We start from the raw sequence: 115,343 nt of genomic DNA, 5'->3' as shown, positions 1-115,343 counted from the left end.
GTAAGAATAGGCATATTCTTTAGGTCATACAATATTTCTGCATGCATCTTGCGAATGGCTTGCACTGCATTGGCCTTGCCTTCTGCACCATCATAGTAGACAATGAGTGTAGACTTGCTCACCTTTTCGCCATTTATAAAGCTGTCGTTGTGCTGTTGTGTCGTTTGTTTAGTGGCACAAGACGCTATTAAACACATTCCCAGTATTATTAATCCAAATATCTTCATAGATGCAAAAATACAAATAACAATTGATTATTCGATAGAAAAAGAGAGATAAAACCGCCTTGTTGCAGGGCGGTAGTTATAATCTTTTCGCAATAAAGTCGAACAATCGAGTAGGAAGAAGGGCGTGAAACCACGCTAAAGGCTTAGCTCCGAACCCAATTAGATAACGACTTTTGGGGCGTTTGCTATTCACTGCATGGGCAATGGCTTTGGCAATGACTATGGGTTGACTAAGACTTGCACCCTCGTAACGTTGCTTTAAACGTTGGGCAGCACGCAAAGCCTGTTCTTTGTAGGCACTGTTCGTGGCGTTGTTTTTGAGGTGTTCGGCTGCAATCAGTCCCCAATCGGTTTTAATTCCGCCTGGTTCAATCACCGCAACGTGAATCCCTTTACTGGCAACCTCCATGCGCAAGGCATCGCTAAAAGCCTCTATCGAATGCTTCGTAGCGGTATACCACGCCCAAAAAGGCATAGAAATGCGACCCGCAATCGACGAGATATTGATGATGGTACCCTGCTTTTGCGCCCTCATATAAGGCAAAACAGCCTTCGTTATGGCAGCAAGTCCAAACACATTCACCTCGAATTGCTTGCGAGCTTCGCTCAGTTCCACATTTTCCACCGCTCCCAATAGACCATAACCAGCATTGTTTATCAACACATCGATGCGCTTTTCACGGGCAATAACATGTGCCACCGCCTCTGCAATACTTGCTTCTTGGGTTAAATCGAGCATCAAAGGCACCACACCTAAAGGCTTTAAAGCCTCCATTTGCTCCACTCTTCGGGCTGCTCCATACACCTTATGGCCTTGTTTGGCTAAGTATTCGGCTGTTTGAAAGCCTATTCCACTACTTGCACCCGTTAGTAAAATAACCTTACTCTCCATGCTTTTGCCTTCCTATTTTAATTTTATTCAAAGATAACCACTTTTGAGTTGTTGGGCAAGAAAATAATAAAGAGTTGATAAAAAGAAATGAAATCAGCCACAAGTGGTGACACTTCTTTCTACCAACTCATTCTTCAATCAATGAAGTTAGGATAACATTATTATTTGAGAGATTTTTTCTTGTCCTTCAAAAGCAATGCTTTCGCAGTGTAAAAGGATAGCTTTTGCCACTCAATTACAATGCTTTTGCCGTGCAATAAGCATGCTTTTAGAATGTGATGTGTGTGCTCTTCGCAATCGATTGATAATGAAGAGGTTGAGAAATACTATTTCTTATTGTCCTTTTCTCTAATCTCCACACGTCTAATCTTACCGCTGATGGTCTTTGGAAGCTCGTTAACGAACTCGATAATACGAGGATATTTGTAGGGAGCAGTTTCGTGTTTAACGTGCTCTTGCAAGGTTTTCACCAGCTCATCGCCTGCTTTATCCTTCCAATCTTTATGCAACACCACCGTAGCTTTCACCACCATACCACGCAAATCATCGGGAACTCCAGTAATAGCGCATTCAATTACGGCAGGATGAGTCATCAAAGCACTCTCCACTTCGAATGGACCAATGCGGTAACCGCTACTCTTTATCACGTCATCGGTGCGTCCAACAAACCAGAAATAGCCGTCTTCATCACGCCAAGCAACATCACCTGTGTGATAAATTCCATCGCAACACACTTTGTTTGTCAATTCTTCATCACGATAATACTCGTTGAATAGACCGATAGGACGACGCTTATCGAGGCGCACAATGATTTCACCTTTCTCGCCATCTTCGCACGATGAGCCATCAGAACGAATGAGATCGATGTCGTATTGTGCATTAGGTTTGCCCATAGAGCCTGGCTTTGGTTGATGCCAAGGCATGGTTCCGAGAGTCATAGTCGTTTCTGTTTGACCGAAACCTTCCATCAATTTCACGCCAGTTATCTTGTAGAACTTTTCATAAACCGATGGGTTAAGAGCCTCACCAGCCGTTGTGCAGTATTCAAGAGACGACAAATCGTAGGTCGAAAGGTCTTCGTGTATCATGAAACGATAGACAGTTGGAGGCGCACAGAACGATGTTATGCGGTATTTTTCAATCTTTTTGAGAATCTTTTCTGCTGTAAATTTATCGTGATTAAACACAAATACAGCTGCACCTGCAAACCATTGGCCGTATAATTTGCCCCAAACTGCCTTTCCCCAACCTGTATCTGCCACGGTAAGATGAATGCTGTTTTCGTGCAAGTTGTGCCAAAATACACCCGTAGTGATGTGTCCTAAGGGATAAAGATAATTGTGTGCAACCATCTTTGGCTCACCACTTGTACCGCTGGTGAAGTACATTAACATGATATCGTTATTGTCGTTCACGTGCGAAGGACGCACAAATGCAGGCGCATTGCCTATCTCTTCGTGCCAAGAATGGAAGTTTTCGGGTACCTTTGGACCAATACTTATGAGCGTTTTCACTGTTGGACTCTCGCTCATTGCAGCCGTAATCTGCTCTAACACATAATCTTCTCCAACGCAAATAATGGCTTTTACGCCTGCACGATTATTGCGATAAACAATATCATGCGTTGTAAGCATGTGCGTTGCAGGTATTGCGATGGCTCCAATTTTATGCAAAGCCAAGATCGAAATCCACCATTCATAGTGACGTTTCAATATCAACATCACCATATCTCCTTTGCCAATGCCTAATGAAAGGAAGTAAGATGCAGCCTGATCGGTAAGCTCTTTCAACTCGCCAAAGGTGAAAAAGCGTTCGTTTTCTTCGTCATCTGTCCATATTAAGGCCGTTTTATTGGGCTTTTCTTGCGCCCAAACGTCCATCACATCGTATGCAAAATTGAAGTTTTCGGGTATGATAAACTCTAAATTCTTATTGTAATCTTCTTCTGAATGAAATGAAACCTGTTTTAAAAAGCGTTCTAACATATATCTCCTCCTAATTAAATAACCACACAAAGGAACTTCACTGGCTTGCCACCTAATGCACGCATGCAGTGCTTTTGCTGTGCATCGAAATAGATACTATCGCCTGGATTGAGGATAAGTTCCTTGTTTCCGATGAGTATTTCGAGCGTTCCTTCGAGCACATAGTCGAACTCTTGTCCCGAATAATTATTGGCACTGTGACGCAAATCGCCCTCAAGTGGCTCGATAGTCACCACAAATGGATCGGCTTTTCTACCTCTAAAGGCAGTTGCAAGACCCTCGTATGTGTAGTTTCTGTGCTTCTCTGTGCTCTTACCTTTACCGCTTCTTGTAACGAAATAGCTACTCATGTGAGCGTCTTCGCCAAACAAAAGGGTGTCGACACCAATGTTATAGCGTTTGGCAATCTTTGATAATCGATAGAAAGAAGGGTCGGCTTCGCCTGCTTCTATTTTGAAATAATGTTCTAAAGAGATGTCGCATAGCTGTGCAATCTCTTCAGGTGAGATGTTAAATATTTCTCTTAAGCCCTTTAAGCGTTCGCCTATTTGTTTTAATGATGTGTCCATTTTTCTGTTAATTTATAAATAATACAATCGCAATGAGTTGGCCATAAGGTTGCAATTTGTAACCACTTGTTGCGCAACTCCATTGGTTGAGAAAACCTTTTGTTGAGGTTTTCAAAAGTAATTATTCTTTTCTGTTTAGGAACTTTATTGTTCCTTTTTATAACATTATTAAAGAATTAAAACAAAAAAGATGCACACCTATATAGGGGGTGTGCATCTTTTAGAAGATTATTTTGTTCGTTTTAAAATAAAACTGCTTTTCGGTTGTTTTGCAAAAGCTATGCTATTGGGTTGCAATATCAATGCTTTTAGGGTGCAAAATGAATGCTTTTACTATGTAATCTCAATGCTTTTACTTATCAATTGAAACAAAGTGCTTTTGCAATGGATAAGTGAACGAGAACAAATGGTGGGTGTGGTGCTGTGCAATTAGCGAATAGATGGGTCGACATTTTGCAGTTGATGGATAATTTCTTCGGGCATTTTACCTGCCTTTATCACCATCAATACGGTGTCAGCTCCCGCAACTGTTCCTAAAATGTCGGGCAAATTAGCATCGTCTATGTTAAAAGCTATACTGCTTGCATAGCCTGGTCGGGTTTTTATAACAGCCATATTGCCTGAAAAACGAATAGACAAAAAGCCCGTAGACGATAGCATGTCGGTTACAGGAAGAGGCTTATCTACACGCTTATACAAGGTGTCGTTGGGCAAAACAAAGATATATTTGCCATTAATACTGGCTGCTTTGGCTACCTTTAGTTGCTTAAGATCACGACTTAATGTGGCTTGTGTAATGTCATATCCAACTTGTTGAAGAGCATGAAGTATCTCTTCTTGACAACACATCTCACGACTTGAGATGAGCATCTTTATCATTTCCAATCTATTTGCCTTTCCTTTCATCACGCAATTTCTTTTATCCTATATGTGCAAATATATGAAAAATAACTATAAAATGCAAGTTCTTGTTGTAAAAAGGCGGATTGGTTATCATCTTTAATAATAGTTTTGAGGTTGTTTTGCCATTTAAATTTTAATCGTTATTTTTGTAATTACAAGACCAAAAACTAAGAAATAATATGATAAAAGAAGGATTAGAATATTCTACTACCATAACCGTTGAAGGCGAACATACTGCTTTAAGCGTTGGATCGGGAGACATGCAAGTGCTCGCAACGCCTGCTCTTATTGCCTTTATGGAGAATGTTGCCATGCTAACTGTGCGTGACTTGCTGTCGGACGAGGTAACTACTGTGGGTGGAATGATTGAGGTGAAGCACTTAAAAGCATCGCCCGTAGGTGCCGAAGTGGTTGTGAAAGCAACGCTTGAAAAGGTAGATGGAATTAAACTTCAATTTAAATTAGAGGCTTTTCAAGGTGAAAAGCTCATTGCAGAAGGTGCTCATTTGCGCTTTATTGTAAACAGACAAGAGTTTATGAACAGGGTGTTGAAAACCGAATAGAATTGATAACACCTATTTTATATATAATAAAAGAGCGACGAAACATCACGTTTTGTCGCTCTTTTTGTAATCATTTTCTTTATTAAACTACTAATAGTTTCTACAAATAGGGCTTTTCTCAAAGCTTATTATTATGCAAATAAATTCTTAGAGATTATTTTATTTCACATCAAAGTGAATATTTCTTGCATTGATAAGGTCTTTATGCGAGATGCGATAGCTCTTAAATGGCTTTCCACCTACAGTGATATTGTTGATGCGATAAGCCTCTTTATCACTTCGTTTGCTTGTAATAACGAGCTGATCGGTGCCCCATTGCTCTTTAGAAAGCTTGATAGTGACTTTATCGAACACTGGAGTTGTGAGCGTATAAGCAGGTTCTCCGGGGCAATCTGGATAGAAACCAATCATGTTAAACACTGCCCATGCCGACATAGTACCTGTATCATCGTTGCCAGGAATGCCGTCGGGAGCATTCTTAAAGTATGTGTTGAGCAGGCGTTTAATTTCCTTTTGGGTTCTCCACTCTTCGCCTTTGAAGTATGAAAACAAGTGAGGATAAGCAATATCAGGCTCATTTGCAGGGTCGTAATAGCCCTTGTCGAACACCATTTGCAACTTATCTACAAACGCTTTGCTGCCTCCCATGAGTTGAGTTAAGCCCTTAATGTCGTGTGGAACATAGAAAGTATAGTTCCAAGCGTTGCCTTCATGGAAGCCAGGATTAGGCTCAAAGTTCTCACCTTGTAGTGGATTGAAGGGCGAATAGAACTTACCTGAGGGCAAAATAGGCCTAAATGTGCCGTATTCTTTGCTGTAATAGTGCTTATAACCTAACGAACGGTTGTAGAAAAGCTTAGCATCGCTGTCCTTTCCCAATGCTTTTGCAAGGCGAGAAAGTGCATTATCGGCGATATAATACTCCAAAGCGTGCGACACTGAGTTATCGTATTGCTCACGAAGAGGCACATATCCCAACTTCATATAATCGTCGTTGTCTGGTCGAAGCTTGTTTTGTGGTCCCGGAGTAGTGGCTCCTTTGCGCATAGCTTCATAGGCTTTGTTGATATCGAAGCCCCTTAAGCCCTTCAACCAACTATCAACTATCACTGGAATAGATGGATCTCCTTCCATAGTATAGGTCTCTCTGCCATACAATTCCCATTTAGGTAGCCAGCCATGTTCATCATACATGGCCAACATAGACTGCAACATGTGTTGCTGACGCACTGGATATACGAGCGTAAGAAGTTGATGTACGTTGCGATAAGTGTCCCAAAGCGAGAAAACAGTGTATCTATCGCCAGTTGAAACCGATGCAATATCGCCACGTTCGAGGGTTGGATATTGTCCATTTACATCTTGTAAGATGTTGGGATGGATAAGAGTGTGATACAAAGCAGTGTAGAAAACGGTCTTTTGATCTTCGCTTCCGCCTTCTACAAGTATTTTAGATAAATCGTTGTTCCACGCTTCTTCGGCTCTAAGACGTAAACTATCGAAAGTGGTTTGAGCCAATTCTTTCTCTGCATTAAGGCGTGCATTTTCCATACTTACAAACGAAACGCCCATCAATACCTCAACTTCTTCATTTTGTTTGGTATCGAAATCGATGAAAACACCAATGTCGTCGCCTGCAATCTCACGTTTATACTCAGTGTATAGCTTGTATTTTCCGTTGTCTTTGTCCCATTCTGCTTCCACACCGCTCATCAATCGTTGCTTTTTCCAATAGCCCGAGCGTTTGGGTTGCTTATTAACTTTCATGTAAAAGTATATTGGAAACACCGCTTGAGGGTTGTAACAGAACGTACCTAACACCTTCATGCCCTCGAATTCGTTATCGCTTATGCGGCGAATGAATGCTCCCGACTCGTTAGTTAAGCCCTCTCCGAGGTTTAAAAGGATGTGACTTTGACCTTGAGGGAAGGTAAAACGAGCAATAGAGCTGCGTTTGTCGGCAGTAACTTCGGTTTTGATGCCGTATTTAGTAAGCGTGTTAGAGTAGTAACCAGGGTGTGCCACCTCGTTTTTATAGGTGCTTCCGTATTGCTTATAATCTACATTTAGCTCGCCAGTTGTGGGCATTAGCAAAAGAGAACCAACGTCGGGACAACCCACACCGCTTAAGTTTACGTGCGAAAAGCCCGTGAAAAACACGTTATGATATTCGTAAGGAGTAGACCACCAGCGTGCATCTTTGTCGTATTTGTTATCGTTTGAGCCCATAACATTAAAGGGAACGACCGACATTAAGCCGTTAGGCATCACTGCTCCGGGGTTAGTTGTACCAAAATTGGTGGTCCCTATGAAGGGATTTACATAATCAACTGGTCTTAATTTCTTATTTTCCGCCTTCATTGAAACGCCAAAAAACATCAGTGTTGCAATGAAACAAGTGGTTAATTTACGGTTCATTTCTTCAATTTATATCGTTTATGGAGTAATTAGCTCATCTTTAATGCTGAGTTAAAAGATTGCATAGGTACAAATATAGGTATTTTTTTTGATTAAAATAGTGCATTCTTTAAATTATTTATACTCTGCTCCTCTACTACAAATAGTGGGCAATAGTTCTGTTTCAACCATTCTTTCTCAATATACTGGCTATGCCCTTTGTTCACAAGGGTTGTGAGGTGGTGTGGCAAAAGCAATGCTATTGATGTGTAAAAGGATTGTAATTAGAGAGTAAAAGGATTGCAATTAGAAGGCGAAAGCATTGCTTTTGTTTGGTAACTTCGATGCACCTGTTGGTAAAGTCGTTGCAGCGATGTTGTAAAAGCAGTTTGAGTGGGGGAGAGAAGGAGATGAAAGAAAGATAAAATCACCTTAATTAATATATAAGATGATAAGAAAACGAAAGCTATATTTTGTTCTTCGCTAATTGATAAATATCATCTAAAATGCGAAAATGATAAAGGAAAGTAAGAAAAATGGGCACTCTTAGTTGGAGTTTATTATTATTTTATGTATTTTTGCAATAATGTTTTTTGCTAAATAATATTTTTTCTTTAGATTAAAAGAAGCAGCAATAGAATATTCAGGATCGATAATTCAGAAGAAATAAGATAAAAAGAATGTATTAGGAAGGTTAATCTGTTTTTAGGATTAGTCGTTAACCTGCCATTAAAAGAGAAATAAAAACCCTTTTCAAGAAAGTAAATAAGATGAAGAAAAGACAAGTTATTCGACGTATGTTCTCGTTTTTCTTATTGAGCTTGCTATTTAATACTGTGTTCAGTAGTGTGGCCTTGGCTCAGGAAAACGATAAGAAAACAGTGTCGCTATCAATGAAAAACGTGCCTCTTGTGACGTTCTTCGACGAAGTGACCAAGCAAACTGGTTTAGAGTTTGTTTACGATGCCGATCAAATAAAGGCTTTGGGCGAAGTGAACATCAATGCTAAAGACGAACCTGTACGCAGTGTTTTAGGACAAGTTCTTAATTTGGTGTCGTGTGGATACACCATCAATGGTAACCAAGTGACCGTTACTAAAAAGAATGTTGGCGATAAACGTAAAGGCGTTTATGGTCAAATTACCGATTCAAGCGGTCAGCCTTTGCCAGGAGTAACTATCCGAATGGAAGGCTTCAACGGTGGATATATCACCGATATGGACGGAAAATATCAAATTGAAACCGATAAGAAAGACGTTAAACTAACATTCAATTACATTGGTTATAAGCCGCTCGAAAAGACCGTTAAGAACGGAACTGCGGGCAACTTTGTGATGCATGAAGATGCAGATGTATTGGGTGAAGTGGTTGTTACGGGTTATGGTACAAAGAATAAGAATAGCTTTACGGGTTCACAAATATCTGTAAAGAAAGAAGATTTGATGGCTGTTGGAACCAAGAACGTGTTGAAGAGCCTTGCAAACTTTGTGCCTGGTATGTCTGTTTTGGATAATGATGTGGCAGGTTCAGACCCTAATACGCTTGCAGATATCAACATTCGAGGTCGTGCAACCTTTACAGGTCAAGCCAATATGCCTGTCTTTGTGGTCGATGGTTCACAAGTAAAGGTAGACTATGTCTATGATATGGACATGAATGATATCGAAAGTGTCACTGTATTAAAGGACGCTTCGGCTTCTGCTTTGTATGGTGCTAAGGCCTCTGCAGGTGTTATTGTTATTACAACAAAGGCTCTAAAGGGTGGTAAGTTGCGTTTGAACTATAGCGGAACACTACGTTTCTCTACTCCAGATCTTAGCGATTACAAGCTATTAAACGCTTCGCAAAAGCTTGAATATGAGCGTTTGGCAGGTCTATACTCATCAGACGACGCAACAGAGCAATATGCACTTCAACAACGTTATGCAAGTATTTATAGAGAAATTCAAGATGGTGTGAATACCGATTGGATTGCAAAGCCATTGCGTAATGCGATCTCTAACCAGCATAGTTTAAGCATAGACGGAGGCGATGAGCACTCTCGTTATAACTTAGGTGTGCGTTATGGCAACGATGCAGGTGTGATGAAAGGATCTGGTCGTGAGCGTTTATCAACCAACTTTAAACTCTCTTACAATCTACCAGGAAAGTTCTTCGTTTCAAACACCTCAACCGTTACATCGGTAAAATCAACTAATTCGCCTTATGGAGAGTTCTCTGATTGGGTGAAACAGAATCCTTATGAAAACCCATACGATAGCGATGGTAGCTTAAGAAAGCTCTTGAACTACAACACTCCTAATCCTTTATATGAGTCTTCGTTAGGTTCTTTCAGCGAAGGAGATAACTTTGACTTCATGAATACAACCAATGTGCAACTCTGGTTCGATGAAAAATTCCGTATTGACGGTGACTTCTCATTCCAAAAGTCTAAATATAACAGCAAAAAGTTCACCTCTCCATTTGCAGCAGCACAGATATCATCACAAAGTGACGTGTCAAAACGAGGCGTATTGCAAGATGGTTATACCACAACCACAACCTACCAAGGTAAGATTATGGGGTCGTATAACACCTACTTGCTACAAAAGTTGTTCTTAACAACAATGGCAGGAGCCAGCATTGAGTCGTCAAGTATCGACGGAGCAACATACACTACCATTGGATATTACACCGATAAGTTAGCTCATCCCACCTTTGCTTCGAGCTATGGAACAGGTAAACCAACTGGAATAGATAGCAGATACACTGGCGTTGGCTTCTTTGTTAATGCCAATGCGATATGGGATAATCGTTATTTCTTAGATGTAGTGTATCGTTATGAAGGTTCTTCTAAGTTCGGAAAGAATACCCGTTTCGCTCCATTCTGGAGTTTGGGAACAGGTTGGAACATTCATAATGAGCAGTTTATGAAGGGTTCTCCATTCCAATTATTAAAGCTTAGAGCAAGTATTGGTTACTTAGGTAACATCTCATTCGAACCTTATCAGGCGCTTACCACATATACATATGGTAACAGTTTGAATTATGGTAAAGGCATTGGAGCTGTTCCTTTGACAATAGGTAACACCAACTTGAAATGGGAACGCACTCTAAGTAAAAATATTGGTGTTGATATTACAGTGTTTAAGGGTCGTTTAGACTTCTCAGCTGATATGTATGTGAAGAACACCGACAATCTTCTTCTCGATATAACAAAGGCTCCTTCAGTGGGAGTTCTTACCTCAAAGGAGAACGTTGGTGAAGTAGAAAACAGCGGAGTAGAGCTTCAAACAAGAGTAATTCCAATTCAAAACAAAGACTGGCAATGGTCTCTTAGCTTGAACTATTCATACAATAAGAATAAAATTAAGAAGATTAGTAATGCATTAAAGGAGCAAAACGAGCAGAATCAGAAGAAAGGTGGCATTGTACCTTTACCCATTTATGAAGAAGGACAATCGTTAACTGCTATCAAAGTAGTGCCTTCTGCGGGTATAGATCCAGTGACTGGTAACGAAATTTTCATTAAGAGAGACGGTAGTTACACTATGACTTACGATGCAAACGATAAGGTGATATTTGGCGATAGCACTCCATTTGGTATCGGTTCGCTAAGCTCTTATTTAACATATAAGCAGTTCTCTTTAGGTACTTCGTTTAGATATTCATTCGGAGGTTCGATCTATAACCAAACACTTGCAACCAAAGTAGAAGGAAGTGATCCACGATATAATGCCGATGAGCGTGTATTTAACGATCGATGGAAGCAGCCTGGAGACATCGCTAAGTATAAAAAAATAAGCGATTCGAGCGTTCCTCAGCAGACATCTCGATTCATTCAGACAAACAACTACATCACACTTAGTAGCTTGTCGCTTGCTTATGAGGTTCCAGCAGAAAAACTAAAGAAGTTTGGTTTGCGTCGTTTACACTTAGAAATGATTGCTAATGACCTGTTTTATTGGTCGACTGCAAAGCGTGAAAGAGGTTTATCTTACCCCTATGATCGCAGTATTGAGTTCTCAGCACGTTTCTCATTATAACATCTAAAAGCATTTATTATGAAAAGATTTTTCAACAAATATATACCATCATTATTGCTATGTGGAAGCGTTCTTTTCACTTCTTGTGACAAGTTCCTCGACATTCAGCCCGCAGGACAACTCGAACAAGATAAGATGTTCGGCGACATTCAGGGCTTTAGAGATGCCATGTATGGTGCATATAGTAGTATGGCGCAAACTAATTTGTATGGTGAAGCCCTCTCATACGGCTTCCTTGACAACCTAGGACAAATGTTTGGATATGACAACGCCGCTAATCTTAGTTATTATTCAACGCAATACGACTACAAAAGAAAAGAGGTTAAAGATGTTATAGACAACATTTGGGCGTCGCAATATCAAACCATTAGTTATGTTAATAACATTATTGCACACATCAACAGCACCTCTATCAAGAGCAAAGAGTTAGACTATATGAAGGGCGAATGCTTGGGTTTAAGAGCCTTTTTGCACTTCGATGTAGCTCGTTTGTTTGCTGAAGACTATACAAGAAGCACCTCGTCGACTCGTGGAATACCTTATTCTACCACCTTCGACCTTAACAATAAGGAGCTACTTACATTGCATAAGACTTACGAAGCGATATTGGCAGACCTCAATGAGGCAGAGACTTTGCTCGCAAACGACACTGTTGTGAATGTAGAAACCTCGCCAACAAGCGACTATTTAAAGGGTCGTGGCGTGCTATTTAACAAGTATGCGGTGGCTGCAACCAAAGCTCGTGTATACTATGCAATGGGCAATTACACCGAAGCAGCACGCTATGCGCAACAGGTGTTAGATGCAACCAGCAACTTTAAGCTAAAGAAATTGTCGAGTTTAGATGATGTTAAGCGTTATCCAGCCAATGGAGAAATGATCTTTGGACTATACAACGACAAGCTATCTTCTAACATTTCAGAAATGTTCTTAAATGCAACAAGTAGAGGAAACTTCACTGAAGCACGTCGAGATATTGAAGATTTGTACGATAAAAGCTCACTTTCTGCAACCAGTACCGACCTTCGTTTAACCACATATTATCGTGAAGCGACAGCCGTTAGCTCTGGAAAAACATTCTCGTTTGTACGCTTTATCGAGAGTACTGCAGCGGTTACCAACTCGCCTTTGAAAGGTATTACATTAATAAGACTGCCAGAAATGTATTATATTCTTGCAGAAGCTAACTATGATACCAATCCAACTAAGGCAGTGCAATATCTAAATGACGTGCGTAATAGCCGTGGTTTGGAAGATGTTAACGCAAATAAAACAAGCAGTAAAGAGGCTTTTGAAAAAGAACTTATGCGTGAAAGAATGCGTGAAATGCCTGGAGAAGGTCAAGTGTTCTATGCTCTTAAGCACTTTAATAGAAGCTTTACCGATTATAGAAACATGGTAACTTTCCAGCCATCATCAACCATCTTTGTTCTTCCTTGGCCAGAAAAGGAATTAGAGTTTGGTAATAAGTAAAAATAAAAGGATAGCAATTACACAATAAAAGCAATGTAATTATATGGCAAAACATATCATATTGATAGCTAATATCACTGCAATTATAATGTCACTCGCTGCATGTAGTGGTATAGACTATAACGGAGAGTATAGCAAAGACGGTTTTTATAACAGTGAGAACCAAGTTTATTTCAATTTTAAAGAAGCATCAGATTCTATTATCACATACTCTTTTGGCGTGAAAGTTGCTGATACTTTAACCCACACTGTGTATGTTCCTGTTACTTTAGCAGGTAAAACCAAAGACCAAGAGCAAACCTTTAAGGTGGTGGTTGATGGCACAAGTACTGCAAAAGAGGGTGTGCATTTCACTGCGTTGAAGAGCGTTTACAGCATACCTGCTAACGCAATGACTGCTTATGTGCCTGTTGAACTGCTTCGAAAGAATTTATCTGGCACCCAGAATGACTCTATTCGACTTGTCTTGCGCATTGATTCTAACTCAGACTTAGGTACAAGATTCACCCAAAAGAACAAGGTAACCATTGCCTTCGACAACCTTCTTTTACGCCCAGACTTCTGGGATATCTTCGAAAGTTATTGGGGAATAGGAACCTATACCAAAGCAAAATATACTCGCTTGTTGAGCTATTACAATGGAGATCCACAAGAAATTGAAAAAGCTTTGAATGATGCGAACCTACAAGGAGCACTCTATATGCATGTTGTTGAAGTGATTAACTATTTCACTCAGCATCCCGATGAGAACGTATAGTGAAGTTCTTGTATTTAAAACGATTCAATAACACAATATAAAGATAGATTATATATGTTCAAGATAAAATATTTATTGGCATTCGTTCTTGTGGCTTTAATGGCAAGTTCGTGTGTAACCGACGACTCAACTACTGCTTCTGGCAACAGCTCTCGCATTAGTTTAGAGACCGCTTTGGCTAAGACTTACACCCTAAACCGATGGGATACGCTGAAAATAGCACCTCAAGTGCAACAAACCAACACTGCAAAAGATTTGAGTTATGAGTGGGAAGTGAACCATAAAGTGGTTGCAACTACAAAAGACTTGAATTATGTTTGCTCTGAATTTGGTAAGTATCCATGTAGATTAAAGGTATCGAATGGCGACGATATTCAATATTATGAATTCTCGTTAGACGTGCTTTATTCTTACGTTGAGGGTCTTTATATCTTGGCACAACATCAAGGAAAGACCATTGTTTCATATCTTCCAGATAGCGTTCAGGGTAAATCTTTCTCGTTAGATGTATTAGAAAAGAACAATCCTGGTGTAGACTTTAGTGGCGAACCCAAAGCTATCGACAACACAATTGCACGTGATAATGTTACACCTCTTATATATGTAGCAGCAGGAAGCCCTTCTTCTCTATACGAAATCAATGCTAATTTGATGACTATTTCGAGAACAAATAAGGCTCAAGGCGATATCTCTTACGTTGCAAAAAGTAAGTTGAGTTATCCTAAGTCTGAGCTACTTGTAGTGGATAAAAAGCTATATCGCTTGACATTATCAGACACTACATTTGTGAATTTGACCACCAAAATAGAGTCATCTCTAGGACATAGCGTTGAATTTGCAGACAGAACAGTTACTTGGAAGCAAGAAGATTTGAGCTATATCCATGGTTATGTGGCGTTTGATAACGCTAATGGCTCTTTAATAGGACAGAATGTGCAAAGTACTAAGGTTCCAACTGAGTTGCTTGCAGGCACTTTCACGGGCGAAAAGCTTGTTGGAATGGGTTCAGTTGATAAGGAACGCACCATTGCAATCGTGACTTACAACCCCACAAGCAATAAGTTTACCTTCTATCACATACACCCTGGCTTCTATACAACTAACAAAAGACTTGTCTCAATACCTGCAAGTGTGAAGTATAAAGGCGAAATGTCGAGCGCAACAGGAATACAAACAGGTTCTATTGTACGCACAGCAAGTACCAAGAACTTGATGTATTACACCAATGGAAATAAGCTTTACGCTTATAATGTCCTTTCAGATGGAAACTTCCCAACCAGTGCTTTAACCACATTTGGAGGTAGTTCAGAAACAATAGTCGACCTATATATCAATTCAAGTGAAAGCAAGTTGTATGTAGCAACAAACGATGCGGGTGCAACATTGCAAGGAAGTATTTATTGTTATGACCTCAATAACCGTAAACTTCTATGGGAAAAGAAGAATATTACGGGTAAGATTAAAGGAATTACCTATAGAGAATAAAAGATAAAACAATGATATTTGAAAAACAAAGAAAGAACATGATAGGACTAACTTTAGTCTTATCATGTTTTTGCGCAACTGCAATTGCAGACGATAAGAGTACTTCAGACAAACCAAAGAAAGAGAAGAAAGAAACGAAGTATGATAAACTCTTTAAGGATAAGAAAAGAGATACGGCTGCAAGTAAATTCATTACGCTCCATAAAACCGATGGAAAGCTGTATTTAGAGCTTCCACTTAAATATCTAAAGCAGCAAATGTTGCTCAGTGGAGCAGTGTCTTCATCTACCGATCCCACTTATGTTGCGGTCGGAATGAAGAACTCTAACCCTCTATATTTCTACTTCGACATACAAGATAGCAGTGTGGTTATGAAAACACCAAACACTGTTTTGTATAATAATGGAAAGGAATCGAATGAGTTAAAAGATGCTTTTAGCTTGAGTTATCGTGACCCTATACTCACAGGATTTAAGATAGAAGCATACAATAACGATTCAACTGCGGTGGTATACGATGCTACAAGCCTTTTAGGTAAGCCCAATTCGCTATTACAAGTGATGCCAAGTAAGTCGGGAGACTTCGTTATTAAGTCGTCACCTAAAAGCGAAATGTCTTATATTAGAGCCATAAAAAGCTTCGATAAGAATATCATTGTCAATGCAGATTTCAATTATTCTGTAACCGCAACACTGATGTCTTTGCCCATAGCAAGCGACATTCCAACAACCGTTGGCGTAACTTATAGCTTAACATTGATGCCTAACGACAAGATGAGAGCACGCATAGCCGATTCGAGAGTGGGTGTAGCTTCATCGTCAAAAATCACCTTTTCTAACGAGATAGCAAAGAGTAGACTCACTTATTTGGCTCATCGTTGGAACTTAGTGCCTGCTAATAAGAAGGCATATAGCGATGGAAAGGGCAGTAAACCCGTACAACCTATCCGCTTTTATCTTGATAACACCTTCCCAGAAGCATGGAAAGAGCCTATTAAGAAAGGCGTTCTTTTGTGGAATAAGGCCTTTGAAAAGATTGGATATAAAGATGTTTTAGAGGTTGTAGACTTTCCAACTGATGACCCAAAGTTCGACCCTGAGAACTCAAATTACTCGTGCATACGCTACGTTCTCAATGGATCTGAAATGCCAACAAGCAACATTTGGGTGAATCCTGCTAATGGAGAGATCCTCAATGCATCGCTTTTTATCTATAGTAATGTGGGCGACTTGCTTCACAAATGGCGTTTTATTGGAACCAGTGCAAGCGATGCTTCGGTGCGTTCTAATGAGCTTCCAGCTAACAAGTTTGCTGAAGGTTTGTCTTATCTTGTAGCAAGAGAGATTGGACATACATTGGGATTGTTAGATAATCTTGGTGCTTCTTGGGCTTATTCAGTCGACAACTTGCGTAATGCAGCATTCACACAGGCAAACGGTTTGAGTGCTTCTATTATGGACGATGCACACTTTAACTATGTAGCACAGCCACAAGATAAAGGCGTTTTGTTAGCTCCTAAAGACTTAGGTGCATACGATTACCATGCAATAGAATGGAACTATCGTTATTTCGACCCTGAAAAAGTGAGCGTAGAGAGCGAAACTAAGCAGTTAGAAGCATTGGTAGATCAACGTGTTAAGAATCCTGCTATGCACTATTATCGCACCCAATCGCAGCGATGGGATCCACGAGTGCAAGAAGGTTCGATAGGAAACGACCCTATAAAGGCAGGAAACGAAGGTATAAAGAACTTGCAAATTGTTGAGAAGAACCTATATAATTGGGTGAAGAACGATGAAGATAGCCGTATAAAAGAAAAGCTCTATCTTGCCATAGCACAACAACATTACGCTTATTTCAAGCATACAATGAGCAATGTAGGAGGTATATATCTTAACGATATGAAGCAAACATCAGGTGTTCCACGCTACCAAGTGGTGCCAAAAGCAAAGCAACGTGAATCACTTCTGTGGTGTCTTGCACAAGCAAAGCGTTTTAAGAGCTATGCAAATAAAGACTTCGAGAAACGTGGATTTATGTCTATTAGCTATTATGATCAGCTCCTTGAGTTCATAGGCTACGACCTTATGGGAGCCAGAACACGTGTTGCTGTAGCTTCACATCTCGACCCTAACAGTTATACTCAAAAGGAATACTTTGCCGATTTGTATAATAGTATCTTCCAAAGTGCCATGAAAGGCATTGCACCTACACAAGAAGAGCGAGTACTTCAACGCACTTATCTCACCTATTCGCTGTCAATTGTAGACAAAGCGAATAAGAGTGGTAGCAATGGTCCAGCGGCATTGAAAGAGAGCAACACCGCTATCAACCTATCAAACGATTATGGTTATGGCGACCCCAACGCATCATTAGCTCCAACTATCGATGCAGCTCTTATTGATAACTCGGCACTTTACTTTTATAGTTCATTGCTTCAGCTAAAGCCTTTACTTGAAAATTGCTTAAAGGCGAAGCTTTCAGACGATGCAAAGTCGCACTATCAAATGCTCTTGTTCCGTGTAAATAAAGCTTTGGAGGACGGTAAATGATAAATAAGTCGTTAACAATTACACAGCTCTTGCGTGCATTCGGGCTCGTGTTGTTTATCGGTTTGTCGGTAAATGAGGTACAAGCAGGATTTCTTTTCAAGAAAAAGAAGAAGCAAGAGAATAAAACAGAGAAGAAAGATGCCTACGAACGTTTTCTAACAGGAAACAAACGAGTTTCGAGTAGCAGCACTTTCATGACCCTTCATACCCTCGATAGCAAAGTGTTTATAGAGCTTCCCAAAAGCTCTATGGGCAGAGATATGCTCGTAGGAGCCACTATTTCATCGGTATCTAACCCCAAATTAGGGGACTTAGGCTTTAAGAATTCGAACTTAGTGCATGTTCGTTTTGTTGAAAAAGACAGTAGTGTGGTGATGCAAGTAGTGAACACCGACTTGTTTTTTGATAAGCATGACAAGAACGCCGAACAAGCTTCTAAGCTCAATTATGATAACTTAGACTTCTTTACTTTCCCCGTAAAGGTGCGCAACACCAAACAAAATACAGTGGTGTTCGATGCTTCTTCGTTTCTACTTAAAGAGGATCGGTTCTTCCCAATCATTGCAAAAAACGTTGGATCTTACACCGTTAACTCTTCATTAAAAGAGAACTTAACCCGCATTACAGCCGTTAAAGCCTTTGAAGAGAATGCTTGTGTAAAGATGGAACGTAATTATATCATTAGTCTTTCGGGCAGAAGTGGCTCCAGTGCCATTAACAATTATCCCGTAACTATTGGTGTAAACTTCAACTTTGCCTTGCTCCCTCAAGACCAAATGACCCCTCGTTTGAGCGACACTCGCATCGGTTATTTCCTCATTAATAAAGATGTTGTAACCAATGGAAAGGTAGAAAAAGCTACATTTGTTAAGCGTTGGCGAATTGAACCCAAAGACACTGCAGCCTATTTTGCAGGAAAGCTCACCGAACCCACAAAGCCAATTGTTTATTATATCGAGAATACGTTCCCCACATTGTGGAAAAATGCCATTAAAAATGGTATTCTTCGTTGGAACAAGGCTTTCGAAAAGATTGGCTTTAAGAATGTAATTCAGGTGCAAGACTTCCCAACTAACGATCCAAATTTCGATCCAGATGATTTTAAATACTCATGTATTAGATATCTTCCAACCGATGTTGAGAACGCAATGGGACCCTCTTGGACCGACCCACGCACTGGAGAAATCATCAATGCAACCGTACTTGTGTATAATGATGTGGTGAATACGATAGACGATTGGCGTTTTGTTCAAACCTCACAGATAGACCCTCGTGCTCGAGTTGCACGCATGCCCGACGACATTGTGTCTGAAACTTTAGAGTATATCATTGCTCATGAGGTTGGACACACATTGGGATTGATGCACAATATGGCTGCTTCGGCTGCCATTCCTACCGACTCTTTGCGCTCTGTTTCATTCACTCAGCAATACGGAACCACTGCTTCTATCATGGACTATGCACGTTTTAACTATGTAGCACAGCCACAAGACAAAGGAGTGAAGCTCACACCGCCCTACTTAGGCGTGTATGATTACTATGCAATTGAATGGGGTTACAAGTATTTCCCCAATCAAATGGGCTACAAGAAAGAATCACTTGAATTGCAAAAGTTTGTAGACAAGCACCAAGGCGACCCCTTCTATCGTTACGGATTGCAACAAACCAGTACACGATACGACCCTTCTGCCATTGAAGAAGACTTGACTAACAACCCCGTTCAGGCTGGAACTTATGGCATGAAGAACCTCAATGTGATTTTAAAGAACCTCGATAAGTGGATTCCAGACAATGAGGATACCAAGCGAAAGGGCGAATTGTATAACGAAATATTGTCGCAAGCGTTTAGCTATGTGCGCCATGTTTATGTCAATGTGCCAGGTATTTATCTTTATCAAACAAGCGAATCGTCGGGTCTTCCACGCTATAAAGTGGTGCCAAAGCAGCAACAACGTGAGTCAGCTCTATGGCTTTTGAAACAAGCTCGCACCTTTGGTGAGATGGGAAATGACACTATTGAGCGCAAATTGGCATTTGGTTCTAACCGCCCATTCAAAGTAATGGCTCGTGATGTGCAGTCACTTGCCATGATAGCAACATCGAAGTTAGGTCTTTCATACTATCTCGATTCAACCTCATATTCACCCCTTGAGTATTGCGAAGACGTGTATAACGACGTGTTTGGCAAAACCATCGAAGGCAACGAACAGCTCTCTGTGGCTGATTTGTCGATGCAACGTCTTTATGTAGACTATCTGCTTTCGGGCGTGAACGATGTGAAACAGGTGGGAAATGTGCACAACCTTCAAAGTAATGATGTTGAAAAAGCATTGTTAGGGTTTGGAAATGGCTATGGAGAACCAGAGCCAATGTGGGGCACAACCATTGGGCGTTCGTCAGAATATCTGTTGTTTTATGCTCAGAAGTTGAACGAACTGCTTAAGAAACGCATTGCAACCACTAAGAATACCGACTTGAAAGCGCACTATATGTTGCTGCAAAAGCGAGTGAAAAAGATGTTATCGTAAGATGATTTGATGCGGAAAATGATTTTCCGAGAATAGAATAAGAAAGCGACCGATGATGTGTTGAGGCACATTTGTCGGTCGCTTCTCTTTTAAGTGGAAAGCCTTTGTTCATCGCCTTTGTAGCTCTTGCCTTGCAAAAGCAATGCTTTCGGCTTGCAATATCAATGTTTTTATATGAAAAAAGCTATGCTATTAGGTTGTAATAGCATAGCTTTTAAATCTCAAAGAGAAAGTTCTTCGTTTAGAATTACTTTCCGAGTGCTTTTATAAAGTTATCAACGCTGTTTAAAACAGGGTTAAACTCGATGACGTTATACGATGCAATTCCCTTTTTATAGAATGGATCGTTGGCAATAATCTCGTCTACTTCAGCACGTGAAGCGGCGTTACATATAATCAAACCACCTGTTCTTGGCACCTGACTTCCAGATGCAATCATATGTCCACTCTCATATTTCTCTTGCAAATAAGCACGGTGTTCTGCTAAAACAGCATCTACTTCTTCAATACTTTTTTCGTATTTAATTACTAAAACAAACATGTTCTTAAATTTATATTGTTACTAATTTATTGTTCATTATAAAGCATTCCGCTCTTAATTTCGTTGGCTTTTTCTGCATTGGTGAGCCATTCTAATAGGCAATAAGCATATTCAAGCGATGCAGCTGCACCCTTGGCAGTGATGATGTTGCCATCTATTGTAACAAAATCGCCAGTGTATTGTGCTCCAGTTAAATGCTTTTCAAAGCCAGGATAGCATGTTGCCTTTCTGTTATTCAATAGGTTGAGCGAGCCAAACACCATTGGAGCAGCGCAAATAGCACCCAATTTCTTTCCTTCTTCGTTGTGTTTTAAAATAGCTTTGCGCAATCCTTCGTGCTCGTTTAGATAGTTTGCACCAGGTAAACCGCCAGGAAGAAGTAACAAAGATGCATCGTTTAGGTCGACGTTTTCGAATAGTTCGTCGGCTTTAACCGTCACCTTTTGTGCACTTTCAACAAGCTCTCTGCCCATAATACTAACAGTTTTCACCTCAATTCCACCACGACGTAGAATGTCAACAACGGCTAATGCTTCTATAGTTTCGAAGCCATCGGCAAGGAAAAGATAAACTTTTGTAGTCATATTAATGAAGTATTATAAATAAAACTTGTACTTTTGCAATATGCAAATGCTATGCAAAGATAGTGAAAACAATTTCTTGTGTAGCAAAAGAAGTGAAGAAAAAAAGTAAAAACATCTGCAATAATGCCACAAACACCATTAACATTTGCGCTTTTTGGAAGCGTTTATCAGTCTGCCGACAGTGATTTTTTGCATCAGTTGTTTAGCTGTTTGCACGAAAAAGGTGCCCACGTGTTGGTTGAAGAGGCTTATTTGGCTTTTGTAAATAAGACACTTGGCAAGCACAATTATGCGCTTACGTCGTTCAAAGACTTAGATGTAACGCCCCATTTTGTGGTGTCTATTGGTGGCGACGGTACGTTGTTGCGCACCGCAAGTAAGGTATTGGAACGTGAAGTGCCCATTATTGGTATCAATACAGGGCGTTTGGGCTTCTTAGCAGATACCCTTCCGTCTTATATTTCTGAAGTAATCGACAGCATTTATGCAGGCACTTACACCGTAGAAAGGCACTCAGCATTAGAGATAAAGACCGTAGGCGAAGAGCTCAACATGCATTCCTATGCCTTGAACGAAGTGGCTTTGTTGAAAAGAGATATGGCTTCGATGATTAGTATCGATACTTTTGTAGACGATGAACATTTAATTACCTATCAATCCGATGGTTTAATTGTTTCAACTCCCACAGGAAGTACGGCTTATAGCCTATCGAATGGCGGTCCGATTATCGATCCAGTGGCCTCAGTATTCTGCTTAACTGCAGTTGCTCCGCATAGTCTTAGCGTTCGACCTATGATTATTTCCGATCGTTCGAAGGTGCATTTAAAAGTTTATTCTCGTTCGCATAACTACTTAGTTGCGATAGATGGCAACAGTAAAGCATTGCAAGACACTACCGAAGTGATAATATCTAAAGCCCCTTATACGGTGAACATTGTTCGAAGATACAACAAACACTACTTCGATGTGTTGAAAGATAAGATGAATTGGGGTAAAGATCAACGCAAATAAAGATATTCAATGAAAATAAAAGAACTATTTAATAGACAGCAAGCACGCTACTCTGTGAAAGTGGTAGTGGCGTGGTTATGGAGCATTTGGCAGGGAAATCGTTTGCAAGCCTTGCTCAATGTGCTTGTAGGTGTGCTGTCGGTGGTAAATAGTTTGATGCAAATTTGGGCGGTTCAGCATGCTATTGATGTGGCAGCAGGAAGCGTAAAAGGCTCTATCTATTGGTCGGTTGCGTTTATGGGACTGCTCATTCTCATTGGATTTGGATTGAACATCGCCTCGATATGGATTAGTAATGTCCTTGGAATAAAGGCTCAAAACCGCATGCAACAGCAGATGTTAGACCGCATTTTGCGCTCGCAGTGGCACGGAAAGGGGCAGTTTCATTCAGGAGATATATTGAATCGACTCGAAATAGACGTGCGAACGGTGGTGAGTTTCTTAACCGAAACACTGCCCAGTACGGTCTCTTTCTTGGCAATGTTTATCGGAGCGTTCCTCTATTTGATGATGATGGATGCCACACTTGCCCTACTTATTGTGGCAATGATACCTGTTTTCATTGTTTTAAGTAAGCTATATATGGGCAGAATGCGCCATTTTACGGCTCAAGTGCGCAGTTCAGATAGCAAAGTGCAAAGCATTTTGCAAGAAACAATACAGCATCGAATGTTGATTAAGACCCTCGAAAGCATCGATCAAATGGTGAATCGCCTCGAGAGTACACAACACACGTTGCGCCAAAGAGTGATGAGAAGAACCGTGTTTAGCGTGTTCTCGAATCTAATTCTTAGCTTAGGATTCAGCTTAGGCTATCTTCTTGCCTTCTTATGGGCGGCAGTTCGCATGATAGATCATAGTTTGTCGTTTGGTGGTATGGTGGCTTTCTTGCAGTTAGTGAACCGCATTCAGAGTCCAGCTCGTAGTTTAACAAAGCTCGTTCCAGCCTTTGTTGAGGTGCTAACAGCGGCAGAACGCTTGATGGAATTAGAGGAAGATCCACTTGAAAAACAAGGAAAAGCTGAGTATTTCGATGCTCCTTGCGGTATAAAGCTCAACAATATCAGCTACGCTTACGATGATGAACCAGACCGAAAGGTGATCAATCAGCTGTCATTCGACTTTTATCCAGGCTCATGTACAGCCATATTGGGAGAAACGGGTGCAGGAAAAACAACGCTTATACGTATGCTTTTGGCATTGATAGAGCCTACTGAAGGGTCGGTTAGCTTATATGATAAGCATAAAACCAAAACCATAACCCCGCTAATGCGTGCCAACATCTCTTATGTTCCACAGGGAAACACTTTAATGAGCGGTACAATTAAAGAGAACTTGCTATTGGGTAACCCTTTTGCAACAATGGAAGAGATGGAGAATGCATTGACTTTGAGTTGCGCTCAGTTTGTGTTTGAACTGCCAGAGGGCCTCGAAACGGTGGTAACAGAGCAGGGTGGAGGACTAAGTGAGGGTCAAGCGCAACGCATTTGCATTGCTCGTGCTTTGCTAAGAGATCGTTCTATCATGATATTCGATGAGGCTACAAGTGCCTTAGACCCTGATACTGAACGACAATTATTACATAATATTCTCGAAAATCAAACAAAAACAATTATCTTTATCACGCATCGTCCTGCTGTGATAGATTATTGTAATCAGTCATTAAACATAATAAAAGAACACGAAAAATGATGAAAAAACTAATAATGGGAGTTCTTATGCTCCTCGGATTAACAACAAATGCTATGGCAGAAGATTTAGATTCATTGTATGCACAATCGCTATTGAAAGTGGGAACACAAGCTCCTAATTTCGAATTACCTACTCCTGAAGGTAAAAAAGTGCAGTTATCAGATTTTAAAGGCAAGTATGTATTGATCGACTTTTGGGCTTCTTGGTGTCCTGATTGTCGCAGAATAAGTCCCAATGTAGAGGCTATTGCAAAAGAATATCAAGGTAAAGACCTGACAGTTGTTGCAGTGTCGTTCGACATTGACAAAGAGGCTTGGGTGAAATATATCAACAGAAACGGCGCACCTATTAACGAAGTGCACGTGAGTGAGCTAAAGAAAATGAAGGAAAGTGCCGTTGCAAAGGTCTTCGGAGTGCAGTGGATTCCTTCGCTTTACTTGTTGGATAAAGACGGAAAGGTACTTCTTGCAACTGTAGAAGTGAGCAAAGTAGAAGCAATGGTGAAGACTTTGATGAAGTAATGGCTTTGTTGGGAGCCTATAAATATAGTGGGTGACCCACCAAAGAATATACAATTTACAAGATAATAAGCCTTTAGCACAATGTTATAAGTTGTGTTAAAGGCTTATAAGTTAATGTGGCTTAGAGAATAAGAAAGCATAAAATGCAACTTAAATGCAAAAAAATTACTACCTTTGTAGACTGTAAACATAACAATAAAAAATAGTAATATATGTCATATTTATTTACATCCGAATCTGTTTCGGAAGGACATCCAGATAAAGTAGCAGACCAAATATCAGACGCTTTGCTTGATCAATTCCTCGCATATGATGACAAATCACGCTGTGCAATTGAGTCTTTTGTAACCACAGGACAAGCAGTTGTAATGGGAGAGGTTAGCTCTGAGGCTTATATCGATATACAAACAATAACAAGAAAGACCATTAATAAGATTGGTTATACTAAGAGTGAATATCAATTTGATGGTAACTCGTGTGGTATTCTTTCTGCTATTCACGAACAAAGTGCCGACATCAACCGTGGAGTTGATAACGGAAACGAAGATGAACAAGGTGCTGGTGACCAAGGAATGATGTTCGGTTACGCTACAAACGAAACCGAAAACTATATGCCTGTGTCGTTAGATTTAGCGCATTTGTTGATGACTGAGCTTGCAAACATACGCAGAGAAGGTAAAGAAATGCGTTATCTTCGCCCCGATTCAAAGAGCCAAGTGACCATAGAATACGATGAAAATCATATTCCACAACGCATTGATACAATCGTAGTGAGCACTCAACACGATGAATTTGATAGCAATGACGAAGCAATGTTGGCTAAGATTAAGGCTGATGTAATCAACATCCTTATTCCAAGAGTAAAGGCACTGTGTGGAGATAAGGTTCTTGCTTTGTTCAATGATGATATCAAGTACTTTGTAAACCCAACAGGAAAGTTCGTTATTGGCGGTCCTCATGGAGACACAGGACTAACTGGTCGCAAGATAATTGTAGACACTTTTGGTGGTAAAGGTGCTCATGGTGGAGGCGCATTCAGCGGTAAAGACTCAAGTAAAGTAGACCGTTCGGCTGCTTATGCCACACGACATATCGCTAAAAACATGGTTGCTGCGGGTGTTGCAGACGAGATGTTGGTTCAGGTGAGCTATGCTATTGGAGTGGCAAAGCCTGTTAATGTGTATGTAGATACATACGGAAGAAGCAACGTTTCGATGTCGGATAGCGAGATTGCACGTAAGATTGAGGAACTATTCGACTTGCGTCCGAAAGCTATTGAGCGTCGTTTAAAACTACGTCAGCCTATGTATTTAGAGACAGCAGCATACGGACACATGGGTAGAAAGAATGAGGTTGTAACCAAAGTGTTTACGAGTCATTATCATCCTACACGTGAAGTTGAAGTAGAACTCTTTACTTGGGAGAAGTTAGACGAAGTAGAACGCATTAAAAAAGCATTTAATCTTTAATCGGATTGATTAAGAATAAAGACTAAACCAATAAAGAAACGAGTAGAAATGTTGCCCTTGCAATACCTCTGCTCGTTTTCTATTAAAGCCAAGAACGATTACCTTTAGAATATGGAAGTAAGAGATTCTGTACATGTTAAGACAACTGTTTCGGAGCGTATAGGCACAGAAATTCGCACAACAGAGCAACAAATGAGTGCTAATGAGGCCTTTGAAGAAACACAAGCAGCTGTAGAACAGCGGGCAAAGCAATACAAACGACGTCACAAAGCCGCCGTAGATAGCTTGTCGGCAGATAGCTTGTCGGGCAATCTTCCATTGCAGTTTAAACCCAATGTGCAAGATACTGTCTCGCAAAAACAGCAGGTTGCAAAACTAAAGACATTGTTCGCAAACGATAGTTTGTCGGGAACTAACATGCAAAGCTATAAGATTGGCGTTGCAGGAGACCCCGTTCCGTACTCTTTAGCCTCTGATAATTTGGTCACAGGACTAATGATTGGCTGCTTTATTCTTGTGATATTGTCAGTCGCTCAATCACAACGTTTCATCGTAAAGCAAACAAAGAACCTCTTTCTTGCAAGCTTTGGAGGTGACATGTCGATAACAGAAACAGCAGGAGAGTTGCGCTTTCAGTTCCTAATGAGCATACAAACGTGTTTGTTATTGGCACTTCTTTTCTTCTTTTACACCAACACTTATATAGCCCAAACCTTTATACTTGAGCAGTATCAGATCATCGGAATATTCGCAGGAGTTATCTCTTTGTATTTCTGTTTGAAAGGAATTTTATACCAATTGGTCAATAGTGTGTTCTTCGATAAGCGTCAAACGGCCAAATGGTTGCAGTCTTTTCTGTTCATAATAGCCATCGAAGGACTTCTATTATTACCCATAGTGCTGCTCTGTTCCTATTTTCATCTGTCAATGCACAGTACTTTTATTTATACAGGATTTGTGCTATTATTCTTTAAAATTGTATCATTCTATAACTCATATCTTATCTTTTTTAGGCAAAAAGGCCTGTTTCTGCAAATATTTTTGTACTTTTGCACCCTAGAAATAATACCCCTTGCAACTTTATGGGGAGTGCTTCAAATGATAAGTAATTATCTAAAAATAAACTTTTAGTTCAATGATAAAGAAGATATTGATATCTCAACCTCAGCCAACAAGCGAAAAATCGCCTTATTACGATATAGAAAAAGCCTACGGAGTGCAATGTATTTTTCGTCCATTTTTTAAGGTTGAGGGTTTAAATGCAAAAGAATTTCGCAACCAAAAGATAAATATCTTAGATTATACAGCTGTTGTATTTACTTCAAGACATGCGATAGATAATTTCTTTAAGCTTGCTAAAGAAATGCGAATAACCATTCCTGAGGATATGAAATATTTCTGTGTGATAGAAACAATCGCTCTTTATATTCAGAAATACGTACAATATCGCAAACGAAAAGTTTTTTTTGGAACAACCGGAAAGATTGCAGATTTAGTTCCATTGATGGCTAAGCACAAAGAAGAAAAGTATCTTGTGCCAATGAGTGAAGGTCATAATGAGGACGTAACAAAGCTTTTAGATGCTAAAAAACTAAAGCATCAAGAGTGCATTATGTATCGAACTGTAGACAATGACTTCAACGAAGAAGAGAAAAAAGCATTCGATTACGATATGGTTGTCTTCTTTAGTCCAATGGGAGTAAAGGCATTATACAAGAATTTTCCTAACTTCAAACAAGATAAAATCAAGATTGGTACCTTCGGACAAGGCACTGCAAAGGCTGCACAAGATGAGGGATTAGTACTTTCACTACAAGCTCCTACACCCAAATATCCATCTATGACCAGCGCAATGAACGCCTTTTTAAGAGACCAAGAAGAAGATTAATATTTGTAAGTGATGACTGATAAAGGTGTATTTTCTTTTAGAAAGTCAGAGCGTATCCATTCTCTTAAACAGATAGATGAACTCTTTGGAGGTGGGAAAAGCAGGGCTTTATCTGCCTTTCCAATTCGTGTTGTATATCGATATGTACACCGTTTGCCCACAGAAGCGCCCTTTCAAGTACTTATTAGCGTTCCCAAAAGGAATTTAAAGCATGCTGTCGACCGCAATAGAGTGAAGAGACAACTCCGTGAAGCCTATCGTTTAAATAAGCATTTGCTATTCAATTCAAAACAGAAACATTCCGACAAAGGAATGGATATGGCTTTTATTTGGCTCGATTCTCAATTATATGATTCCGATAAAGTGCATCAAAATGTCGTGAATTTATTAACACGTTTAGCCGAGAAGTTATGGAACAAAAAAACCAAAACAGAATCAAGCAAATCCTAAAGCCTTTGTCTTGGCTTTTATTGATTCCCATATTGTTTTATCAAAGGTTTATTTCTCCCTTCACACCACCATCGTGTCGATTCACACCTTCATGCTCAGAATATGCTAAAACAGCCATACTTAAGCACGGACCATTTAAAGGTTTGTACCTAAGTGTATGGAGAATACTACGTTGTAACCCATGGGGTGGAAGTGGATACGACCCTGTTCCTTAGATGAATAAATAATAATTGTAAAATAAATAAATAGATATAATAATGATAAAGAATTTTGTTGAAGAGCTAAAATGGCGTGGAATGCTTGCGCAAATGATGCCAGGTACAGAAGAGTTCTTAATGAAAGAGAAGGTTTCAGCATACCTTGGAACCGATCCAACAGCCGATTCGCTACACATTGGACACCTTGCAGGAATCATGATGTTGCGCCATTTGCAACGTTGTGGACACAAACCATATATCTTAGTGGGTGGTGCTACAGGTATGATTGGCGACCCTTCGGGTAAAAGTCAAGAGAGAAACCTTCTTGATGCCGAAACTCTTTATCACAATCAAGAATGTATTAAGAAGCAAGTTGCAAAGTTCTTAGATTTCAATGCATCTGAAGATACAGCAGCAGTGATGGTGAATAACTACGATTGGATGAAAGATTTCACCTTCTTAGACTTTGCTCGTTTGGTAGGAAAGCACATCACTGTTAACTATATGATGGCGAAAGATAGCGTGAAAAAGCGTCTAAACGGAGAAGCAAGAGATGGACTTTCTTTCACAGAATTTACCTATCAGCTACTTCAAGGCTACGACTTCTTGCACCTATATCGCACCAATAACGTGAAACTTCAATTGGGTGGAAACGATCAATGGGGCAATATGACCACTGGAACCGAGCTTATTCGCCGCACATTGGGCAACGATGCAGAAGCATTTGCATTGACCTGTCCTCTCATTACCAAGGCAGACGGAACCAAATTCGGTAAGACTGAGAGTGGAAATATATGGTTAGATAGAAACAGAACCACTCCTTATAAGTTCTATCAGTTCTGGTTAAACGTTAGTGATGACGATGCAGTGAAGTATATTAAGATATTCACAAGTCTTGAAAAAGACGTTATCGACGCCCTAATAGCAGAGCACGAGCAAGACCCAGGCATGCGAGTTCTTCAAAAACGATTAGCAGATGAGCTTACAGTTATGGTACACTCGCAAGAAGATTTGGACTTAGCTAAAGAAGCATCAGGCATACTTTTCGGTAAAGGAACAAAGGAAAGTCTTGCTAAATTCGACGATGCAACCTTGTTAAGTATATTCGAAGGCGTGCCACAATTTAAGCTTTCAAAAGACGCTTTGGGTCAACCTGCAGTTGAATTGTTCACAAGCGACGAGGTGAAAGTGTTCCCAAGTAAAGGCGAAATGCGTAAACTTGTACAAGGTGGAGGCGTTTCTTTGAATAAAGAAAAATTGCAAGCAGTAGACCAAGTCATTACAACCGACGACCTACTTAACGGCAAATACCTTCTTGTTCAACGTGGAAAGAAGAACTATTACTTAATTACAGTTGAATAATTCGTAGAGAATTAACTCTCACAACATACCAAAAGAGATAATAATGGGGTAGGGCACAGCTCGCAACAACCGAGTAAACGCCACCTTGTTGTTATCTCTTTTTCTTTTAACTCCACGCTTTAAAGCACCTTTTCCCACCGCCATTCCCTCTCTTTTTCATCGCCCTTTCCCCACTATCTTTCTGCTTTCACCCACCCATCTCCCCACCTTTTCGTTCCTCTCTTCTTACGATTGTCTTCTAATCCCACTCTCTTATTTGTTTTATCTCACCCCTCAATTCACCTCCGTACACCCCTTTCCCTCGCTTTCATTCTCACTTTTCTAACCAATTGAATTTCAATCTCTTCCAAATCTCATATTCTCCGCATCGCAAAAGCATTGTTTTTAGTAGGTAAAAGCATCGCTTTTAGGGCGCAATATCACTGCTTTTACCCTGCATTTGCATTGCTTTTAGGGGCAGATAGAATGACATATAAAACATACCATATAAGTAGAATAAAAGCAGTTCGATGAAAAGTAACGTAAAAGATAGTGGAATTTGGTTAAAAATACCTATCTTTGTAAGTCCGTAGAAGACCTAACTATCAGCTCTTTAGACTCTTCTTACGCACCATTTCAATCAAAAGCATTTTTAATAATGATTTTTTACGCAACAAAAAGACAGACAATAACCCCTTCTTTGCATGCTTTTCAAGTGTTGATGTTCATCATTGCGCTTGTGTTTTGCATGCCCCTAAGCATCACTTCGAAACCCATCACAGCACAACAAGCATTTAAAATTGCGCAAAAATACTTGCAGTTGCCCGCTAAACAACTCACCCGAAGCGGTTCAAATCACAACCATAGTGACCAAGTTGCACCCTATTACGTTTATAACGACACAAAAAATAAAGGCTTTGTCATCATTTCTGGAAACACAGAAATGGGCGAAATATTAGCTTATAGCACCGAAAGTAGCTTTGAAGAGCAAAGTGCCAACCCAGGCGCACAACTCCTTTTAAATGCCTATCGTGAGGCTTTCGAAGCCGTTTCAGCAGGCAAAAACGTTGCAGGAGCAACTCGTGCAGCCGCTCAAAGCACCCAAGTTGTGAAGCCTTTGGTAAAAACTTCTTGGGGACAAGGACACCCTTATAATCAAAAAACAGGCTATAACTACACCGGTTGCGTTGCAACAGCCATTGCACAGGTGATGAAATACCACGAATGGCCAGTGCAAGGACAAGGCGAAAACGAATATTCTGTGTCGTTCGATGGCACAAAAAAATATGTCAACTTTGCCGAATCTCGCTACGATTGGGGTAATATGGAGTCTCGTTATGGCTATTACTATCCCTCAACAGCACAACAAAACGATGCCGTTGCATTGCTTATGCGAGATTGTGGTTATGCTGTTAACATGCAATACTCAGAGAATAGCAGTTCATCAACAGGCTATGCGGCTCTTTATGCAATGAAAAATTATTTTCAATACGATGCCGTTTTGCTCTCGAAGTTTAACGAAGGCATTGAGTCTTTCGTGCGAATTATCAAGAAAGAGCTCATCAATGGCTTCCCACTTTATATCGAAGGAATACCCGAAGGTGGCAGAAGTGGACACGCATGGGTGCTTGATGGAGTAGATAAAGATGGTCTTTTCCACATGAATTTCGGTTGGAATGGACAAAGTGATGGCTACTATTCGCTCACAGCTCTTAGTGTATTAAAAGCAGGAAGTGAGTTTCAAGGACGCTCTTTGTCGTTCAATCGACAAATGAAAATTATGGTTGTGCACCCCAAGAAACCTGGAGTTGCAGCTATAGATAAAGACTTATTGCCCGAAAGTCCAAAGCTAAAATTCAACGAAGGTGGTTATATCACCATCGAAAATACCACTCAACGCACCTTTCAACAAAGCGAAACGCTACCCGTTAGCTATGCAAGTTTTGTGAATATTGGTAAACCTTTCAAGGGAGATATTGGTATTGCGGTGCTCGATAATGCAGACAATGTGGTGAAAGAGTTCTACTCTGACCATCATAACACGGGTGGTTTCACTCACTCTATCTATGCCGATTATGGCGATTTGATGGGTACCGACCACCTTATTGCTAACGCTCAAACCATTAAAGTGAAGCTTTCGGGTTTGAAAGACGGCTATTACACGCTTAAACCAGTGTGCTATCAGCGCAATGATGCAGGCGAATTCGAGGCCTTAACCTTTATGAAAACGGCTCCAACTATGGAGGTTGAGATTTCAAAAGGAAAGGTGAGAGTGAGCAAAGAATGTAATTCTACTGCCACATATCAGCTCATTCAGCACTTAGATGCAGGTAAAGAGTTGGAGCAAGGCACAACTGCTAAGATCCAATTGTTGGTTCAAAACCTCAATTCTCTGCCTAAAACAGCCTTTGCAAAGATAAAGTTAATAGACCAAAACAATAAGGTTGCTTTAGAAATGACGCACAAAAAGGCGGTTGAATTTGATGGCTTTGAAACCTTAGACTTGCCTTTCTCGCTCAACATTCCTGCCGACTTTGCTATTGGAACTTATTCTGTTGAGGTAGAAATGCTCAACTCTCTCCACCCAGAAGAGGGCGAAGAGGCTCGCAACAATGTGGTGAAAGTGAATAAGGTGCATGGCAACGAGGCTACAACCGTGGTTGTTTCAAAGGCTCAACCAACTCCATTGATGAGTAGTTGCAATGTTTTCTTTGCAGAAAGTTCTGACACGAAGTTGATAACAAACGAGCTTTTATTCTCAAGATATCCTCTATTTAAACTCATTGTCGACCTTAAAACTTCTCCAACAAAAAGCTATAATGGTCCGATTGAATTGTTCTTCGAGGATATAAGCACTAAAGAAAGAATCGCAATTTCGGCCAATAAGGGCGCAGTTATGGTGAATAGCGACTATAATCTCGAATTCTATTCTTATTGGTTACGCCCTTCTACTCTTGGAATAGAAGAGAACAAAACCTACAAACTCGTTGTTCTTGGAACGATAGACGGCGTTCAAACCGACCTTTGGAACAACAAATTGCCTTATTGTTTCTTTGTGAAAACAAGCGAATCTCTCACTATGTCGAGAAGTATTCCAACGTCTATCAACAGTAGTTCGATAGATAATGCATCGCTACAACTCTTCTATAACAACAAAGAATTGAAGTTAGAAGGACGCAACTTGCAGTGGATTGAACTCTACTTGCTAAGCGGTGAGCTATTGAAGAAAGTGCCATTAGGCGGTAATAGCGAAGCCGTTGTGAGCTTAGACGAGGCAAAAGCAGGCGTTTATGTTGCGAAGATACAAGCTAACGGCACTACCTTTGTGCGCAAAGTGTTGGTTCGCTAAGTTGCAATGTCCATCTTTTTACATACAAGAACTTAAACTCAAACAATTAAAAATATGAACTTATCATCATCACTACTCCGTGTTTTAGATGGCAGAAGTGCATCAACCAAAGCGTTGTTGGTGGGCTCTTTGCTCTCTTTTGCTATGCCTCTATGCCTCAAAGCGCATGTCGTTACACCCAAAGAGGCAGAAAACATAGCTCGAAAATACATCAAACTACCAACAAAGAAAGCCACTCGTGGTGTATCTAAGCAAAGTGGTTTCAGCCAAAATGCACCTTATTACATCTACAACGATGCACAAAATAAGGGCTTTGTAATTGTTTCTGGTACTACAGAAATGGGCGAAATATTGGCTTATAGCAACGAGAATGCACTCGACACAACCAACCTTCACCCCGGTCTTGCACAGCTTCTTAATAGCTATAAAATGGCTTTTAAGGCTATAAACACCAACAATGCGGTGGAAACAGAAGCCAAAAAGGGTGCTTTTTTCGCCAAAACGGTAGCTCCTTTACTTAAAACTACATGGTCGCAAGATGCTCCTTATAACGCACTTTTAGGTTATAACTACACTGGTTGCGTTGCAACTACTATCTCACAAGTGTTGAAATACCACGAATGGCCAGTGCAAGGAATGGGCAATATATCGTATGTAAACACCTCAGATAACCGTACTTTGTCGGGAAACTTGAATCTTTCGCAATACGATTGGGCGAATATGCTCCCCAACTACGATGCTCCTGTGCAGGCAACTCAAGCTCAACGCAACGCTGTTGCAAAGCTCATGAAAGATGTGGGTCTTGCTTCTGGAATGCAATATCACCCTGGTTTTGCCGTAGCAACAAATCAAGGAGCTTTCGATGCCTTTGTAAAACACTTCGATTATCAGGCTACTTGCGTGTATCAATCAACAGAAGGTCCTTCTGTTTTTGCTGACTTATTGCGCCAAGAGCTTGTTGATGGATTTCCATTTTACTTCTATGGAGCAACCAAAGACTATAAAGGTGCGCACGCATGGGTGGTAGATGGATTCGATGATAAGGGCTTTTTCCACATGAATTTCGGCTGGAATGGACAAAGCAATGGCTACTATTCGCTCTCGGCTCTTAATCTTTCACAATCTGGAAAGGAGTTTAATGGTGCTAAATTGGCTTTCTCTCGTGCATTTATGGCTATCTTCGCACACCCTAACAAGACTGGTGTGAAGCGCATAGACCCATCTCTTATGCCCGAAAGAGGTAACCTTTCGTTCACTGCAGAGGGTGCTTTTGCTCGTGCAAATGGGGTAGAACGCATATCAAATCGTATGGAAACCTATCCTGTTGAGTTGAGTTATATTATCAATAAAGGACGTCCTTTTAAAGGTGATGTGGGCGTTACTGTGATCGATGAACAAAACAATAGAGTGGCAACTGCGGCTTCGCAATGGCACAATGAGGGTGGATTTACTCAGCATTTCTTCACTGGTTATGGCGATGGAAAGATGCAAACAGATGGTATTTTATCTGCTCCAATCTCTGTAAACGTGCCTTTAAAAGGTTTAAAAGAGGGTGTTTACACGCTTAAAGTGGTGTCGGCAGACTATCAAGACGATAACACTTGGACAGATTGGGTGCTGCTTAGAAAGGCTCCTTACATGGTGATTAAGGTCACTGCAGATAAAGTTGAGGTGTTAGAAGAATGTTCAAAGACAAGTAGTTTCAAGTTGGTTGGTGAGCCATTCTACGACAAAACGCTCAATCCTGGTGCGAAAGTAACTTGCAATATGGCTATTAAAAACCTTTCTGGATTGCCTAAAGACGCTTATATCAAATTGAGTTTCTTAAACGATCAAGGTGTTGCTGTGTTCTCACATACAAGCGATAAGGCTTTCTCTTTCGATTCTTTCGGTACCGACTATGCTCAGTTTGAGATGAAATTGCCTACTAATCTTGCTTCGGGAACATATCAAACTAAGGTGGAAGTGGTGAATATGTATAATGCAGATGATGTTACTTTGGTGAAAAATCCATTGAACAGCACTTCTAATTCTGTGACGATCGAGGGCGAAGTGATTTCTCCTTTCTTTACAATGGCATTCCCTTCTGTTTCTAATAGCGATGGTGAAGGTATTTCATCAGAGAAGATTAATCTCAATATAGAAAAGGTTTTATCTTATGGTTTCCTTCTTAATGCGTCAGAAGGTCATAGTTATAGCGGTCCATTGTCTATCGTACTCGAAGATGTGATCACACAGAAACAAATTCAAGTAGGTGCAAAGATTGCTCATGAAGACTTGGTTGCAGGTGAGTTGAAGGTGATCAATGTAGGACAAGTTCAATCTTCTTCGCTTAAAGTACTTAACAAACGTTCGTACAAATGGATGGTGATGGGCGAGAAGAATGGTGTTCCTTTCAACTTATTAGAGAATCAAGAAGATCAATATTACGTTACTTTCGAGGGTAGCAAGACCACCAATCAAGAGTATTTAACTGGTATTTTTGACACTCAGTATGTTGAAAATGCAGCACAAAGAGTGGTGTTTGATGGTGCACAATGGAGCATATTGGGCGAGAATATCACCGATGTTATTTTGTGTAGTGTAGACGGCAAGCAGTTGTTAAGCATCAAAAATAGCGCAAATTTGACTGCCTCTGTTGCACTCCCAATCCACCAGAAGGGTATATTTGTTGTGCGTTGGAACGACAATGGCAAGTGGTTCACACAAAAGATTGTGAACAAATAAAATCGCACAACTTTTAATGTGCATTGCATTTGGTAGGGAATGTGATATAGAAATGTATCTTTTAAATACTTTTCTTACTTGATATAAGAAGATATAAAACGAAAGTATAGATAGAAGAAAAGAACAGCAACACTTTATTTTAAGTGTTGCTGTCTTTTTGTTTTCACCAATTAATGATAGACTAAAAAAATGCTTACGACTTTTATCCTAGATTACTTTAAGAATTCAACTGTTCTATTAGGACTGTAGAGCTCCCATAAAGAAGCAATAGTCCAGCCTGGTGCAAAAAGATTGTTATAGAATCCTTTACCATTTCGTCCATAGTCCCATGTCGTGTGTTGCACTACTTCAGGGTAGAAACCAGGTTTACCAATACCACAAAGGCGTTCTTTTGTTGGTAGAAGTTGATTTAAAGATGAATAAATAACATCATACATCTTTTCAAAACGCTTTTCTTCTGTAACCGAGCTGAGCCACTTAATAATATGAGGAAGTTCAAATACGAAGACATCTATGTGGTTATTTTCTACAGAAACATTACTCCAGCCACGGCTTTTGAAACCAAGATCGCCAAGCATTTGTCCTTTTGCAAATGGCACATCCCATGTGTAATACCATGAAAGAGCAAAATAAGCTGCTTGTTTACAAAGATCAATATAGTGCTGACGTTCCTTTCCTGTTGTGACCATTGCTAAGTAATAAGTTGATGTAACTGCAGCAATTGCAGCTTCCTTATCTTCGCAATTGGCATCAAGAGTTGACGAGAAATAGTCGCTTTTAGAGATAATGTTCTTTTCTACATAATCAATTGTGCGTTTAGCTGCCAATAAATACTTTTTATCTTTGAAATACTTATATCCCATTACGAGTGTAGATGTTGCAGAAGGAGTACTTCCTCCTGATGCATCTATATCTTCTCCTGCATCATTATACTTACGTGCAAAGTGGCCATCAGATTTTTGTAGTGCTATAAGATTGTTGAGAAGCTGGCGTGTACGCTTTTCCCATTCAGGGTGTTGACGTCCATGTTTTTTCTCATAGTTGAGATAATGCAGAATAGCATATATGCCTTCGCTTTGTTGGCGAATAGAATGTACAAACTCTTTGGGCATTCCTTCGCTATAATTCACCCAGTCAATAAACCAACCTTGTGCAGTAAATCCATTCTCTAACCAGCTTTTAATGATATCTTGTCCCATATTAAAGAGATCTGTTTGGTGATGTGTTTCACCATATTCAATCTCATTAAAGGCATTGAGAAGGACACGACCGCAGAATCCTAATTGTACTTCTGTATAAGGATTGCAATTCTCAGTTTCGAGAGTAATACCTGAGTTATATTTTAAAGGAAACTTATCTACAAACGAAGAACGAAAATAATTGGTGAGTTGACCTTTCATTTCACCTGCAGAATAGAGGGGAGTAATTGGTTGTGGGCGCATCTTGTCGAAACTATACTGCCACATCTTGCTTACGAACGTACCATAGTTTTCTGCCTCTATTTGATGTATTCGCCAAGTGAGAACTCTCTCTTCGCCTGCCTCTAGTTTCTGAAAAGTGGTGATAGAAGGAGCAAGAGTGAGCTTACGAATATAGCGTTTAGGACTCTCAATATATGGAAAACCAAAACAAAGTTTTACTTCATTGCTTTCATTATCAAACCCTAAGAAACCTACCGAGGTATTTCCTGGAAGTATAACCTCTCCTTCTGTAAGCTGAGGGGAACATTCCGTTGATGTGTTATTGATACGAAGAACAGAAATTCCCTTACGAAGTTGGGCATCATAGACTGACGTTAGAGGTGTTGATAGACGATCATCTCGGAAATTCCAGCTCTTACTTGTATGGAAAGAGGGCGCCTCTTTAGGTGAACGCAGATTGCGATGATACCAAAATCCTGGGAGATAAAACTCACAATTATTACTCTTAAGACTGGTTGGAAGCATGGCTCCAAGATTGAAATAAACCTGCTTTGTAGCGTGAATGCGTATAGATATAACCTTATCTTCTCCTTCTTGTTGCTCATTTATGGCAATCGTTAGAGGTAACTGTGCTGGAGCTATCAACTGATTGCCTTGCTGAGTGAGTGTATATTGACGAGAAGGGTTGCCAGGTTGTTTTAATAATAGGGTAGCCTCGATGGACTTTGCCATCATTTGAAGACTAACTGCACTTAATGTGCAGATAAGAATACTTTTTAGATTCATTGTTTTTAGTTTTTTATTTCTCTACTATTTTACCTTCAATATACTCTACAGTGTTCTTCTTGCAATTGGTTCCACTATATATAGAATGACTAATAGCGAGCCATATTGTTTGTGGATCTTTTAAGAAGAGAGAACAATAATAAGCACCTTCTCCCGCAGGAAGTGAAGCAAAGGGTAGGGTTCGTGAACCAAAGTTATGACCAGTGTTGTCTCCTATAACTACTTTTGAACGACATGTTTGCCATACTGAACCACGTTGATCAGCATGTCCGCAGAGTACAATTTCTCCTGTTGGTAACTGAATCATATATGGAGCGCAAGCACCACGGATAGGTTCTGCAATCCAACGACGATCGGTTTGTACTCCATTCCAGTCTGTTCCATCCCATTCGCCATCTAAATCACGTAGGATAAGACTAGGATTGTTGTTGCTGTGAATACTTTCAATAGAATATAATATACCTTTATTGCCTTGTAGTAGTACGGGAACTGGCATACCATCTCGGCAGTTTGGATTATAACTAGCTCGAATGAAAGATGTCCAAGTTTCTCCATTGTCTGTTGAACGTGAACAAAGAATCTCCTGATAACGATTGTTGCGTTGATTATCCCACCAAAAAGCTTCAGAAGAAACAAGTAGTTCTAGCTCGCCACCAGGTAGCTGTACGATCTGTGGTTCCCAGCAACGACCACGTCCAACGGTGATAGGATCACCCCAGGTGTTACCATTATCTTTAGAAATACTAACGAACACTTGGCAATTTGGGTTTGTTTCAGGATTGGCATTTCCTATGAATTGCATTAAGAGCCAACCGTTTTGTAAACGAGTGAATGTTGGATCTGCAAAACGATACCAGCCAAAACCATCGTTTGAGAAGCGTTTACTGTGATCCATTAGTTTCACTGGACTAGACCATGTTTGACCATTGTCTGTTGACTTTTGAAGATATATGTCTTCCCAGTGATCGGTGTTTATTGCTGTACCATCTCCACCATGGTAGGTAAGCAAGATCGTATCATTTGAAATACGTTGTAAACGAGGGTATTCTGCTTGTATGTTGTCTGGAGAAAGTTGTATTCTAGTGGTATTCCAAACAATCTTATGTTTAGCAGGGGTAACGGTTTTATCTACCTCAAAAGTACTATAATCGGTCATAGTACGTATTTTCTTAGAAATAGTTTGCACCTCTCCATCAATCTCTGTTGTTACCTTAGCGATGTATTCTGTTCCAGGTTGAAGCTTTCGAATGGTTTGTGAGGTATATAACCAATTTCTATCATGCGAGGTAGTATAGGTTTGCATGTTATCTTTTGTTCCAAACTGAAAGGTTATTCGAGGCTCTGTTCCTCTATAGCCATCGATGTGGAATTTAGCAACAATAGAGTTTTTTGTTATGGTCCAGTCTTCAGAACTCCATTTTAAACCAGGTAAAGTTTCGGTAATCTTTGCTGGACCATAAATAGTAGAGCCATCTTTTGTCTTGAAATAAACTCGTATTGAGTATTTTTCATTGGGTGAAAGATTGGGACAAACTAAATCAAACGAATCAGTATTAGGTAGTTCTGTACCAACCTTCTCTCGATACATATTTTGAAGATTGCGGCTAAGATTGTAAAAGTTACGACAGAATCCCCATTCTATTATTTCATTTCGAGGGATGCTGAAGTTTGATAATTGAAACGTTGCACTGCTAGCTGTGGTTTCAAGAAGATTAACATTGAATGTAGAAGTTTTTACTATGTGGGTTTGAATGATAGCTTTACAAGCCTCATCACCTTTAATAATTACTCGTATAAATTCATCCGTCGAGGGTGTGAAGGTATATTCTTTTGTAGTAGCTCCTGAAATATCATTCCATGTTTGTCCTTTGTCCTTTGAACGTTGCCATTGTATGTTACCATAGTTTTGGTTTGTCCATTTCAGTTGGAGAGTTGTTTTGACTCCAGCTTTGGCGTAATGAGTAAAGGTCTTTTGTGCATTGGCATGTAGTGCAAACGCAAATAGAGTAGATAGTATAATTAGTTTAAGATGTTTCATAGTGCAGATCTATTTAATAAAGGTGCGTTTAACTGTTGCTGTACCATCTGAGTAGATATAAGTGAATAGATAAATACCAGGTTGTAGTCCATAGTTAGAGGCAGATGTTAGAGCAGGTTGAATAATCTTTTTAATTAAGATCCCTGCAGTATCCATTATTCGTAATTGACTTACAGCCTTGTCGCTATTTAGAACATCTATTCCATTAGTGATTGTAGCACTGAAACGTGTACTTACCTTACAATCATTTCCATCTGTTACTTGTAAATAATAGTCGCCAGCAGCTGTTATAAATAGACTTTTCTTTGTGTCCAGAATCCTGCCATTACTATCAGTCCAGGTATAAGAGAAGTTTCCATCTCCTCCTTCTACAATAATGTCACTTCCAATGTTAAGACCACTTGGTGGTATATTTAGTGTGACATTCTCAGCAACTACTTTTAATGGTGGGTTTTGTTCAATACTAATGTCAATTATGGTTTGTGCATTTGTAACCATTGATATGAACAGCATAAATATTACAAGAATACTTTGTTTCTTCATGTTGATCTTTTTTTATTTTATCTAGCAGAGTGATTAAAAGCAATCACCCTGCTAGTTGTTATCGATGTAGGTATTTCTTTTGTCTTCTTAGAGATGATATTCCTTTGTAAGAGAATCCTCTCTATCTATTTGAAAGGTATTTAATCTAAATTATTTTACCATGACCTTTCTAACGGTTCCATCAGACATTTTAATGATGTTGACACCTTTTTCTTCCTTTTGAATTCTTTGTCCACTAATATTATAGCGTACAACTTCTTTAATTATGGTATCTTGTTCAACATTGTCTATAGCTGTAACCTCAGGTTTTCCTGTTCCTACAACAAGTGTACCTCCCTTACTAAAGGTAGAACCTTGTAGAGATGCATTAATAGTTTGAACTCCCCATTCGTAAGTACCATTAGGAATATTAGAAAGTGAGATACTTGTATTCATATAGGCATTACCCTCACGGAGTGCTTTTCTCAAACCATCTTTCTCGCCTCCAATGAAAGCTAAAACACTGTTGAGTATCTTACCTGTTGTTTTTTCTTTAAGATAGTAAGCGTAGGTAACATTCTTCTTAGATGAAGTGGCTGGTTCCCAACTTAAAGTTACATTGTTGCCTTCTACTTTCTGATTGAGAGCTGTAGGAGCATCAGGGCGTTCAGCCTTAGTATAAGGATTGTTGGTGAATACCATTGAACGACCTTTCTTATTGTCTGTAGCATCGTCAAAATATTTGTTGTCGCCATGATAACCTGTGAATGCATAATTTAATGCACCTTGAACTCCATTGTCGAGGAAGAATATACCCATCTCAGACGCTCCAGGAATGCGTTGATAAGAGGTAAGACCAGCTGGAGAACCTAAGAAAAGCCAACCTGCTTGGGTTGCTCCTGTGCCATCTAGCATTTGTGTACACCATCCATCATAGAAAAGATCATAGAAACCATCACCATTATAGTCGATTGTGCGAACTCCTATATTATTAGAGTTAAGAGGACGAACGTCTTTAGCACGACCAATAAATGATGAATTGTCGGTGTAGGTAAGTTCATTATTGCTATTGATTTTTGCCGTAAGTAGTTGAGGGAAGTAATTCCAAGCGTTAGCAGGGTAAGCATCATCTGGTGATTCACCTGTAAGGAAAATGTCAGGTGTTCCATCATTGTTAAAGTCAGCTATAGCGAAGTTACCATTACCCATTTGGTGAGAAACGCTAGTTCCTAATTCCATATTGAAGAAAGTTACATTGCCATCATCATCAAGACCCATACTTTGAAGGCCTATAAATGTACGATTCACTTTCTTACCGGCGGCAGTTAAAACAGATACTTCATTACTATTGTCTACGTTTCCTTGTAAAAGGATATCAGGAAATCCATCTTTATTAAGGTCATAAGCTTTAACTGTGCAAAGAGCCATCTCGTAGTTAGATGCTCCATCACCTATAACTCCAGCTTCTAAGACATTCTTAAAGGTTCCATCGCCTTGATTGATAAGGACTCCACAATTAGCTTGGCGATTTCCACCAACAGCACTCCAGCCTATACTAACGATATCTGGACGACCATCAAGGTTGAAGTCTGCAATGTCTATAGCTCTAGGATGCCAAGGAATAACATTACCTTCAGCATCTTTTACTGCATATTTAGGATCCTTTGTGAGGTTTCCGTTTCCGTCATTTAAATACACGCCTGAGAAGTCATAAGCTTCACCAGCAATAAAAAGGTCGATATTACCATCTCCATTAAAATCTGTAGGAATAATGTGTGAGCGAAGTCCACAGAGTTGAATAAACTCTTTTGCGGTGTAAGAAGTTCCATTCCATTTGAGAATCCATGATTGAAAATCGGATTGAACTTCATTGCCATCTGCATCAGTAATAATACGACCTGGGGCAGCTTCCCATTGAGGTTTACCTGCGACAATGATTTCCATAAGTCCATCATTATTTAAATCAATCTCGCATCCTCCTGCATAATCGTTGGCAAGTGTAGGATCAACATGGCCAACAGTGATAGACTGTGCATTTAAACTTATTGACAAGGTTGCAGCAGCCATAAAGGTAATGATTCTTTTCATAGTAGATAAGTTTAATATTAGTATTTAAGAAGAAGTATTTAACGGTATGTTCATAATACTTCTTCTATGATTATTTAAATCTGAGTTATTGAAAACGAGGACTAGCCCAACCCTTTTGTACAGTTGTAGGAGCTTTAAGCCAGCCATCTTCTAATATTTCAAATGGCGTAAGGAACATTGGCTTACGTGCAAATCCACTTTTCATAAGCGGTTTGTCTGATTGAGTTGCATTGTAAGCTAAAAAAACATGTGTTCCTTTTTCGTTAACAAAACCTCGCATAGGATTCTCTGGGTTTATTATATCTCGTCCACTTTCGAGTAGTAATTCTCCTGTTGATCCATCTGTGAGTTGGGTTCCTTTTTTGTCAAGATATGGTCCTGTGATTTTTGATGCCATAGCATAACGTATCTCAGTTCCTGTTTCTTTATTTACAGTTCCAACAAGATAGAAGCGATTACTATTGATGCGAACAATGGCAACATTGCCAAATGCTTTCTCTGTTAGCTTGATAGCTGCTCCACTTTTTGCTACACCTCTCATACGATTAAGCGTAATACGTTGTATATAGGTGCCGTCGTCTGTTGTGTAACATAGATAATAGCTTGTGGAAATCACAATTAAGAATGGATCTTTTAATGTAGTTGAATTAACATCTGTATTTGTTAAGAATACTCCTCTATCATTATAGGGACCTGCTGCAGTTGTTCCTGAAGCCGCTCCAATTTTATTACTGCCTTCAATTGTATAGAACATCCAATAGGTTGCTCCCGTAACAGCTCGTGCATAATCTACAGAAAGAGAGTTAATGCGTCCTTCGGCCCAATCTGGAGATGTAGAAAAAGCACTATTTCCTGCAGACCATGACATGAGGTTATTAGAAGAAAGGGTAGGACATATTGTTGAAATGCCAGCAGCCCATTGCGTTGTTGCAGATATTGCGGTATAGGAACTCGCTCCTTTTACAAGTGTTCCACCTTCTAAAGATGGTTCCCATATGGGATTACGGAAACTTGAATTCTCAGGATTCTTACTGCCATTCCATTGAATAGAATCTATTCCATCACCAGCAGTATCTGTACAACTGCTCATAGAAATATTGAAAAATGATCCCATAGAAATGGCAAATAGAAGTAGCTTAAATATTTTTTTCATGATGTGTTCTCTATTTAATTGTTAATAACCAGGATTTTGTGTTAATCCTTTCCAAAGATTTATCTCATGATTTGGGATAATCCATAAATGGTTTATGCCTACCTTAAAATTACGAAAATCGGCATCACGCTCGGCTATTTCATTAATCTTGTTTTGTGAGTGCAAATCACCCCATCGATCAAGGTCAAACCAACGTGTACATTCTCCGCAGAGTTCAACAACTCTTTCATGTTTTATTTGTTCCATTAGCTCTTCATAAGTGCTAAAACTTGTAGGAGTAAGATCTGCCATATTCGCTCTACGACGAACCTTATTGATATACTCTACTGCAGTAGAACGGTCACCATTCAACTCGTTTATGCATTCTGCATACATGAGATAGATATCAGCAAGACGAAGAATACGAAGGTTTGCGCCAGATGAATAGTCTTCGTTTTTATTGTCGGTTTCTACACTTGTATATTTCTTCCAATAGCATTCATGTGGAAATTGGTTATCTTTATAACCTTCAACTGCGCACCATTCAGGCCAAGTCTTTCCATAATAGTTTGCAGTTCCTGTTTGTGGTTCTGCTGGATCATAATAGAACAATGTATGGAATTTGCGCATATCTACGTTACCATCTTTATCACGTTCTTTATTAAATTCATCTAATAACCAAGCACGTGAAGAACCATCATTCCAAGCACCTGAGCCGTCACTTAAGTAAAGTCCCAGGAACTTTGGACGTTGACTACCAACTTCATTTCCATTAATAAGACCATCTTTAAAGTTTATTTCAAATAGACTTTCAGAGTTATTCTCATTGCTTTCTGTGAAATTATCCATCCAATTATCACAAAGTCTATAGATGCCTAAAGCAAAGATGTCTTCAATGTTCTTCTTTGCAGCCTGCCAATAAGTCTTTGCACCTTCGAGATCTTGGTTAGTAGTATCCCATGGACGATGGCATTTAATACCTGCTAACTGCATATTCAAACGTGCCATCATACCAAGTGCACCTCCTTTTGTAACACGACCCTTTTCTTCTGTAGGCCAATTAATAGGTAACAAGGTAGAGGCTTTGGTGAAATCCTCAAGGGCTTGTTTGTATAATTCTTCTTGTGTGCCTATAGGTCCATTCTCGGTAGAGCTTGTTTGTATTGGTCCTGTACCATAAATACCCGCAATAGACCAAAATGCTACGCCACGTATAAAATAACCTTGTCCTAAAATATGATCTGCTTCTTCTTTAGAGAAAAGTTTATATCCAGTAGAATTCATATTGTCTATAACTTGATTAACGTAGTATAGGCTGTTATAGATCGTTTGCCAAGGTAGACTAATACCTGCGTTTCCATCATAGTTATAAGCAGAGATAATAAAATTAGCGTCAGCTTGGAATTCTGTATTAGGGCTTTCACTCCAACCCTCATCACTCCGAAGAATCATTAATACTTGGAACCAGCGACTAAAATAACCTGGGCGACGCCATGTAGAATAAGCTGCAGACAATCCTTGATCAAATTGTTTGGTTGTCTTCCAGAATGTATTAGCCGTTTCTCGGTTCGGATCATTGAGAGAAAGCCAATCATCGTTGAGAGAGCAAGAAGTAAAACTTGCAACGAATGAAGCGGTTAAAAGTGTTTTAACTATAATATTTTTCATAAGGAATAATTCTTTAATTAAAATGTGATCTGTAATCCAATATTGATTTGGCGAGTTGATGGATATTGTCCATAATCAATGCCTTGTCCGTATACATCTGTACAGATTATATCTGGGTCATAGCCTTTGTAACTTGTTAAAGTCACTAGATTAGTACCACTAACGTATGCACGTACTTTTCTTAAACTTACCTTTTTACATAAAGATTCAGGAAGAGTATAACCTAGTTGAATATTTTTTAGACGGAAGAAACTTGCTTTCTCGAGGAAACGATCACTTCCTTTGTTGTTATCAGTAGAGTTCGCATACATACGTGGATATTCATTTGATGGATTATCCCAAGTCCATGGTGTTACATCTGCAGGAATGTTATCAACATTGAAGTTGAGTGTTGATGCACGTACTTGATTATATATCATGTGACCAAACTTGCCTGCCCAAAACATATTGAAGTCAAAACCCTTCCAAGCAAGCGATGCATTGAAACCTAATTCGAACTTAGGAAGTGGACTTCCGCTCCAGTCTCTATCAGTGTCATCAATTTTTCCATCTTCATTCACATCTATATATCGTACATCTCCAGGCTTTGCGTTGGGCTGTATTATTTTAACCGTTCCATCTTTTAGTGTTGTTGTATAATCGTATACTTCATCCATAGATTGGAAAATACCATTTGCTTTGAGCAAATAGAAATCAGAAATAGAACGACCAACCTCTGTTCTTGTGTATCCACCTTGTACATAAGCATCGCCCATCTTAAGAACTTCGTTGCGTAAAGTTGATAGGTTACCACTAATAGTATAGCTGAAATCTCCTTTTTGTTCCTGCCAACCTAAGGTTAATTCAATTCCACTGTTGCGAATAGAACCATAATTAGTCCAAAGTGTAGAGATTCCTGTAGCCCATGCTTGTGGAACGTTTAGAAGAAGGTCTGTTGATTTTGCATTAAACCATTCAAAAGAACCAAATAATCGGTTGTTGAAAGAGTTAAAGTCGATACCAATATTTGTGGTTGTTTTAGTTTCCCAACCTAGATTTACATTCACTTTAGATGTTTGAGTTGCTCCATAGTGAATATTTTCGTTTCCAGAAGGACCAAAAACAGCATAAAGTCCTTCATAAGGTCCGTTGTGATCAATAGTAGGTATATAACTATAATTTCCAGAAGACTGCATATCACCCACCTTTCCCCAGCTTGCACGGATCTTCATGTTGTTAACAACGTTCTTTAAAGGCTTCCAGAATTCTTCCTCAGAGATACGCCAACCAAGAGATAGTGATGGGAAGTAACCACGGCGATTTGCTGGTCCAAACTTAGAACTACCATCAGAACGGAAGTTAAATTGTGCAAGGTATTTGCCCGCATAATTGTAATCTAGACGACCAAGGTAAGATATCTGTCTTCGTTCTTGTTCAGAGCCTTCCATATTATTTTGTTTACTAACAAGATCTATTTGCCATAAACCAGGAACTTGTTGGTCATAACCTTCGTTCATAAGCCAATGCCAGTTAATGTCTTCGGCAGTATGTCCAATTAAAGCAGTTATATTATGGTTGCCAAATGAATTCTCATATGTTAGCGTATTTTCAATAATTGTGGTTATTCGTTGTGCTCTGTTTTCAGTAAGAACATCCTTATATCGAGTTTCTCCAGAGGCCATACGCATTGTATAGCAATGATTCATATATTTACGTAGGCCAAACCATGCATCCACGCCTGCATTAAACTTATAGCGGAAATGCTTGAATAAAGTAAGTTCTGCAAAGAAATTAGCGATGGCACGATTATCGATACTTATTCCTTTGAACGAATTTTGTATGGCAACAGGGTTACTTGAATAAGTTGGGAAATTTGCACTTCCATATCCATATCCACCTCGTCCTGAAGGTTCATTGGGATCATATACTGGTATTACAGGTGGCATTGCCAAAGCATTTGAGAATGAACCTGAATTTGTTTCATTGTTTTTAGCATACTGGAAAGTACTATTGACTCCAATTTTGAGAATTCCATAAGTTGCGTCACCATTAATACGGCCTGTAAAACGTTGATATTTTGGTCCTTCAAATACACCAGTTTGACTCATGTAGCCAGTTCCTATAGCAAAATTTACTTTGTCGGAACCTTGTGCGTATAGCGCATTATAATCTTGAGTAAATCCTGTTTTAAACACGGCACGTTGCCAATCCGTGTTAGGAATCATCTTACCTGTGTTCGTTATTGAGTAGTTTGCTGCTGGCCAAGCTGTGTTTGCATTGATATATGCCTGTTCATTGTAGTGCATGAAGTCTATAGCATTCTTCATTTCTATTTTCTTTGGCATATCAGCAATACTCCATGTTGCAGAAACATCAAGTGTAGGTTGTCCTTTATGTCCTTTTTTTGTTGTAATAAGAATAACTCCATTAGCTCCACGAGCTCCATAGATGGCTGCAGCTGAGGCATCTTTTAATACCTGCATTGATTCTATTTCATTAGGATTGAGGTGAGTAACGTCGTTTACGATCATTCCGTCGAGAACATATAAAGGTCCTACTGTGTTGAAAGAACCTATACCTCGAATTTGAACTTGACTCATAGCACCTGGCTGACTGGTTGTTGATACAGACACACCAGGAACTTGTCCTTGTAACATTTCATAGATATTGGTAGCAGCAGTCTTCTTTGCTTCTTTCATATCAACCACTCCAATAGCTCCAGTAAGGTCTGCTTTCTTTTGAGTTCCATAGCCAATAACAACGATTTCGTTGAGATTGCCCGAGCTTTGTTTCATTTGTACATTTATAGTAGTGCGATTGCCTACTTGTACTGTAACATCATCATACCCTACATAAGTAAAGATAAGGGATACTGAATGAGCATCTTTAACTCTGTATTTGCCGTCGAAATCAGTAACGGCTATACCTTTTCCATCAGGAGTACGTACTGTAACACCGATAAGCGGCTCCTGATTCGTGGCATCGGTGACTGTTCCTGTGACCTCTTGACCCAAGGCCGTCAAGGAAATTGTGAACAGAATGAAAAGCATAAAAACTTTTCTAAGGTTAGATACATGTTTCATACATTGTTCTTAGTTATTTATTAGTTACTTGTATTAGATAAATTCTGCTAGTATTCTGATGCCACAAAATTAGGTTTTCCATGGATTTAGTAGTATAAAAAATGGTCCAAAATATAATAAAAACCAACCAAAAACAATATTGCGAGGATTATTTTATGGATAATCCCCGCAATAATTAAACGCAAATATCTTTTATATGAATATTTTATTTAAAAGAATTAAAGGTCATCGACATAAGTAAATCGCATACTTCTTATGTTAAAGGCCGCATTACCAAATACAACCTTTATTTTATGTCGTCCTGCAGTGAGACGAAGATCCTTAGGAGAGGTAGTGTTATATTGATAATCTCCCCAACCACTTGTGCTTTTTATGCTAATTGTGCCAGTTGCATTCACTCCATCTACTTCATAGTGCATGGTGCCACCACTTCCAGACACGCATAAATCAAGACTATAAATGCCACCATCTTGTACATCAATGGTATAAATAAGCCACTCTCCGCTCGCAGTATAACCAATATTGGAAGAACCTTCAATATCTACTCCATTAGAATTATTGTCGCCATTGTCTTTGCGATAATTGCTTTTTCCTTGATTTTCTGGAGTTGCGTCGTGCCATGAAATCTCAGGACCGCCATAATCAAAGTTGAGAAATGAGAGCTCAAGAGGTGCAGTTTTACTTATAATATGAGGTCCTTTGAAGGGACTTGTTTTTGATACATATACATAAATATCTTTAGATATTGTGCCACGGCGATGGTGTACCAATGTACTTCCTTCGTTTACTGCGAGAATGGTTCCATCATTATAAACATGTGCGATGCTATCATTGTCAGACCACCATAAGTAATCGCTACGTAAAAAGTCGTTAGCATTACCAGGAATGGTAGAAGAAAGAATTCTTTGTGTAGCTCCTGGAATGAGACTTATGGTATAGTTGCCAAGTAGCTTTGTAGCAGTTAAAGCAATATCTGTTAGAGGGACCTTTTGCAATACACTAACTTTTATAGTGAATTTAGCATGCTTTTGCTCTACAATTACATTGGTATTACCAGGTGAAAGGGCTGTAATTACACCGCTAGAATTAACTGTTGCAATCTCATCATTTTCGCTATACCATAAATAGTCGCCCTTTGTAGGACTAACAATAAGGCTATCGCTTTGTCCTACAGATAGGGTTATTTCATTCTTATTTACATATATTTCGTTCCTTACTTCTGCACGTTCGTATTTATCGCACGAGGTGATAAATACTATAGTTAATATAAAAAGCAGATTCTGAAAATTCGTTGTAAGTTTCATATTGCGAGGTATTTGTTATTTGTCATTGGTAATCTTCATACGAAGTTCTTCTTTAATCTCAAGCCAATCAGATCCTGATTTGTATTTATAGTGAAGGAGAAAATTAGCATATTTGGTTCCATGGCTAGTTTCTTCAATAAAATACTTGTTTGGAAAATCTTTATCATCTGATAATTGTATGACATTAATATCACGATATGGACGAATTTTAATACTTCCATCAGGGTTAATATCAAGATACAAGGCAAACTTATCTAGATTTGCTCGTGATGCATCAAACGATTCATTTCCTGCCATCATTCGTATCGTGTTGGCCCCTATTGCAAATAAAGTTTTTGTTCCAGGTCTGGCTATTCCTGTTGGATTGTTATTAAGATAACTCATAGTAAGCATGTTATAAGTTGATCCTCCAGCTGCAGCCCACTTATTTTTTATTCGAACATGATAGAAAACATAGTTTCTATGAGGGTTGGCTTCATAGTTGTCAAATGATTGAATTCGAAGAGGAAGATAGTATGTACTGTCGGGTGACAATCCTTCTGGCTTTATTGTGATGGGGAGAACTCCTGTTGTTTGTCCTGCTTTTATGCAAACATTCATTGTTGCTACACTATAGTGACTTTCAGGTAAGATGCGTACATATTTATCAACATTATTATCGAACTGTGTTGTATTATACGACTCAAGTGTTTCTGGCGATTTTATGATATGAATATTAGCATCCTTATCAATATTTGTAGAACCGCCCATTGATAGAGCAATATAGCCGACACGAGTCGTATCAGATAGGTCGAATGTCTTTTCGCTTATGTGGTCGCTATTACTAACAAACGAGAAGACGTGTTTGTATTGCTCTCTTGTAAAAACTTCATTTTCGTTACACGAACTTAAAAGAAGTATGGCTGTTGTATATAATAAAAATTTAGATTTCATGTTATATCTTTTTATAAGAATGTTCAACGTTTTATTGTATGTCTGTTGTTATCTCCTTATTCATAATTTATGAATTGTCTTCAATTAATCCCATCCTGGATTTTGAGACATTGAAGGAAGTTTGCGTATTTCACTATTAGGAATAGGCATAAACATCATTTTACGATTAACAACTCGGGCACCAATACGACTAGAATTGGGTATTGTTCGTTGATAATAAGTACTTTTTGTACCTTCAACATTCATTCCTGTTATTGTAGTAAGTTCAGATTCCTCATACTTTCCCCAACGACGAACATCATAGTAACGTTCATTCTCAAATAGAAGTTCAATCATGCGTTCTTGTTCAATTAGCTTTTGAACGGTGTTTACATCAGACACTTCTGATACAGACATGCCAGGCAATCCTGCACGATGGCGAACTAAATTGAAAGCTTTGCGAATCTCATCTGTGTTACGCATAAGGGTATAAGTTTCTTTCTCTAATTGAACTGTATGAGTTGTGGTTAGATGATTAAGCGCTTCTGCATACATTAAAAGGATGTCGGCATATCTTATTATAGGATAAGCCTTTGTTAATCGTTTGGAATTAGTTCCCGCCCATGCATCTGTTGGATTTATAAACTTCTTAATAACATATCCTGTTATAGGATAATCCACTACATTGCTTTGTTTTCCATTAGGAGAATCATAGTAATAGGTAATTGTTTGATTGTAATTTCCAACTGTAGATGTTGAGGTCATAGGCCAAAAGCATTCGCTGAATCCTATTGATGCATAAAATCTCATTTCTCGATTGTTGTACATATTATATACTCCGCTATTTAATCGATAGCCTGAGAATTTCTTTTGAGAAGTAGTAAAACCTGTTTCGGAATAAGGATATTCAGAAGATGATTCTTCAATGCTATTTCCATCTACCATACGATATGCATCAATAACCTTTTGTGTTACACAATAGTGGTTAAAACCGCTAAGATGTGCAGGGAATGATTGCTGTGTGTGAGCTGTAAGGTCATTACTATAGCGTGCCCAAACCCATTCAGGATTACTAGGAATTACGTCTTCTCCATTGAACATGTCTGCATATGAATGGAAAGGATCAATGCCTGCAGCTCCGATAGGCCATGGTTTTAGGAAGTCAGGGTCTGTAGAAACGTTTGTAGGAAGGTCTGGAGTCTCAGATGAACTCTCAACTGTATGTAGATGATACATTGCATTACCATTCTTTTTCATCTCGATAACACGCAAACATGCAGCTGCTGCAATGGCCCATCGCTTCTCATCATAGGTTTGATTGATATAGAATGCTCCATCAGATTTACGTTTCCAATTACCAAAACAACGATGGGCTTCTTCTCCTCCGTTATAAGCTGGACTCGCTTGATATATGCGTAGACGAGCAATTAAACCGTATGCAGCTCCTTTTGTGGGGCGACCAAAGTTCGCAATGCTTTGTGTTGTGGGTAAGTATTTTGCAGATTCTTCAAATTCATTGCAGATATAGTCCACGCATTCATCGTATGTTCCACGCTCTCTGTCATAGTTTTTTAACTCTTCGTTATTCGGAATAATGTCATTTCCTAATAAGAGAGTGGGGCCCCAGTCTATAAGAAGACGATAATAAGCATAGGCACGCATAAAGTGAGTATAACCAAGAATATCTTTTCTGTCTGTTGTGTTTAGGTTCGGAACTTTATTAAGATTACTTAGAACTGTATTACATCGACGGATCGCTTTGTAATTATTGCTGTAGCGTTCCTCAAAGTTTCCAAGATTCTTAGAATTTATCTCTCCTGTTATATATTTCATTGTGATATCTGCCTTCGCATTAGAGAAAGCTTCATCAGTAGCTAACGGACCAAGAGTGTTTGGGTGTCCCTCTATTAGATTACCTTCATCAGGGAACATTCTTGATATATCCCACATATATGCGATTGTGTTTCGACTGTTTGCAAATATAGAGTCGCTGCTTATTTCATCTGAGAAGTAATTATCTGTGATATCTAAAAAGTTACATGAAGATAGAGATAAAAGACTTCCTGTGAGTAAAAGCAGTTTGGTTATATGTTTTTTATAATTGTGATATCTCATAGTGCTTATTATATATTGATGAATTAAAAATGTATATATAGTTGAAGTGTGTAAGTAGAAGGAATGGGATAAACCAAACCTCGATAGCTTGCTTGCTCAGGATCAAATTCTTTAATATTGTCCCAAACGAAGATATTTGAACCAACCAACTGAAAATCAATACCTGAAATACCAATATTTCGCAAGTATTTTGTTCTCATACTATAGTTAAGTGTAATCTCTTGTAAGCGTAAAAACCATGCATTACGATTCCAAAAATCAGAAGGTTGTGTGTTGTTCTCACTCTTACCATATGTTAATCTAGGGAAACGAGCATTAGGATTTTCTGCTAAGCTTTCGTCAATTCCGTGAGCCATTGCATATTCTTTTGATATCCAGCGTTGCGCAGGATCTTTTATAGTTTGTAAGACATTTCCAAATTGTCCGTTATAAAATGGAATATATCCATATCCATTAAGGTTGACTGTTGTACGACCACGTCCCTTAAAGAGAACGCCTAAAGTAAAGTCTTTATAACGGAATTCTCCTCCAAAACCATACATTAATAAAGGAGTTCTATCATTATATGCTAGAGGAATGTAGTCATCGCTGTTAATTAGCCCATCTCCATTGACATCTTTATATTTGATATCTCCAGGAGAATAGGTTCCAAAAGTTTGATAAGGACTCGTTTCTATATCCTTTTGGTTTTTAAATAGACCAATAGCTTGTAGTCCTCGTTGTATTCCATATGGGTATCCTGATATGTTTTGGTAAGGATAAAGAGGTGTGTTTTCCTCCCAATTCTTTACGTTGTTACGTGAATAAGTGAAATTTCCACGTAAGGTAAGATCCACATTTTTGTTGATTTTTTGTTTAAATGTAAAGTTCCCATCTGCTCCATAGCTTGCCATTTTTCCGATATTGCTAAAAGGATTAGAGGTTAATCCTGCATATATAGGAATTAGAGAACGTTGTTGGAAGATGTGATCTCTTTCGTCATGGAAGAAATCAAGTACGAAATTAAAACGCTCATTAAATAAATGTGCTTCTATACCAAAGTCAAATTTCTTTGCAATTTCCCATCTTAAGTTATCGGCACCGATGTAGCTCTCTTGTAATGTCTCAACCTGTGAAGAGCCAAAGGGAATATTACTAAGGCGTTCAACAATGGTAAGATATGGAAAGCGCTTATGTGTTATCTTGTCATTTCCAACAGTTCCATAAGATGCACGTAGCTTTAAGAAGTTTAAGAATGGCAAAGATTCTTTGATAAAGTTATAGTTTGAAGGAATCCAACCAAAGGCAATAGAAGGAAAGAATCCGAAACGATGACCTTTAGAGAAGTTCTCAGAACCTGTATAACCAAAGTTTAGATCAACCATATAAGTATCTTGATAGCCATAAGTTAAGCGACTTGATATGCCTTGATAGCGATATGGGATAGAACTTAAGTTGGATTTTGCATCATTAGAACTCTTTGCATCACTCATATAATAATATAGAAGACCAGACACTCGGTGGTCTTGAGCGAATATATGAGAATAGTTTAAAGTACTTTCGAAGTGATATTTACGATATTGGCTTACTCCTTTTGAGAAAGATGCAGACTGATTAGCTACACGTAATACGGTATTCAGTGTTCCATCTGCATTTCTTCCTACAGCTTGATATAATGCAGGTTGTATAAGACGACTTTCCTGATAATAACTGTGAATGTCAAATGCGCCCTGTACTCGAAGAGTTAGGCCAGGAAGAAGGAACTTAAGATCTTGTTCAACAGCCAATGTTGCTTTTCCAGAAAATGATTGATCGGTTCTACGACCACGATGATTAATTGAAATTGATGGAGAAGTTAAAGCGTTGGTCCCTGCTGCAGGATATAAACCGTTAGAATAAACCGTTGGTAAAATTAATGGATTAAGGTAAGCTTGCGCTGCCCATATATAATCGGTATTTGAAATTCCAGGGTTATTACTAATTGCTAAGGTGCCATCTGTTCCAAAATAAACCTTTGTAGTTGGTGTTAATTTAAGGTCAAGGTTTGTTCTATACGTGTAACGATTGTATCCAACGTTTGAAGCATAAGGACTATTAGAATTGGTTTTGTATGCTGCGTCTTCCATATTGGCACCAAGACTTATAAAATATTGTGCAATATTTGCACCTCCTCTGGCACTAACATAAAAGTTTTTATTCCATGATGTGGTTCTAACTGTTTCCTTTTGCCAGTTAACATCGGGATAAAGATCAGGATCAAGGTGATTCTTGATAATTTGTAGAGCCATATCATTGTATAAAGGAGTTTCTCCACGCTCCTCACGAGCTTCGTTTGCAAGAAGTGCATACTCATAAGCACCAAGGTAATTGGGCAGTTTCTTTATTTTATTAAGTGTAATAGAGCCACGTGCGGTGATATTAATTTTCTCTGTTGTACCATGTTTAGTTGTAATTAATACAACCCCATTTGCACCTCTTACACCATATACCGCAGTTGCAGAAGCGTCTTTTAACACAGAAAAGCTTTCGATGTCAGCAGGATCAAGATCGTTAATATTTCCTTCTAAACCATCTATAAGAACTAATGCAGATGCGTTTGCTCCGAAGGTTCCTATACCACGAATCCAGAAGTCTGATATGTTTTTTCCAGGTTCACCACTATGTAGGGTGGCAATTACACCTGCAACTCGACCTCCTAACAAGTTTGCAACTGAGGTTGTTGGACGTTGAAGATCTTGAGGATCTACAGAGCTAACAGCCGAAAGATTTGAAATTTTTCGTTGAGAGCCTAAAGCAGTAACAACCACTTCATCGAGTTTGTTGTCGGTTATGAGCTGGATCTTGAGATTTTCCTGGTTTTTTACAGCAACATATTCATACTTTTTGAATCCGATATATGAAAAAATAAGTTTGTCTCCTTGACTCACTTTTAAGTGAAATCTACCATCAATATCTGTAACAGTTCCTTTTCCAGGCTTATCTAGAATGCTTACAGATACACCAATCAGTGGTTCTTCATTATCGTAAACTATTCCTGAAATAGAAATTTCTTTATTTTTGACTTCCTGAATCCTTTTATCTTCAGGAAGTTTCTGTGCAAACGTCTGACTTGTGAAGGCAAATAGCATCAATGCCAGTAGTGAATGGTACTTCATGAATATTATAAATGTTTAGTATTAAAAAATAGATTAATGTTTAAGCCCATCTTATTAAGGTGTCCTCAATAGAGTTATAATCAATGAAGGACAGCCTTTTTAATTCTTTTCAATAAGACGGCTTATATTTATTCTTTCGTCTATAAGAATGATTTCTTGTGTCAGTTTACTTGTTTTGTATAAGTACTTTTCTTAGTTTACAGTTAGTTTTCTTATTCGGAAATTACCCCAGTCGGCAACATAAACAGAGCCATCCTTACCTATTCCTATTCCTGTAGGTTTGTTAAACAGAGCTTCTTTCTTTGAACCATCTTTATAACCTGCAGTTCCAGGAACGCCAAGTACGGTTTCAATGATGCCTTCTGGAGATATACGACGAATGCAATGATTATCCATATCTGCAACATACATATAGCCTTCTGCATCACAATAGATCTGACAAGGGTTATGTAGCTGGGCATTAGAGAGCTCTCCGTCACGATGTCCACCTGATGTATTTGTGCTCGATAAACGTTTAAATGTACTCTCAGGCTGTGTTACGTCTATAGAAGCAATACTGTTAGCCATGGCACCTGCATCATCTCGGAAAGCAATAAATAAAATGTTAGGGTGCTTAGGATTGAATGTTAAACCATAACTATTGCCTGGGGCTGTTTTGTAGATCGGAGTTGCTTCATAAGTGCGAGGGTTAATTCTAATAATATCGCCATAGTAGTAACGAGTGTAAATATATCCGTCGTTAGGATTAACAACCATACTGTGTTTATAGCCATATTCTGGAATGTTATATCCTTCTGGCCAGATCACTTCACGTTGTCTTGGACTCCACATTTCTGTAGGGTCTAGCGACATATACGAGCCAACTGTTGTTTCTGTAGGAATGGTGATGATCTTTGTTTGAGGGTCTGCACAAGGCACATTGCCATTTTCATCACTCACAATCTCAACCTGTCCTGTTGATTGATCAATGCGCATTATCTTCTCATCTTCTGCTCCATCATTGACATCTCGACTTACAAGGAATATATTGTCATCATTATCAACACATAAGTAGCGTGGATGCATAGTTGCTGTGTTCACATCTCCTGCCTTAGCTAAATCGCATTGTCCCGTACCTGCAATTGTTGTTACGGATATTGATTCGTGGTAGATAAAGGGTTTAGTGAAAACTACGGAATCATTTTCTACTACAACAGATATCATACATGTATCTCCTGGGAGTCGTGGAGCCGTGATATAAAGCATATTGCCAGTAGAACCAATAACAGGAGCCTTCGTTTTATTGAAGTAAACTTTTATTTTTGAAACATCTCGTCCAAAGTTGGCACCTTCTAATATTATTTGTTCTTTATACATTCCTGAGTCTGGATAGAATGTAGTAAGTTGTATAGGTTCAGCCGAGTTATGCGCTGTTGAAATTATGTTTTCGTGTCCACAACTAGCAAGGCCTAAAATAGCGATACTAGAAAAGAGGGAAAAAAACGTACTCTTCATAGTCTTTTTCATAATTAATATTGTTTAGATTTTTATTAGTTTATTGAAATATAGAATTCAGTTATGTTATAGGCTTGTGTTTATAGGTTGATTGTTGTTCTTAGTTTGATGTCTGAGGAAGATGCACCAACGAGTATTTCGAAATCGCCTTTCTCTACAATAAAATCATGAGCATTGATGTCGTAAAAACTAAAAGCATCTTTATTTAGTTCCAAGGTGATGTGTTTTGTTTCTCCTTTGCGTAAATATACTTTCTCATAGTTTTTTAGTTCCTTTAAAGGACGTGGAACTGAACTCTCAACATCATGTACATATATTTGTACAATTTCACTCGCATCTCTCTTTCCAGTGTTTTTTAAGTCAAAACTTACTTTGATATTGTTATCTAATCCCTTTTCTGTTTTGAGATTATTGTATTCAAAGGTAGTATAAGATAAGCCGTAACCAAAGGGGAAGAGGGGAGCAGTTCCATTTCTATCAAACCCTCTATAGCCAGTAAAGACGCCTTCTGAATATAACACTCGTTTGTGGGTTACATCACGATGGTCATAATAACTTTTGCTGCAAGGATTATCTTCCCATTTACGTTCAATGCTAATAGGAAGCTTACCGCTGGGAGAAATCTTTCCAGAAAGGATCTCTGCAATAGCACGACCACCCTCTTGACCAGGATACCAAGCCATTAATACTGCGCCAACATTATCAATCCAGGGCCCAAAGTCAATACTGCCACCACTATTAACAATTACAATTGTGTTCTTTTTAATCTTAGAAATAAGGTCTATAAGGCTTTTCTGCCATGTGTTAAGTTCGAAAGGCCTATCAAAGTTTTCACCTTCTGTATTACTAGTGAAGCCTACACATAAGGCAACATTGTCGAAATTTGAAAGAGCATGGCGTAACTTTTCTGTGTTAGCTGTTTGAATAATGAGTTGTGCAGTTGCATCTCTCATGTTATCATAATATTCCATTCGGATCTTATATTCATTGCCTTTCTTTACTTGCACACATGCTTCTTTTTCTGTTACGGCATGATTCGTCCAGTCTGATGCAACTTCTTTATCGTTCACGAAAACACGATATCCATCATCACCACGAACCATTAGTTTAATGATTCCATCCGCCTCAGATTTAAAAGAGCTTTCCCATTTCACAGAAAAACCATCTGCTGGCAATTCAGGAGCAGGTGCATCCTCTTTCCATTCGTGATTAATCTCTGCTTCTTTTCTAACAAGAGCGGGCTTACCTTCTAAGTTTTTATTTGTATAGTAAGAAGCTTTATATTCTAATTTTAGTGTGTCGAGCCATTTAGCGTCTTCGATGTAAGAGCTTTTACCATTATATATAGCTTTTATACCTTCTGCAACTGTTGTCGTTTTGAATGGTGTTACACTTCCACTACCTCCACCTGTAGGCGTAATATGGGCATTTGGACCTACAATTGCAATGCTGCCTCGTAGAGGTAGAAGTGAGTTTTTATTCTTTAGAAGCACAATTCCTTCCCGTGCAATGTCAAGTGCAGTAGAAGCAGATGTAGAAAGTTCTCTATCAGTATCCTTTGTGGTGGCTTGATTTTGCTTTAGTAATCCAAAAGCAGATAAAGTTTGAATAATATGGCAAACCTTATCATCGATCATTCTTTCTGATATAATTCCACTTTTTAGGGCAGGTAAAAGTGTTTCTTTATTCATATATCTTCCAGATGGCATTTCAAGATCCAATCCACCAAGTACTGCTCCAACCCCAGAATACACAGATTCCCAATCAGACATAAGTATTCCTTTGAACCCCCAGCTATCTCTTAGTACATGAATATTAAGCCAAGGGTTTTCTGTTGCATGCACACCATTTATAAGATTGTAGCTATTCATTATTGCTCCAACGTGTGCTTCCTTTACAGCTTTCTTGAAAGTAGGGAAGTATATCTCTTGAATTGTGCGTTCATCAGCATCAGAACTTACATGATGTCTATTCCATTCTTGGTTGTTAAGGGCAAAATGTTTTATTGTTGCAATGACACCTTGCGATTGAACTCCGATGATATAGTGTTTAGCTGTTTCGCTTGCAAGATACGGATCCTCACCAAAATATTCAAAATTTCTACCGCACATAGGTGCACGATACATGTTTACGCCTGGTCCTAATAAAATATTTATTCCGTGAAGGCGTGCATCTTGTCCCAAAGAGCAACCAAGTTTGTTTATTAATTGTCTGTTCCATGTTGCAGCAGAAAGTATTCCAGCAGGATACATGGTGCTTCTTGCAACATTACGTATCCCTTGTGGGCCATCTGCCATCTTGATTTCAGGTAGCCCTAATCGAGGAATTGGGCAAATAGAAAAGTCTGTATAGCCTGAAATGTATGAGATTTTCTCATCTAATGTCATTTTAGATACGATCTCACGTGCTTTGTTTATGTCACTTTGGGTGATGTTCACGATTTGTGCAGATGCACTACCAAGGGTTAAAAGGAATGTAAAGACAATAAAGGTTATTTTCTTCATGATTATTTTTTGTAAAAGGTTTTTCGATTGTTGTGCTTGTCATGAAACATACTTCTCTTGCGAATTATTAGCAGAGTGAATGATGTAATTGACATTTTTAGACAAAACTTTATTTGTTTCTGTCTATTTTTATTGTTTAAGTCGGTAGTAAACTTTCGCAAAGATAGAAGAAAATATATGTTACGCCTAATAAAATTGAACCAAAATATATAAAAAATAGCTTAAATTTAGACTTTAGAAAGGTTTCCTTTAAATAATCACTCTTTAAGAAGGTAAATGCTTTGATTTTAGAGTAAAAATGTTTCCTGCTTGCTCAACTCAATGCAATTGCAATCTAAAAGCATTGAGATTACATAGAAAAAGCATAACTATTACGAGCAAATAGTTATGCTTTTAATTTTAGATATAATCGTTATCGAAACGTGATGTTTCTGCGATTGTTATTTTTTACAGTTCACTGTGCCTGCAGGAAGTTGCTTAAAGAAGTCGTTACCCTTATCGTCTACAAGGATAAATGCAGGGAAATTCTCTACTTCAATCTTCCAAACTGCTTCCATTCCAAGCTCTGGATATTCTACACATTCAATGCTCTTGATGCTGTTCATTGATAGAACTGCAGCTGGACCACCGATACTTCCGAGGTAGAAACCACCGTTCTTCTTACATGCATCGGTAACCATTTGAGTTCTGTTACCCTTTGCAATCATCACCATTGAACCGCCATTTTGTTGGAATAGGTCAACGTATGTGTCCATACGGTTGGCAGTTGTTGGTCCCATTGAACCGCAAGGAAGACCTTGAGGAGTCTTTGCTGGACCTGCATAAAGCACAGGATGGTTCTTAAAGTAATCGGGTAAGCCTTCGCCTCTGTCTAATCTTTCTTTCAACTTAGCGTGTGCAATGTCACGAGCTACGATGATAGTACCATTCAAGCTCAAACGAGTTGAAACAGGATATTTGGTAAGTTCTTTTCTGATCTCGTCCATTGGAAGGTTCAAGTCGATCTTAACTGAATTGCCTTCTCCTGCGTTTCTCAATTCTTCTGGAATGAGGTTGCCTGGTTGATCGTCAAGCTTTTCAATCCAAATACCGTCTTTGTTGATCTTAGCTTTGATGTTTCTGTCTGCAGAACAGCTCACTCCAAGACCCACAGGGCATGATGCTCCGTGGCGAGGAAGGCGTACTACACGAATATCATGTGCGAAATATTTACCTCCGAACTGTGCTCCTAGGCCGATTTTGTGTGATGCTTCGAGCAATTCTTGTTCTAATTGCACATCTCTAAAGGCTCTTCCGGTTTCGTCTCCTGTTGTAGGTAGACCGTCATAGAAACGAGTTGAAGCAAGTTTTACAGTTAAAAGGTTCTTCTCTGCGCTAGTTCCTCCAATAACAAATGCGATGTGATAAGGAGGACAAGCAGCGGTTCCAAGAGTCTTCATCTTTTCTAATAGGAAAGGAACAAGGGTCTCTTTGTTAAGAATAGCTTTGGTTTCTTGGTAGAAATAGGTCTTATTAGCCGATCCACCACCTTTAACTACGCACAAGAACTTATACTCATCGCCCTCAGTTGCTTCGATATCGATTTGCGCAGGTAGGTTACAACGAGTATTAACTTCATCATACATGTTCAAAGGAGCATTTTGAGAGTAACGTAAGTTCTCTTCTGTGTAGGTCTTATAAACGCCTAATGAAAGAGCTTCTTCATCGCAAAAGTCGGTCCAAACACGTTGACCTTTCTCTCCATGTATGATTGCTGTACCTGTATCTTGACAGAAAGGAAGAACGCCTTTGCATGCAACTTCAGCGTTACGAAGGAATGTTAGTGCCACATAACGGTCGTTATCGCTTGCTTCGGGGTCTGAAAGTATCTTTGCAACTTGCTCATTGTGAGAACGTCTTAATAAGAAATTGACATCTCTGAACGCTGTGTTAGTGAGTTGAGTAAGAGCTTCTTTGCTAACCTTTAAGATAGTTTTTCCTTCGAATTCGCTTGTTGAAACGCCTTCTTTTGTGAGTAGATAGTACTCTGTTTTGTCTTCCCCTGTTTGGAACATAGGGGCATACTTAAATTCAGGAGTTGTTGCCATAATGTTTTGTTTGTTATATATTGATTTTCATTTTTTTTGCTCTTTAATAGCCAAAGATTTGTTCTGTGCTCACTCTTTTAATGGGGGCAATCTTCTCAAGGGCTTTAATATCAAGATTCTTTTCATCACCTAATATTATATATAGGTAGGGTTTGTGAGCCATTCGCTTCTTTTCAAAGTCTACAATGTCTTTTAATTGAATGCTTGGAAGATTTTTATAGACTTGTTGATTGATGTCGTAATCGATGCCAAGTTCCTTTGATTCCAAATATTTAGAGATGATTCCGAATTTTGTTGTGCGTGTTGTTGCAATGCGTTTGTTAAGTGCTTGCTTAGCCAAATCAAATGCAATTTGGGCTTGAGGAATAGTATCTATAATGCTATTGAAGGCATTGATGCAATCAATCATCTTGTCGTTTTGAGAGATGATGTATGTTTGTGCATATTCAGGAACATCTTTTCTGCTTGGAGTTACATACGAAGCCGATGCACTATACGCCAAACCTCGGGTCTCACGAAGCTCTTGGAATACTACAGAATTCATGCTTCCGCCAAAGTATTCGTTGAAAACTCCGATAAGAGCGCTATTCTCTGGAGTCCACTTCTCGTTGTTGTTATGATATTGAATCATGTAAATATTCTTTGCATCATAAGGCGCAAGGAGGATAGAATTGCTCTTAGTGGGTTGCAATACATAATCGATTCCCTTTGGAGCGTCGGTAAACTTGGTGCCTTTAAACTCTTTGTTTACGGTTGCAATCACCTTGTTTAGGTCGTCAACTCCATAATATAGTAAGGTATGACGATAGTTGATGAGTTTCTTTAGCGATTGAATTAAGTCCGAAGGCTTAATGGTTTTCAAGTCATTGTTACTTAGAATGTTTCTAGAAGCATTGTATTCGCCATACTTTCCGTATGCTGTTAGGGTCTTAAAGTTAGCTTGTTGCTCTGCTTTACTATCTTCTCGAGACTTAATAGTTAAGTTAACGAATTCTTGATAGGCTTCATTGTCTACCTTAGCGTTGGTTAAAAGGCTCTTTACTAAAGCCAAAGCTTGAGGCATATTCTCGTTCAATCCATTGATAGTGATGTATGTTTCCTTGTCACCTACATGGATACTGTAGTCGCAAGCCAATTCGTAAAAGCGTTGTTTGAGCTGTTCTGCTGACATTTTATTGGTGCCTAAGTAGCTCAAATAGTCTGCAGCTGCGCTCAATTTCTTATCTGCATTGCTTCCAAAAGGATAGCGCAAAGAAAGCGTGAACAAGCCATTTTCGTTGTTCTTTACATACAACACAGGCATATTTTGTGCGGTATTGCCTTTTGTAAGGTCCTTATTAAAGTCTACAAACTTAGGCTCTATGGGTTGAACTTTAGCGTTAACCACTTGTTGTAAGAAGTCACTTTGAGCCTCTCTGTTAAGTGGAATAGGAGTAATAGCAGGCTTTTCGATTTTCACAATACTGCTATCTACGCCCTGATTCTTTAACACTGCCACATATTTCTCATTGAAAAAGCGGTTAGCAAAGGCCACAATTTGCTCCTTAGTCATACCTTGTATGCGGCTCATCTTTTGTGTAACATCACTCCATTTTGTGCCATTTATAAAGGCATCCATCATCATATCGGTTCGAGAGCGATTGCTTTCGAGCGATTTATAATATTTGAGTTTCATGTTATTGATAACCGATGGAAGGAGAGTAGAGGCGAAGTTGCCTTTCTTTAGGTTCTCTATTTCGCCCAAAAGCAATAGCTTCACGTCGTTAAGTGATTGTCCTTCTTTTGGCATTCCCTGCATTGCAAAGATGCTATGATCGGCAAATCCAACGAAATAAGCACCGCCACCGAGGTACTTCATCTTTTGTTCTAGGTTCAAATCCATTAGCCCTGCCTTTGAATTAGACAAGATTTCAGCCACCACTTCCAATGTATCTGCTTGGAAAGAGCCTGCTTCTTTAGCTCTCCAACCCATGAGAATGTTTTCAGCTTCCAATCCAACTACACTCGTTTCGATATTGTTTTTAAGTGGAGTTAGCTGTGGCTGTTGAGGGAATTCCACTGGTTTAATAGGCTGATTAGCATTCCATTCAGAGAAATACTTATCTAAAATGGTCATCACCTCATTGTAATCGAAGTCTCCCGACATACAAATTGCAGTGTTGTTAGGTACATAGTATTTCTTAAAATAGTTCTTTATGTTTACTATTGAAGGGTTCTTTAGGTGCTCTTGTGTACCTATTGTGGTTTGAGTTCCATAGGGGTGATTAGGGAAAAGCTTACTTAAAAGCATGTCAAATTGCTTTCTTCCGTCGTCACTTAAGCCGATGTTGTATTCTTCATACACCGCTTCAAGCTCAGTATGGAAGCCTCTTATCACCATATTTTGAAAGCGATCGGCTTGTATTTTCGCCCAGTTGTCCACCTCATTCGATGGAATATCTTCCACATAGCATGTTACGTCGTAGCTAGTAAAGGCGTTAGTGCCATCTGCTCCGATAGAAGCCATGAGCTTATCGTATTCATTTGGAATGAAATATTGAGCCGCAATTTGCGACACACTGTCAATTTCTTGATACGCTTTCTTGCGTTCTTGAGGATTGGTTAGCAAGCGATAGCGTTCGTATCTTTGTTGAATATCATCTAAGTAGGGTTGTTCTTTGATGATATTAGCAGTTCCGAAGCGTTTTGTACCCTTAAACATTAGGTGTTCAAGGTAGTGTGCAAGACCAGTAGTTTCAGCGGGATCGTTCTTACTTCCCGTGCGAACTGCGATGTAAGTTTGTATTCTTGGCTGATCTTTATTCACCGAAAGATACACCTTTAATCCGTTCTTTAGCTCATAGATACGGGTCTTTGTCAAGTCGCCCTTAACCTCTTTGTAAGTGTATTCCTTTGCAAACACACTGGTAGAGATGATTACAAAGAGTGTAACCAATAAACCTTTCATTCTCATATATCTTCTATTTTAATGTTTTCAAAATCAATTTCATGATCTAATTGCTCAAGGAATGAAGTGAGAACACAGTCTTCCACATCTCCCATTTCATATTCTCTTTGTGCATCTTTGCGTATTTCTGCAATCCAAGCACGCCTTGCAGTGATATAATCTTGCTTCACTTGCTCTTCAATGTCACTGTTAATCTCGTCTACTCCATAGTATTTGCAGATGAGATGATAAGTGTATGTCCAGCGATATTCGCCATAGTTGTTGTGAATGGCAGTTAGGCTGTCGAGCAGTTCGTCGATACTTGCGATGTTTCCGTTGATCACTTCGTTAACAAGTCGACACTCTTCGCTTGCAGGTAGCAATAATCCTGCCAAATCGTTCCAATGCTCTTTGCCCGCATTCGTGGTGGGATAAACAACCGAATGGCGTTTAAGTACAGCCCCCATGAATATCCTTAAGGCGATATCATAATACTTTATGCCCTTTTTAAGCGATGGTTCTTTGATGACATATTCGTGATAGTTATAGCTCGAAACGCTACTTCCCGATGCTTCTCTCAATCGTTCTAATATCTGTTTGCCCTGCAATAGCTCGGCAACAGAGAAGGGACTGAGCCAATCGAAGTTAACAATTGACTTGTGAGAGCCATGTGGTCGCATATCTCTTTTGGGCCATTTGCGAATATCTCGATACAAACCCACCGTCGTAATGTTGCGTCCTGGCACCAAATACATGATGTCTCCGTAGGCAATGAGATAAGAGAAGGGGAGTGAACGGGTATCGGGATGATACATTAACTTACCGAAACACACCGAGAAAGTGCCGATCTTAGCAGGCATAAGCAGGTAAGCTCCACTTGCAGTTTTGCATCCTCGCTCTAAAGTTCCATAGTGGATAGGTCCCATTTTGTAGGCATGATTACTGAAGTTCGTTGCCGAACCAGCGTTATAGAACGAGAACATGCCACCTATTAGCAAGCTGCTTTTGTGGTGACTCGATGTAAAAGGACCGCAAAAAGCGGCACAAGCCTCGCCGTTTGCCATGTGACAATTAGCGAAAAACACACTGCTTTCAGCTGTAAATCCATTGGTTATGCAGCAGGCTTCGCCCACAAAGCAGTTCGAAATCTTTGCACTATTGAGGATAGAAGAGCTGCTACAGATGATAGAACTCTCGCAAATGACACCCGAACCGATATAAACTGTAGCGTGCTTGTTGCTCTTTATCGAACAGTCGGATAATCTACAGGCACCCACTATCTCGCAATCGTTATCGATGTGCGTATTAATTATTTCAGTGGTGTTGACAATCTTCACCCCATTACCAATCCTTCCGCAAGGCAAGCGGTCGTTATCCACCTCGAGTTTCACCAACTTTCGAAGTGCAGAAATAAACTCTTGGTTGTCAGAATACTTGGTAAAGAGAGCCGCTATTTGACTTGTTAGCTTGCTAAAGAGCATGATGTTGCCATCACCCACTTCGTTTAACACCGATATAATGTTGCCTTCTCCAAAGCTTGCGCCCTCAGTTGTCTCGATAGTTGAGGTGTTCGAGATAATCGTTTCGCTACCAATTTCGTAGTCGTTGATATAGTTTCCAATCTTTTCTATCAACGAGTTGTCGCCAATTGTGGTATCTTTCAATGTGGCATTAAATATTCCAGAATGCTTAAAAAAGCCCTTAGTCACTTCTAAGTCTTTTTCAAACACACCCAAATTGTTATATCCATAGAACGAAACATTTTTGACATAGTGCGGCAAAAAATCTTCTGCCACCTTCACATTGTTCCAATCTTGGGCATAACAACCTTGGTCTTCTAACGTCAGTATTTCACTTTCTGTTAGTTGTCTGTATTCGCTGTTCATTCGTCTTCGATGTTATATAAGAAGTCGTTGTAGGGATATTTTTGCACATGTAGCTGTTTAACACGAGCATAAAGGTCGTCTCTTAGCTTTTTGATGTTGGTATTTTCCTTTGCAGAAATAAACACACAATCATCTTTTAGACGTGCCATCCAAGTGCGTTCCAATTCTTCTAACGATATATTTTCTTTGCCTTGAGGCGTTAAGTCGTCCTCTTCTTTTTCCACCCAACGATAATTATCGATTTTGTTGAATATCATAATAGATGGCTTATCGGCAGCATCGAGGTCTTTAAGCGTACTTTCCACCACACGAATGTGATCTTCAAATTCGGGATGTGATATGTCCACCACATGCATAAGCAGGTCGGCTTCACGCACTTCGTCGAGAGTTGACTTAAAAGAATCTACCAAGTCGGTTGGCAACTTACGAATAAATCCAACCGTGTCGGCAAGCAAGAAAGGTAGATTCTCAATGACAACCTTGCGCACAGTGGTATCTAATGTGGCGAAAAGTTTATTCTCTGCGAACACTTCACTTTTCGAAAGTAAGTTCATAAGCGTACTTTTTCCCACGTTAGTGTAGCCCACAAGTGCTACACGAATCATTCTTCCACGATTCTTTCGCTGTGTAACTTTCTGCTTATCAATCTCCACTAAGCGCTCTTTTAATAGCGAAATGCGTTGCAAAATGATGCGTCGGTCCATCTCCAACTGAGTCTCTCCAGGTCCACGAAGACCCACAGAACCTTTTCCACCACCGCTTCCTGAGCCTCCACCTTGACGCTCTAAGTGAGTCCAAAGGCGTTGCAATCGAGGCAACATATAGCGATATTGGGCAAGCTCTACTTGCGTTTTAGAGTTCGCTGTTTGCGCTCTCATAGCGAAAATGTCCAGAATAAGCGATGTTCTATCAAGTATTTTCACTTGCAGTTCGTTCTCAATATTGCGCATTTGTTTAGGACTTAGCTCGTCATCGAATATCACCATACCGATGGGCCGCTCAGCTTCTTCCTCTGCAACGATATATTCTTTAATCTCTTCGAGCTTTCCTTTGCCCACGTAGGTCACCGAATTTGGGCCCTGAACACGTTGAGTAAATCGCTTAACAGTTATCGCTCCTGCTGTATCTGCTAAGAATTCCAACTCGTCGAGATATTCTTTTGTCTTATTTTCGTCTTGCTCTTTGGTTATTAAACCAACCAAAACCGCAGTTTCTGCTTTTACTTCTGATATAACAAATTCTTTCATTCAGCTGCTTGCTTTATATAATAATGTGCAAACTTACATATTTTTTTTGAGATAAAACGGCAGTTTAGCCCACTTTAATCGAATTTTATTGAGGGGAGTTAGAAGTGGTTTTCTGTATAATTAAATAATATTTGCAAAAGATGTAGAGGGTATAACTAATATTAACTAATTGGATTTATTGGAGAGTTGTGGTGAAATGGTGTGGGAGAAGTTGTGAATTTGGATGGGGAAAGCATTGTTTTTAAGTTGTAAAAGCAATGAGTTTGTAAGGTAAAAACATAGCTATTGCAGCGTAAAAACATAGCTTTTGCGATGAGAAAGATATAAGAAAAGAAGTGAATGGCGATGATTGAATTTGCGAAAAATAAAGGGTTTGTGGTGTAGAAGAGTTATGGGAAACTAAGGAAATAGTGGGTTTTAGTAGAAAAAGAATAAGTAGAAAGGTTGCAAGAAAGAGGATGCGAGGTTGCGTTGGTTATGCAGTTTTAATATAGTTGTTCTGTGAATAAAAATAAATCTCTTTGTGCTTCTTTTGTAATCTCTTTCTTGTTTAATTCTGTTAACGTTTTGGTTTTGTGTGGAACCCTCAATTCTTGCTTTTTCAACCCTTTGCAAAAATAGCGCACAATCAATGTGTTGCCCAAGAAATAGCTGTATATAAAACAAGCTATTGTCTTTCTTTTGTTATCGTTTAAAAATGTTTTAATGAGGCGAAAGTTGTAACGAAATCTACATATAATAATATAAGGGTAGGGCGAATGTTGACCTATGAGGGCAAAGGAGCTACCCATTTATGATGATTTTTTGTGAAAAAAGCCATAAATTCATGGGGAGTTGGGCGTTGAATAGAAAAAAAACAGTATATTTGTAAAAGTAATAAACCAAACATAAAACTATGACTTTTAAGAAGCTATTTACCCCCTTTTGTCTATTGGCGATGATACCTTATCAGTCGCTAGCACAAACATTGGTTGCCAACTATAACGTTGTTCCTCAACCACAAGAAATCAAACAAGTTAAGTCGAAGCCATTTATGCTAACAGCAAGCACAACTATTGTTAGTTTAAATGACAGTGAGGAAATGAGACGCAATGCGCAATTCTTGAAAGAATATATTGCAGACGCATGTAAATTGAATCTTGCTGTAGATTCAAAGAAGAGCACATCGTCTATCATTCTTGCAATCGATCCAAAAATAAAGAATAGCGAAGGCTATTCAATTGTAGTGAACTCAAAAGGCGTAGTTATTAAAGGCGCAACTGCACAAGGCGTATTCTACGGTGTACAAACATTGCGCAAGTCGTTGCCAATTACTACAGTTGCAGGCTCAATAGAACTTGCTCCAGTTGTAATCGACGATGCTCCACGCTTTGGTTATCGTGGTATGATGCTCGATTGTGCACGTCACTTCTTCCCATTAGAATTCGTTAAGCGTTACATCGACTTGTTGGCTATGCACAACATGAACGTGTTTCACTGGCATTTAACAGAGGATCAAGGCTGGCGTTTGGAAATAAAGAAATACCCAGAGTTAACTCAAAAGGGTTCAATTCGTCGAGGAACACAAGTTGGACACAATGATAGAGTGTTCGATGGAGTGCCTTATGGCGGTTATTATACACAAGAACAAGCACGTGAAATAGTAGAATATGCACGTCAAAGATACATCACTGTGATTCCAGAATTTGATATTCCTGGTCACACAAAGGCTGCTCTTGCTTGCTATCCAGAATTGGGTTGTACAGGAGGTCCATATCAAGTGGCACGCTCTTGGGGTGTGTTCCAAGATGTATTGTGTTTAGGTAAAGAAAAAACTTTCACCTTCGTGCAAGACGTCCTCGATGAAATTATGGACATCTTCCCATCAAAAGTAATTCATATTGGTGGTGATGAGGCTCCAACAGTGGCGTGGGAACAATGTCCTTTGTGCCAAAAGAAGATGAAAGAAGAAGGCGTTGACGCTAAACATTTTCAAGGTTATTTCACCAACCGCATTGAGAAATACCTCAATTCAAAAGGACATAGCATCATGGGTTGGGACGAAATTCTTGAAGGAAAGATTTCAACTACTGCAACAGTGATGAGCTGGCGTGGTGCAGAACCAGGTATTCAAGCTGCGTTAAAGGGTCATGATGTAGTGATGACTCCTAACACTCACACCTATTTCGACTACTATCAAGCAGACGATAAGGAAGAAAAGAAGTTGGGTTTGATTGGTGGTTTGTCTACAGTTGAAAATGTTTACAACTATAATCCAACTCCAAGTGTGTTGCCAGATAGCGTAAGAAAGCACATTCTTGGTGTGCAAGCAAACCTCTGGACCGAATATATCGCAGGTAAAGATATAGCAGAATATCAGATACTTCCACGTATGGCGGCTCTCGCTGAGGTGCAATGGACAACTCAACCAAAGAACTATGAGGGCTTTAAAGAACGCTTAACACGCTTCGTTTCTTTCTATGATTTGTATAATTACGTTTATGCAACTCATCTATGGAAAGACAAAAAGGCTAAACCAGAGTGGTCATTAACAAAGTAATAAACAACGAAATGTATAAACAAATACGTTGAAGACAGTATAAGAAAGGGAGAAAAGAGGTCGAAAAACATAGTAGACAGCTTTTCTCCCTTGAACACATCAATCACTAAAGCATTTTAAATGCAAGATGATATATAAATAGGTGTGCAACAATTAATATACACTTGGGCACAATAAAGCCTCAAGATTTGCGTATTTGTTAATGAAATAGAGATCAAATCAATAAATAAAATAATCAATAAAAACATATAAACGAAATGAGATTAATTATAGAAAAAGATTATGATGCGCTCTCGAAATGGGCTGCAGAGTATGTAATCAAAAGAATTAACGAATTTAATCCAACACCAGAACACCGCTTTGTATTGGGTTTACCCACAGGTTCTTCTCCAATAGGAATGTACAAAGAACTTGTAAAAGCGTGCAAAGAAGGACGTGTTTCTTTCAAAAACGTAGTAACATTCAATATGGATGAGTACTGTGGTTTACCTGAATCACATCCTGAAAGCTACCATTCTTTTATGGCAAATAACCTCTTTAATCATATAGATTGCCCCAAAGAGAATATCCATATATTAAATGGTAACGCAGAAAACCTAGATGAAGAATGTGCAAGATACGAAGAATTGATTCGCCAAGCAGGTGGAGTTGATTTGTTCTTAGGTGGTATTGGTCCTGATGGACATATCGCATTTAACGAGCCTTGCTCTTCTCTTTCATCAAGAACACGTATTAAAACACTTACAAGTGACACCATAATCGCTAACTCTCGCTTCTTTGATAACGACGTAAACAAGGTTCCTAAGAACGCTTTAACAGTGGGTGTGGGAACTGTTCTCGATGCTCGTGAAGTGTTGATTCTAGTGAATGGCCACAATAAAGCACGTGCTTTGCAAGCAGCTGTTGAAGGTCCTGTAACCCAAATGTGGACTATCAGCGCACTACAACTACACAAACATGGTATTATTGTATGTGATGAAGCTGCAACAGACGAATTAAAAGTGGGAACTTACAAATACTTTAAAGATATAGAAAGGAAATAATTATGAGATTAGATTTATGTTCTCAGATCGCTTTAAACAGCGTTCCTGAAGAATTCTACAATCCTAAAACTGCCGTAGAACGCTCTGAAATTACTCGTTTAGAGAAGCTTTCAACAGATATCTACACTTCTCCTGAACGTGGTGCACAAGCAATTGTAGACGTAATAGAGCAAGAAATAAAACAAAAATACCAAGAAGGACGTCACTGTGTGCTAGGACTTGGCACCGGAGTTTCACTCACTCCTGTGTTCAATGAGCTCATTCGTCGTCATAAAGAAGAAGGACTAAGCTTTAAAAATGTTATCGTTTTCAATGCTTATGAATACTTCCCATTGAATAAAGACTCACAAAATAGCACTCTAAATCAATTGAGATCAAGATTGTTAGATCACATCGATATCGAAGAAAAGAATGTCTTTGCACCCGATGGAACAATCTCTCAAGATGAAGTTCAGCAGTATTGCCGTCTTTATGAGCAAAATATTAAGAAGCAAGGTGGCATTGATATCATGCTACTTGGAATTGGTAGAAATGGTAATATCGCAACAAACGAACCAGGAAGTGGACTAACTTCGCCTACACGTTTAATCCTTGTAGATGCTACTTCACGCTCAGAAATGTCTATGAGCTTTGGAACTAACGACCAAGTTCCACCTTGTTCTATTACAATGGGTATCGAAACAATACTTTCTTCGCGTCGTATTTTCATCACAGCGTGGGGAGAAGAGAAGGCAGGTATCATTCAAAAGACTGTAGAAGGAAAGATAACAGACAGCGTTCCTGCTTCTTTCTTACAATCACACAATGCTACTAAGGTTGTAGTTGACTTGGCTGCAGCTGGTCAACTCACACGAATTGTGCACCCATGGTTGGTAGCTTCATGCGAATGGACCGACAAATTGGTTCGTTCTGCATTGGTTTGGCTTTGCTTAAAGACCAATAAGCCATTGTTGAAGCTAACAAATAAAGATTATAACGAGAATGGTTTAAGTGAATTATTGGCACTTTACGGATCTGCATACAACGCTAATATAAAGGTATTCAATGACCTTCAACACACTATTACAGGCTGGCCAGGTGGTAAACCCAATGCAGACGACACCAATAGACCTGAAAGAGCTACTCCATTCCCTAAGAGAGTGATTGTATTCTCACCACACCCTGACGACGATGTAATATCAATGGGTGGTACATTAAGACGCTTAGTTCAACAAGGACACGATGTTCATGTAGTGTTCGAAACAAGTGGAAACATCGCAGTTGGTGATGAAGAAGTAACACGTTTCATGCACTTCATCAATGGATTCAACCAACTCTTTGCTGATAGTAAAGACGAAGTGATCACCAAGAAGTATCAAGAAATCAAGCAATTCTTAGCTAATAAGAAAGATGGAGACCTCGATACACGTGACATCTTGACCATAAAAGGTCTTATTAGACGTGGAGAAGCGAGAACAGCATCAACATATAACGGTATTCCTCTCGACCATGTGCACTTCTTAGACTTACCTTTCTATGAGTCAGGAAAGATCGAAAAGCTTGAAATGTGCGAGAAAGACGTGCGCATCGTACAAGCTTTATTGCAAGAAGTACAACCACATCAGATTTATGTTGCAGGCGACTTGGCAGACCCACACGGCACACATAGAAAGTGTACCAATGCCGTTTTCGCAGCAGTTGACGAAGAAAAGAAAGCTAAAGCAGCATGGCTTAAGGATTGTAGAATATGGATGTACCGTGGAGCTTGGGCTGAATGGGAAATCGAAAACATTGAGATGTGCGTGCCAATGAGCCCTGAAGAGCTTAGAGCTAAGCGCAATGCGATCCTTAAACACGCATCTCAAATGGAGAGTGCACCATTCCTTGGCAACGATGAAAGATTGTTCTGGCAACGTTCTGAGGCAAGAAATAGAGCTACAGCAGAGCTTTATGATAAGCTAGGTTTAGCTTGTTATGAAGCTATGGAAGCTTTCGTTGAATACAAACCTCTATAATTCTGAGAAATTAAGTTAAAGAGATTCGTAGGGCAATGTGTTGGCTCTTCATGTAAGAACGAATACATTAGCCCTTCGTCTTTTTAAAGATATAAATATAAGAACATCACATTATGGATTTTAATACAATTTTATCGCACTTCGTTATCACAGGAGAAGTGCAAGAAGTAAAGCCTTTAGGTAATGGTTTGATTAACGATACATACTTGGTTAGGACCGTTTCTGACAACGATCCCGATTATGTTTTGCAACGAATCAATAACGATATTTTCAAAGATGTCGACCTACTTCAGCACAATGTCGAAGTAGTTACAAAGCACATTCGCAAAAAACTTACCCAAAAAGGTGAGAAAGACCTTGATAGAAAGGTGCTTTCTTTTGTTCAAACTACTGATGGAAAAACCTATTATTGTGATGAACAAGGAAAATATTGGCGTATCTCTGTGTTTATAAAAGACGCAACAAGTAGAGAAGCTGTTAATGAAGAATCAGCTTATTATGCAGGACTTGCGTTCGGAGAGTTTGAAAACTACCTTGTAGACGTGCCCGAAACACTTGGCGAAACCATTCCCGATTTCCACAATATGGAATTCCGTATGAAGCAGTTAAACGATGCTATCGAGGCAAATCCAAAGCAACGTTTGGCTGAAGTACAAGACCTTGTAGACTATATCTATAGCAAAGCAGATGAAATGTGTAAAGCAGAACAGCTTTATAGAAAAGGAATTCTTCCTAAACGAGTTTGCCATTGCGACACAAAAGTAAACAACATGCTTTTTGATGAAGAGGGAAATATCCTTTGTGTTATCGACCTTGACACCGTAATGCCAAGCTATGTATTCTCTGATTATGGCGATTTCTTGCGTACTGGAGCTAACTTTGTGGCAGAGGACGATCCCGATTTGAGCAAAGTTGGATTCAATGAGCCTATCTTCCAAGCTTTCACTAAGGGATATTTAGAGAGTGCTGGCAACTTCCTTACAGACGTTGAGATAAGCAATTTGTCGTATGCTGTGTCGCTATTCCCATTCATGCAATGTGTAAGATTCTTGACAGACTATATCAATGGCGATGTTTATTTCAAAACGAAGTACGAAAATCACAATCTTGTGCGTGCTCTTAATCAGCGTGCTTTGTATGATAGTGTGCTTGAACACAAGGCATCCATGGATGATTTTATCAACAAACATAGAAAGCACTAAGCAGTTAAAACTTATGAAGAAATTAGCGATTAAGAAACTAGACCTCAGCAATGTCAATGCAAAAGACATTCCTACATTGCTTGATAAGAATGAAATTCCATTCGAAAATATCGATTGTGTCAATTGGAAAGCAGAGTTCCCCTATGCCCCAAACGTACAATTTAGAATGGCTTATACAAGCAATAGCATTCTTCTTCACTATGTTGTTGAAGAAGAACACATACGAGCTGTAGCCGAAGAAGACAACGGCAAGGTGTGGGAAGATGCTTGTTGCGAGTTCTTCTGTTCGCCTGTTGCCGACAACACCTATTATAATATAGAGTGTAACTGTGCGGGAACAGTGTTGGTTGGCTTTGGAAGTGGACGTGAAAACCGTACCCTTGCGCCCGTAGGAGTGATGAAAGGAATTAAGCGTTGGTCATCATTAGGCGATCAACCATTCGACACAAAGCCTGCAACAGGCCAGTGGGAACTTGCTTTAGTTGTTCCTTTCACAACCTTCTTTAAGCACGATGTGCCCTCATTAGATGCGCATACCATTCGTGCTAACTTCTATAAATGCGGCGACAAGCTACCAAAACCGCATTTTCTTTCATGGAATTCAATCGAACTTCCCAATCCAGATTTCCACTGTCCAGCATTCTTTGGCGAGGTAATCTGTAAGTAATAACACAAAGGGTGCTGTGCAACAAAACGCTGTGCAGCATCCTTTTGTTTTTTGAAAGAAAAGTTGTTGTTTTGCAACTTAATAGCAGTTCGTTTTCAATAGCAATGCTTTTAGGGTGCAAAAGCACTTCTTTTACGCTTCAAACTCAATGCTTTTGCAATACTAACTCAATGTTATTGCAGAGCGATGTCAACACTTCTGATAATCAAGGAGATAGATTCTCAGGAATACATAAGTTTCAATTAGATTTCATTTTTCGAGCCTATGAATACTTCTTTCATACCAGATAGCGACCAACAGCGTGTTATCGACATCGAAGAAGGAGACGCTTTAGTGTTTGCTCCGCCTGGATGTGGAAAGACACAGATACTTACTTTGCGTCTGCAAAAAGCACTTTTAAATGGTGTTCGTCCGCAAGATATGCTCTGCTTAACCTTTACCAACAGAGCAGCACGAGGCATGTTAGAACGTATTCAGAGCAATATCGACCTGCCACAGGCACTCGAAGTGTTTGTAGGAAACGTGCATCGCTATTGTTCTAAGTTTCTTTTTGAAGAGAATATCATACCTGCTGGCTCTTCAATTATCGATGACGACGATGCTATCTCCATTCTTTCTGGCTATTTAGAAGAGGAAGAACAGGGCGTAAGTAGTAATCCAACGCTCCGTCGTTCCTATTTTTCTTGCGTTCAACTGGCCGCTTTCATCTTCCAGTTAAAGAGCAATCACCCCAAAGAATTGCGTCTTCACCCCGATTGTATCACTGCCGACGATGTCACCGCGTTGCGCTATTTGTGCCAACAACTGCACATAGAGCTCTCTGCTTCGACCATGATTGATATCTTCGACCATAGTAAACGATATGCCGATGCACTCGATAATCCGCTGTTCGATTATGGTATGGCAAAGCTGTTAAAGTCGTTTTTCAAGCGAGTAGACATCGCCAATTATTACGCAAGCTATAAAGATGAGAACCAGTTATACGATTTCGAAGACTTGTTAATGCTCACTTACAATGCTTATACCTCACCTTCTGCCAACGAGTATCGCCATTATTCGTGGGTACAAATCGACGAAGTGCAAGATTTAAACGCTTTGCAATTGGCCATTGTCGATGCCATCACCACCAAAGAGCAGCGTTCTGTGGTGTATTTAGGCGACGAACAGCAGGCCATCTTCTCGTTTATGGGAGCCAAACTAAGTACGCTTTCACTCCTAAAAGAGCGTTGCAAAGGGTATATCTACCATTTACACACCAACCACCGAGCACCCTCTTATTTGGTAAAAGTGCTCAACACCTTTGCCCAACATCAGCTACATATCGCTCCAGAGCTACTTCCTTCTACCCTAAAAGAAACCCCACAAACAGGCGATGAACTAAAGATTATCACCTCAGGAACGTTAGAAGAGGAGCTAAGAGACACCGCCTTGTTGGCTCAAAAGCTGCTCAACGATCACCCAAACGAAACCACTTCGATTATAGTTAGCTCGAATGCCGATGCCGATAAGATAAGCGAAGAGTTAAACACTCAACATATTCCCCATTTTAAAGTGTCGGGGCAAGATTTGTTTTCCACTCCTCTTATCAAATTGTTAATCGCTCATTTGGGCGTGATTGCTAACGAACACAATTTCATTTCGTGGTCGAGAATATTGAAAGGACTCAAAATTTTCAGTACCAATGCAGCCTCTCAGCGATTCGTTCGCTTGCTCAATGAACGGGCAATAAGCGTTTCTGACTTGCTAAACGATGCGCCTTCAACCTACGTTGAACGCTTTGTTCGCCACTATGAACAAGACACTTTGGTGGTGTTCGATACCGAAACAACAGGCTTAAACGTGTTAGAAGACGACATAGTGCAGATTGCTGCCGTTAAAATTACAAAGGGAGAGGTGCTCGAAAACGAGCGTTTTGAGATCTTTATCGACACCAAACGACCCATTCCTGCAATGCTTGGCGACATCGAAAACCCGCTTATTGAGGAAATGAAAAACCACACTTTGCACGCACCTGCAGAGGCTTTGGCTCGCTTTATGGATTATATTGATGACGCATTGCTCGTTGGTCACAACGCAACTTTCGACTATCAAATTCTCTATAACAATCTTTTAAGGTACCTACCTCAATACACTTTCTTGCAAAAGCATTCTTCTTACATCGATACATTGAAGCTTACACGCCTTCTTCAGCCCTCTTTGAAGAACTATAAGCTCAAGAATTTGTTGCAAGAGTTTAGACTTGAGGGGCAAAACACGCACCTTGCCGATGCCGATGTGCATGCCACTGTTGGATTGGTGTATTTTTGTTATCAACAAAGCGTAGAGAAGTTAAAAGGGCAAAGTGAGTTTCTTGCCCACCCAAAGGTCGATGCAAAGGTTCAAAAGTTAAAGAGATTCTATGGCGATATTTATCGTCAGGCACAGCAAGAGCTATGGAAAAAGCAAGAAACAGAGCAGCAATCAGCCCTTGTTTCGCAGTTGGTTTGGTTCTATAATCAAGTGGTTGAGGCAGAGATTATGAAGCCTTTGAGTGCAACCGAATACGTATTCAATTATATTGAGAATGAGATTGTAGACAAACACGAAGAGAATTGTTTGGCGCAACAGCTCTTTTTGCATGTAAATGAAATTGCAACTCTGAAAGAAGCAGACCTTTGTGGCAGTTCAATTATTCACGAAAAGATTTTTATAAGCACCATTCATAAGGCAAAAGGACTCGAGTTTGACAATGTAATTGTGTATGATGTAGCCGAAGGACGCTATCCCAATTACTTCATAAAGGATAACCCAGAGCTGGTATTAGAAGACGCTCGAAAGTTCTATGTCGCCCTTTCTCGGGCACGAAAGCGCCTTTGGATGATTTATGCTTCAAGCAAAATAGGCTATTATAACAATCCCACTCCACGCTATCTCACTCGCTTTATGAATTCAATAGCATCGCTATTTAGTTCTTAATCATCAACCTTTACGATATGATCATGATGTTGAAACTATTTATTAGCTTTCTTTTTATCTTCTCGTTTCACTGCGTTCAGGCCACAACCAATGCGCAACAAACATTGATGAGACTCGATTCTGTATTGCAAAAGCGCAATAGTTATGAAGAGAAAAAGCGAGAAGAACTAAAAAGTTTATACACTTTGGCGGCTAAGTCTACAACCATTGAAGAGCGATATAAAGCCTATTCGAAGTTATACGAGCAGTATAAGTCGTATCAATACGACTCTGCTATGGTGTATGCAGAGCGTTGTGAAACCATTGCTCAACAGCTTTCTAATCGCAATTATGTGTTAGAAGCGGGCTGTATGAAAGCTTTTTGCCTTTTATCAGCAGGACTTTATAAAGAAGCTTTCGATCAAATGCGACTCTTAAAGCACAACAATGTAGATCCCAAATACAAAGAGTTGTATTATAAAATGCAGGTGCGTTTATACTACGACATCGCAGATTATAATCAAAGTAAAGCCTATCGAGACAATTATTGTGCGCAAGGTCATATCTATACCGATTCGCTTTTAACGCTATTAAAGCCCCAATCGTGGGAGTGGTATTATGCTATTGGCATGCGAAGTCTTAAGAAACACAACTACACAGCGTGCATCGAGCCATTATTAAAAACGCTTTCGTCACCCGATATCGACCTACATACCAAAGCAATTGTCACCTCTTGTCTTGGTTGGGTATATAAAGAGCTGGGCGATGAAACGCAAACTATCCACTATTTAGCCCTTGCAGCCATTTATGATAACATGTCGGTGACCAAAGAAAACACCGCTCTTAGGGTCTTAGGGGGCTTTCTTTACACTCGAGGAGAGATCAATAAAGCCATTGATTATGTGCAACTCTCGCTCGAAGATGCCAACTTTTACGATGCACGTCAGCGCAAAATAGAGATTGGAAACATTCTTCCTATCATCGAACAAGAACGCTTAACCATGCTACAACAGCAACGAAACAGCATGGCTATTGCCGCTTTCGTAGTCATTTGCCTTCTTCTTGGCTTGATATATGGCGTTTGGGTGATTAAAAAACAAATGAAAAAGCTGCACAAAGCGCAAGAAATTATCGAAGAACAGAACAACAGCTTGGTGCAATCGAATATGAAGTTGAACGAGGCAAACAAGATAAAAGACGAGTATATAGGGCGTTCTTTCTATCTAAATGCAGAGTATATTTCGAAACTCGAAAAGCTTTACAAAGGCATTGAGCGCAAGATTATAAGTAGACAATTCGACTCTTTGCGTCAAAGTGTAAACGAATCGGTGCTCGAAAGCGAGCGAAAGAGTATGTATTCAGACTTTGATGAAACCTTTTTAAAGCTCTTTCCACACTTTATAGACCGCTATGAGCAACTCTTTGAGCCCACAACTCAACGCCGTTCGATGCTGAATGAGCATCTAACAACAGAGATGCGTATCTTCGCTCTCATTCGTTTAGGCATACAAGATAGCGAAAGAATTGCCAAATTCTTAAACTATTCGGTTCACACCATCAATACCTATAAAACCCGAGTGAAGAACAAATCGTGGGTAGAGAACGATTTGTTTGAACAGAAAATCATGGAGATTTAGTTCTCATTCCAAGCTTTTGCCGTTTCAATTCCTTGAAATGGCTTTCCTTCTTGCCACTATCTTATCCCTTTTTGCTTGCCTGTTGGTATGCAAAAGGGTAGAGTGTGTGGCCTATTTTTAGAACTTTAAGTAGGTAAAAGCACTGCCTTCATCTATCTTTCTATCCCCTTTTTCTCTTTAAGTCGTAGCCGTTCCATTGCAATAGATTGGGCATGGCAAAATAATATCATTGCTTTTGCACTCTAATCTCAATGCAATTGCACCCTAAAATCATAGCTATTGCAATATAAAAGCAATGCTTTTATTTTTTAGTTTCATTTAGAACGTATCTCGAAGGCAAAATACCATAGATACAGTTTTGTATAACCTCTTTGCGCATCTCACAACTATTGGGTATTTGTTTTTATCGGTCGCATTTGTTACTTTAATGCCTTTTTCACCTTTTTAATTTTGCATTCGAAATGAATGTTAAGACGTTCATTCTCTCAAATACTATAAATGAAGAATTATCTTTTGAACTTACATAAAGCAATATTTGCCTTTTTAAGTCTTATCTGTTCTTTTGTTGCAGTGCATGCTCAACAAAAAAGCAATTTAAACGACACCGTTATATTATTGAAAGAAGTGTCGGTTAAGCCCAAATTCAGTCTTACTTCACCCGATATGATGCAGGCTTTAGCCCTTCAAAGGCGCATTGCAGGCAGCACATCTCTTGTAGAAATACGCCCAGATAATCAGCGAATAGCCACGATAAAAGATGCTTTAAAGATGCAACCAGGCGTTATGATACAAGAATTCTTTGGCTCAAACGATCAGCCCCGCTTAAATATTAGAGGCTCAGGAATACAGAGTAATCCTCAAAGACGAGGTGTTTATCTGCTTCAAGATGGTATTCCTGTGAACTTTTCAGACGGCTCTTACGTGGTAGGTATAATGGATGCGATGACCGCTCGCTATGTAGAAGTATTTAAAGGAGCGAATGCTTTGCGATTTGGAGCAGGCACATTGGGTGGCGCATTGAACTTTGTTAGTAGAACAGCACAAACAGATAGCACCACAAGTGTAAAGCTCGAAGGAGGCTCTTATGGTACAATAGGCTTAACATTCACCACAGGAAAGCGCATGGGAGCATGGGATATGTTTGTTGCTTCTACCTATAATGCTCAAAAAGGCTACCGCATTTATAACGAAAACAATCGTCTAACCGCTTCTATTAACGTAGGGTGGAGAAATCAAAAACACACTATCGAGAACCGAACCTTTATGCATTTCACTCATCTTTACTTTCAAATGCCAGGTCCATTAACCCTCGATCAGCTTTTAACCAACCCCAAACAAGTGAGCGTAGGTGTTGACCTTCCCTTCTCAATGGGTCCTAATATCTTGAGAGATAAGCCTCATCGCAATGTCGATATGTTTCGAATTTCCAATCAAACAGGTATTGTTCTCAATGCAAAAAGCAATCTTTTAGCATCGGTCTACTATCAATATGCCGACGATAGGTTTGCCTTTCCCATCACCATCTCAATACCTCATTCTTTTAATAACGATCTTGGTGCAACCCTCTATTATAACTATTCCACCTCAAAACTGCAGCTTTCGGCAGGCGCATTGGCGTCTTTAGGTTGGATGAATCGACGCCATTATATCAACAAAGATGGCAAAGAGTCGTTTATGTTTGCGTGGGATAAGTTACATTCTGCCAACTTTACCGCCTTTATTGAAGCCGATTATGCCTTGAATAAACAGCTACATGTGGTGTTAGATGTGCATGGTGTGCATAATATTCGCAACAGTAAAGACGTGTTTAGCGATCCAACTCTTCGTCCATGGTATAGTCATATGTCGAGAAAATATCGTTATTTCTATTCAGAAAACAGTACACTAAATCAGCATTTCACTGCCTTTAATCCTCGAATAGGCGTGGTTTACAATCCTATTCAACAAAAAGATATCCAGCTATTTGCCAATATTAGTAATAGTTATGAGCCTCCAACGTTCGACGAATTGGTAGGAACAGAGGTGACATCGAATATCAATACCAGTCCGAAGAAACTCTTTTCCATTGCTTTAAAGAAACAAACAGCCACCACATTTGAGGTAGGTAGCAAGGGACGTTTAACGCAATTGTCTTGGAATGTGGCTATTTATAACTCTTGGGTAACCAACGAAATACTCGAAATAAAAGACTATGTGCGAGGCTTAAAGCGTACAGAAAACTACCCAAAGACCCTTCATCAGGGCTTAGAAGTAGGGCTTCAAGTGGCAAGTAAACCCCATGTTTTAGGGTATAATATCGGTAGTTTCACCTTAGGAGCAGTGTATAATTATAGTCGTTTCATCTTTAAAGGTGGCAAATACGATGGTAAGTATCTCGCAGGAGTTCCACAACATTACATCAATAGCTCGCTCGATTATCAACATTCTTGTGGCTTAAATGGTTCTATATCATTAGAACTGAAACCAGGAAACACTCCAATAGACCACACAAACACCATGTTTCAGCCTGCTTATCATGTGTGGAACGCTCGCTTGGGCTATCAGTTCAGCTCAAAATGGCATATCTATGTTGAGATGAAAAATATCGCAAACAAACGCTATGCATCAAGTTATGTCATCAGTGATGAGATACATAACCCCGCAATACCATTCCCAAACTTCACCGCAAAACAGCTAACTTTCTTCATTCCAGGGCAACCTCGAAGTGTATTTGCAGGCTTAACGTGGCGTTGGTAGAGGGCAATTGCATTGCAACTAATAAATAAAAACAAACAACAATAATCGAAACTAAAACGAAAAAACAATGGTAGAGAAACGCATGAACATGGAACAAGGTCACTGGGTACTAGCAAAATTAGGTAAGAAAGTGTTGCGACCAGGTGGTAAAGAGTTAACTCACGAAATGCTAAAGGCAATGAACATCACTTCAGATGATGATGTAATAGAGTTCGCTCCGGGCTTAGGTTACACCGCAAAGCTTGCTCTTTCTCATCAACCTCATAGCTATGTGGCAGTAGAACTCAATGCAGAAGCAGCCAAACGAGTTGAAAATAACGTGCAAAACGATAAAATGCAGATCGTAATAGGAAACGCTTCAGAAACAGGTTTGCCTGCAAATAGCGCCTCAAAGGTGTATGGAGAGGCCATGTTAACAATGCAAAGTAAACCACAAAAGCAAGCTATTATAGCCGAAGCAGCACGTTTATTGCGTCCAGGAGGGCTTTATGGCATTCATGAAATAGGCATATATCCCGACAATACATCGCAAGAAGTGCGCAAAGAGATAGAGAGTGATCTTGCAAAAGGAATCAAAACCAATGTTCGTCCCTTAACTCTTGTAGAGTGGAAGGACATCTTAGAGGACAATGGTTTCGACATTTCGTATGTCGAAAGCAGACCAATGCACTTGTTAGAGCAGGCTCGTATGATTGCAGATGAAGGCTTTTGGAATTTCATTCGCATTATATTTAGAATGTTAAAGAATAGTCATGCTCGCAAAAGAGTATTAGAAATGCGCCGCATTTTCCGTAAACATGGCAACCACATCAATGCTATTTGCATTGTCGCACGTAAGCGATAGAACCACAAAACAGGCATTATAATGATAAAAAATAACGTTTTTAAGGCAGTAATCTCATGGCAATTAGTAGCAAAAAGCATTTTTATTGGCTTGGTGTTGCTATTGATGTCGTGTGAAAAAGAATCGTTTTTATCAGACGATTACGCACGTTCAAAAGAGCTATTGCCTAACAAAAAAGAGTATGTCGACGACGACTTAGGCACTCAAGCGTTAGCAAAAGCCATCGAAGGACATTACTCTTCGAAGTTATCCATGATTTATTATGATGCCGAACGCATCAAACCGCTTCTTTATTTCACTGCAGGTAAACATCAAGTGCATTGCACCACCAATGCAAATGGATCGTTACACCTCAGCATAAGTAAGTTTCATACCAACTTTATGCCGCTTTATGTGAGTGTAGAAATGGACGTATTATTATCTGAAGGAGTAGGAGATACCATTCGATTGCAAGGTCGTGACGGCATAGTTCGTACGTCGGACGAAGGCAAACAGATTGGACTTGAATTGCCAGAGAGCGACGATGCAGAGCTAGAAGGATATTTCTTGCGTTCTAAAAACGAAGTTTCTGCCCTCATAGATCTTATGTTACCCGTTGCAATGAAGATGCAATGGCAAGGCACTAAGGAGTGAATTGAGGACAAACAACATTACAATTAGCATTCAATAACTCAAAAAATAAACCATAACTTAAAGATAAACAATATGTATTTAAAGACAATTCAACAATTGAAAAGTAGCGTTTTATTATTCCTTTTCATGGCTTTAATGGCTGCATCGTGTAGTAATAACAATGAAGAAACAGGTGGTTCGTCTGCCGTTGGCGTTGTTACTGGAACCTATCAAGCCACAATAACCCCCACAATGGGCACCAAACAGATGGCACAAGGACCTCATATCGTTGTTTTAGAAGCCCTTAATAACAATCAACAAGTGCGCTTTCATTTCGAGAAGTTCAATGCTCCTATGTTCGATTCAAATGGAAAATTGAGCGAAACAGCACGCATGCCTTTTGCCGTTTCGGGTGACTTTGTGATGGATGTAAAGCGTCAAAAAGATGGAAGTATTCAGCTTCAATCAGTAAAAGGCACATTTAAAGCAGAGCCATACGGCGCAAATGAGGTTGATCCTAATAAGATTCCAGAGGGCGTTTTGCCTCCTAATCTAAAAGGATTCGATACAGATAGAGCGCAAGCAAGTGGTGTATTTAAAGACGGAAAGCTTGATTTAAAGGTGTCACCAAACATCCTTCCTGTTACAATTGTTATCGAAGCCGTTCGCAAGTAAATAGGTGTTGAAAGGCGAAAGATGCAGAATAACAGTGTTTTAACTTAATAACTTATTCAGATTTACTTTATTAATAACATGAAATTTAATATAAAAAGACAACTAAAAAGAACATCTATTGCAACAAATACTATGCTTGTTGCACTGTGTTTTGTTGCTGTAAGCTGCACAAAAGTAGAGTTAGATGAAAAAGAAAGAGCTTTAGTTGCAAAGCAAGAACTTGCTAATAACTTCGATAAACTATTCGAAGAGGCATTTGAAAAGCCCGATGAAACAGAGCAAAAGCTAAGAACTTTTGTTTTTACTGATTTGGTTTCAGATGGCAAGAACTTATTAACCGACCAAGATATACGTGTTAATGAGACGCTAATAAAAATGGCTATTCGATTAAAAAGAAATCAAAGTACATTAGAACAAGAGTTGAATAAGGGTAGCCTTTACGATGGATATGTGCGTAGAAACCATATCATTATCAATTGTAAAAGCGTGCTTCATGAGTTGCCTTATCGTGCAAGACAAGGCGCAAAGTATGAGCGTTTGCAGGCAAAGGTAGCCGAAATTGAAAGTATGGTGGGCGCAATCCTAAAGAAAAGAGAAAGTGCTTTGGGTGCAATTCCTACCGAATTGTTGAATAAACAATGGAAGTGGACTTTTGATTTGGCAGGACATGAGGACGAATTACCCGACTTATACACTGGAGATTATAAGGGTTTGAAGGATTTGAGCTTTGATTTTCATTTCAATAAGAACAACACCATCACTGCAAAGCGCTTTTTCCTTGCTCCTATAATTGTAGACTATTCGCTTAATTTCGATTCTGCAGGCGACTGGAAACAAGAGCTTATGGCAGAAAATAACATCAGTTGTTTTGTTTATAATAACAAAATTTTCTTCCGTGTTCCAATGAAAGACAATGCCAATACCTTTACTGGTCGTGGCAATGTAGCACACGAATGGTATTATGAATACACCTATTCTGTAAATGGTAACGAGCTAACTTTGTCTGAACCTCGCATCACTTTATATGTAATGGTGAACCTACGATCATCTGATTACAACTCAGAAATGTTTGAAAATGGTTATTATGCCGACTTTAAATCATTTACATTAACTGCACAATAATAATGACTTGCTTTGTAAAACCAAAACATTGCCTATTCTTTTGTATGTTGATTGTCTTGTGCAGTTGCATCAATCGAGAATTTGATAGCAATGAAGAATACACTAAAAGCGAATCTATTCCGCTCGTAGGGGATAACGATCGTCTGCTATCTCGCATCTTTATCATCAACAGTAATCATTCTTATTTGTGGTTTGATATCAACAATGAGGTGGCAAACTTTTCGAAACCCGAACTCACTTTGCCCATGAACGAAGGTAGTGTAGCGAGCTTTCGACGTATTCCTTTGCGTGGATTGCTCTACGAATACAATGCTTCTGAAAACGAAATTACCTTTAAAAATGTTCCAGAACAATTCGTTCAAATCAACAATGAACGACTATCTCTCACCTTTAAGCTAACCCCTGCAGATAATAAAGAAATTCTATTGCCAAATAAAAGCACTGTAATTACATCGAAAAAGCAATGCTTTTTGACCCTAAAAAGAGTGCTTTTTGATGGTGATAGCAATGCTTTTGAAATTGAAGAGAAAATAAAGCGTGGAGGAAGGACATACGAGTTCTTACCTTTCAAGGCAGAACTTACTCTTATTAACTGATGATTATGAATAACAATAGTTATATTTTAATGCTGATTTTGTCGGTTGCTGGAGGCGCAAAAGCCCATGCCCAGCAAGCGAAAGTAGACACCATTAAAACCCAAAAGATAAAAGAAGTGGTTGTAACTGCCGACAAACGAAAACAAAAAGTGGGCACCATTCAACGCACTGCAGAGCAACTTAAGGTGGAAATGCCAATGGATATGAACGACTTGGTGCGTTATATTCCATCGGTAGGAGTATCTGTTTCGGGCTCAAGAGGAGGTATGCGAGGCTTCGCTATACGTGGAGTTGAGGCCAATAGAGTGGCTATTTGCATCGATGGTGTGTTGCAACCCGAGATACAAGACAATATAGTTTTTAGCTCGTATGGGCTTTCTAACGCCTCAAGAATAGACTTCGACCCTTATTTTGCATCGTCGGTTGAAATTCAAAAGGGTGCAAACTCGTTCGTAAGTGGAACGGGAGCTTTGGGCGGAACGGTGAACTATTCTACCAAAGAAGCACGTGACTTGATTGAAGGAAACAAGCAATGGGGACTCTTAACTACCGTCAATTACAATGGAAAAGAGAACCTTCGAACCTATCTTTTGGGTGGTGCTGTGCGCTTTAAGCATTTCGATGCTCTGTTAATGGCTGCGCATAGAGATGGTAATGAATTGCGAAATTTCTCGCATGGAAAGCTCACTCGCAACATCACTTCTACGCAAATAGACCCTATGGACTTTCATCAAACAACATGGTTGGGTAAACTTTCTTATGCACCTAACGACAATCACAAGTTCGTTTTGTCGTTTTATGTAATGAATAGAAAGACCAATGCGGATATTTGGACATTGGAACCTATTGATGCTTTCACTGCAGATGGAAAGCCATACTATTACTCTCACGACCAATCGCTATGTCGTTCGCTTTCGTTTTCTTATCGTTTCTTAAGCGAAAAAGGTCTTGTACGTAAGCTAATAGCTAAATTGCACCATCAAAATTCTTATTTAGATGCCAGCTCTTGGACCGACTTTTATCGTCCAAACTTCGACCTTGTGAATAGCGAAATGACGCTTGTTTATGAGGGAAAGCACACTAAATACAGAGGACAAGCAACGAAAGACAATCTGTTTAAGTTGGAATTAGATTCTAAAAAGTTTCAACTTGGAGCGTTAGGTCAACACATTCTCAATCTATCTACAATGGCAATGCAACGAGTTAATGACACTCGTAATGTGGATGTAGAGGCTCCTTTGGCATCAGATCCATTGACTGGATATACTGTTAGAATGGGAAAAGTGTTTAAATATGGCGAACCTATGGGCGTATTTGCACAAACTTACTCGTTCTTAAACCCTATAACACGATTCAATTGGGGCGTTTCTTTGATGGACGATATCGCTTTTAATGAAAAGCTTACAATGAAGTTAGGTGCAAGATACGATTTGTTCTCTACTAAAGACGATAGAAAAGGTGGGGCACAAAATATGGGATACATTGATTATCTCTTGCGCAATATGCAAGGAGCAGCAATGAATTTTGATCCAATTAACGATAAAGAATCAGGCTTTTCGTTCCTTGGTGTGGTGTCTTATGCCCACAGTCAGCTTCTAAATGCATCTTATCGCTTCTCAACAGGCTTTAGAGTTCCTAACACAGAAGAGAAGTATTTCCAGTTTTATAGCGCATGGCCATCATTCATTGTCTTATCCAATAGAGACCTAAAGGCTGAAAAGTCGTATAATCATGAATTGGAATTCAATGGTAGAGGCAAAGGATTTGGCTATTTATTGAGTCTTTATTATAATCAATATTCAGACTTTATAGAGCTAAAACAAGGTACTTTAGCTGTGAAAGAGCCCCTTATGCAGGCTCCAAAGAGTATCTCTTATGTGAAGAATGTTAATCAAACATCGGCTCATCTCAAAGGCTTTGATGCCGCATTGCAGCTTTATCCTGGTGAATGGGTAGACCTATTAAAAGGCTTTATGGTGTCTTCTGCCTTTAGTTATGCCGAAGGAAGCTCTTCATCTGGAATGAGTATGCTGGGCATTCAGCCTCTAACTGGAAACATAGGAGTTGAATATACCGATCCAAAAGCACGCTGGCAGGTGAATATAAAGGCTAATCTTTATTTCGCAAAGCCTGTTTCTCAGACCACATTTTGGGACAAAGACGCTGCTGGAAAAGAGCTAATACGACGCTATCCTGCCTCTTTTATGAGTAATGCATACACCTTTGATGCCTATGGTTACTATAAAGTCACTCGTAATTTCACTGTAAGACTTGGTATTTACAATATTCTTAATAGCGAATATCTACGTTGGGACGACCTAAGACAATTAACAAACCCTGCTTTACTCTCTAATATTAACTACTTCTTTCAAGACGGAAAGAAGTCATTAAGTAGATTTTCACGCCCTAAAAGATATATTTCTTTGGCATTAGAGTATAAAATATAAAACACAAAAGATCAATGAAAAATATAATAATATTAGCAAGTTTGCTTGCAACAATTATCTTTTCGGCTTGTGATAAACGCAATGTTATTGACGTTTATGAAACAAGTAGCACCCCAGATCTAAGTAATCCGGTGGTTCAAAAGCTGACAAATGTAACGTGGTATAAGAATATTGGAATCGAAAATAATATAGTTTGGACCACAACTCGATTCAAAGAGAAAGCTTCTTCGCCCTTTGAAAGCATGCTATATATGATGGCTTGGCTGGGAATGGAATTGAGAAGAGATGGCAGTTCTACTCTTTTATTCCGCCCACCGCTAGGAGAAAGCTCTTATATTTTCTGTCAAGGAAAGTGGAAAGTCTCAACAACTGAGGAGAATACCATCATCATTGACTCTAAAACTCCAGTGGGATACATTAACATGAAGGTAAAAGTTAAAGACCTACAAGCTAAAGATAATGTCAGTATTCTTACGGCATTGGTAGACGTTGGCGATAGAGTTTTGATGATAGACTTCTTTAATAACACCTCAATATATGGCGATGAGCCTGAAAATGAGTTCCCAGGTATAGGCAAAACTGCACGTCAAGACTGGTTTGCAACAATGCCAGTGAATCACAATAACTTGTCATTGGCCAACTATGTGAATACCTCTTGGGAGACAATCTCTTATAAAGCAGAGAACAAAGAGGCTGTAGAAGATAACTCGCAGTTGGCTATTCGTTCTTTATTTGTAGAGGATTTACTAACAAGAACCCCTGCTTTCTTCTATGGATTAAAGATCTCTTTGGGCGAAAATAACAAGGCTTTTATTCAATCTAAGAACCTAATTAAATCTGCATTTACTAGCTTTTCGGGTAGTTTAGATGAGAATAATTATCCCGTAGTGAATGCTTCTTGGAGAATAGAAGGCAGTAGAATTATCATAGAAACAGACGAATTGCCTCAGGTAAGCATGGGAGAAGAAACCTTTAACCTCATCACTGACAAGTCGCAAGCAATGTTTTGGGCTTCAAAAACACCTTCAAAAGGAGTTTATACATGGCGTCATTTCTATTATATATTAGAGCTTGTGAAAGAGACAAGCAAAGGTTCTTGGTTTAGAGTTACATCTGATTTAGAAACACATTATGTGTTTATGCTCAAGACTTCGATGCCCGATACATCTCATTTTGTAGGAGTTAAAGACGCTGTTCGTGAACTTAATTAACGTAAAGAAAGACATACTGAATATGAAAAAGTTTATATATACCATTTTATCGCTATGTTCTGTAGCTTTATTCGCATCGTGCGAGAAAGGCGATATCTTAAATATTGTGAACCAAGACATCGACTTAAACGAGAATTCAAGTGAGTATCAAGAATACTTAAAGGAGCGAATTGATACCTATTTGGCTATCTATCGCTTTGAAGAAGCTAAACGAAGTATAGCTAAAATCACCGATTCTGCAATTAAAAAGGATATTTGGTTGAAGTATAATAGATATTATCAAGAGGCTTTAAAGCAAGGATGTGGCTACATATTAGAAAGCGGTGACACCCTCTTTTTAAAGGTAAAGAACGACGATAACATTGCTTCTAATCAGTTAGAGATCCTTACTGAGTTTTATGATTATGTGGGATTGAAAAGCACCAACAAAGATGTTACCTTGTGGGGATTGGCTAATTTCCCTTCATTAGAAACGTTAACGTTCCCTTCTTGCTTTGTTTCTAAGGTGCAAGACCTCGATAAATTGACCAAACTTAAAGTCTTTTGGTTTGAAGCAAACAAAGAAAAATACGACTGGTGGTTTACTAATAAGCCTTTTAAACCTGTCGATATGGCGGGCTACGACCTATCGAAAAACAATCAATTAGAAACACTTTCGTTTAAAGGAGCAGATCTAACCAACCTTAAAGTGCCTGCAACCACTCTTCAATCGCTAAGTTTAAAGAATGGAGTTTATACCAATGCCAATCTTAATAACATTCATGCAAAGGTGATAGACATTGAAAGTTCGGATGCAGCCGACGAGCAATTGATTCTTAATAATAAAGCTCTTCAATCGTTGTCGATATCAACTAATACAGCAGAAAACAAGGCTTTTAAGCTTTTAAACGTTGCCAACACCTCGTTACATAAGCTTTATGTGGTTGAAAATGCAGACAAAGAACATTCTTTGAAGAAGATTATTTTGAACGATAAGATAGACACTTTGACGCTAGGAGGATATCTTAATCAGATTGTAAGCTTACATGAAAGTGTTGAATTAGAGGGACTTTCAAAATTGAATAAGCTTAAGTATTTTGCCTATAATCCTGATTTTAGTGCTGTAGCAACGAAAGATTTGCCAAAGAATATAGAGTTTTTGGTACTTGGTGGTTCTGGAAATGTGCCTTATAAAGATAACGATTCGTTCGATTATTCGCATCTAACCAAACTAAAGACCTATTCAAATGGAAAGTTTTTATCGGCAAATATGAAGTTCCCAGAGCAGTTAGACTCTATCCATCTCTTTCCTTCTATGGCATTTGGAGATATTAAAAACATCGATTTTTCTCATACAAAGCTCACTTCAGGATATATTTATATCGGGCATTTAGAGAAAGATGGCAAGCCTATATCCATGTTTAAAAGTATAGTTTTCCCCGCAACTCTAAAGCGAATAGAATTATATAACTTGAAAACAGAAGTGCTTGATTTGAGCCGTTGCACGCAACTTGAAGCATTAACCCTTGACGATACAACTTCAGATGAGTTGTATATAAAGAAAGTTATTTTGCCAAAGAACCTTAAAAAAAGTACATTTAAAAGAGAACCAACTGAATTTTGGAGTGGATATACCATTATCTTGAGGGATATGAACAAAGATACGGTGATTGAAAATAAACCTTCTTGGTTGGTAAGTGATGGCAATGGCAACTATGTTGTGAGTGAAGATTAAACCCAATTAAACTATAATTTAACTTTAAAGAATATTGATATGAAGAAAATTACATGTAATTTTTTTGTTGTCCTATATCTACTTATAGGCGCAATAAGCATTGTTTCGTGTTCAAAAAACGAAGATTTACCTGTTGATAAGAAAGAACCTGCAGTGCAGATGACTCTTAATGAGCAGACAAAGACTGCCACTATTAAGGTGAGTGGACTTGCTGCTAAAACCCATTTGCAATTGGTTTATGCCACAGCTCGTGGTCAAGTGTTGGGCGAAGCCTTAGTGAATGCCGACGGAACTCAGCAATTTGAGGTGGATCAGCTTGTGGGATTTGAACAGAATTTGAAGGTGGTTGTGAAAGAGAACGAAACCAAAACGACTTTAAAAGAGTTGAAAGTGCCTGCTGCAACACAAACACTTACACAGCAACAATTGGTGAATATGCTTACAAAACACGCATGGAACTCGGTTGTTCGAACCTCTCGTGTGCTTGTTGCAAATAGCGATAACAAGCCATATACAATGTTTGTGACTGTGGCACAGAAAACTTTTAAGTTCGAAGCCAATAACAAATTCATCTTTACAGTAACCAGTCCACTGAACTATACTTACGAAAATGGCTCATGGACCATCAACAATTCGGTGCTAAACATCAGCACAAGAATACCTATTGGACCATTAGAAATGAAGAATTTGCGTGTTACTAAGATTACAGATAGCGAGCTTTCGCTCTTAGTTGAGATATCAGATGGCTTGTTCTTAATAAGTTTCGAAGCACAAAAATAATCGATAAAAAAGGAAGTAGAGAGCGTTTTTCTACTTCCTTTTCTTCTTTTTACACCCTAAAAGGGTGAAAAATACCTAAAAGTAGGTATAGCAAAGAATTGCGAAAGTGTGTATTTTTGCAGACGAAAGTTAGTGATACACATGAAAAAAACAATTTTTTCGCAACTCGAATCGTCTGCTCTTTTTTCTGGATTAGATGCTAACGACATCGAAAGACACTTGAACACGCTTCGTTATAGCGTGAAAAAGGTGCCTGCTAAAACTGTTTTTATATCAGAAAATGACTCTCTTTGCGAAATAGTTGTGGTGGTTGAAGGACTTGTTTCGGCAGGAATGAGCACGGCAAAAGGCAAACATTTAATGGTAGATTATTTGAAACCAGGCACTATGTTGGCTCCTGCTTTTGTGTATTCTGATGAGTGTGAGGTGCCTGTTGAGGTGAAAACGATAGAGAAGAGCGTGTTATTTTGTATGTCGAAAGACGATTTTTCGCTTCTAATTGGCTTCTGCGAGCCTGTTCGAAACAACTTTATTCATATTCTATCGCATATTAATTTCTTTTTAATGAGCAAGATTCGTATGGTGTATATGAGCTCTATTAAAGAGAAGATTGCCACTTTTTTACTTCGAAAGGCCACCGTAATGCATTGCGATTCGGTACCTCTTAGTCTGTCGAGAAGGCAACTTGCCGATGTGTTTGGTATTCAAAAAAGCTCGTTAATACGCACTCTTAACGAACTGGAACACGACAATTTAATTTTTGTTCGAGAGAAAGAGATTGTCATTCTCGATGTACATGGCTTGCAAGAGATATTGAAAGGCTAAACCATCTCAATGCTTTTACACTCTAATCTCAATGCAATTGCACCCTAAAAGCATAGCTATTGCAACATAAAAACAATGCTTTTTCAAGGCTTCTTTTATTTACTTTGATTACCAGCTCATTACAACTCTCACTCGAACTGAAATGTTCTTCTTGCTTATAGTGTAAGAATGAGGAGGTGAAAAGGATAAAATCCGCTCTTAAAAGTAGGGTGGAGGAGGCGTGTTGCTCTACTTTTTCGTTCTAACTTCTATCATAGACAATAAAAAAAGAGCCCCAGTTGAGGCTCTTTTCAATTCTTATTCCCAATAAAATAATTTGCTTTTGGGCTTTTAATAGTGCCGAACAGCACCACATTTTAGTTGATTTTCTTTAGCTCTATGGCAAATCCTCCACTTGGAGCAAGCTTCAATTGCAAGCTATCGCCTTTGCGAATACGTTTTTGAGTGATTGCAAGTGGATAAGGATTAGTGCGATAGTCGGCACCTTCTCCATCGCTATAGATAAGTGCTTCGTATTGAGCATCGTTATCTAAGAAGTCGAAATGAAGGGTAAGTGTGCGTGGGTCTTGGTCGGTTAAACCACCAATATACCAGTTGTTGCTGTTTCTTTCCTTGCGAGCAATGGTGACATATTTACCCAATTCGGCATTTAACACTCGTGATTCTTGCCAGTTTGTGGGCACTCTTTGTATGAATGAGAGGGCAGGATGTGCCTCATAGTTCTCTATTTTGTCGGCAGCCATTTGCCAAGGACTATAAATCACCACGTAAGAAGCCAACTGTTTAGCGATAGTTGTTTGTGGGTGACTTTGTGGAACGGCTTTATTTTCGAAGTTAAAGATACCTGGTGTGTAGTCGATTGCACCCGCTAACTGACGTGTAAAGGGCACAATACACAAGTGATAGGGTGGGTTTCCGCCATCTTGCGACCACGCATTATACTCTTGTCCACGTACTCCTTCACCCGAAATAAGGTTGGGATAGGTTCTATTTAAGCCTGTTGGCATGGCAGGTTCGTGGTTAACTATCATTATTTGGTATTTAGCTGCAGTTTCAATAACCTTGCGATAGTGGCGAACACCATATTGACTGTGTTGTAATTCAAGATTATCCATCTTGTCGTTTACATATCCTGTTTTCACAGTTCGTATGCCTAAGCGTTGGTAAAGGGCAAAAGCTGAATCGAGTTGTTGCTCGTAATTCTTGGCAGATCCACCTGTTTCGTTGTGCGCAATGAGGCGTACTCCCTTCGAAAGAGCATAGTGCTGCAAGCTATCTAAGTCGTAATCGGGGTACGCTTTGGTAAAGTTAAACTTGTCACCTTCGACTCCCCAGTTGCCATCCCAGCCCCAATTCCAACCTTCTACCAATACACCTTTAAAGCCATTCTTCGCTGCAAAGTCGATATAACGCTTGGTATTGGCTGTTGTTGCACCGTGTTTTTCACCTTGACTCCATGTGTAATCGCCCATATGAATGGCCCACCAGATACCTATATACTTACCATCTTCGATCCAAGAAGTATCTTTAATCTTGCAAGGCTCATTGAGATTGAGCATTAAGCGAGATGCAGTGATGTCGGCAATGGTGCTTCCTACGATGACAGTTCGCCATGGACTAACAAACGGAGTGGCTGCATATACCTTGTCACCATTGCTCCATGGGGTGAGTTCAGACGACAAAACAACTTGTCCGTTTTGATCTTTTTGAGGGTGATAGTTCAGCGTTGCATAATCAGTTAGATTGGCTTCGTGAAAAACAAGATATAAACTGTCGTTCACTTCCATTGTTATTGGGGTCGAAACGGTTGGCTTTTCGCTTATAGGAGCTTTGGTCCAAAGACCCTCATAGTAGTGAGTTCCTTCGGTAGGGATGGTCCATGCAGAGGCGTCCCAAGGCAAAGTGAGAGCCGTTTTCTCGTCGATAATGGTAAACTGATTGAGATTTGCTTGCTTAGGGAATACATATCTAAAACCCATTCCATCGTTAAAAAGGCGGAAAACAATGTTCATCATTCTTTTCTTGTCTTTCTTTTGCTGAAGATGAAGGGTGAGTTCGTTGTAGTGATTACGTATGTTTAGCTCTTCTCCCAATGGTTGTTGCCATGTTTCATCAAGCTGATTGCGAGATGTTTTGGTAACTTTAAAGTCTTCAGACAATTGTCCATCTTTTAGAGAAACGCCTAAATACGACTTTTTAATAACGCTTTTGTTGTCTCTGAGCAATTCAAAATAGGGCTTACCAGATGCGTCTACACCCGTTAAAAGCGACAAACGACCATTGGGCGACGTTACTTTTGAGGTGGCAAACGCACTTAAATAGCTTAAACTCATTGCGCAGATACAAAGCAATAGAGTAATTTTGTTTTTATTCATCATACTATAATACCTGTTGTTTTTATTTCTTTTTAATTATATTCTCCCTGTAATAATGCGATATGATGCGGTTATCTTGTTCTTTCTTTTCAACCTATTTTGCCTCGCTTGAGGTGCTTTTAAATCCTTGTTTCATCTTGCTTGTCCCTTATTTAATAAGGGGTTAGCAGATGAAGAGAGGCAAAAGTGGGTCGTTTTATATAACGCTAAGGAGGTGCAGAACCCATTGTCTGCACCTAACCTTACGCTTATTTTACGTTTAAAAACGTTCTTTATTGTGGAAATAATGTAAAAAATACATCTTTTTAGTTGCTTTTCGTGTTGCAGAAAGCCAACATTCCACTTCTAATAACCTGTGTTTTGCACCAAATTGGGGTTCTTATCCAACTCTTCTTTGGGTATGGGGAAGAAGCGAGTGTGCATGTCTGCGGGGTCAGCCTCTTTGTTCCACCATGTTTTAAAGAATGTTCCAAATCTAATGTTAGTGGTTCTTCGCAAGCCTTCGAACACAAACTCGTGTTTCCATTCGTTGTCAAGTGCCTCGAGAGAAAGCGTTGTTAATGGATCGAGAGCAGCTCTTTTGCGCACCTGATTGATGTAATCTAAAGCCGTTTGAGTGTATCCTAGGCGGAAACTAGCCTCACTTTGCATCATAAGAACTTCGGCATAGCGCATCAAAACCCAGTCGTTATCACGTTCCCACATATCAGTTGGGCTCCATTCGTATTTATTTAGTCTTGCACCTTCATTCTGAAGCGCATCTGTATACTTCTTAATTTCTTCAGTATAGTTAAGTGGTTCGCCATTATCCATCAACACTTCAGATCCGTCTTTGGCACTATATTGCTGGCCAATGAGCAGTGATGCACGACGAACATCTTTCTCTTCGAATGAAGAATACAAGCCAGGTTGAGCGCAAATGCCGTTTCCTGACCACTGCCAAGAGCCTTCTGGAGAGAAAACATACTTCTGATTGTAATGATAACTCATTGAAGCTAGATAGTTACCACTTGTTCCTTGCTTGTGATCATAGGGTATTGCGAAGATGATTTCGGGTGAAGTTTCATTCTTAATCTTAAAGCTTTCCTTGTAATCGGCAGTGAGTCTGTAACCCGATATCTTATCACATGCATCTAAGCAGTCTTGCCAATGCGCTGTACCTATAAGGCTTTCGGCATTGAGATACAAACGAGCAAGAAGCGTATAAGCCACATTTTGAGTGAAACGACCATATTGAACGCCAGAAGGAAGGAGTGGAAGAATGTCTTTAATCTCCTTTTCTATAAAGTCAAACACCTGTTCTTTCGAAGCGTTTTTAGGCAATTCTTTCTCGGTAAAGCTTGTACTTATGGGCACATTTCCAAAGTTATCGAGTAGATTATAATAGTAGTAAGCACGCAAACCACGCAACTCTGCCTCTACAACTTTCTTCTCTTGGTCGGTCAAAGACGATTGTTCAACCTGATAAATAATGGCATTAATCTTCGAAACTCCAGTGAAATTGTATCGCCAAACCGAGAGAATAGCGGTGTTATTAGCGTCCCATGTGTGGAATTGTAGCTGCTGATAGCGACCTCCATCGTACCAGTCTGTACCACGAGTAGGGATACATGCCTCATCACTTGAGCAGGCGGCGGTGAAGAATACATATTCACATGTGGGGAAACAATTGACCTTATTGCCTTCAGGAGTATTGGCACCATAGCCTCGAAGCGTTGCATATGCGCCTCCAACAATGGTTTGTACCTCCGAATTATTTTTGCCATAGCTGTCCATTGTCACCTTATCGTATAGCGTTTCGTTTAAGTCTGTGCAGGCATTGCATGCTAACAGGCCGACAAACGATAAATATATCAAATGTTTTTTCATAATAGTGTTCTTTCTTTTAGTGATGAATTAGAATGCAAGATTTAAACCAATAGAGAATGTTCGTGGGCGAGGATAAGCGTTAAACTTCTCTATTCCAGGAGAATCTAATACATTATCGGGGATAGAAACCTCAGGGTCTAAGCCTTTATAGCCTGTTAAACAGAAGAGATTCTCAGCGGTGAAATAAACTCTTAAGCGTGATAATCCAAGCTTATTAGCGCAAGGTAGCGAATAACCTAAAGTGAAAGATTGAAGTCGGAAGAATGCTCCATTCTCGATAAAGTAGCTCGAAAAGGTTGGATTATCAGTGATTCCGCTTGTCATAAAGTCGTCGGGAACGTTCTGAGAGGGGAATCTTGTGGGGTCAAACATAGCCATTCGGGTAGCATTAAGCACCTTTTGACCAAACATTCCATATCCTGCTACGGTGCAATCGAAATTCTTATACGATGCATTAAGCGACAATCCCACGTTCACTTTGGGCTGAGCAGAACCTAAGAACTCATTAACAACCTTGCCATTCTCGTCCTTTTTGAGGATATACTTACCGTTTTCGTCCACTCCTTCGCATACAGGTCCCCAGAAAGCACCCGCTGCATAGCCCTCTTTTATTACCTGAGAATACATGTTAGACATACCTCTTAGGTCGTGCAAAGAGCCTGCTTGAAGTCCAACGGCTTTGTAAAGGTCATTTGATAGCTTTGTAATCTTTTGGTGATTGTATGCAAAGCTCATGTTAGCATCAAAGGTCCAATCCTTAGAACGAATGATGTTTGAGTGCAAAGTAAGCTCTACTCCAGTATTTTTTAGATTGCCAACGTTAGCCAACATCGTGCCAACTAGGTATGGAGGTTGAGGCACTGGATAAGTCCAAAGCAAGTCTTTTGTGTTCTTATTATATACTTCTATGGTTCCAGTGAGGCGGTTAAACAATGAAAAGTCTACACCAATATTAAATTGTTGAGTAGCTTCCCATTTTAAGTTAGGGTTTGCATTTTGTATTTGTACATAGGCATTCTTCCACGAATTGGTTGTAGCATCGTAGTAAGCAGCACCAGATGGGCTCAAAATAGATAGCGACTTGTAGTCTCCAATGCCGTTTTGATTACCCGTAATACCATATCCAATGCGTAGTTTTAGATAGTCTAACCACTCTTGAGTGCCCTTCATAAAGGCCTCATTGCTTATCTTCCACGCTACAGAAACAGAGGGGAAAGTACCCCATTTGTGGTCTTTTCCGAAGCGAGAGCTACCATCTCGTCTTAGAGTTGCAGTGATAAGATATTTATCCATCATGTTATAGTTCGCTCTACCGAAGAAAGATATGAGCTTAGCGTTGCCCTTATACGAGTAAACATCACCCTGACGATAATCTGTTCCCGCTGCTAAATTGTTGTAACCGAATGCATTTGTGTCGAAACCACTGCGTGTTGAGCCAAAGCCTTCGTATGTGTTATCGAGATAAGAATAGCCCGCCATGAGGTTTATGTGATGGTTTTTAGATAGGTCTTTATCGTAAGTAAAGTACCATTCCAATTGCTTATTGGTATAATCCTCATAGGTTCTTTGACCCCAACCCTTTTCACTTTGACCCTCCATCTTTGCGTATGTAGGCTTATAAAGACCCTTCTTTGCAGAGTTAAACTCATAAGAAGTGTTGATAGTTGTTGTCAATCCAGGTATAATCTCAAGCTCAGCTTTAAGATAACCCAATAGTCTATGACGCTTATGGTCGGCAGTTCGGTTGTTATTTAGCTCGATAGGATTCTCCGTATTCGTACCACTTAGCTGCGCATAGCTGCCATCTGGGTTGTAAATAGGAAAGGTAGGATTAATGTTTGTCATTCTTTCAAAGATACGACCGTCTATTGGATGCCAGCTATCAAAATTGGTATTCACTCCTTCGTCCAATCTAAGTCTGCCGTTCCAAGCCTTTTGATAGGCAGAAAGACTTGCAGAAAGGCGATTCATAGTGTTGTTCTTTATCACGCCTTGGTTATTTTGATAGGTTACAGAAGCACGATAACCATTATCCTTTTTGTTACTTCCAAAGAGAATATTGTGTGAGTGTGAGATAGCAGTTCTTTCGAGTTCCTTTTGCCAATCGGTAGCATGTCCAAAGTCTAAAGCTCCATTTACGCCCCTTTCACGAACGTAACTGCGCCATTGATTAGCCGAAAGTAGGTCCATATTCTTCGCTACAGAGGCAATAGCCACATAGCCATTATATTGCAAAGTCTTTTGTTCCACATCGCTTCCTTGGCGATTAGTGGTGACGATAATAACGCCATTCGCACCTCTCGAACCATATATAGCAGCTGCAGAAGCATCTTTCAACACGTCCATACTAACGATTTCAGAAGGCTGAACGCTGTTAATATCCACGCCAGGAATACCATCTACCACGAAAAGAGGGCCGTTTCCTGCAGATAAAGACGTACCTCCACGAAGGCGAATGCTTGCTCCTGCCTCAGGAGCTCCAGAGCTTTGCATCACCGATAAACCTGCAATTTTACCTTGAAGTAATTGCTCAGTACTGGTGATAACGCCCTTCTTTAAATCTTTTGCGTTGATAGATGCAATAGCACCCGTTAGGTCTGACTTGCGCATTGTGCCGTATCCCACACCTACAACCACGGTTTCTTGAAGCATCTTAGCGTCTTCTTTCAACACAACAGTGATGTTTTTGCCAGCCTTCACCTGTTGAGTTACATAGCTAACATAGCTTATTTCTAAGGTAGAATTATTGTTACATTGAATAGAGAAATGTCCATCAGCATTGGTAATAGTGCCTGTTGAGGCTCCAACTACTTTGATAGTAGCCCCCACAAGAGGCTCATTGTTGCCGTCGAGCACCTTTCCTGTTGCAAGAAACGATTGTGCCATGGCTTGAATATTACCTAAAAACAACAGCACATTGATAAGAATCAGTGCCATATAGGATTGTTTAATTTGTTTCATAGTGTAATGCTTTAATAGGTTTAGTTTTGGTCTTCTACCACAAGAGGAATCTTAGTGTCAACAACTTGTTGACCGTCTTCCTTACTAATAACGACATGTATTTCAGTGGCTTTGTTGAATTCGGGAATCGACATCAAGTTAATTGTTGCCGCTCTTTTATCTCTTGTGCCTTCCATAGTGCCTTGAATGGTTTGCGAAGCGGTAGAGATAGTGTATTTTAAGGTGCCTGCTGTGCGTTCATTATATTGACGAGTGAGCGTTAATATGTCGTTAGCACTAATCTTAGAAGGGAAGAAAGAGAATGTAGGATCAGGATAAGGAGCAGCCGTTCCAGCTTTAAATACGACGTTAGAGCTTGTTCCTGCCCAGTCGTTATTAGCGATACCCACCATCAACCACTCTAAGTTTTCGATGTCAGTGTCGGTTTGTAAGGTCGAAACCGCTTTGCTTCCGTCGTCGGCATAGTTCCAACTATAGTAGTCAAAGGGCGATGTCATGCTGATAGAATAAAAGCCATTGCTGAGCTTTTGAATAGCTGTTTTCTCCATACATTTAGGAATCCATACCTTAACACCTTGTAAATAGGTGAAGTTATCGATACCAGAATGAAGGTTGAAGCTTTGGAAGTTAGGAGTATTAGCAGCAAAATCGGTCATGGTTTGACCCTTTACTTTCATTACATTAGGGTTGAACACAATAGTAAGAGGTTCGTTTAATGTGAACTTACTGGTTAGTGCTTTAGTTTTCTTTCCGCTGAAAACCTGATAGGGTTCGCCACTATCTGCAAACGCCTTCCATTCACTTCTCGAGTCGGGAGCTTGATAAACGCCACTCCAATAGGCACCATCTTTGGTTTTAAGGCGTTGCCAAAAGCCAGGCCAGTCGCTGTTTTCGAAAGCCGAAACGGGTGAGTTAAAATATTTAGTAGGCGTCATTGTCATCTTATAAATATTGTCTCCGAGGTATTCGAGCTTAGCAAAATCAGACGAATTACCGCCATGTCCAGCATCAGGTTCAGTGGGTTGCCATGCCCAAAGATATAAGTCTACCCCAGCAGGGAAGCCCACATCGGTTACATCATAATAGAAAGTAACTTCTTGATCGGCAGTAAACACGGCAGGAACCGTCCACACTTTGGGCGCATTAGATAGTTCAATGCCTTCAGCTTTCACAACATTTGCAAAGCTCAACATCAACAATGACATGAGCATTATGATATAGTTTCTTTTCATGGTTGTGCCTCCTCGCTTTTAGTTGATGATGTTAAATTGTAGGTGTACGATACAAAAGGCTTACCAGCAAGCTTTCTTACGAGCTTAAAGGCTAAGGTCTTTTCGTTTCCAGGGATAGCAGTTACAATCACTTCGTGATTTTTTTGACCGTCATTTAAGAGTAAACGACTCGATGAACCATCAGATTTGTAATAGTCGTAGTCGAGTTTCCACGTACCAGAAGTGGGCAAAAGCAAAGGTGCTTCGCCTTCAATTGTAAAGGTAGAGGGTGTTCCTTCTGCCGTAGCATTGAGCGTAATGGCAAACGTTTTGAATTGAAGAGCGTCGGTGAGCGACATCTTTTTCATGGTGATTTCGTCGGTTTGGTCTAATGATTGAAGCGACCATTTGCCATGAATCTTTTCATTAATTGAGATAGGAGCAACGTAAGATCCGTCTTCGGTTACGTTACACGAACTTAACAAGGAGGTGAACGACACCACTAAAGCTGATGTTAAGCCCGCCATTTGTAAATGAATCTTTCTCATGTTCGGTGTTTTAAAGTTAATAACTAATTAGGTTTTCTTTTTTTACAAAATTACATAAAAAGAGAAAAGAGATAAAGTAAAACAACTAATGTATAAAGAAATACAAAGTCGACGAAATACTATCTATTTGCTAATCAGGTGTTTAAGTGAATGTAAGGGAGCAATTTGTATAAATAATGTATTGTGAAAAATGGGGCGGATTTTCATCAAAAAGGGGTAGGTTTGCTGTGTAAAATGGGTGTATTTTCTCTTCTTTTTACTTTTTATTTGCCTTTAAGTCAGGCGCACATCTGCTCTCCTTCGAACTCCTCTACAATGTCCTCTAAAAACAAAAGGTCTCCACTCGAAAAATAAACTCACTGCTTTTGCCCTCCAAAAGCAATGTAATTGCACCCTAAAAGCATTGATATTGCAATGTAAAAACAATGCTTTTGAAAGTGGAGTAGAAAAGAAGTGGTTGGCAAAGGCTTATCAGACGTTTGAGAAAGGGGAGAAGATAGCGACAAACACCCTCCTTTATTCGTTGGCAGAAAAGAAACAAACGCCTTTCGAACACAAGTTCTTTAAAATCATAAAATAACTCACTTAAAGCGTCCTTTATTTAGAAAAGAATAGTTATCTTTGCACCATTAGAACACAAAGCAGGTGCTAGTGTTTTATAATTGCTTTTCGAAGCACTCCAAATGTAATATTCATTTATATACACATAAAGCATGATTCTCTTTTTTAAAACAACATCGCAAAGCATTATTGTAACAGATGTGAGCAATAACCTTGAAGCTAATGATATCGAAAAGCTATCTTGGCTATATGGTGATGCGCAGTTTATTAATGAGCAAACAATTGAAGGTTATTTTGTAGGTCCACGTAAAGAGATGGTAACACCATGGAGTACGAATGCCGTTGAGATTACACAGAACATGAATCTTAGCGGCATTTTGCGTATAGAAGAGTTCTTTCCGGTAGACTCAGAAGATGCAAATTACGACCCAATGTTGCAGACATTATACCGTGGCTTAACACAAAACGTGTTCGAAGTAAACCACCAAGCGGCTCCAATAAAGTATATAGATGACCTCGATTCGTATAACGAGGCAGAAGGATTGGCGCTATCTAAAGAAGAAATAGATTATCTTCACGATGTAGAAAAGCAACTATCACGCTCTTTAACCGATTCAGAAGTATTTGGATTCGCTCAAATTAACTCAGAACATTGCCGTCATAAGATCTTTGGAGGTACCTTTATTATCGACGGAAAGGAAATGCCTTCATCACTCTTTGCTATGATTAAACGCACAACTGCAGAGAATCCTAATGCTATTCTCAGTGCTTATAAAGACAATGTAGCCTTTGCAAAGGGTCCAACTATCGAACAGTTTGCACCTCAAAGCGCAGCAACAAGCGACTACTTCGTTATTCGTAACATCGACAGCGTTATTTCAATAAAAGCTGAAACACATAACTTTCCAACAACTGTAGAGCCTTTTAATGGTGCAGCAACAGGTACTGGAGGAGAAATTAGAGACCGTATGGGAGGTGGAATTGGCTCTTGTCCTATCGCAGGAACAGCCGTTTATATGACCTCTTATCCTCGTCTTAAATCTCAAGACGGTAACATTCGCCCTTGGGAAACAATTATACCAGCCCGCAAATGGTTGTATCAATCGCCCGAAGACATATTGATTAAGGCTTCAAATGGTGCGAGCGACTTTGGTAATAAGTTTGGACAACCATTGATTTGTGGCTCTGTTCTCACTTTCGAACATCAAGAACAAGATGGCAACAATGCTCCTCTTTATGCATACGACAAGGTGATTATGCTTGCAGGAGGTGTGGGTTATGGAACTCAAAGAGACTGCTTAAAGAAAGAACCACATGCAGGTAACAAAGTAGTTGTTGTGGGTGGAGATAACTATCGCATTGGACTTGGAGGCGGAAGTGTGTCTTCTGTAGATACAGGACGCTATTCTAATGGTATCGAATTGAACGCTGTTCAACGTGCAAACCCAGAGATGCAAAAACGTGCTTACAACCTTGTTAGAGCTCTAACAGAAAGCGACGACAACCCAGTTGTGTCTATTCACGACCACGGTTCGGCAGGACATCTCAACTGTTTGTCGGAACTTGTTGAAGAATGTGGAGGCGTTATTCATATCGATAAGCTACCTCTTGGCGACAAAACCCTATCTGCAAAGGAAATAATCGCTAATGAAAGTCAAGAACGTATGGGTCTTCTTATCGATGAAAAGCACATCGAAGAGGTGAAGAAAATAGCAGAAAGAGAACGTGCTCCGCTATATGTTGTGGGCGAAACAACAGGAGATGCGCACTTTTCTTTTGAACAATTAGATGGCGTTAAGCCTTTCGATATGGACGTAGCACAGATGTTTGGCCACTCACCTAAAACCATTATGCGTGACGAAACCGTTGAACATCACTACAATACACCTGCTATTGAAGCAGACAAACTCAATACTTATATCAACAATGTATTGCAATTAGAGGCTGTTGCATGTAAAGATTGGCTCACAAATAAGGTCGATCGCTCGGTAACAGGAAAGGTCGCACGCCAACAATGTCAAGGAGAAATACAGCTCCCACTATCAGATTGCGGTGTAGTTGCACTCGACTATCGTGGAAAGAGCGGTATTGCTACTTCTATTGGACACGCTCCTCAGGTGGCATTAGCGAACTCTGAGGCGGGTTCTGTTATGGCAGTTGCAGAAGCTTTGACCAATATTGTATGGGCACCACTAAGCGAAGGACTAACAAGTGTGTCGCTTTCGGCTAACTGGATGTGGCCTTGTAGATCGCAAAAGGGCGAAGATGCACGCTTATATGCTGCTGTTAACGCTCTAAGTGATTTCTGTTGCGACTTGGGTATCAATGTTCCTACAGGTAAAGACTCATTATCTATGACTCAACAATACCCCGATGGAGCAGGCAAAGTGATATCTCCAGGAACCGTAATTGTTAGTGCTGGCGGCGAAGTTAGCGACGTGAAGAAAGTGGTTTCGCCTGTTGTTGTGAACGATAAGAACAGCTCTTTATATTATATCGACTTCTCTTTCGATGAACAAAGACTTGGAGGTAGCGCACTATTGCAATCTCTTGGTAAGGTAGGAGACGATGTTCCAACTGTAAAGAACAGCGAATACTTTGCTGATTGCTTTGCTTTTATCCAAGAATTGATAGCTAAAGGCTGGATAATGGCAGGTCACGATATTAGTGCGGGCGGTATTATTACCACCTTGTTAGAAATGTGTTTTGCTAATGAAACAGGCGGTTTGCACATCAATCTACACGACTTAGCAAGCCAAGACATCGTTAAACAGCTCTTTGCAGAGAACCCTGGAGTGGTTATTCAGGTATCAGATAAACACAAAGAAGAACTCCTTGCGCTCTTAGAAAACGAGGGTATAGGATTTGCTAAAATTGGTTATCCAACTCCAAACAATCGTTCTTTGGTGATTAAGAGCAACGAACAAGAATATACTTTCGATATCAATGAGTTGCGTTCTGTGTGGTATAATACCTCATATCAGCTCGATTGCAAACAAAGTTTCAATGGCTGTGCTGAACAAAGAAAAGACAACTATGGTAAACAACCATTGAAGTTGCAATTTGCAAGCACATTTAAAGGTACCTTAGAAAGCTATGGCGTGAGCGCAGATAGACGTGAAAAAACAGGCGTTCGTGCTGCTATTATCCGTGAAAAGGGTACTAATGGTGACCGAGAAATGGCTTATTCGCTCTATTTAGCGGGCTTTGATGTGAAGGATGTAACGATGACTGACCTTATAGAAGGACGTGAAACATTAGAAGACATCAATATGATTGTGTTCTGTGGAGGCTTCTCTAACTCTGATGTTTTAGGCTCTGCGAAGGGTTGGGAGGGTGCTTTCTTATACAATCCAAAGGCAAAACAGGCCTTAGATAACTTCTATTCACGCCCCGATACCTTAAGTTTAGGTATATGTAATGGATGCCAATTGATGGTTGAACTGAACCTCATTAACCCTGAACATCAAAACCGTTCGAAGTTGGTTCACAACAAGTCGCATAAGTTCGAGAGTGCTTTTGTGGGCTTAGATATACCACAAAACAATAGTGTTATGTTGCAATCGCTATCTAATAGCTCATTAGGTGTGTGGGTTGCACATGGAGAAGGACGCTTTATTCTTCCCGAATCGCTCGATAAGTACAATGTCATTGCCACTTATCATTATGCTGATTATCCTGCAAATCCAAATGGTTCAGATTACAATGTTGCTGGTATTTGTAGCGCAGATGGCCGTCATTTGGCAATGATGCCACACCCTGAACGTGCTATTTTCCCATGGCAAAACGCTTATTATCCAAGTAATAGAGTTGCAGATGAAGTGACTCCATGGTTCGAAGCCTTTGTAAATGCACGCAAATGGGTTGAAAGCAAGACCTCAAAATAAAGTGAATTACTTTGCACAAGGAGAGTTGTTAATAGCATTTTAGCGACTTTTCTTGTGCAAACCATATATGAACTATACAACAGAAAAACAGCTTAAAGCAGATAAATATAGTGTATTGGGAAAGTTTTAAAACCTTTTTTAAGATCGGAGCATTCACCTTTGGCGGTGGATATGCAATGATACCGATAATTGAATCGGAGATTGTTGAGAAGCGAAAGTGGATTAGTAAGGACGAATTTGTTGACCTTATAGCCGTTGCACAGAGTTGTCCTGGCGTGTTTGCAATCAATCTTAGCACCTTTATTGGATATAAAATAAAGCGTGTTCCAGGAGGCATTTGCACCACATTAGCCACCGCTTTGCCCTCATTCATCATCATATTGCTCATTGCTCTCTTCTTTCATAGCTTTCAAGACAATCCTGTTGTTGAGTCGATATTTAAGGGAATACGTCCTGCTGTGGTTGCTTTAATTGCCGTTCCTACATGGAATATGGCATTAAGTGCAAAGGTGTCGTGGACCAATTGTTGGATACCTATCCTCTCAGCACTGCTCATTTGGGCAATGGGAGTAAATCCAATTTTTATTATTTTGGCTGCTGGAATAGGTGGATTTCTATACGGACAGTTTATTAAACCTACCGAATAGACCCGCAAGAGCTAAGCAACAGCAATAAAATAACATTCGACAAACAATGCACCTATAATATAATAAGGTGTAAAAGACATACGAGAAATATTGAAATATGGTATTTTTTCAGCTATTTGTAACATTCTTTGAGATTGGACTTTTTGGCTTTGGAGGAGGCTATGGCATGCTATCTCTTATACAAACAGAGGTAGTTCGCAATCATCATTGGTTGACATCGGCAGAGTTTACCAATGTTGTTGCCATCAGTCAGATGACACCTGGGCCTATAGGAATAAACACTGCGACCTATTGTGGCTACACTGCTGTGCACTCAATGGGCTACGGAACGGGCATGAGTGTATTGGGAAGCGCCATCGCTACCTTTGCATTAGTGTTGCCAACGTTTATTCTTATGATTCTAATTACAAAGATGTTTATGCGTTATATGAAGACAACTGCGGTGCAAAGCGTGTTCGAAGGTTTGCGACCAGCTGTTGTTGGACTCTTAGCTGCTGCGACATTGATGTTGATGAATAGCGAGAATTTCGGCTCATTTGGCGCAAGTCGATGGCAATTCTGCATCAGTATAGCCTTATTTATCGCCACATTCGTTGGCACAAAGGTTATCAAGATCAATCCCATTCACATGATACTCTATGCCGCCTTTGCTGGAATGATGCTATTATAGTTCGACACTTAAACCAGAAAACAATTCTATTTACAGAAAATGATTAATTTATAATACCTCATGAATACAAATTTAAAAGGCCTAAGTGCCGCTGCAATTTCGTCAATTACCTTTGGAACGATAGCCCTTTTCAGTCTTCCTGTGCTCAAAAGTGGTATGGATTCGCTCTCACTTATCGTTTATCGTTTTTTCTTTGGAGGCATAGCACTCCTGCTTTTAGCCCTCTTTCAAAGAGTGTCTTTGCGTGTTTCGCTAAAAGACATCGGGCAACTTCTATTGCTCTCGTGCATCTATTCCGTTTCAGCCTTGTCGCTAATAGAAGGTTATAACTATATGCCTACGGGCGTTGCCACCACACTTGTGTTCTCATATCCAGTGTGGACAGCCTTGTTAATGGCCGTTTTCTTTCGTGAAAGATTAGGCATTAAAACCATCGCTTCAATCGTGTTGGCCATCGTGGGCGTTGTTCTTTTGTCGGGAATAACGGGCTCAGACCTACAAAATTCGCATATTGGAGTAGCTTGGGAGCTTCTTTCTGGCTTGACCTACGCCATCTATTTAGTGGTGTTTCCACGTCTTGAAGTGAAGAAGATGCCATCGCTTGCACTCACATTCTATATCTTTCTTTTCACGATGTTGTTGATCTTAGGTTTCTCGTTCATTACCAAAGGCGAGCTTGCACCTATTGCCAACAAGAGTGTAGCATTGAACTTAGTGCTCGTAGGACTCATTCCTACAGCCATAAGTAATATCGCTCTCATCGTAGCTTTAAAGAAAGTGAGCAGCACATTAACAGCTATTTTGGGAGTATTTAAGCCCATCACCGCACTGATTATCGGTCTATTGGTTTTCGGAGAGACTCTTAATCAATACACAACCCTTGGTCTTATTCTTACCCTTGTATCCGTTTCGCTATTGATAATGGGCGCAGGAAAGAGTAAGAGTTAAACAAATTACGATATTAATAATACCCCCTAAACAGCGAGATATTAAAGATATGGCTTTAAACAATAACAATATTAGAGGATTAGTAGAGGCGTCGATCTCAGCAATTGCATTCGGAACTATCCCTTTATTCAGTATTCCCGTATTGAACGAAGGAATTGATTCGCTTTCACTTCTTGTGTATCGCTTTGCCTTTGCAGGTGTAATTATACTCTTAGTGCTCATTGCCAATAAACGTTCTATGCACATAAACCGAGGTGATGCCTTTCGAATTATGTTTATTTCGTTGCTCTATGCCGTGTCGGCTATTGCGCTTATCGAGGGTTATAAGTATATGTCGAGTGGTATTGCCACCACACTTTTGTTCTCATATCCAATATGGACGGCTCTGCTTATGGGCATATTCTTTAAAGAACGACTCAAACTTGGCGCTATTTTATCAATCTTCTTAGCCATCGGAGGCGTTGTTCTTTTGTCGGGAGTGATAGACGGAGACTTTCAAGCTTCATACAAAGGACTATTGTGTGAGTTGCTTTCTGGATTCTTATATGCCACCTATATGGTGATACTTCCAGTGATGCGCATACGTAAAATGTCGTCGCTCAAGCTCACCTTCTATGTGTTCTTCTTTACAATGTTGCTTATTTCGTTCTATTCTCTTTTTGCAACTGGAGGCATAAAGGGTATTCCTTCGACCTCAGCATTTATCAACTTGGCACTCTTAGGACTTGTTCCCACTGCGATAAGTAATATCACTTTGATTATGGCTTTAAAGAAAGTGAGCAGCACAATGGCAGCCATTTTGGGCGCATTCGAGCCTGTTACAGCCATGCTTGTGGGTGTTTTGGTGTTCAGTGAGCCATTTACAGTGCCCATTGCAATAGGCTTAATGTTGATTATTGCATCGGTAATATTCTTGGTGTTGTCGAATAAAAAGGCTCAAGAACAAGACAAACGGATTGAAGAAGAAGCCTAAGTGAACAATAAACACAATGCTTTTGCAGGCTAAAAGCATTGATATTAGAGCATAAAAGCATAGCTATTGATAGGTAATAGTTATGCTTTTATTGCATTATAGCGAAACTGCTTTGTGCAAAGGAGAATGAGGAGGGAAAAGAAGGTGATTGAGTTAGAAAAGCAGTGGGAGAGTGGTTGAAGGCAACGAAAGGGTAGATATAGGTCAATTGCAATGCTGTAAAGGTAATAAATACAAAGAAACAGGTTGGAAAATATAAAAAATAAAAAACAATAATGCTTAATTCTCTTTTTATTAGTATATTTGTATATCGACTGTTTTGATAGCAGAAAACAAACGAAAGACGAATTAAATAATGAAAATCATGAAACAAAAAACATTTATTGCCGCTCTTTTTGCTGGATTAGTTCTAGTAAGTAGCTGTGCAAGTAAGAAAGAATTGGACAATTGTAGATTAGAAAATAAGAATTTAACAGAATCTTTCCAATCAACAAAAGAAGAGCTCGCAGCTAGCAGAGCACGTGTAAACAGCTTAGAAGAACAGCTTGCTCAACAAAAGAAAGACTATGCGTCATTGCAAAATTCGCTCGACAAAAGTTTGCTAAACAGCAATGCAAACAACGTGAATATTTCGAAATTGGTTGACCAAATCAACGAGTCGAACCAATATATCCGTCACTTAGTGGAAGTGAAGAGCAAGAGTGACTCTCTAAATATGGTGCTTTCGAATAACTTAACACGCTCATTAAGCAAAGAAGAGCTTAAAGAAGTGGACGTACAAGTGTTGAAAGGTGTAGTTTATATCTCATTAGCCGACAACATGTTGTATAAGAGTGGAAGCTATGAAATAAACGACAGAGCTGCCGAAACACTAAGTAAAATTGCGAAAATCATTACCGATTATAAGGATTATGACGTATTGATCGAAGGTAACACCGACAATGTGCCCATCACAAGAGAGAACATTCGCAACAATTGGGACTTGTCTTGCTTGCGTGCTTCGAGCGTAGTTCAATATCTACAAACACACTATGGCGTGAATCCTAAACGCTTAACAGCTGGTGGACGTGGTGAATATAACCCCATTGCCAACAACAATACAGAGTTAGGAAAGCAACGCAACCGTCGTACTCAGATCATTATCACTCCAAAACTCGATCAGTTTATGGAGCTAATCGATAAGGCTCCAGAAGAGTCTCAAAAATAAATTGTAGCGGTTAAAAAGAACAATAAGAGTTTTTTAGTGCAGTTCATGTCCCACAACGAGCCTGTCTCACTAAAAAACTCTTTTAACTATTACATCGCTCAAAGAAAAGAATTAGAGATAAAAACCGATTGAAACTATTCGTAGAATATCAATAAACAAAAACAAGAAAGAATATGAATGTTCCTGAAAAACTACCTGAAAACGCCTTTAAGGAATTGAAAGAAGGCGAAGAGTATGAACCTTTGATGTCGCCAAAGAGTAGCTATCCCGAAGTAACACCATGGTCGGTGACTTGGGGAATCTTAATGGCTGTAATCTTTTCTGCTGCTGCTGCCTATCTAGGATTAAAGGTGGGACAAGTGTTCGAGGCTGCTATTCCTATCGCAATTATAGCTGTGGGCGTTTCAACTGCATCGAAAAGAAAGAACGCTTTGGGCGAGAATGTAATTATACAGAGTATTGGTGCCTGCTCGGGAGCTGTGGTTGCAGGAGCCATTTTCACCCTTCCAGCTATTTATATTCTACAGGCAAAATATCCAGAAATAAGTGCTTCGTTCTTAAAAATATTCATTGCATCACTCTTGGGTGGTGTTCTTGGCATCTTGTTCCTCATTCCTTTCCGCAAATACTTTGTGAAAGACATGCATGGTAAATATCCTTTCCCTGAAGCAACTGCAACAACTCAGGTGTTGGTAAGCGGTGCTAAAGGAGGCGGACAAACCAAAAAGCTGTTGCTTGCAGGCTTAATTGGTGGCTTATACGACTTTGTTGTGGCTACATTTGGCTTGTGGAACGAAAACGTGACCTCACGTGTTGTGGGCTGGGGAACTGCTCTTGCCGACAAAACAAAATTGGTGTTTAAAATCAATACGGGTGCTGCCTTGTTTGGATTGGGCTACATTGTTGGTTTACGTTATACGCTAATTATCTGCTTGGGTTCTGCTGCTGTATGGTGGTTGATTGTTCCTGGTATGTCATTCGTATTCCATGATACAGTTTTAAACAATTGGGACGCATCGATAACTCAAACAGTTGGCTCGATGAGTGCTGAAGAAATATTTAAGTATTATGGTAAGAGTATCGGTATTGGAGGTATCGCAATGGCGGGTATTATTGGTGTTATCAAATCGTGGAGCATCATCAAAAATGCCATAGTGCTTGCTTCTAAAGAGCTAAGAGGTGGTTCCGCATCTGCTGAAAAGAGCGAGGCTATCCGCACTCAACGTGACATCTCTTTCAGAATCATCGCAATAGGATCTTTAGTAACCTTGTTGGTTATCTTCTTATTCTTCTGGTTCGGCGTGATGAACAACTTGTTCTATGCTGTTGTGGGCGTGTTGCTTGTGGCAATTATTGCCTTCTTATTTACAACAGTAGCTGCGAATGCCATTGCCATTGTGGGTAGTAATCCTGTTTCGGGAATGACTTTAATGACCTTGATTCTTGCATCGGTGGTACTTGTTGCTGTAGGATTGAATGGCGCAAGTGGTATGGTTGCAGCCCTAATTATGGGTGGAGTGGTTTGTACAGCTTTGTCTATGGCTGGCGCATTTGTTACCGATTTGAAGATAGGTTATTGGGTTGGAACAACTCCACAGAAGCAACAAACATGGAAGTTCTTAGGTACTTTGGTGTCGGCAGCAACCGTTGGAGGTGTGATGATGCTATTAAATAGTACTTATGGTTTCGCTTCTGGTCAGTTGGCTGCACCTCAAGCAAATGCTATGGCGGCTGTTATTGATCCTTTGATGAATGGTGCTGGTGCTCCATGGTTGTTGTATGGAATTGGTGCTTTGATAGCTATTGTATTAACATGGTGTAGAGTTCCTGCTCTTGCCTTTGCACTTGGAATGTTTATTCCACTTGAATTGAACCTTCCACTTGTGGTAGGTGGTGCCGTAAACTGGTATGTAACATCACGCAGTAGCGATGCTAAGGTGAACGAAGAAAGAGGCGAAAAGGGTACTCTTATTGCAAGTGGATTTATTGCAGGGGGTGCTTTGATGGGTGTTGTGAGTGCTTTATTGCGCTTCGCTGGATTCGACTTTATTAATCAAGCGTGGTTGGATAATCCCTTATCTCAAGGCTTATCGCTTATTGCATACGGAGCATTGATCTACTGTTTGGTTCGTTTTACAAAGAAATAAGTGATAAAGCACAGAATATGAGTGCTTTATAAACTAGAAAGTATAATAAATCTTAAAAAGAAGAGCGGGTGTGCTGATGTGGCATTTCCTTTGTTCTATCTTTGCAAGTAACAATAAAATAAAAAATTATGGATAGAGAAACATTTGATAGAATGATTGAAGAACGTGAGGAGCAAATGTCACTTGCGTTTCCAGCTTTAATGCGCAAGGTGTATGTATGGATGACACTCGCATTGGTTATAACAGGTGTAACTGCGTATGGAGTGGCTGCTTCACCTAGTTTGATTTATACATTGATGAGCTCTGAATACTTGTTCTGGGGCTGTCTACTTGGTGAATTGGGTTTGGTTTACTTCATTTCATCTCGTATAATGAATCTTTCACTCACTACTGCAACATTGTTGTTCATCGCTTATTCGATATTGAATGGTGTGACGATGTCGTTTATCTTCTTGGTTTACACAACGTCTTCTATTGCTAATGTGTTCTTCATTACTGCAGGAACTTTCGGTGCGATGTCTTTAATTGGATATACCACAAAGAGAGACTTGTCGAAAATGGGACAACTATTGATGATGGCATTGGTGGGACTTATTATCGCAAGCTTTGCAAATATCCTTATGAAGAACGACACTCTGTCGCTTATTATTAGCTATGTTGGCGTAGTGGTGTTTGTGGGCTTGACTGCTTGGGATACCCAAAAAATTAAAAGAATGTTGGCACAAGCTGACGATATTTCTGAAGATGCGCAAAAGATTGCATTGCTAGGCGCATTGACCTTATATCTCGACTTTGTGAACCTTTTCTTATATCTACTTAGATTATTAGGAAAGAGAAATTAATATGAAATGAAAGGCGGAAGGAGTTATTTTAAACCTTCCGCCTTTTTTGTTTCTAATAGAATTTTTCTTGTTTTCTACTCCCTATATATAATATAAATAGGTGTGATGTAAAAAGACCTTGATTTATTTAGTTGCAGAATAAAAAACATATATTTTTTTGAAAAATATTCTCCAATTATTTGGATTGTGTTTTAAAAAGTTGTACTTTTGCATCCGCTTTCGAGAGTTATCTCGGTTAGCACTAAAGATAGAGTTCTTTGAATAGATTTACATAAACAGACAAGTTAGTACAAGAGTCTTGTTGTTTTTTACAACAGGGTATAAATACGAACCGTTAATTGATTACTTCAATAAAGGTTATAAAGGATAGTCGTTCTAAGTCAGAATACATTCTCCTTATGGAGATTTAAATAAGAAATTTTACAATGTAGAGTTTGATCCTGGCTCAGGATGAACGCTAGCTACAG

Annotated in this window: 75 protein-coding genes (1 of these 75 running past the window's edge); 44 read left to right on the top strand and 31 right to left on the bottom strand. The window is 39.5% G+C overall.

The window, feature by feature from the left end; all coding sequences use genetic code 11:
* The 5 genes from A3GM_RS10960 to A3GM_RS0103550 form a co-directional block, all read right to left on the bottom strand.
* Nucleotides 1-227 carry the 5' portion of a S8 family serine peptidase gene (locus A3GM_RS10960; RefSeq protein WP_154648081.1) on the bottom strand. The gene continues 106 nt to the left of window position 1, outside the view, so only the first 227 of its 333 coding nucleotides appear in the window; the start codon lies at nt 225-227; its stop codon lies beyond the left edge, outside the window.
* Between the two features lie 76 nt (nt 228-303).
* Entirely contained in the window at nt 304-1,119 is an 816-nt protein-coding gene (locus tag A3GM_RS0103570) for an oxidoreductase (RefSeq protein ID WP_018362019.1), read from the bottom strand.
* A gap of 326 nt (nt 1,120-1,445) precedes the next feature.
* Nucleotides 1,446-3,104, bottom strand: coding sequence for an AMP-binding protein (locus A3GM_RS0103565; protein WP_018362018.1), 1,659 nt, complete (start codon nt 3,102-3,104; stop codon nt 1,446-1,448).
* 14 nt (nt 3,105-3,118) lie between these two features.
* The gene (locus A3GM_RS0103560) at nt 3,119-3,673 is read right to left on the bottom strand and encodes a helix-turn-helix domain-containing protein (protein ID WP_018362017.1); all 555 of its coding nucleotides are present in this window, start codon (nt 3,671-3,673) and stop codon (nt 3,119-3,121) included.
* Between the two features lie 429 nt (nt 3,674-4,102).
* The gene (locus A3GM_RS0103550) at nt 4,103-4,579 is read right to left on the bottom strand and encodes an arginine repressor (RefSeq protein ID WP_018362015.1); all 477 of its coding nucleotides are present in this window, start codon (nt 4,577-4,579) and stop codon (nt 4,103-4,105) included.
* A 176-nt stretch (nt 4,580-4,755) separates the two neighbouring features.
* Here A3GM_RS0103550 and A3GM_RS0103545 point away from each other — a divergent pair, with 176 nt between their 5' ends.
* Nucleotides 4,756-5,139 (top strand): thioesterase family protein, encoded by a 384-nt coding sequence (locus A3GM_RS0103545; protein ID WP_018362014.1) that lies wholly within the window; start codon nt 4,756-4,758, stop codon nt 5,137-5,139.
* A 159-nt stretch (nt 5,140-5,298) separates the two neighbouring features.
* Here the strand turns inward: A3GM_RS0103545 and A3GM_RS0103540 are convergent, their stop codons facing one another.
* Nucleotides 5,299-7,557: a GH92 family glycosyl hydrolase gene (locus A3GM_RS0103540; RefSeq protein ID WP_018362013.1), complete on the bottom strand. Its 2,259-nt coding sequence runs from the start codon at nt 7,555-7,557 to the stop codon at nt 5,299-5,301.
* Nucleotides 7,558-8,306: 749 nt separating this feature from the next.
* Here A3GM_RS0103540 and A3GM_RS0103535 point away from each other — a divergent pair.
* Genes A3GM_RS0103535 through A3GM_RS0103510 form a run of 6 tightly spaced genes read left to right on the top strand, consistent with a single transcriptional unit; the run spans nt 8,307 to nt 20,356 of the window.
* Nucleotides 8,307-11,561, top strand: coding sequence for a SusC/RagA family TonB-linked outer membrane protein (locus tag A3GM_RS0103535; RefSeq protein WP_018362012.1), 3,255 nt, complete (start codon nt 8,307-8,309; stop codon nt 11,559-11,561).
* Between the two features lie 18 nt (nt 11,562-11,579).
* Nucleotides 11,580-13,034 (top strand): RagB/SusD family nutrient uptake outer membrane protein, encoded by a 1,455-nt coding sequence (locus A3GM_RS0103530; RefSeq protein WP_018362011.1) that lies wholly within the window; start codon nt 11,580-11,582, stop codon nt 13,032-13,034.
* Nucleotides 13,035-13,077: 43 nt separating this feature from the next.
* Complete coding sequence (locus A3GM_RS0103525; protein ID WP_018362010.1) at nt 13,078-13,791, top strand: DUF4843 domain-containing protein; 714 nt, start codon at nt 13,078-13,080, stop codon at nt 13,789-13,791.
* Between the two features lie 54 nt (nt 13,792-13,845).
* Entirely contained in the window at nt 13,846-15,276 is a 1,431-nt protein-coding gene (locus A3GM_RS0103520; protein WP_018362009.1) for a PKD-like family lipoprotein, read from the top strand.
* 11 nt (nt 15,277-15,287) lie between these two features.
* A complete protein-coding gene (locus A3GM_RS0103515; RefSeq protein WP_018362008.1) occupies nt 15,288-17,828 on the top strand; it encodes a zinc-dependent metalloprotease in 2,541 nt (846 codons plus the stop codon).
* Entirely contained in the window at nt 17,825-20,356 is a 2,532-nt protein-coding gene (locus A3GM_RS0103510; RefSeq protein WP_018362007.1) for a zinc-dependent metalloprotease, read from the top strand. Before A3GM_RS0103515 ends, A3GM_RS0103510 begins: the two co-directional genes overlap by 4 nt.
* Nucleotides 20,357-20,603: 247 nt before the next feature.
* Here the strand turns inward: A3GM_RS0103510 and A3GM_RS0103505 are convergent, their stop codons facing one another.
* Both A3GM_RS0103505 and A3GM_RS0103500 read right to left on the bottom strand, forming a co-directional pair.
* Nucleotides 20,604-20,897, bottom strand: coding sequence for a YciI family protein (locus tag A3GM_RS0103505; RefSeq protein ID WP_018362006.1), 294 nt, complete (start codon nt 20,895-20,897; stop codon nt 20,604-20,606).
* A gap of 26 nt (nt 20,898-20,923) precedes the next feature.
* A complete protein-coding gene (locus A3GM_RS0103500) occupies nt 20,924-21,481 on the bottom strand; it encodes a DJ-1 family glyoxalase III (RefSeq protein WP_018362005.1) in 558 nt (185 codons plus the stop codon).
* Nucleotides 21,482-21,604: 123 nt separating this feature from the next.
* On the opposite strand from A3GM_RS0103500, the gene A3GM_RS0103495 reads away from it, so the two are divergent.
* From A3GM_RS0103495 to tyrS, 9 genes are all read left to right on the top strand, one after another.
* A complete protein-coding gene (locus A3GM_RS0103495) occupies nt 21,605-22,492 on the top strand; it encodes an NAD kinase (RefSeq protein ID WP_018362004.1) in 888 nt (295 codons plus the stop codon).
* Between the two features lie 9 nt (nt 22,493-22,501).
* Nucleotides 22,502-24,184 carry an ABC transporter ATP-binding protein gene (locus tag A3GM_RS0103490; protein WP_018362003.1) on the top strand — a complete coding sequence of 561 codons (1,683 nt, stop codon included), beginning with the start codon at nt 22,502-22,504 and terminating at the stop codon, nt 24,182-24,184.
* Nucleotides 24,181-24,705 (top strand): peroxiredoxin family protein, encoded by a 525-nt coding sequence (locus A3GM_RS0103485; protein WP_018362002.1) that lies wholly within the window; start codon nt 24,181-24,183, stop codon nt 24,703-24,705. The genes A3GM_RS0103490 and A3GM_RS0103485 overlap by 4 nt, the downstream gene beginning before the upstream one ends.
* Before the next feature lie 212 nt (nt 24,706-24,917).
* Nucleotides 24,918-26,174: a methionine adenosyltransferase gene (metK, locus tag A3GM_RS0103480; RefSeq protein ID WP_018362001.1), complete on the top strand. Its 1,257-nt coding sequence runs from the start codon at nt 24,918-24,920 to the stop codon at nt 26,172-26,174.
* A gap of 111 nt (nt 26,175-26,285) precedes the next feature.
* Complete coding sequence (locus A3GM_RS10955) at nt 26,286-27,305, top strand: DUF4271 domain-containing protein (protein ID WP_018362000.1); 1,020 nt, start codon at nt 26,286-26,288, stop codon at nt 27,303-27,305.
* 4 nt (nt 27,306-27,309) lie between these two features.
* Nucleotides 27,310-28,062 carry a uroporphyrinogen-III synthase gene (locus A3GM_RS0103470; RefSeq protein ID WP_018361999.1) on the top strand — a complete coding sequence of 251 codons (753 nt, stop codon included), beginning with the start codon at nt 27,310-27,312 and terminating at the stop codon, nt 28,060-28,062.
* A 12-nt stretch (nt 28,063-28,074) separates the two neighbouring features.
* Nucleotides 28,075-28,512 carry a ribonuclease P protein component gene (locus tag A3GM_RS0103465; RefSeq protein WP_018361998.1) on the top strand — a complete coding sequence of 146 codons (438 nt, stop codon included), beginning with the start codon at nt 28,075-28,077 and terminating at the stop codon, nt 28,510-28,512.
* Complete coding sequence (gene yidD, locus A3GM_RS11350) at nt 28,473-28,727, top strand: membrane protein insertion efficiency factor YidD (RefSeq protein ID WP_081614688.1); 255 nt, start codon at nt 28,473-28,475, stop codon at nt 28,725-28,727. Before A3GM_RS0103465 ends, yidD begins: the two co-directional genes overlap by 40 nt.
* Before the next feature lie 42 nt (nt 28,728-28,769).
* Nucleotides 28,770-30,071 carry a tyrosine--tRNA ligase gene (gene tyrS / locus A3GM_RS0103460; RefSeq protein ID WP_018361997.1) on the top strand — a complete coding sequence of 434 codons (1,302 nt, stop codon included), beginning with the start codon at nt 28,770-28,772 and terminating at the stop codon, nt 30,069-30,071.
* 18 nt (nt 30,072-30,089) lie between these two features.
* Here tyrS and A3GM_RS11825 read toward each other — a convergent pair whose 3' ends face one another.
* Nucleotides 30,090-30,215 (bottom strand): hypothetical protein, encoded by a 126-nt coding sequence (locus A3GM_RS11825; RefSeq protein ID WP_018361996.1) that lies wholly within the window; start codon nt 30,213-30,215, stop codon nt 30,090-30,092.
* 493 nt (nt 30,216-30,708) lie between these two features.
* Here A3GM_RS11825 and A3GM_RS0103450 point away from each other — a divergent pair, with 493 nt between their 5' ends.
* Both A3GM_RS0103450 and A3GM_RS0103445 read left to right on the top strand, forming a co-directional pair.
* The gene (locus A3GM_RS0103450) at nt 30,709-33,399 is read left to right on the top strand and encodes a thiol protease/hemagglutinin PrtT (protein WP_018361995.1); all 2,691 of its coding nucleotides are present in this window, start codon (nt 30,709-30,711) and stop codon (nt 33,397-33,399) included.
* A gap of 54 nt (nt 33,400-33,453) precedes the next feature.
* Entirely contained in the window at nt 33,454-36,126 is a 2,673-nt protein-coding gene (locus A3GM_RS0103445; RefSeq protein WP_018361994.1) for a C10 family peptidase, read from the top strand.
* Nucleotides 36,127-36,338: 212 nt separating this feature from the next.
* Here the strand turns inward: A3GM_RS0103445 and A3GM_RS0103440 are convergent, their stop codons facing one another.
* The 17 genes from A3GM_RS0103440 to hflX form a co-directional block, all read right to left on the bottom strand.
* Nucleotides 36,339-38,333, bottom strand: a complete 1,995-nt coding sequence (locus A3GM_RS0103440) for a hypothetical protein (RefSeq protein WP_018361993.1) — start codon at nt 38,331-38,333, stop codon at nt 36,339-36,341.
* A gap of 13 nt (nt 38,334-38,346) precedes the next feature.
* Complete coding sequence (locus A3GM_RS0103435) at nt 38,347-40,371, bottom strand: sialidase family protein (protein ID WP_018361992.1); 2,025 nt, start codon at nt 40,369-40,371, stop codon at nt 38,347-38,349.
* A gap of 9 nt (nt 40,372-40,380) precedes the next feature.
* Nucleotides 40,381-40,914: a T9SS type A sorting domain-containing protein gene (locus A3GM_RS0103430; protein ID WP_018361991.1), complete on the bottom strand. Its 534-nt coding sequence runs from the start codon at nt 40,912-40,914 to the stop codon at nt 40,381-40,383.
* Nucleotides 40,915-41,064: 150 nt separating this feature from the next.
* Nucleotides 41,065-42,981, bottom strand: a complete 1,917-nt coding sequence (locus tag A3GM_RS0103425) for an FG-GAP repeat domain-containing protein (protein ID WP_154648080.1) — start codon at nt 42,979-42,981, stop codon at nt 41,065-41,067.
* Between the two features lie 85 nt (nt 42,982-43,066).
* Nucleotides 43,067-44,134: a family 43 glycosylhydrolase gene (locus tag A3GM_RS0103420; protein WP_154648079.1), complete on the bottom strand. Its 1,068-nt coding sequence runs from the start codon at nt 44,132-44,134 to the stop codon at nt 43,067-43,069.
* Between the two features lie 21 nt (nt 44,135-44,155).
* Nucleotides 44,156-45,781 (bottom strand): RagB/SusD family nutrient uptake outer membrane protein, encoded by a 1,626-nt coding sequence (locus tag A3GM_RS0103415; protein WP_018361988.1) that lies wholly within the window; start codon nt 45,779-45,781, stop codon nt 44,156-44,158.
* Between the two features lie 17 nt (nt 45,782-45,798).
* Nucleotides 45,799-48,843: a SusC/RagA family TonB-linked outer membrane protein gene (locus A3GM_RS0103410; RefSeq protein WP_018361987.1), complete on the bottom strand. Its 3,045-nt coding sequence runs from the start codon at nt 48,841-48,843 to the stop codon at nt 45,799-45,801.
* Nucleotides 48,844-49,061: 218 nt separating this feature from the next.
* The gene (locus A3GM_RS0103405) at nt 49,062-50,147 is read right to left on the bottom strand and encodes an Ig-like domain-containing protein (RefSeq protein ID WP_018361986.1); all 1,086 of its coding nucleotides are present in this window, start codon (nt 50,145-50,147) and stop codon (nt 49,062-49,064) included.
* 15 nt (nt 50,148-50,162) lie between these two features.
* Nucleotides 50,163-51,080 carry a BT_3044 domain-containing protein gene (locus A3GM_RS0103400; RefSeq protein WP_018361985.1) on the bottom strand — a complete coding sequence of 306 codons (918 nt, stop codon included), beginning with the start codon at nt 51,078-51,080 and terminating at the stop codon, nt 50,163-50,165.
* A gap of 84 nt (nt 51,081-51,164) precedes the next feature.
* Nucleotides 51,165-53,174, bottom strand: coding sequence for a RagB/SusD family nutrient uptake outer membrane protein (locus tag A3GM_RS0103395; protein ID WP_018361984.1), 2,010 nt, complete (start codon nt 53,172-53,174; stop codon nt 51,165-51,167).
* 23 nt (nt 53,175-53,197) lie between these two features.
* Nucleotides 53,198-56,308 carry a SusC/RagA family TonB-linked outer membrane protein gene (locus A3GM_RS0103390; protein WP_018361983.1) on the bottom strand — a complete coding sequence of 1,037 codons (3,111 nt, stop codon included), beginning with the start codon at nt 56,306-56,308 and terminating at the stop codon, nt 53,198-53,200.
* A gap of 192 nt (nt 56,309-56,500) precedes the next feature.
* On the bottom strand, nt 56,501-57,802 hold the full coding sequence (locus A3GM_RS0103385; RefSeq protein ID WP_018361982.1) for an IPT/TIG domain-containing protein: 1,302 nt from the start codon (nt 57,800-57,802) through the stop codon (nt 56,501-56,503).
* 80 nt (nt 57,803-57,882) lie between these two features.
* Nucleotides 57,883-60,306, bottom strand: coding sequence for a beta-glucosidase (locus tag A3GM_RS0103380; protein WP_018361981.1), 2,424 nt, complete (start codon nt 60,304-60,306; stop codon nt 57,883-57,885).
* Between the two features lie 440 nt (nt 60,307-60,746).
* Nucleotides 60,747-62,393 carry a fumarate hydratase gene (locus A3GM_RS0103375; RefSeq protein ID WP_018361980.1) on the bottom strand — a complete coding sequence of 549 codons (1,647 nt, stop codon included), beginning with the start codon at nt 62,391-62,393 and terminating at the stop codon, nt 60,747-60,749.
* Nucleotides 62,394-62,436: 43 nt separating this feature from the next.
* The gene (locus tag A3GM_RS0103370; protein ID WP_018361979.1) at nt 62,437-65,346 is read right to left on the bottom strand and encodes a M16 family metallopeptidase; all 2,910 of its coding nucleotides are present in this window, start codon (nt 65,344-65,346) and stop codon (nt 62,437-62,439) included.
* Nucleotides 65,343-67,205, bottom strand: a complete 1,863-nt coding sequence (locus A3GM_RS0103365; RefSeq protein ID WP_018361978.1) for a DUF4954 family protein — start codon at nt 67,203-67,205, stop codon at nt 65,343-65,345. Before A3GM_RS0103365 ends, A3GM_RS0103370 begins: the two co-directional genes overlap by 4 nt.
* A complete protein-coding gene (gene hflX / locus A3GM_RS0103360) occupies nt 67,202-68,452 on the bottom strand; it encodes a GTPase HflX (RefSeq protein WP_018361977.1) in 1,251 nt (416 codons plus the stop codon). The genes A3GM_RS0103365 and hflX overlap by 4 nt, the downstream gene beginning before the upstream one ends.
* A gap of 895 nt (nt 68,453-69,347) precedes the next feature.
* On the opposite strand from hflX, the gene A3GM_RS0103350 reads away from it, so the two are divergent.
* The 18 genes from A3GM_RS0103350 (at nt 69,348) to A3GM_RS0103265 (ending at nt 94,030) form a co-directional block, all read left to right on the top strand.
* Complete coding sequence (locus A3GM_RS0103350) at nt 69,348-70,991, top strand: beta-N-acetylhexosaminidase (protein ID WP_018361975.1); 1,644 nt, start codon at nt 69,348-69,350, stop codon at nt 70,989-70,991.
* A gap of 257 nt (nt 70,992-71,248) precedes the next feature.
* The gene (gene nagB / locus A3GM_RS0103345) at nt 71,249-72,034 is read left to right on the top strand and encodes a glucosamine-6-phosphate deaminase (RefSeq protein WP_018361974.1); all 786 of its coding nucleotides are present in this window, start codon (nt 71,249-71,251) and stop codon (nt 72,032-72,034) included.
* A gap of 2 nt (nt 72,035-72,036) precedes the next feature.
* Nucleotides 72,037-74,028: a glucosamine-6-phosphate deaminase gene (locus A3GM_RS0103340; RefSeq protein WP_018361973.1), complete on the top strand. Its 1,992-nt coding sequence runs from the start codon at nt 72,037-72,039 to the stop codon at nt 74,026-74,028.
* 113 nt (nt 74,029-74,141) lie between these two features.
* The gene (locus A3GM_RS0103335) at nt 74,142-75,230 is read left to right on the top strand and encodes a phosphotransferase enzyme family protein (RefSeq protein ID WP_018361972.1); all 1,089 of its coding nucleotides are present in this window, start codon (nt 74,142-74,144) and stop codon (nt 75,228-75,230) included.
* 13 nt (nt 75,231-75,243) lie between these two features.
* On the top strand, nt 75,244-75,897 hold the full coding sequence (locus A3GM_RS0103330) for a carbohydrate-binding family 9-like protein (RefSeq protein WP_025829897.1): 654 nt from the start codon (nt 75,244-75,246) through the stop codon (nt 75,895-75,897).
* 264 nt (nt 75,898-76,161) lie between these two features.
* Nucleotides 76,162-78,852, top strand: a complete 2,691-nt coding sequence (locus tag A3GM_RS0103325; RefSeq protein WP_018361970.1) for a 3'-5' exonuclease — start codon at nt 76,162-76,164, stop codon at nt 78,850-78,852.
* 23 nt (nt 78,853-78,875) lie between these two features.
* Nucleotides 78,876-80,468: a DUF6377 domain-containing protein gene (locus tag A3GM_RS0103320; RefSeq protein WP_238299280.1), complete on the top strand. Its 1,593-nt coding sequence runs from the start codon at nt 78,876-78,878 to the stop codon at nt 80,466-80,468.
* 498 nt (nt 80,469-80,966) lie between these two features.
* Nucleotides 80,967-83,204, top strand: coding sequence for a TonB-dependent receptor family protein (locus A3GM_RS0103315; RefSeq protein WP_018361968.1), 2,238 nt, complete (start codon nt 80,967-80,969; stop codon nt 83,202-83,204).
* Nucleotides 83,205-83,271: 67 nt separating this feature from the next.
* Nucleotides 83,272-84,048 carry a class I SAM-dependent methyltransferase gene (locus tag A3GM_RS0103310; protein ID WP_018361967.1) on the top strand — a complete coding sequence of 259 codons (777 nt, stop codon included), beginning with the start codon at nt 83,272-83,274 and terminating at the stop codon, nt 84,046-84,048.
* Nucleotides 84,049-84,069: 21 nt separating this feature from the next.
* Nucleotides 84,070-84,681: a hypothetical protein gene (locus tag A3GM_RS0103305; RefSeq protein WP_018361966.1), complete on the top strand. Its 612-nt coding sequence runs from the start codon at nt 84,070-84,072 to the stop codon at nt 84,679-84,681.
* 72 nt (nt 84,682-84,753) lie between these two features.
* Nucleotides 84,754-85,335 carry a hypothetical protein gene (locus A3GM_RS0103300; protein ID WP_018361965.1) on the top strand — a complete coding sequence of 194 codons (582 nt, stop codon included), beginning with the start codon at nt 84,754-84,756 and terminating at the stop codon, nt 85,333-85,335.
* A 78-nt stretch (nt 85,336-85,413) separates the two neighbouring features.
* Entirely contained in the window at nt 85,414-86,457 is a 1,044-nt protein-coding gene (locus tag A3GM_RS0103295; protein ID WP_025829901.1) for a hypothetical protein, read from the top strand.
* 2 nt (nt 86,458-86,459) lie between these two features.
* Nucleotides 86,460-87,053: a hypothetical protein gene (locus A3GM_RS0103290; RefSeq protein WP_025829903.1), complete on the top strand. Its 594-nt coding sequence runs from the start codon at nt 86,460-86,462 to the stop codon at nt 87,051-87,053.
* A 5-nt stretch (nt 87,054-87,058) separates the two neighbouring features.
* The gene (locus A3GM_RS0103285; protein ID WP_238299281.1) at nt 87,059-89,500 is read left to right on the top strand and encodes a TonB-dependent hemoglobin/transferrin/lactoferrin family receptor; all 2,442 of its coding nucleotides are present in this window, start codon (nt 87,059-87,061) and stop codon (nt 89,498-89,500) included.
* 14 nt (nt 89,501-89,514) lie between these two features.
* Nucleotides 89,515-90,711: a hypothetical protein gene (locus tag A3GM_RS0103280; RefSeq protein WP_018361961.1), complete on the top strand. Its 1,197-nt coding sequence runs from the start codon at nt 89,515-89,517 to the stop codon at nt 90,709-90,711.
* 22 nt (nt 90,712-90,733) lie between these two features.
* Nucleotides 90,734-92,425, top strand: a complete 1,692-nt coding sequence (locus tag A3GM_RS0103275; protein ID WP_025829905.1) for a hypothetical protein — start codon at nt 90,734-90,736, stop codon at nt 92,423-92,425.
* A gap of 39 nt (nt 92,426-92,464) precedes the next feature.
* Nucleotides 92,465-93,205 carry a lipocalin family protein gene (locus tag A3GM_RS0103270; RefSeq protein WP_018361959.1) on the top strand — a complete coding sequence of 247 codons (741 nt, stop codon included), beginning with the start codon at nt 92,465-92,467 and terminating at the stop codon, nt 93,203-93,205.
* A gap of 141 nt (nt 93,206-93,346) precedes the next feature.
* Nucleotides 93,347-94,030, top strand: coding sequence for a Crp/Fnr family transcriptional regulator (locus A3GM_RS0103265; protein WP_018361958.1), 684 nt, complete (start codon nt 93,347-93,349; stop codon nt 94,028-94,030).
* Between the two features lie 356 nt (nt 94,031-94,386).
* On the opposite strand, the gene A3GM_RS0103260 is transcribed toward A3GM_RS0103265, so the two are convergent.
* The 5 genes from A3GM_RS0103260 to A3GM_RS0103240 form a co-directional block, all read right to left on the bottom strand.
* Entirely contained in the window at nt 94,387-96,408 is a 2,022-nt protein-coding gene (locus A3GM_RS0103260) for a glycoside hydrolase family 97 protein (protein ID WP_018361957.1), read from the bottom strand.
* Nucleotides 96,409-96,750: 342 nt separating this feature from the next.
* Nucleotides 96,751-98,274, bottom strand: coding sequence for a RagB/SusD family nutrient uptake outer membrane protein (locus A3GM_RS0103255; RefSeq protein WP_018361956.1), 1,524 nt, complete (start codon nt 98,272-98,274; stop codon nt 96,751-96,753).
* Nucleotides 98,275-98,301: 27 nt separating this feature from the next.
* On the bottom strand, nt 98,302-101,235 hold the full coding sequence (locus A3GM_RS0103250) for a SusC/RagA family TonB-linked outer membrane protein (RefSeq protein WP_026216105.1): 2,934 nt from the start codon (nt 101,233-101,235) through the stop codon (nt 98,302-98,304).
* Nucleotides 101,236-101,255: 20 nt separating this feature from the next.
* Nucleotides 101,256-102,467 carry a hypothetical protein gene (locus tag A3GM_RS0103245; RefSeq protein WP_018361954.1) on the bottom strand — a complete coding sequence of 404 codons (1,212 nt, stop codon included), beginning with the start codon at nt 102,465-102,467 and terminating at the stop codon, nt 101,256-101,258.
* Nucleotides 102,464-102,994, bottom strand: coding sequence for a DUF5004 domain-containing protein (locus A3GM_RS0103240; protein ID WP_018361953.1), 531 nt, complete (start codon nt 102,992-102,994; stop codon nt 102,464-102,466). Before A3GM_RS0103240 ends, A3GM_RS0103245 begins: the two co-directional genes overlap by 4 nt.
* Before the next feature lie 713 nt (nt 102,995-103,707).
* Between A3GM_RS0103240 and purL the strand changes: the two genes are divergently transcribed.
* From purL to A3GM_RS0103190, 8 genes are all read left to right on the top strand, one after another.
* Entirely contained in the window at nt 103,708-107,442 is a 3,735-nt protein-coding gene (gene purL / locus A3GM_RS0103225) for a phosphoribosylformylglycinamidine synthase (protein ID WP_018361950.1), read from the top strand.
* Nucleotides 107,443-107,552: 110 nt separating this feature from the next.
* Nucleotides 107,553-108,089: a chromate transporter gene (locus A3GM_RS0103220; protein WP_018361949.1), complete on the top strand. Its 537-nt coding sequence runs from the start codon at nt 107,553-107,555 to the stop codon at nt 108,087-108,089.
* A gap of 97 nt (nt 108,090-108,186) precedes the next feature.
* On the top strand, nt 108,187-108,759 hold the full coding sequence (locus tag A3GM_RS0103215; protein ID WP_018361948.1) for a chromate transporter: 573 nt from the start codon (nt 108,187-108,189) through the stop codon (nt 108,757-108,759).
* A 60-nt stretch (nt 108,760-108,819) separates the two neighbouring features.
* A complete protein-coding gene (locus tag A3GM_RS0103210; RefSeq protein ID WP_018361947.1) occupies nt 108,820-109,707 on the top strand; it encodes a DMT family transporter in 888 nt (295 codons plus the stop codon).
* Nucleotides 109,708-109,756: 49 nt separating this feature from the next.
* On the top strand, nt 109,757-110,680 hold the full coding sequence (locus A3GM_RS0103205; RefSeq protein WP_018361946.1) for a DMT family transporter: 924 nt from the start codon (nt 109,757-109,759) through the stop codon (nt 110,678-110,680).
* A 355-nt stretch (nt 110,681-111,035) separates the two neighbouring features.
* Nucleotides 111,036-111,887, top strand: coding sequence for an OmpA/MotB family protein (locus A3GM_RS0103200; RefSeq protein ID WP_018361945.1), 852 nt, complete (start codon nt 111,036-111,038; stop codon nt 111,885-111,887).
* Nucleotides 111,888-112,060: 173 nt separating this feature from the next.
* Nucleotides 112,061-114,034 carry an OPT family oligopeptide transporter gene (locus A3GM_RS0103195; protein ID WP_018361944.1) on the top strand — a complete coding sequence of 658 codons (1,974 nt, stop codon included), beginning with the start codon at nt 112,061-112,063 and terminating at the stop codon, nt 114,032-114,034.
* 128 nt (nt 114,035-114,162) lie between these two features.
* On the top strand, nt 114,163-114,876 hold the full coding sequence (locus A3GM_RS0103190) for a Bax inhibitor-1/YccA family protein (protein WP_018361943.1): 714 nt from the start codon (nt 114,163-114,165) through the stop codon (nt 114,874-114,876).
* Nucleotides 114,877-115,343: the final 467 nt, after the last annotated feature.

Source organism: Hoylesella nanceiensis DSM 19126 = JCM 15639, from assembly GCF_000379965.1.
Classification (GTDB): domain Bacteria; phylum Bacteroidota; class Bacteroidia; order Bacteroidales; family Bacteroidaceae; genus Prevotella; species Prevotella nanceiensis.
Note: the sequence above shows the minus strand (reverse complement) of the source record. Positions and strands in the feature narration are given on the sequence as shown.

What these genes read in the sequence shown, in the direction of transcription:
- A3GM_RS0103570 (WP_018362019.1), bottom strand. Translation starts at nt 1,119, where the DNA reads ATGGAGAGTAAGGTTATTTTACTAACGGGTGCAAGTAGTGGAATAGGC.
- A3GM_RS0103565 (WP_018362018.1), bottom strand. Translation starts at nt 3,104, where the DNA reads ATGTTAGAACGCTTTTTAAAACAGGTTTCATTTCATTCAGAAGAAGAT.
- A3GM_RS0103560 (WP_018362017.1), bottom strand. Translation starts at nt 3,673, where the DNA reads ATGGACACATCATTAAAACAAATAGGCGAACGCTTAAAGGGCTTAAGA.
- A3GM_RS0103550 (WP_018362015.1), bottom strand. Translation starts at nt 4,579, where the DNA reads ATGAAAGGAAAGGCAAATAGATTGGAAATGATAAAGATGCTCATCTCA.
- A3GM_RS0103545 (WP_018362014.1), top strand. Translation starts at nt 4,756, where the DNA reads ATGATAAAAGAAGGATTAGAATATTCTACTACCATAACCGTTGAAGGC.
- A3GM_RS0103540 (WP_018362013.1), bottom strand. Translation starts at nt 7,557, where the DNA reads ATGAACCGTAAATTAACCACTTGTTTCATTGCAACACTGATGTTTTTT.
- A3GM_RS0103535 (WP_018362012.1), top strand. Translation starts at nt 8,307, where the DNA reads ATGAAGAAAAGACAAGTTATTCGACGTATGTTCTCGTTTTTCTTATTG.
- A3GM_RS0103530 (WP_018362011.1), top strand. Translation starts at nt 11,580, where the DNA reads ATGAAAAGATTTTTCAACAAATATATACCATCATTATTGCTATGTGGA.
- A3GM_RS0103525 (WP_018362010.1), top strand. Translation starts at nt 13,078, where the DNA reads ATGGCAAAACATATCATATTGATAGCTAATATCACTGCAATTATAATG.
- A3GM_RS0103520 (WP_018362009.1), top strand. Translation starts at nt 13,846, where the DNA reads ATGTTCAAGATAAAATATTTATTGGCATTCGTTCTTGTGGCTTTAATG.
- A3GM_RS0103515 (WP_018362008.1), top strand. Translation starts at nt 15,288, where the DNA reads ATGATATTTGAAAAACAAAGAAAGAACATGATAGGACTAACTTTAGTC.
- A3GM_RS0103510 (WP_018362007.1), top strand. Translation starts at nt 17,825, where the DNA reads ATGATAAATAAGTCGTTAACAATTACACAGCTCTTGCGTGCATTCGGG.
- A3GM_RS0103505 (WP_018362006.1), bottom strand. Translation starts at nt 20,897, where the DNA reads ATGTTTGTTTTAGTAATTAAATACGAAAAAAGTATTGAAGAAGTAGAT.
- A3GM_RS0103500 (WP_018362005.1), bottom strand. Translation starts at nt 21,481, where the DNA reads ATGACTACAAAAGTTTATCTTTTCCTTGCCGATGGCTTCGAAACTATA.
- A3GM_RS0103495 (WP_018362004.1), top strand. Translation starts at nt 21,605, where the DNA reads ATGCCACAAACACCATTAACATTTGCGCTTTTTGGAAGCGTTTATCAG.
- A3GM_RS0103490 (WP_018362003.1), top strand. Translation starts at nt 22,502, where the DNA reads ATGAAAATAAAAGAACTATTTAATAGACAGCAAGCACGCTACTCTGTG.
- A3GM_RS0103485 (WP_018362002.1), top strand. Translation starts at nt 24,181, where the DNA reads ATGATGAAAAAACTAATAATGGGAGTTCTTATGCTCCTCGGATTAACA.
- metK (WP_018362001.1), top strand. Translation starts at nt 24,918, where the DNA reads ATGTCATATTTATTTACATCCGAATCTGTTTCGGAAGGACATCCAGAT.
- A3GM_RS10955 (WP_018362000.1), top strand. Translation starts at nt 26,286, where the DNA reads ATGGAAGTAAGAGATTCTGTACATGTTAAGACAACTGTTTCGGAGCGT.
- A3GM_RS0103470 (WP_018361999.1), top strand. Translation starts at nt 27,310, where the DNA reads ATGATAAAGAAGATATTGATATCTCAACCTCAGCCAACAAGCGAAAAA.
- A3GM_RS0103465 (WP_018361998.1), top strand. Translation starts at nt 28,075, where the DNA reads ATGACTGATAAAGGTGTATTTTCTTTTAGAAAGTCAGAGCGTATCCAT.
- yidD (WP_081614688.1), top strand. Translation starts at nt 28,473, where the DNA reads ATGGAACAAAAAAACCAAAACAGAATCAAGCAAATCCTAAAGCCTTTG.
- tyrS (WP_018361997.1), top strand. Translation starts at nt 28,770, where the DNA reads ATGATAAAGAATTTTGTTGAAGAGCTAAAATGGCGTGGAATGCTTGCG.
- A3GM_RS11825 (WP_018361996.1), bottom strand. Translation starts at nt 30,215, where the DNA reads ATGGCGGTGGGAAAAGGTGCTTTAAAGCGTGGAGTTAAAAGAAAAAGA.
- A3GM_RS0103450 (WP_018361995.1), top strand. Translation starts at nt 30,709, where the DNA reads ATGATTTTTTACGCAACAAAAAGACAGACAATAACCCCTTCTTTGCAT.
- A3GM_RS0103445 (WP_018361994.1), top strand. Translation starts at nt 33,454, where the DNA reads ATGAACTTATCATCATCACTACTCCGTGTTTTAGATGGCAGAAGTGCA.
- A3GM_RS0103440 (WP_018361993.1), bottom strand. Translation starts at nt 38,333, where the DNA reads ATGAATCTAAAAAGTATTCTTATCTGCACATTAAGTGCAGTTAGTCTT.
- A3GM_RS0103435 (WP_018361992.1), bottom strand. Translation starts at nt 40,371, where the DNA reads ATGAAACATCTTAAACTAATTATACTATCTACTCTATTTGCGTTTGCA.
- A3GM_RS0103430 (WP_018361991.1), bottom strand. Translation starts at nt 40,914, where the DNA reads ATGAAGAAACAAAGTATTCTTGTAATATTTATGCTGTTCATATCAATG.
- A3GM_RS0103425 (WP_154648080.1), bottom strand. Translation starts at nt 42,981, where the DNA reads ATGAAAAGAATCATTACCTTTATGGCTGCTGCAACCTTGTCAATAAGT.
- A3GM_RS0103420 (WP_154648079.1), bottom strand. Translation starts at nt 44,134, where the DNA reads ATGAAAAAAATATTTAAGCTACTTCTATTTGCCATTTCTATGGGATCA.
- A3GM_RS0103415 (WP_018361988.1), bottom strand. Translation starts at nt 45,781, where the DNA reads ATGAAAAATATTATAGTTAAAACACTTTTAACCGCTTCATTCGTTGCA.
- A3GM_RS0103410 (WP_018361987.1), bottom strand. Translation starts at nt 48,843, where the DNA reads ATGAAACATGTATCTAACCTTAGAAAAGTTTTTATGCTTTTCATTCTG.
- A3GM_RS0103405 (WP_018361986.1), bottom strand. Translation starts at nt 50,147, where the DNA reads ATGAAACTTACAACGAATTTTCAGAATCTGCTTTTTATATTAACTATA.
- A3GM_RS0103400 (WP_018361985.1), bottom strand. Translation starts at nt 51,080, where the DNA reads ATGAAATCTAAATTTTTATTATATACAACAGCCATACTTCTTTTAAGT.
- A3GM_RS0103395 (WP_018361984.1), bottom strand. Translation starts at nt 53,174, where the DNA reads ATGAGATATCACAATTATAAAAAACATATAACCAAACTGCTTTTACTC.
- A3GM_RS0103390 (WP_018361983.1), bottom strand. Translation starts at nt 56,308, where the DNA reads ATGAAGTACCATTCACTACTGGCATTGATGCTATTTGCCTTCACAAGT.
- A3GM_RS0103385 (WP_018361982.1), bottom strand. Translation starts at nt 57,802, where the DNA reads ATGAAGAGTACGTTTTTTTCCCTCTTTTCTAGTATCGCTATTTTAGGC.
- A3GM_RS0103380 (WP_018361981.1), bottom strand. Translation starts at nt 60,306, where the DNA reads ATGAAGAAAATAACCTTTATTGTCTTTACATTCCTTTTAACCCTTGGT.
- A3GM_RS0103375 (WP_018361980.1), bottom strand. Translation starts at nt 62,393, where the DNA reads ATGGCAACAACTCCTGAATTTAAGTATGCCCCTATGTTCCAAACAGGG.
- A3GM_RS0103370 (WP_018361979.1), bottom strand. Translation starts at nt 65,346, where the DNA reads ATGAGAATGAAAGGTTTATTGGTTACACTCTTTGTAATCATCTCTACC.
- A3GM_RS0103365 (WP_018361978.1), bottom strand. Translation starts at nt 67,205, where the DNA reads ATGAACAGCGAATACAGACAACTAACAGAAAGTGAAATACTGACGTTA.
- hflX (WP_018361977.1), bottom strand. Translation starts at nt 68,452, where the DNA reads ATGAAAGAATTTGTTATATCAGAAGTAAAAGCAGAAACTGCGGTTTTG.
- A3GM_RS0103350 (WP_018361975.1), top strand. Translation starts at nt 69,348, where the DNA reads ATGACTTTTAAGAAGCTATTTACCCCCTTTTGTCTATTGGCGATGATA.
- nagB (WP_018361974.1), top strand. Translation starts at nt 71,249, where the DNA reads ATGAGATTAATTATAGAAAAAGATTATGATGCGCTCTCGAAATGGGCT.
- A3GM_RS0103340 (WP_018361973.1), top strand. Translation starts at nt 72,037, where the DNA reads ATGAGATTAGATTTATGTTCTCAGATCGCTTTAAACAGCGTTCCTGAA.
- A3GM_RS0103335 (WP_018361972.1), top strand. Translation starts at nt 74,142, where the DNA reads ATGGATTTTAATACAATTTTATCGCACTTCGTTATCACAGGAGAAGTG.
- A3GM_RS0103330 (WP_025829897.1), top strand. Translation starts at nt 75,244, where the DNA reads ATGAAGAAATTAGCGATTAAGAAACTAGACCTCAGCAATGTCAATGCA.
- A3GM_RS0103325 (WP_018361970.1), top strand. Translation starts at nt 76,162, where the DNA reads ATGAATACTTCTTTCATACCAGATAGCGACCAACAGCGTGTTATCGAC.
- A3GM_RS0103320 (WP_238299280.1), top strand. Translation starts at nt 78,876, where the DNA reads ATGATGTTGAAACTATTTATTAGCTTTCTTTTTATCTTCTCGTTTCAC.
- A3GM_RS0103315 (WP_018361968.1), top strand. Translation starts at nt 80,967, where the DNA reads ATGAAGAATTATCTTTTGAACTTACATAAAGCAATATTTGCCTTTTTA.
- A3GM_RS0103310 (WP_018361967.1), top strand. Translation starts at nt 83,272, where the DNA reads ATGGTAGAGAAACGCATGAACATGGAACAAGGTCACTGGGTACTAGCA.
- A3GM_RS0103305 (WP_018361966.1), top strand. Translation starts at nt 84,070, where the DNA reads ATGATAAAAAATAACGTTTTTAAGGCAGTAATCTCATGGCAATTAGTA.
- A3GM_RS0103300 (WP_018361965.1), top strand. Translation starts at nt 84,754, where the DNA reads ATGTATTTAAAGACAATTCAACAATTGAAAAGTAGCGTTTTATTATTC.
- A3GM_RS0103295 (WP_025829901.1), top strand. Translation starts at nt 85,414, where the DNA reads ATGAAATTTAATATAAAAAGACAACTAAAAAGAACATCTATTGCAACA.
- A3GM_RS0103290 (WP_025829903.1), top strand. Translation starts at nt 86,460, where the DNA reads ATGACTTGCTTTGTAAAACCAAAACATTGCCTATTCTTTTGTATGTTG.
- A3GM_RS0103285 (WP_238299281.1), top strand. Translation starts at nt 87,059, where the DNA reads ATGAATAACAATAGTTATATTTTAATGCTGATTTTGTCGGTTGCTGGA.
- A3GM_RS0103280 (WP_018361961.1), top strand. Translation starts at nt 89,515, where the DNA reads ATGAAAAATATAATAATATTAGCAAGTTTGCTTGCAACAATTATCTTT.
- A3GM_RS0103275 (WP_025829905.1), top strand. Translation starts at nt 90,734, where the DNA reads ATGAAAAAGTTTATATATACCATTTTATCGCTATGTTCTGTAGCTTTA.
- A3GM_RS0103270 (WP_018361959.1), top strand. Translation starts at nt 92,465, where the DNA reads ATGAAGAAAATTACATGTAATTTTTTTGTTGTCCTATATCTACTTATA.
- A3GM_RS0103265 (WP_018361958.1), top strand. Translation starts at nt 93,347, where the DNA reads ATGAAAAAAACAATTTTTTCGCAACTCGAATCGTCTGCTCTTTTTTCT.
- A3GM_RS0103260 (WP_018361957.1), bottom strand. Translation starts at nt 96,408, where the DNA reads ATGATGAATAAAAACAAAATTACTCTATTGCTTTGTATCTGCGCAATG.
- A3GM_RS0103255 (WP_018361956.1), bottom strand. Translation starts at nt 98,274, where the DNA reads ATGAAAAAACATTTGATATATTTATCGTTTGTCGGCCTGTTAGCATGC.
- A3GM_RS0103250 (WP_026216105.1), bottom strand. Translation starts at nt 101,235, where the DNA reads ATGAAACAAATTAAACAATCCTATATGGCACTGATTCTTATCAATGTG.
- A3GM_RS0103245 (WP_018361954.1), bottom strand. Translation starts at nt 102,467, where the DNA reads ATGAAAAGAAACTATATCATAATGCTCATGTCATTGTTGATGTTGAGC.
- A3GM_RS0103240 (WP_018361953.1), bottom strand. Translation starts at nt 102,994, where the DNA reads ATGAGAAAGATTCATTTACAAATGGCGGGCTTAACATCAGCTTTAGTG.
- purL (WP_018361950.1), top strand. Translation starts at nt 103,708, where the DNA reads ATGATTCTCTTTTTTAAAACAACATCGCAAAGCATTATTGTAACAGAT.
- A3GM_RS0103215 (WP_018361948.1), top strand. Translation starts at nt 108,187, where the DNA reads ATGGTATTTTTTCAGCTATTTGTAACATTCTTTGAGATTGGACTTTTT.
- A3GM_RS0103210 (WP_018361947.1), top strand. Translation starts at nt 108,820, where the DNA reads ATGAATACAAATTTAAAAGGCCTAAGTGCCGCTGCAATTTCGTCAATT.
- A3GM_RS0103205 (WP_018361946.1), top strand. Translation starts at nt 109,757, where the DNA reads ATGGCTTTAAACAATAACAATATTAGAGGATTAGTAGAGGCGTCGATC.
- A3GM_RS0103200 (WP_018361945.1), top strand. Translation starts at nt 111,036, where the DNA reads ATGAAAATCATGAAACAAAAAACATTTATTGCCGCTCTTTTTGCTGGA.
- A3GM_RS0103195 (WP_018361944.1), top strand. Translation starts at nt 112,061, where the DNA reads ATGAATGTTCCTGAAAAACTACCTGAAAACGCCTTTAAGGAATTGAAA.
- A3GM_RS0103190 (WP_018361943.1), top strand. Translation starts at nt 114,163, where the DNA reads ATGGATAGAGAAACATTTGATAGAATGATTGAAGAACGTGAGGAGCAA.